This is a genomic window from Cohnella silvisoli (assembly GCF_021190915.1).
Taxonomy (GTDB): Bacteria; Bacillota; Bacilli; order Paenibacillales; family Paenibacillaceae; genus Cohnella; species Cohnella silvisoli.
This window is the reverse complement of record NZ_JAIOAP010000001.1, coordinates 173,015-288,357: the sequence shown is the minus strand read 5'-3', so window position 1 is coordinate 288,357 and position 115,343 is coordinate 173,015. Positions and strand designations below refer to the sequence as shown.

At 49.7% G+C, this 115,343-nt stretch carries 97 protein-coding genes, 1 pseudogene and 2 riboswitches (2 of these 100 running past the window's edge); of the genes and pseudogenes, 15 read left to right on the top strand and 83 right to left on the bottom strand.

All coding sequences use genetic code 11. From position 1 onward, the window contains the following. The 6 genes from K7P76_RS01210 to K7P76_RS01185 all read right to left on the bottom strand — a co-directional run. Nucleotides 1-592, bottom strand: partial view of an MMPL family transporter gene (locus K7P76_RS01210; protein ID WP_232182249.1) — the 5' portion only. The gene continues 1,730 nt to the left of window position 1, outside the view; 592 of the gene's 2,322 nt are visible here — the first part of the coding sequence; the start codon lies at nucleotides 590-592; the stop codon falls past the left edge of the window. A 108-nt stretch (nucleotides 593-700) separates the two neighbouring features. After that, entirely contained in the window at nucleotides 701-1,297 is a 597-nt protein-coding gene (locus K7P76_RS01205; protein ID WP_232182248.1) for a TetR/AcrR family transcriptional regulator, read from the bottom strand. Nucleotides 1,298-1,870: 573 nt separating this feature from the next. After that, nucleotides 1,871-2,653, bottom strand: coding sequence for a DeoR/GlpR family DNA-binding transcription regulator (locus tag K7P76_RS01200; RefSeq protein WP_232182247.1), 783 nt, complete (start codon nucleotides 2,651-2,653; stop codon nucleotides 1,871-1,873). Between the two features lie 57 nt (nucleotides 2,654-2,710). Next, nucleotides 2,711-4,201: an L-arabinose isomerase gene (gene araA, locus K7P76_RS01195; protein WP_232182246.1), complete on the bottom strand. Its 1,491-nt coding sequence runs from the start codon at nucleotides 4,199-4,201 to the stop codon at nucleotides 2,711-2,713. A gap of 34 nt (nucleotides 4,202-4,235) precedes the next feature. After that, on the bottom strand, nucleotides 4,236-5,282 hold the full coding sequence (locus K7P76_RS01190) for an aldose 1-epimerase family protein (RefSeq protein WP_232182245.1): 1,047 nt from the start codon (nucleotides 5,280-5,282) through the stop codon (nucleotides 4,236-4,238). Between the two features lie 15 nt (nucleotides 5,283-5,297). Then, nucleotides 5,298-6,173, bottom strand: coding sequence for a class II fructose-bisphosphate aldolase (locus tag K7P76_RS01185; protein WP_232182244.1), 876 nt, complete (start codon nucleotides 6,171-6,173; stop codon nucleotides 5,298-5,300). 151 nt (nucleotides 6,174-6,324) lie between these two features. Between K7P76_RS01185 and K7P76_RS01180 the strand changes: the two genes are divergently transcribed. Further along, nucleotides 6,325-7,818 (top strand): FGGY-family carbohydrate kinase, encoded by a 1,494-nt coding sequence (locus K7P76_RS01180; RefSeq protein ID WP_232182243.1) that lies wholly within the window; start codon nucleotides 6,325-6,327, stop codon nucleotides 7,816-7,818. A gap of 168 nt (nucleotides 7,819-7,986) precedes the next feature. On the opposite strand, the gene K7P76_RS01175 is transcribed toward K7P76_RS01180, so the two are convergent. The 4 genes from K7P76_RS01175 to K7P76_RS01160 form a co-directional block, all read right to left on the bottom strand. Continuing rightward, nucleotides 7,987-8,313 (bottom strand): YolD-like family protein, encoded by a 327-nt coding sequence (locus K7P76_RS01175; protein WP_232182242.1) that lies wholly within the window; start codon nucleotides 8,311-8,313, stop codon nucleotides 7,987-7,989. Continuing rightward, nucleotides 8,310-9,578 (bottom strand): DNA polymerase IV, encoded by a 1,269-nt coding sequence (locus K7P76_RS01170; RefSeq protein WP_232182241.1) that lies wholly within the window; start codon nucleotides 9,576-9,578, stop codon nucleotides 8,310-8,312. The genes K7P76_RS01175 and K7P76_RS01170 overlap by 4 nt, the downstream gene beginning before the upstream one ends. Nucleotides 9,579-9,584: 6 nt before the next feature. Beyond that, nucleotides 9,585-9,830: a YhjD family protein gene (locus K7P76_RS01165; RefSeq protein ID WP_232182240.1), complete on the bottom strand. Its 246-nt coding sequence runs from the start codon at nucleotides 9,828-9,830 to the stop codon at nucleotides 9,585-9,587. A 198-nt stretch (nucleotides 9,831-10,028) separates the two neighbouring features. Then, nucleotides 10,029-10,877, bottom strand: a complete 849-nt coding sequence (locus tag K7P76_RS01160; protein ID WP_232182239.1) for an alpha/beta hydrolase — start codon at nucleotides 10,875-10,877, stop codon at nucleotides 10,029-10,031. Between the two features lie 163 nt (nucleotides 10,878-11,040). On the opposite strand from K7P76_RS01160, the gene K7P76_RS01155 reads away from it, so the two are divergent. Next, nucleotides 11,041-11,463, top strand: coding sequence for a GNAT family N-acetyltransferase (locus K7P76_RS01155; protein ID WP_232182238.1), 423 nt, complete (start codon nucleotides 11,041-11,043; stop codon nucleotides 11,461-11,463). 25 nt (nucleotides 11,464-11,488) lie between these two features. Next, nucleotides 11,489-12,169 carry an SOS response-associated peptidase gene (locus K7P76_RS01150; RefSeq protein WP_232182237.1) on the top strand — a complete coding sequence of 227 codons (681 nt, stop codon included), beginning with the start codon at nucleotides 11,489-11,491 and terminating at the stop codon, nucleotides 12,167-12,169. Here the strand turns inward: K7P76_RS01150 and K7P76_RS01145 are convergent. Next, nucleotides 12,166-12,954 (bottom strand): SDR family oxidoreductase, encoded by a 789-nt coding sequence (locus K7P76_RS01145; RefSeq protein ID WP_232182236.1) that lies wholly within the window; start codon nucleotides 12,952-12,954, stop codon nucleotides 12,166-12,168. The two genes, K7P76_RS01150 and K7P76_RS01145, sit on opposite strands and share 4 nt — an antisense overlap. A gap of 155 nt (nucleotides 12,955-13,109) precedes the next feature. After that, nucleotides 13,110-13,361: an SHOCT domain-containing protein gene (locus K7P76_RS01140; protein WP_232182235.1), complete on the bottom strand. Its 252-nt coding sequence runs from the start codon at nucleotides 13,359-13,361 to the stop codon at nucleotides 13,110-13,112. Nucleotides 13,362-13,611: 250 nt separating this feature from the next. On the opposite strand from K7P76_RS01140, the gene K7P76_RS01135 reads away from it, so the two are divergent. Together K7P76_RS01135 and K7P76_RS01130 are read left to right on the top strand one after the other, a co-directional pair. Then, complete coding sequence (locus K7P76_RS01135; RefSeq protein WP_232182234.1) at nucleotides 13,612-14,448, top strand: hypothetical protein; 837 nt, start codon at nucleotides 13,612-13,614, stop codon at nucleotides 14,446-14,448. An 80-nt stretch (nucleotides 14,449-14,528) separates the two neighbouring features. Continuing rightward, nucleotides 14,529-14,744: a hypothetical protein gene (locus K7P76_RS01130; RefSeq protein ID WP_232182233.1), complete on the top strand. Its 216-nt coding sequence runs from the start codon at nucleotides 14,529-14,531 to the stop codon at nucleotides 14,742-14,744. Nucleotides 14,745-14,863: 119 nt separating this feature from the next. Here the strand turns inward: K7P76_RS01130 and K7P76_RS01125 are convergent, their stop codons facing one another. From K7P76_RS01125 to K7P76_RS01115, 3 genes are all read right to left on the bottom strand, one after another. Next, complete coding sequence (locus K7P76_RS01125) at nucleotides 14,864-15,757, bottom strand: carbohydrate ABC transporter permease (RefSeq protein ID WP_232182232.1); 894 nt, start codon at nucleotides 15,755-15,757, stop codon at nucleotides 14,864-14,866. 17 nt (nucleotides 15,758-15,774) lie between these two features. Next, nucleotides 15,775-16,674, bottom strand: a complete 900-nt coding sequence (locus K7P76_RS01120; RefSeq protein WP_232182231.1) for an ABC transporter permease — start codon at nucleotides 16,672-16,674, stop codon at nucleotides 15,775-15,777. A 78-nt stretch (nucleotides 16,675-16,752) separates the two neighbouring features. Then, nucleotides 16,753-18,501, bottom strand: coding sequence for an extracellular solute-binding protein (locus K7P76_RS01115; protein ID WP_232182230.1), 1,749 nt, complete (start codon nucleotides 18,499-18,501; stop codon nucleotides 16,753-16,755). Between the two features lie 204 nt (nucleotides 18,502-18,705). Here K7P76_RS01115 and K7P76_RS01110 point away from each other — a divergent pair, with 204 nt between their 5' ends. The 3 genes from K7P76_RS01110 (at nucleotide 18,706) to K7P76_RS01100 (ending at nucleotide 22,700) form a co-directional block, all read left to right on the top strand. Further along, nucleotides 18,706-20,454 carry a sensor histidine kinase gene (locus K7P76_RS01110; RefSeq protein ID WP_232182229.1) on the top strand — a complete coding sequence of 583 codons (1,749 nt, stop codon included), beginning with the start codon at nucleotides 18,706-18,708 and terminating at the stop codon, nucleotides 20,452-20,454. A 4-nt stretch (nucleotides 20,455-20,458) separates the two neighbouring features. Next, nucleotides 20,459-22,102: a response regulator gene (locus tag K7P76_RS01105; RefSeq protein ID WP_232182228.1), complete on the top strand. Its 1,644-nt coding sequence runs from the start codon at nucleotides 20,459-20,461 to the stop codon at nucleotides 22,100-22,102. A gap of 91 nt (nucleotides 22,103-22,193) precedes the next feature. Then, nucleotides 22,194-22,700: a L,D-transpeptidase gene (locus K7P76_RS01100; protein ID WP_304518379.1), complete on the top strand. Its 507-nt coding sequence runs from the start codon at nucleotides 22,194-22,196 to the stop codon at nucleotides 22,698-22,700. Here K7P76_RS01100 and K7P76_RS01095 read toward each other — a convergent pair. From K7P76_RS01095 to K7P76_RS01080, 4 genes are all read right to left on the bottom strand, one after another. Next, nucleotides 22,697-22,948, bottom strand: a complete 252-nt coding sequence (locus tag K7P76_RS01095; RefSeq protein ID WP_232182227.1) for a DUF6953 family protein — start codon at nucleotides 22,946-22,948, stop codon at nucleotides 22,697-22,699. The two genes, K7P76_RS01100 and K7P76_RS01095, sit on opposite strands and share 4 nt — an antisense overlap. Continuing rightward, nucleotides 22,945-23,166: a DNA-binding protein gene (locus K7P76_RS01090; RefSeq protein WP_232182226.1), complete on the bottom strand. Its 222-nt coding sequence runs from the start codon at nucleotides 23,164-23,166 to the stop codon at nucleotides 22,945-22,947. Before K7P76_RS01090 ends, K7P76_RS01095 begins: the two co-directional genes overlap by 4 nt. A 153-nt stretch (nucleotides 23,167-23,319) precedes the next feature. Beyond that, nucleotides 23,320-25,167: an ABC transporter ATP-binding protein gene (locus K7P76_RS01085; RefSeq protein WP_232182225.1), complete on the bottom strand. Its 1,848-nt coding sequence runs from the start codon at nucleotides 25,165-25,167 to the stop codon at nucleotides 23,320-23,322. Then, nucleotides 25,148-26,890, bottom strand: coding sequence for an ABC transporter ATP-binding protein (locus K7P76_RS01080; RefSeq protein ID WP_232182224.1), 1,743 nt, complete (start codon nucleotides 26,888-26,890; stop codon nucleotides 25,148-25,150). Before K7P76_RS01080 ends, K7P76_RS01085 begins: the two co-directional genes overlap by 20 nt. Before the next feature lie 149 nt (nucleotides 26,891-27,039). Here K7P76_RS01080 and K7P76_RS01075 point away from each other — a divergent pair, with 149 nt between their 5' ends. Then, nucleotides 27,040-27,744, top strand: a complete 705-nt coding sequence (locus tag K7P76_RS01075; protein WP_255677873.1) for a peptidylprolyl isomerase — start codon at nucleotides 27,040-27,042, stop codon at nucleotides 27,742-27,744. Nucleotides 27,745-28,082: 338 nt separating this feature from the next. Here K7P76_RS01075 and K7P76_RS01070 read toward each other — a convergent pair whose 3' ends face one another. The 8 genes from K7P76_RS01070 to K7P76_RS01040 all read right to left on the bottom strand — a co-directional run bounded on the left by K7P76_RS01070 (nucleotide 28,083) and on the right by K7P76_RS01040 (nucleotide 36,434). Then, nucleotides 28,083-28,775 (bottom strand): putative endonuclease domain-containing protein, encoded by a 693-nt coding sequence (locus tag K7P76_RS01070; RefSeq protein WP_232182223.1) that lies wholly within the window; start codon nucleotides 28,773-28,775, stop codon nucleotides 28,083-28,085. Between the two features lie 277 nt (nucleotides 28,776-29,052). After that, nucleotides 29,053-31,392, bottom strand: a complete 2,340-nt coding sequence (locus tag K7P76_RS01065) for a histidine kinase (protein ID WP_232182222.1) — start codon at nucleotides 31,390-31,392, stop codon at nucleotides 29,053-29,055. A 38-nt stretch (nucleotides 31,393-31,430) separates the two neighbouring features. Further along, nucleotides 31,431-32,036, bottom strand: coding sequence for a potassium-transporting ATPase subunit KdpC (gene kdpC, locus K7P76_RS01060; RefSeq protein ID WP_232182221.1), 606 nt, complete (start codon nucleotides 32,034-32,036; stop codon nucleotides 31,431-31,433). Between the two features lie 18 nt (nucleotides 32,037-32,054). Continuing rightward, entirely contained in the window at nucleotides 32,055-34,085 is a 2,031-nt protein-coding gene (kdpB, locus tag K7P76_RS01055; protein ID WP_232182220.1) for a potassium-transporting ATPase subunit KdpB, read from the bottom strand. A 19-nt stretch (nucleotides 34,086-34,104) separates the two neighbouring features. Continuing rightward, nucleotides 34,105-35,784 carry a potassium-transporting ATPase subunit KdpA gene (gene kdpA, locus K7P76_RS01050; protein ID WP_232182219.1) on the bottom strand — a complete coding sequence of 560 codons (1,680 nt, stop codon included), beginning with the start codon at nucleotides 35,782-35,784 and terminating at the stop codon, nucleotides 34,105-34,107. 35 nt (nucleotides 35,785-35,819) lie between these two features. Continuing rightward, complete coding sequence (locus tag K7P76_RS33590; protein WP_373692327.1) at nucleotides 35,820-35,897, bottom strand: potassium-transporting ATPase subunit F; 78 nt, start codon at nucleotides 35,895-35,897, stop codon at nucleotides 35,820-35,822. Then, on the bottom strand, nucleotides 35,894-36,004 hold the full coding sequence (locus tag K7P76_RS01045; RefSeq protein ID WP_232182218.1) for a DUF2681 domain-containing protein: 111 nt from the start codon (nucleotides 36,002-36,004) through the stop codon (nucleotides 35,894-35,896). Before K7P76_RS01045 ends, K7P76_RS33590 begins: the two co-directional genes overlap by 4 nt. 13 nt (nucleotides 36,005-36,017) lie before the next feature. After that, nucleotides 36,018-36,434, bottom strand: a complete 417-nt coding sequence (locus tag K7P76_RS01040) for a hypothetical protein (protein WP_232182217.1) — start codon at nucleotides 36,432-36,434, stop codon at nucleotides 36,018-36,020. A gap of 127 nt (nucleotides 36,435-36,561) precedes the next feature. Beyond that, a riboswitch (cyclic di-AMP (ydaO/yuaA leader) is annotated at nucleotides 36,562-36,737 on the bottom strand. Nucleotides 36,738-36,828: 91 nt separating this feature from the next. Beyond that, nucleotides 36,829-37,023, bottom strand: a riboswitch (cyclic di-AMP (ydaO/yuaA leader). A 422-nt stretch (nucleotides 37,024-37,445) separates the two neighbouring features. Here K7P76_RS01040 and K7P76_RS01035 point away from each other — a divergent pair. Continuing rightward, nucleotides 37,446-37,970, top strand: coding sequence for a hypothetical protein (locus K7P76_RS01035; RefSeq protein ID WP_232182216.1), 525 nt, complete (start codon nucleotides 37,446-37,448; stop codon nucleotides 37,968-37,970). A gap of 61 nt (nucleotides 37,971-38,031) precedes the next feature. Here the strand turns inward: K7P76_RS01035 and K7P76_RS01030 are convergent, their stop codons facing one another. From K7P76_RS01030 to K7P76_RS01015, 4 genes are read right to left on the bottom strand one after another with little or no spacing between them, the layout of a single operon-like run. Then, complete coding sequence (locus K7P76_RS01030; protein WP_232182215.1) at nucleotides 38,032-39,057, bottom strand: family 43 glycosylhydrolase; 1,026 nt, start codon at nucleotides 39,055-39,057, stop codon at nucleotides 38,032-38,034. A gap of 35 nt (nucleotides 39,058-39,092) precedes the next feature. After that, complete coding sequence (locus K7P76_RS01025) at nucleotides 39,093-40,691, bottom strand: extracellular solute-binding protein (protein ID WP_232182214.1); 1,599 nt, start codon at nucleotides 40,689-40,691, stop codon at nucleotides 39,093-39,095. 30 nt (nucleotides 40,692-40,721) lie between these two features. Further along, nucleotides 40,722-41,603: a carbohydrate ABC transporter permease gene (locus K7P76_RS01020; RefSeq protein WP_232182213.1), complete on the bottom strand. Its 882-nt coding sequence runs from the start codon at nucleotides 41,601-41,603 to the stop codon at nucleotides 40,722-40,724. A 15-nt stretch (nucleotides 41,604-41,618) separates the two neighbouring features. Then, nucleotides 41,619-42,518 (bottom strand): ABC transporter permease, encoded by a 900-nt coding sequence (locus tag K7P76_RS01015; RefSeq protein WP_232182212.1) that lies wholly within the window; start codon nucleotides 42,516-42,518, stop codon nucleotides 41,619-41,621. A 203-nt stretch (nucleotides 42,519-42,721) separates the two neighbouring features. On the opposite strand from K7P76_RS01015, the gene K7P76_RS01010 reads away from it, so the two are divergent. Together K7P76_RS01010 and K7P76_RS01005 are read left to right on the top strand one after the other, a co-directional pair. Continuing rightward, the gene (locus K7P76_RS01010) at nucleotides 42,722-44,545 is read left to right on the top strand and encodes a cache domain-containing sensor histidine kinase (protein ID WP_232182211.1); all 1,824 of its coding nucleotides are present in this window, start codon (nucleotides 42,722-42,724) and stop codon (nucleotides 44,543-44,545) included. Further along, nucleotides 44,542-46,050 carry a response regulator transcription factor gene (locus K7P76_RS01005; protein WP_232182210.1) on the top strand — a complete coding sequence of 503 codons (1,509 nt, stop codon included), beginning with the start codon at nucleotides 44,542-44,544 and terminating at the stop codon, nucleotides 46,048-46,050. Before K7P76_RS01010 ends, K7P76_RS01005 begins: the two co-directional genes overlap by 4 nt. A gap of 114 nt (nucleotides 46,051-46,164) precedes the next feature. On the opposite strand, the gene K7P76_RS01000 is transcribed toward K7P76_RS01005, so the two are convergent. The 4 genes from K7P76_RS01000 to K7P76_RS00985 all read right to left on the bottom strand — a co-directional run bounded on the left by K7P76_RS01000 (nucleotide 46,165) and on the right by K7P76_RS00985 (nucleotide 52,433). After that, complete coding sequence (locus K7P76_RS01000; RefSeq protein ID WP_232182209.1) at nucleotides 46,165-46,437, bottom strand: type II toxin-antitoxin system Phd/YefM family antitoxin; 273 nt, start codon at nucleotides 46,435-46,437, stop codon at nucleotides 46,165-46,167. A 141-nt stretch (nucleotides 46,438-46,578) separates the two neighbouring features. Then, nucleotides 46,579-50,229: an Npt1/Npt2 family nucleotide transporter gene (locus K7P76_RS00995; protein WP_232182208.1), complete on the bottom strand. Its 3,651-nt coding sequence runs from the start codon at nucleotides 50,227-50,229 to the stop codon at nucleotides 46,579-46,581. Between the two features lie 154 nt (nucleotides 50,230-50,383). Next, the gene (locus tag K7P76_RS00990; protein WP_232182207.1) at nucleotides 50,384-51,454 is read right to left on the bottom strand and encodes a PdaC/SigV domain-containing protein; all 1,071 of its coding nucleotides are present in this window, start codon (nucleotides 51,452-51,454) and stop codon (nucleotides 50,384-50,386) included. A gap of 58 nt (nucleotides 51,455-51,512) precedes the next feature. Further along, nucleotides 51,513-52,433, bottom strand: coding sequence for a hypothetical protein (locus K7P76_RS00985; RefSeq protein WP_232182206.1), 921 nt, complete (start codon nucleotides 52,431-52,433; stop codon nucleotides 51,513-51,515). Nucleotides 52,434-52,530: 97 nt separating this feature from the next. Between K7P76_RS00985 and K7P76_RS00980 the strand changes: the two genes are divergently transcribed. After that, nucleotides 52,531-53,502 (top strand): DNA-methyltransferase, encoded by a 972-nt coding sequence (locus tag K7P76_RS00980; RefSeq protein ID WP_232182205.1) that lies wholly within the window; start codon nucleotides 52,531-52,533, stop codon nucleotides 53,500-53,502. Nucleotides 53,503-53,569: 67 nt separating this feature from the next. Here the strand turns inward: K7P76_RS00980 and K7P76_RS00975 are convergent, their stop codons facing one another. The 20 genes from K7P76_RS00975 to K7P76_RS00880 form a co-directional block, all read right to left on the bottom strand. Next, nucleotides 53,570-55,318: a DUF5107 domain-containing protein gene (locus K7P76_RS00975; protein ID WP_232182204.1), complete on the bottom strand. Its 1,749-nt coding sequence runs from the start codon at nucleotides 55,316-55,318 to the stop codon at nucleotides 53,570-53,572. A gap of 22 nt (nucleotides 55,319-55,340) precedes the next feature. Next, nucleotides 55,341-57,719 (bottom strand): alpha-galactosidase, encoded by a 2,379-nt coding sequence (locus K7P76_RS00970; RefSeq protein ID WP_232182203.1) that lies wholly within the window; start codon nucleotides 57,717-57,719, stop codon nucleotides 55,341-55,343. A gap of 44 nt (nucleotides 57,720-57,763) precedes the next feature. Continuing rightward, entirely contained in the window at nucleotides 57,764-60,334 is a 2,571-nt protein-coding gene (locus K7P76_RS00965; protein WP_232182202.1) for a glycoside hydrolase family 2 protein, read from the bottom strand. 137 nt (nucleotides 60,335-60,471) lie between these two features. After that, a complete protein-coding gene (locus tag K7P76_RS00960; protein WP_232182201.1) occupies nucleotides 60,472-64,041 on the bottom strand; it encodes a hypothetical protein in 3,570 nt (1,189 codons plus the stop codon). A 30-nt stretch (nucleotides 64,042-64,071) separates the two neighbouring features. Continuing rightward, nucleotides 64,072-64,896 (bottom strand): carbohydrate ABC transporter permease, encoded by an 825-nt coding sequence (locus K7P76_RS00955; RefSeq protein ID WP_232182200.1) that lies wholly within the window; start codon nucleotides 64,894-64,896, stop codon nucleotides 64,072-64,074. Continuing rightward, a complete protein-coding gene (locus K7P76_RS00950) occupies nucleotides 64,893-65,780 on the bottom strand; it encodes a carbohydrate ABC transporter permease (protein ID WP_232182199.1) in 888 nt (295 codons plus the stop codon). The genes K7P76_RS00955 and K7P76_RS00950 overlap by 4 nt, the downstream gene beginning before the upstream one ends. Before the next feature lie 85 nt (nucleotides 65,781-65,865). Then, a complete protein-coding gene (locus K7P76_RS00945; protein ID WP_232182198.1) occupies nucleotides 65,866-67,179 on the bottom strand; it encodes an ABC transporter substrate-binding protein in 1,314 nt (437 codons plus the stop codon). Nucleotides 67,180-67,343: 164 nt separating this feature from the next. Beyond that, nucleotides 67,344-68,378 (bottom strand): LacI family DNA-binding transcriptional regulator, encoded by a 1,035-nt coding sequence (locus tag K7P76_RS00940; RefSeq protein WP_232182197.1) that lies wholly within the window; start codon nucleotides 68,376-68,378, stop codon nucleotides 67,344-67,346. Between the two features lie 429 nt (nucleotides 68,379-68,807). Then, a complete protein-coding gene (locus K7P76_RS00935) occupies nucleotides 68,808-69,497 on the bottom strand; it encodes a response regulator transcription factor (protein WP_232182196.1) in 690 nt (229 codons plus the stop codon). Further along, complete coding sequence (locus tag K7P76_RS00930) at nucleotides 69,478-71,544, bottom strand: sensor histidine kinase (protein WP_232182195.1); 2,067 nt, start codon at nucleotides 71,542-71,544, stop codon at nucleotides 69,478-69,480. The genes K7P76_RS00935 and K7P76_RS00930 overlap by 20 nt, the downstream gene beginning before the upstream one ends. Nucleotides 71,545-71,618: 74 nt before the next feature. Then, the gene (locus K7P76_RS00925; protein WP_232182194.1) at nucleotides 71,619-72,173 is read right to left on the bottom strand and encodes a hypothetical protein; all 555 of its coding nucleotides are present in this window, start codon (nucleotides 72,171-72,173) and stop codon (nucleotides 71,619-71,621) included. Nucleotides 72,174-72,326: 153 nt separating this feature from the next. After that, complete coding sequence (locus K7P76_RS00920; protein WP_255677868.1) at nucleotides 72,327-72,989, bottom strand: TetR/AcrR family transcriptional regulator; 663 nt, start codon at nucleotides 72,987-72,989, stop codon at nucleotides 72,327-72,329. Between the two features lie 126 nt (nucleotides 72,990-73,115). Next, nucleotides 73,116-73,691, bottom strand: coding sequence for a permease (locus K7P76_RS00915; protein ID WP_232182193.1), 576 nt, complete (start codon nucleotides 73,689-73,691; stop codon nucleotides 73,116-73,118). A gap of 215 nt (nucleotides 73,692-73,906) precedes the next feature. Further along, the gene (locus K7P76_RS00910) at nucleotides 73,907-74,950 is read right to left on the bottom strand and encodes an ABC transporter ATP-binding protein (RefSeq protein WP_232182192.1); all 1,044 of its coding nucleotides are present in this window, start codon (nucleotides 74,948-74,950) and stop codon (nucleotides 73,907-73,909) included. Beyond that, nucleotides 74,951-75,751: an ABC transporter permease gene (locus tag K7P76_RS00905; RefSeq protein WP_373692326.1), complete on the bottom strand. Its 801-nt coding sequence runs from the start codon at nucleotides 75,749-75,751 to the stop codon at nucleotides 74,951-74,953. Further along, nucleotides 75,751-76,671 carry an ABC transporter permease gene (locus K7P76_RS00900; protein WP_232182190.1) on the bottom strand — a complete coding sequence of 307 codons (921 nt, stop codon included), beginning with the start codon at nucleotides 76,669-76,671 and terminating at the stop codon, nucleotides 75,751-75,753. The genes K7P76_RS00905 and K7P76_RS00900 overlap by 1 nt, the downstream gene beginning before the upstream one ends. Nucleotides 76,672-76,758: 87 nt before the next feature. Beyond that, the gene (locus K7P76_RS00895; RefSeq protein ID WP_232182189.1) at nucleotides 76,759-77,862 is read right to left on the bottom strand and encodes an ABC transporter substrate-binding protein; all 1,104 of its coding nucleotides are present in this window, start codon (nucleotides 77,860-77,862) and stop codon (nucleotides 76,759-76,761) included. 624 nt (nucleotides 77,863-78,486) lie between these two features. Continuing rightward, nucleotides 78,487-79,368 carry a Sir2 family NAD-dependent protein deacetylase gene (locus tag K7P76_RS00890; protein ID WP_232182188.1) on the bottom strand — a complete coding sequence of 294 codons (882 nt, stop codon included), beginning with the start codon at nucleotides 79,366-79,368 and terminating at the stop codon, nucleotides 78,487-78,489. Beyond that, nucleotides 79,340-80,254 (bottom strand): protein-ADP-ribose hydrolase, encoded by a 915-nt coding sequence (locus K7P76_RS00885; protein WP_232182187.1) that lies wholly within the window; start codon nucleotides 80,252-80,254, stop codon nucleotides 79,340-79,342. The genes K7P76_RS00890 and K7P76_RS00885 overlap by 29 nt, the downstream gene beginning before the upstream one ends. Before the next feature lie 76 nt (nucleotides 80,255-80,330). After that, nucleotides 80,331-81,101 carry a nuclear transport factor 2 family protein gene (locus K7P76_RS00880; RefSeq protein WP_232182186.1) on the bottom strand — a complete coding sequence of 257 codons (771 nt, stop codon included), beginning with the start codon at nucleotides 81,099-81,101 and terminating at the stop codon, nucleotides 80,331-80,333. Nucleotides 81,102-81,339: 238 nt separating this feature from the next. On the opposite strand from K7P76_RS00880, the gene K7P76_RS00875 reads away from it, so the two are divergent. Then, complete coding sequence (locus K7P76_RS00875) at nucleotides 81,340-81,777, top strand: Rrf2 family transcriptional regulator (RefSeq protein ID WP_232182185.1); 438 nt, start codon at nucleotides 81,340-81,342, stop codon at nucleotides 81,775-81,777. A gap of 144 nt (nucleotides 81,778-81,921) precedes the next feature. On the opposite strand, the gene K7P76_RS00870 is transcribed toward K7P76_RS00875, so the two are convergent. From K7P76_RS00870 to K7P76_RS00840, 7 genes are all read right to left on the bottom strand, one after another. Beyond that, complete coding sequence (locus tag K7P76_RS00870; RefSeq protein ID WP_232182184.1) at nucleotides 81,922-82,200, bottom strand: hypothetical protein; 279 nt, start codon at nucleotides 82,198-82,200, stop codon at nucleotides 81,922-81,924. Then, nucleotides 82,166-82,405, bottom strand: a complete 240-nt coding sequence (locus tag K7P76_RS00865; RefSeq protein ID WP_232182183.1) for a hypothetical protein — start codon at nucleotides 82,403-82,405, stop codon at nucleotides 82,166-82,168. The genes K7P76_RS00870 and K7P76_RS00865 overlap by 35 nt, the downstream gene beginning before the upstream one ends. 200 nt (nucleotides 82,406-82,605) lie before the next feature. Next, a complete protein-coding gene (gene rnhA, locus K7P76_RS00860; RefSeq protein ID WP_232182182.1) occupies nucleotides 82,606-83,265 on the bottom strand; it encodes a ribonuclease H in 660 nt (219 codons plus the stop codon). 19 nt (nucleotides 83,266-83,284) lie between these two features. Further along, nucleotides 83,285-84,070, bottom strand: a complete 786-nt coding sequence (gene modA / locus K7P76_RS00855) for a molybdate ABC transporter substrate-binding protein (RefSeq protein ID WP_232182181.1) — start codon at nucleotides 84,068-84,070, stop codon at nucleotides 83,285-83,287. 90 nt (nucleotides 84,071-84,160) lie between these two features. Next, nucleotides 84,161-84,907 (bottom strand): type I methionyl aminopeptidase, encoded by a 747-nt coding sequence (gene map, locus K7P76_RS00850; protein WP_232182180.1) that lies wholly within the window; start codon nucleotides 84,905-84,907, stop codon nucleotides 84,161-84,163. 53 nt (nucleotides 84,908-84,960) lie between these two features. Continuing rightward, nucleotides 84,961-86,166, bottom strand: a complete 1,206-nt coding sequence (locus tag K7P76_RS00845) for a multidrug effflux MFS transporter (protein ID WP_373692325.1) — start codon at nucleotides 86,164-86,166, stop codon at nucleotides 84,961-84,963. A 92-nt stretch (nucleotides 86,167-86,258) separates the two neighbouring features. After that, nucleotides 86,259-86,711: a DUF6220 domain-containing protein gene (locus K7P76_RS00840; RefSeq protein ID WP_232182178.1), complete on the bottom strand. Its 453-nt coding sequence runs from the start codon at nucleotides 86,709-86,711 to the stop codon at nucleotides 86,259-86,261. A 195-nt stretch (nucleotides 86,712-86,906) separates the two neighbouring features. Here K7P76_RS00840 and K7P76_RS00835 point away from each other — a divergent pair, with 195 nt between their 5' ends. Then, nucleotides 86,907-88,028, top strand: coding sequence for a ParB/RepB/Spo0J family partition protein (locus tag K7P76_RS00835; protein WP_232182177.1), 1,122 nt, complete (start codon nucleotides 86,907-86,909; stop codon nucleotides 88,026-88,028). A 108-nt stretch (nucleotides 88,029-88,136) separates the two neighbouring features. On the opposite strand, the gene K7P76_RS00830 is transcribed toward K7P76_RS00835, so the two are convergent. The 21 genes and pseudogenes from K7P76_RS00830 to K7P76_RS00730 form a co-directional block, all read right to left on the bottom strand. Beyond that, nucleotides 88,137-89,105, bottom strand: coding sequence for a hypothetical protein (locus tag K7P76_RS00830; RefSeq protein WP_232182176.1), 969 nt, complete (start codon nucleotides 89,103-89,105; stop codon nucleotides 88,137-88,139). Continuing rightward, nucleotides 89,095-89,673, bottom strand: coding sequence for a sigma-70 family RNA polymerase sigma factor (locus tag K7P76_RS00825; RefSeq protein ID WP_232182175.1), 579 nt, complete (start codon nucleotides 89,671-89,673; stop codon nucleotides 89,095-89,097). Before K7P76_RS00825 ends, K7P76_RS00830 begins: the two co-directional genes overlap by 11 nt. Before the next feature lie 258 nt (nucleotides 89,674-89,931). Then, a complete protein-coding gene (locus K7P76_RS00820) occupies nucleotides 89,932-91,065 on the bottom strand; it encodes a site-2 protease family protein (protein WP_232182174.1) in 1,134 nt (377 codons plus the stop codon). 658 nt (nucleotides 91,066-91,723) lie between these two features. Next, nucleotides 91,724-92,014 carry a hypothetical protein gene (locus K7P76_RS00815; RefSeq protein WP_232182173.1) on the bottom strand — a complete coding sequence of 97 codons (291 nt, stop codon included), beginning with the start codon at nucleotides 92,012-92,014 and terminating at the stop codon, nucleotides 91,724-91,726. Nucleotides 92,015-92,064: 50 nt separating this feature from the next. Next, on the bottom strand, nucleotides 92,065-92,394 hold the full coding sequence (locus K7P76_RS00810; protein WP_232182172.1) for a helix-turn-helix domain-containing protein: 330 nt from the start codon (nucleotides 92,392-92,394) through the stop codon (nucleotides 92,065-92,067). A gap of 751 nt (nucleotides 92,395-93,145) precedes the next feature. After that, on the bottom strand, nucleotides 93,146-94,909 hold the full coding sequence (locus K7P76_RS00805; protein ID WP_232182171.1) for a methyl-accepting chemotaxis protein: 1,764 nt from the start codon (nucleotides 94,907-94,909) through the stop codon (nucleotides 93,146-93,148). A 230-nt stretch (nucleotides 94,910-95,139) separates the two neighbouring features. Then, nucleotides 95,140-95,853, bottom strand: coding sequence for an MgtC/SapB family protein (locus K7P76_RS00800; protein ID WP_373692324.1), 714 nt, complete (start codon nucleotides 95,851-95,853; stop codon nucleotides 95,140-95,142). Between the two features lie 98 nt (nucleotides 95,854-95,951). Then, nucleotides 95,952-96,890 carry a U32 family peptidase gene (locus tag K7P76_RS00795; RefSeq protein ID WP_232182169.1) on the bottom strand — a complete coding sequence of 313 codons (939 nt, stop codon included), beginning with the start codon at nucleotides 96,888-96,890 and terminating at the stop codon, nucleotides 95,952-95,954. A gap of 14 nt (nucleotides 96,891-96,904) precedes the next feature. Beyond that, nucleotides 96,905-98,068, bottom strand: coding sequence for a M20 family metallopeptidase (locus K7P76_RS00790; RefSeq protein ID WP_232182168.1), 1,164 nt, complete (start codon nucleotides 98,066-98,068; stop codon nucleotides 96,905-96,907). Nucleotides 98,069-98,083: 15 nt separating this feature from the next. Further along, nucleotides 98,084-98,848 carry an SDR family NAD(P)-dependent oxidoreductase gene (locus tag K7P76_RS00785; RefSeq protein WP_232182167.1) on the bottom strand — a complete coding sequence of 255 codons (765 nt, stop codon included), beginning with the start codon at nucleotides 98,846-98,848 and terminating at the stop codon, nucleotides 98,084-98,086. 46 nt (nucleotides 98,849-98,894) lie between these two features. Continuing rightward, nucleotides 98,895-100,361, bottom strand: coding sequence for an alpha-ketoglutaric semialdehyde dehydrogenase GucD (gene gucD / locus K7P76_RS00780; protein ID WP_232182166.1), 1,467 nt, complete (start codon nucleotides 100,359-100,361; stop codon nucleotides 98,895-98,897). A gap of 15 nt (nucleotides 100,362-100,376) precedes the next feature. Further along, nucleotides 100,377-102,107 carry a dihydroxy-acid dehydratase gene (locus K7P76_RS00775; protein WP_232182165.1) on the bottom strand — a complete coding sequence of 577 codons (1,731 nt, stop codon included), beginning with the start codon at nucleotides 102,105-102,107 and terminating at the stop codon, nucleotides 100,377-100,379. A gap of 44 nt (nucleotides 102,108-102,151) precedes the next feature. Then, nucleotides 102,152-103,027 (bottom strand): protein phosphatase 2C domain-containing protein, encoded by an 876-nt coding sequence (locus tag K7P76_RS00770; protein WP_232182164.1) that lies wholly within the window; start codon nucleotides 103,025-103,027, stop codon nucleotides 102,152-102,154. 4 nt (nucleotides 103,028-103,031) lie between these two features. Continuing rightward, complete coding sequence (locus K7P76_RS00765; RefSeq protein WP_232182163.1) at nucleotides 103,032-103,577, bottom strand: GNAT family N-acetyltransferase; 546 nt, start codon at nucleotides 103,575-103,577, stop codon at nucleotides 103,032-103,034. After that, nucleotides 103,574-104,809 carry a Gfo/Idh/MocA family protein gene (locus K7P76_RS00760; protein ID WP_232182162.1) on the bottom strand — a complete coding sequence of 412 codons (1,236 nt, stop codon included), beginning with the start codon at nucleotides 104,807-104,809 and terminating at the stop codon, nucleotides 103,574-103,576. Before K7P76_RS00760 ends, K7P76_RS00765 begins: the two co-directional genes overlap by 4 nt. Nucleotides 104,810-104,843: 34 nt before the next feature. After that, nucleotides 104,844-105,674 (bottom strand): carbohydrate ABC transporter permease, encoded by an 831-nt coding sequence (locus K7P76_RS00755; protein WP_232182161.1) that lies wholly within the window; start codon nucleotides 105,672-105,674, stop codon nucleotides 104,844-104,846. Between the two features lie 12 nt (nucleotides 105,675-105,686). Then, nucleotides 105,687-106,559 carry a carbohydrate ABC transporter permease gene (locus K7P76_RS00750; protein ID WP_232182160.1) on the bottom strand — a complete coding sequence of 291 codons (873 nt, stop codon included), beginning with the start codon at nucleotides 106,557-106,559 and terminating at the stop codon, nucleotides 105,687-105,689. 75 nt (nucleotides 106,560-106,634) lie between these two features. Next, on the bottom strand, nucleotides 106,635-107,972 hold the full coding sequence (locus K7P76_RS00745) for an ABC transporter substrate-binding protein (RefSeq protein ID WP_232182159.1): 1,338 nt from the start codon (nucleotides 107,970-107,972) through the stop codon (nucleotides 106,635-106,637). A 2,540-nt stretch (nucleotides 107,973-110,512) separates the two neighbouring features. Then, a pseudogene (locus K7P76_RS33585) lies at nucleotides 110,513-112,183 on the bottom strand (S-layer homology domain-containing protein); the annotation flags it as partial. Nucleotides 112,184-112,422: 239 nt separating this feature from the next. Then, complete coding sequence (locus K7P76_RS00735) at nucleotides 112,423-113,970, bottom strand: response regulator transcription factor (RefSeq protein ID WP_232182157.1); 1,548 nt, start codon at nucleotides 113,968-113,970, stop codon at nucleotides 112,423-112,425. Then, a protein-coding gene (locus tag K7P76_RS00730) for a sensor histidine kinase (RefSeq protein ID WP_232182156.1) crosses the window boundary here: on the bottom strand, nucleotides 113,967-115,343 show its 3' portion. The gene runs 441 nt beyond the window's last position; only the last 1,377 of its 1,818 coding nucleotides appear in the window; the start codon falls outside the window, past its right edge; it ends in the stop codon at nucleotides 113,967-113,969. The genes K7P76_RS00735 and K7P76_RS00730 overlap by 4 nt, the downstream gene beginning before the upstream one ends.

The window sequence follows — 115,343 nt, the reverse complement described above, 5'->3', positions numbered from 1 at the left end:
TAATGATAAGCGGAAAAACGATCATCTCCGCCTTAGCCAAGCCTTCTTGGCTTTGGACGCTGCTCTCGCCCCAGAAGGCTACCCCGCCTACTAGATACGCTTCCGCTCCGAGGCTTTTTGCCTGCTCAACCACGCGGGTCTGGTAATCCGGCACCTTATTGATGACGAAATCGGCTTTCATGTTCATATCCACGAAGGCGATGCTGAGGTTAGGATCTTTGCCGACAAGTCCCGAACCAATACCTTGCGAAGCATCCAGTATGCTGAACACTCCCGTGACGCCCTCTTCCGTTTTCAACCGGTCGATGATCTGTTTCAGCTTGTCGTTATACTCCGGCGAGCCCACCGTATGCTTGGGATCCCGGATGACAAGGGTCATCGCGCTCGCCGAACGCCCCTCGAACTCCGATGCGAGCAGCTTGCCCGCGGTCAGCGATTGCGAACCGGGTACGTCCCAGCCTCCACCGCTGAGCAGAGGGGTAAGCTTGCCGAAGGCGTAACCTCCGAACAATGCGAATACGATCCAAACCGTAACGACTAACCATCTTAACTTATAAAGCGCCTTTCCCCAACTGCGTAATAAAGCGTGCATTCCTCTCCACCGGCCTTCTCCGTTTAATTTCTTATGCGCTTTTTACTTGTATATGCGACTCGTTGTTTGACCATTCAAACAATACGCGATAAAAAGAAAGAGCCGAATTTACAATTCTCTCTTCTTGATCAATTGCTCGTAATAAGCACCGAGCATTTCCGCCAGCATTCCGTATGCATCATCATATCTAAAGGTCGGATCCGCGACTTTCTGCAATCCGAGCCCCTCGATGATCGCGTATAGGACCGATGCGAACGTATCCGATTGCTCCGGTGGTAATCCGGTTATCGATTGCAACGAACTGCTAATATGCTTGCGCTTCGTATCCAGCATTTCCTTCAGAGTTTCTCTGGCCGCATCATTGCGCAATCCGATGGCGAACAGCTCGTAGCGAAGCCGGAACCATTCCGGTTCTTCCAGCGCCTTGCTCTTGGGAATCTCCAATAATCCAGATATGCTCTCTATATTCAAGGGCTTGCCATCGACCACGATCAAGCCGTCGAAGGATTTGCAATATTTCTCCGTTTCCCGGCGGAACACCTCTGCGAACAGTAAATCTTTGCTCGGAAAATAATAATTGATCAAACCCTGCGCCACGCCGGCCGTATTTGCTATTTCCTTAGTTGATGCCTTATCGTAGCCCTTCTCCGATAAAACGTCATAAGCGGCCGCTATTATTCTGTCTCTTTTGTCTGCGTCAGTCATCGGCACACACCCTGCATCCTATTGGATTGGATTTTTATTGAAATTGAATGAACGTTCAAACAGATAATAGCATAACCTTAATACGTAAGCAAGACGCTACCACTCTACGCGCCTTCCACGTCAGAATTAATCGATTCTTTCGAGTAATTCTTCCCCGCAGCACCTTACCACGCAAGAATTAATCGATTTTTCCGAACAATTCTTCCCGCAGCACCCTATCAAGCACGAATTAACCGATTCTTTCGAGTAATTCTTCCCCGCAGCACCTTACCACGCAAGAATTAATCGATTTTTTCGAACAATTCTTCCCGCAGCACCCTGCCACACACGAATTAATCGATTTTTTCGAGCAATTCTTCCCAGCGGCACCCTACCACGCACGAATTAACCGATTCTTTCGAGTAATTCTTCCCAGCGGCACCTTGCCATGCCCGAATTAATCGATTTTATCGTTTAACATCCCCTTACCGTGATGAAGTTCGGCTTTGCAGACGCCTCCTAGAACTTAGTTATAGCTATTAATAAGGGCCGGCCCACAAGTCTATCGACTTGTTAGCCAGCCCTTGCCAACTTTTACTTTGCGACAGCTATTCGCATGCCCGCCTCTTCGCACGCCAAGCGTAACTCATCCTCCGGCATGCGATCGGTTACAAGCCGTTGGACTCCCGAAAGGGGAGTGAATGAAACGAGCACTTTAGTACCGAACTTAGAATGATCGAGCAAAATATTCGCTTCCGACGTGAGCCGGATTGCGACTCGCTTAATCTCTGCCTCGTACATGTTGGAATTGCTGAAGCCGTGCTCGACATTCAAACCGGACGCCCCTAGAAAGACGCGGTCGAATGCCATTCCCATAAGACTTTGAACCGCTACCGGGCCGGCCAAGGAATTCGTCGCTTCATAGAGCATCCCGCCCGTCATGATGGTCGGAATTTGTTTGGTCGATAATTCCGCAGCTACATTCAGCGCATTCGTCATAACCGTGATTTTCATTCCGGGAGGCAAGTACCTAGCCAATTGGAATGTCGTGGTTCCTCCATCGATGAAAATGGACTCCCCCGGTTGAACAAGCGCCGCAGCCGCGCGTCCGATCAGCTGCTTTTCCTCCGTTAATAGGCTGGAACGCTCCTGAAGGGCATACTGAAGGGCATCGTATACTCCGACGAAAATAGCCCCTCCGAAAGTCCGTTTAATGGAACCGGCCTCTTCAAGCTTTTCTAGATCGCGTCGGATTGTCATATCCGTCACCTGAAACAATTGCTTAAGCGCGGGGATTTTCACCTCCCCCTCCATAGCAATCCGTTCCAGAATTTTCTGTTGTCTCTCGTTTAATCCGCTATAGGTCCCATAGTACATGTGACTGCGGCCTCCTGCCCAATACTCAATACCTTCTATTCTACCTATGGATCGCCGTTATTTCAAACGGTAATAGAGCTCATTCCACCGCAGTTCATTTTCCAGCGTGTGCATAGAAGTATTTTTATTAATAATGACGCACTCGATACCCGCCATCTTAGCCCAGTCGGACATTTGCTCGGCCGTAACCGCGAACGAGAAACCGAAATGGTGCGCCCCTCCCGACGTGATCCAAGCTTCTGCCGCCCCCGCAAGCGAAGGCTGCGGTTTCCAGAGCACGCGAGCCACCGGCAAATGAGGCATTTCCTTCACGTTCTTCACCGCTTCCACCTCGTTCACGATCAAGCGGAAACGATCGCCCAAGTCCACAACCGTCGCGTTGATGGCTGAACCGCTAGCCCCATTAAATACAAGACGGGCAGGGTCCGCTTTGCCTCCGACGAACAACGGATGAACTTCGATTTTCGGTTTGCTTGCCGCAAGCGTCGGGCAAATTTCCAGCATGTGAGAGCCAAGCACCAACTCGTTGCCCTGTTCTAGATGATACGTATAGTCTTCCATGAAAGAGGTGCCTTGGTTATCCGCCATAATCTTCATGATTCTAACCAAAGCGGCTGTTTTCCAATCGCCCTCCGCGCCGAAGCCGTAACCTGCGGCCATTAGCCGTTGCGCGGCAAGTCCCGGCAGCTGCTTCAAACCATGCAGATCTTGAAAGCTGGTGACAAAAGCGCTATATCCGCCCTCTTGCAGAAATCCTTTCAAGCCGAGCTCGATGCGGGCTTGTTCGCGAATTGCCTCTTTCTCGCTGCCTTCGAGACGACCATTCGTCGTAAAATCATAGAGCTCGGTATATTCGTCCATGAGCTCGTTTACTTGACCGTCCGTTACGCCTTGTACCCGTTCTGCCAAATCGCCGGCGGGATAGCCGTTAACAGACCATCCGAACTGGATTTGCCCTTCTACCTTATCGCCTTCCGTAACCGCAACGAATCGCATGTTGTCACCGAAACGGGCGACTCTCATCGTCTGGCTTTCCGTGTATCCCGCAGCAGTCCGCATCCATGAACCGATTCTCGTGCGCACGCCGTCATTTTTCCAGTGGCCTGCAATGATTTTCCTGGCGATTCCGAGTCGCGCGCCGATAAACCCGAACTCACGGTCGCCGTGGGCAGCTTGGTTCAAATTCATAAAATCCATGTCGATGCTGTCCCACGGAATCTCCGAATTGTATTGGGTATGCAGATGAAGCAGAGGTTTGGTTAGTTGCTTAAGGCCGGAAATCCACATTTTGGCCGGGGAAAAGGTATGCATCCACGCGATAATGCCCGCGCATTCGTCATCGCTATTCGCCTCGAGACATACTCTGCGGATCGCATCCGGAGTCGTAACCACAGCTTTGAAAATAATCCGGTACGGAATCGCGGCATCACTGTCCAAGCCGGCTGCGATTTCCTTCGTATTCTGTGCCACCTGCTGAAGGACATCATCACCATACAAGCCCTGACTTCCCGCTACAAACCAAAAAACATAAGGTTTCGTTTTCAACATAACCTTCATCCTCCTCAAAATAGCTGATCTATGATTATTGCGGCTTACATATGAGTTCTAATTCGTAATGAATAGCTTCGCCGGGCTCCATAATCCGGAGAGTTCCGTTCTTGCGTTCTTCCGCTCTGCCTTTAGTCCAGCAGTTGGAAGGCTCCAATCCGAGCACATGGACGCCCGCTCCGGGCATTCTCCATTGCACAAGACGGGGCAATGTCTCCGCATTCCAACCCAGCTCGACTGTAAGGCCTTTAGCAGCTTGGTCTGGAGCAGCCGTCGGAAACGACGGGCTGTGAATTCGTGCATATGCGCGATCCTTTTGCCGCTTCAACTGATGATAAAAAACTTGCTCCTTGAATAGAGGGTCCGGGGACTGCCATTCTCTGATCCGGCTCATGTCCATACTCGAGTCGCTCGGATTCGAGATGGCGTCCGGCAGTTCCACTTGGGTATCTTCGGCCAGAAGCGGAAAACCGAAATTGAAATGATAGAGCATCATGTGCGGGCACGGCTGAAACCCGGCGTTCTCGACCGTATCGCGAATGGTCAGCCGATTGTCGCCCAGTCGGCTCGTCAGCGTTCTCGTCAACCGAAGATGTTCTCCGAAAATCGAGGTTTCCTCCACAACGCCGCTAACCCGCATTTCGTACTCATCGCCGACCCACTCAGCAGTCGCGGATACATGACGCGCAGGCGTATGGTGAATCCGGCCGTGAAGGCCGTGAGCGGTTCCACCGTCTTCGCATGGCGAGCCGGCTTGCGTTAAACCGCATGTCATGAGCAAACCGCCGGAAGCCGTTCTTAGCCAATTCAATCCCTCAGCATCGTAATAAGCAGCATGTGGATCCCCATTCCCGGACGACCAGCTAAGCGGCACGCCTTGCCATTCCGCCAAGGAAATATCCATCCCCTTAGTCGGGGACACTGAGTAAGATAACCCTGCGCCGGTACGAATCCTGATCATCTCGACGCCGGACTCCGGCCCTTCATTCATCGTGTACCGTTCGATACCACCGAGCTGTTCAATCCTTCCGACCCGCGCCTCCAAATCCCGGCGTTTCCATTCCTTACCGTACAGCTTCATGAGTTACTCTCCTCCTCAAGCTTTACCGCTGCTTCTGAAAGTTCGCATAATCTGGCCGGCGTCCTCGCGGAAATCATCTATGACATTCATCATGAATTCATGGTAAAAACCGTGTTCTTGAGTATCCAGCATACGTTGTTTCGCTTTCTCTACGACCTTCAGCGCCATACCGGTGTAGTAGTTGATTTTGGCGACTCCGTTATCGATCGCTGCATTGAAATCCTCGTCCGAGAGCCCTGATCCGCCATGCATAACGACTGGGGCACCCGCGGTTCTGCTAATCTGGTTCAATCGGGTAAAATCCAGCTTCGGCTTCTTCAAATAAACGCCGTGCACGGTTCCGAAAGCGGCGGCAAGCGCGTCGATCCCGGTCCGCTCTACGAATTCGCGGGCTTGCTCCGGATCGGTGTACAACGACGTATCATCGATAATCGAATCGTCGTCCTCACCTTCCGCACCTCCGCTTCTCGGTCTTGTTACGTAACCCAGCTCGCCCTCCACCGATACTCCGAGCGTACGGGCAATTTTAACGACCTCGGATGTTTTTTGCACATTTTCCTCATACGCATACTCAGAGCCATCGAACATAATCGCGTTAAAGCCCAGATGCATCGCCTTCATGACGGCGGAGAAGCTTTTGCCATGATCGAGCAGGATGCTAACCGGAACCTTAGCCCGATTCATCGCATCGATCATAATAGGCGCAATTTGCTCCATGGATGTATACTTGAAATGAATTTCGGCGTGACAGAGAATAACTGGGGAGTTCTCTTCCTCCGCCGCCTGAATAATGCCGCGAACCATATCCAAATTGATCGCGTTAAAACAGGGAACGGCATATCCTCGACGCGAGGCGTCTCTTAACAGCTCGCCCATCGAAATCTTCGACATCGTAGCATTCACCTTTCCTTATAAAGTTAACAGAGTCGATGCTTCCTCGATTCAATAATAGTTGAATAAAAACATTTATTCAATCATTTTATTATACAAACAAACAATTTTATGTTTATAATTAACATATAAACAATCAGGAGGTTGTCTTATGTCACTCATGGGGTTGGATATCGGAACGACTGGCTGCAAATCCTCCCTCTTCGACGAAGCGGGAAATATGCTTGCGGCTTCTTATAAGGAATACGCGTTGGAGCACCCTCTTCCGGGCTATTATGAATTAAACCCGCTGCTCGTCTGGAGCTCCGTACAACAAGTTATCCATGACGTGCTCTCAAGATTTCCCGCATTGAAAATCAAAGCGCTAAGCATCTCCTCGTTAGGAGAGGCCGTTATTCCGGTAGACCGGAACGGGAAGGTGCTTGGAAATGCGATTCTCTATTTGGATCCAAGAGGGCAGCAACAGGCCAAACAGATTGAACAACGGGTGGGTAGCGAGCGGACGATGGCACTAACGGGCGTCCCCCTGCATTCTATGTTTTCGCTCCCTAAGGTCATGTGGATCAAGGAGCATCAGCCTGAGGTTTACGAGAATACTTGGAAGTTTATGCTGTTCGGCGATTTCATCGCCTTTCAGTTGACCGGAATTCCCGCCACCGACTTCACATTGGCATCCCGGACGATGGCGCTTAATGTAGCCAGAAAGGTGTGGGAACCGGAAATGTTCGAAGCCGCCGGCATTCGGGACGATATTTTTCCCGATCTCGTCCCTTCCGGACACATCATTGGCCAAGTACGCGCAGAAGCCGCTCTCTCCTTAGGCTTACAGCCGGAAACGCTAGTCGTTGCGGGCGGCCATGACCAAGCTTGCGCGGCGCTTGGAGCCGGCATTCTCGATGAGCTGCAGGCAATCGATGGCATTGGAACCGTGGAGTGCATCACACCCGCATATTCGGCGCCCGTATTGAATCGCAAAATGCTGGAGCATAATTTCAATTGCGCACCGCATGTTATCGAGGGCCGATATTTGACCTATGCCTTTAATTTCACGGGCGGCTCCTTGCTGAAATGGTATCGGGACCAGTTCGGCTCCGATGCGGCAGCCGAGGCGCGTAAGCTCGGAGTGGGCGTCTACGATTATTTGAATTCAACCGCCGCAACCCAACCGACTAACTTGCTCGTTGTCCCCCATTTTGCCGGATCGGGCACGCCCGCAATGAATCCGCAAGCCGTTGGCGTCATTCACGGATTAACGTTTAATACGGACTCCTCCCAGCTATACCGAGCGTTAATGGAAGGCGTAACCTATGAAATGAGATACAACCTGGAATGTCTCGGGGATGCTGGCATTCAGGTTGACACCCTTCGCGCCGTTGGCGGTGGCGCCAAGTCGGATCTATGGCTGCAGATCAAGGCCGATATTATGAACCGTCCGATCGAAAAGCTTAACGTCAGCGAAGCCGGAACACTAGGAACGATCATGCTCGCCGGCAAATCATCCGGGGTATATGCCTCTTACGAAGAAGCGGTGAAATTGCTGGTGAAGCCGCTGAAGACGTTCTTGCCCGGTCAGCCGAATCGAGAGATTTATGATGAGCTTTACGCCAAGTATAAAAAGCTTAGTTCCGCGCTTGTTGGAATATAGGCAATACAAAAAGTGCCCGGAACGAATGCAACTGGCTTTCGTTCCGAGCACTGGATTTATTGGATTCGGCTATAATACAAACGGCATTCGTAAGGGGAGAGGTTTGCTTGTTTTCCGCATCACTTTGGCTAGCAGCCACGTTCATGGCGCCCATTCCACCATCCCCTCTCATTCCCGCCGGGTAACCTCCAAAATGCCTGCCAGCTTCACCCACTCGTCATCAATCAATATTCGGTAACCTATCAGATCAAGTTTGGCGATAACACCGGTAACGCTGCGGTTCTCGTAAGGATGCCATAACAAAAGCTTGATTTCCTCTTTGTTCTGATAGGCAGAACCTAAGCTTTCGTTGATCTCTTCCCGCTTCTGCGGGTCCAGAATCGGTTTCTCCCGCCGTTCTTGACGTTGATTTGCTTCCAAAATCCGTTCCTTGTGCTCGTGCAGCATCATCCGGCTCGATTCCCAGAGCCCATTCCCTTCAAGCTTCTTCCTCATTTGTAGTGACCTCCTATCTTGCCGGCTCGCTCTTTGGCTTGTCCCGCCTCTGTAATGGACACGGCTCTCATGATTGCGGTGTTGCCATACTTCCGCTTAAGCGCGTCGGTCGTCTTCTCCAGTGTCCTGAATCGCTCCCGTTCGTCGAACAACGAAATTTGATACTCCTCTTCTCTGGAAAGCTGGGACAAACCGACTGCTACCCTTCGTACTGGGAGTCTTTCCCAATGCTCCTTGAACAGTTTCACGGCTGCTTGATAAACCTGATTCGTCGCGTTCGTCGGCTCGACCATCTTCATCTGCCTGCTAAATCCGCCCGGACTTTCATAATTGACGCCATAACATCCTACGGAAACGACAAAACCCATGCAACCCAAGCTGCGGCAGCGTTGGCATACGAGCTCGGCTAATTCCAGCAGCACGACCTGGATCTCCTCGAATTTACGGTAGTCCCTCGGCAGCGTCATTTGGTGTCCCACACTCTTGGGCGCTTCTTTGTGAGTATGAGGGCTGACCGGGCTGTCGTCCGCGCCGTTGGCCAGCCGCCAATACAATTCGGCGTCGATATCGCAATTCCGGTTAAACCTATTCCTCATTATCTGCTTCAGCACGGCGAGCGGGGTTTGGGCGATATCGCCGATCGTGGTAAATCCCATGGTTGCAAAGTGGGCGGCCATACGGCTGCCGACCATGAACAGTCTGCCTGCAGGCTGGGTCCAGAGCTGGTCCGGCAAGTTTTCCTTGCTCAACTCGAACAAGCCGCTTTCGTTCTTCTTGGCCCACAGGTCGCAAGCCATCTTGGCCGTCACCTTGGAATAACTGATGCCGAGTCGGGTATAAACGCCTGTTGCCATTCTCACTCGCTCTTGAATAGCTTGGGCGATTTCCATTGGCGTACCGAACAGCTTTCGGCTGCCGGTAATATCGATGAATTGCTCGTCTATCGAATACGGCTCGACAAGGTCGCTGTATGTGAGCAGAATGTTGGTGATCAACATGGAAACATCGATATAATGCTGCATTCTCGGCTTGACAACAACTAAATCCGGGCACTTGCCCAGAGCTCCGCGCAGCGTCTCCGCAGTCGTCACCCCGAACTGCTTGGCCAGAGGACATGCAGCGAGAATGATGCCGCTGCGGCGCTCCGGATCCCCGGCTACTACAAGCGGTTTATGAGCGTATTGCGGATTATCTGCCTTCTCTACGGAAGCATAGAAGCTTTGGCAATCCGCAAGCAGAATGACTCTATCCGCACTGTTCCCCATTGTCCATCACCCGCCCGTCAATATAAACCCTGTATAATAGCTCGCTTTTTTTATGGCCTCCGACCGGACCGTGCCCCATAGCAAGGTAATATGATGGCGATAACCCCTGCATATATAGTCCGCTTCAATTCCTGTTCCCGTCTGTTTCTCGGAAAACAATTTAATTCCGCGTTCCTTAAGACGACGCTTTAACCCGTAATGCTCGGAAATCATGTCGTTCTGCACCTCATCTTGATTAGGTTTCCGGTACAAACATACGTACTCCTTATTATATACGAACATTTGTTCTAATATCTACCAATATTTTTTTAATATTTAGGGTTCCTGGATTGCTGGCATGGGTTTGGGGAGTCAACTGTTGGTGCATAGGTGGAAAATATCCATGAAGCTCTCGCAAGCAAAAAATCCCGACGCGAGTGTCGGGATTTTTTATATTCTATGTAACTCGCATTAATCCAACGTTTGAAGCCAGCTCTCGACTTCTTGGAAGGTTCCCTCGCTGGATAGTATTCCATCGTGGTCACTGCCGAGAATCATGGTAACCTTGGCTTGGTTATGCTGAGCGAACAACGGCGCATACTGTCCCGGAATAAAAACCTCTTCCTTTTCCCCGACCAATACGAGAGTCGGCTGGGTCATCGCCTGCAAATAACGCTCATACTTGGATTTCGGCGCCCTGGACAGCAGCAGTCGGTAGCTAAGCTCCAAAGTCTCACGGCCGTGCCTGCGCGCAAGCGGTTTATCGTTGCGCATAACAATCCATTTATTCAAAAACCGGATTCCCACCGCGTTCAGAAGAGTGAGAAAGACGATTTTAGGATATTCAATGTGCATGGTGCTTCCAGGGTCTTTTCGGTGGTTGATCGGCGCATTCGGGTGAATGGCCGGTGCCAGCATCAGAAAGGCGTCGATCTCCTTTGCCATCCGATGAGCGGCAAGACGTACGGCATTCCCTCCGCCGCCGGAGTGTCCCGCGATGATCAAAGTAAGCGCGGAAGACTCGCGCAACCGAATCCATTTTACCAAATCCTCTATGTCATCATCGTGCTGACCGACGTATTCCACGTCACCCCTGCGAATCGGATGCAGACCGTAACCTCTTAAATCAGGCACGACCACTTGCGCCAGCTGCCGCTTGGAAATAAACTCGGCCAGCGGATGTAGGTATTGCCCATCCTCCGAAATCCCGTGCAGCAAAATGATGATTTTGTTCGAATTCGCCAAGTAATGGCGGTAACATAACGATTTTCCATCTCTGGCTTCGTAAGTCTGAATAGGGGGCAGTTCTCTTCCTGACATAAAGGGCCTCCGACGGTCAACTGAATTTACGCTCGCTCCGCACTTACAGATTATATCATACTCATATCTTGCATTATTCGGCGAAGTTTAGGCGCTGGTCGCCTTGAACTTCAAGTCTGCTTGTGGTTAAATGACCGTAAGTCGGGTTAGAGGGAGTATGACGATGTTTAAGGTTAGAAGCTTTATAGAAAAAGATTACGACTCTTTGAGAGAAATCTATTTCAAATCTCGTGCGATAAATTTCACATGGTTGGATAAGTCCAACCTCAAAATAGAAGACTTCGATCGTGACACTAAAGACGAATCCATACTCGTCGCCGCGCGCCAAGATCAAATACTCGGCTTTATCTCCATGTGGGTTCCGGATCGATTTGTTCATCATTTATTTGTTCATCCCGATTTCGTAGGGCAACAGGTTGGCAAAGAACTTCTTCAAGCCGCCACTGATAAATGGGGAACTCCGATGACCTTGAAATGCATGCGGGATAATGCGAAAGCCCTTAACTTCTATGCATCGCAAGGCTGGCAAGTTAAAGAGGAAGGGGTGAGCCCGGACGGACCCTATTATTTGATGGAGCGCCGCTAGTTACTGTGAGGAGGAGGGACAAGCCATGTGCGGAAGATATACGATCGTGGTTACCATGGAAGAGCTGATGCTGAGGTATTTAATGGAGCTGCCGACCAACCGGTATCATACGCCCCGTTACAACGTGGCTCCTATGCAGAACATATTAGCTATCGTGCATGACGGAGAGAACAACCGGCTCGGCGAGCTTCGTTGGGGACTTGTTCCTTCGTGGGCTTCGGATGATCGGCTCGGAAGCAAAATGATTAACGCGCGCGCGGAGACGATACTGGAGAAAACTTCGTTTAAAACCCTGATTCGGCGCAAAAGAGCGATTATTCCTGCGGACGGATTTTACGAATGGAAACAAGCCGGGGATAAGAAACAGCCGATGCGAATTACGATGAAGGACGGATCCATTTTCTCAATGGCCGCCCTTTACGACACTTGGAACGCACCCGACGGACGCAAAATAAGCACCTGCACGATCATCACGACGACGCCGAACAACCTAGTGTCCGACATCCACGATAGGATGCCGGTTATTTTGCGTCCGGAGGACGAGGCTGCTTGGTTAGACCGAGGCAACGATGACGTCGAAAAGCTGACGAGTTTGCTAACCCCCTACTCGGCTAATGCGATGAAGGCTTACCCCGTGTCCCCTATCGTAGGCAACGTCAAGAACGATACGGCGGAGTGTATCGAGGAGCAACTGACGATGCTCTAAAGCCCTTTGATCATCCCACCGTCAACAAGCAGCGATTGTCCGGTTACGTATGTATTGGCGAAAGATCCATAGAAAACCACGTGTCGCGCAAATTCCTCGGGAGTACCCATTCTGCCCAACGGGATCTGTTTCGCCGCTTCCATTTGTAAATCTTCGAGCGAGCGTTCCTGGTCTGCAGCTCTTTTACGATCTAATTCGGTAATTCGGTCCGTTCCGATTCTTCCCGGCGCAATCGTATTGATCAGAATACCATCCCCAGCCAATTCCGATGCCAAGCTCTTCGTTAAGGAGTGGACACCCGCCCGGAAAACGTTGGATAAAATAAGTCCGTCAATCGGCTGCTTGATGGAGGAGGACGCCAGATTCACGATTCTTCCTTCTCCCGCAGACTTAAGGAAAGGTAGCGCTTCACGAATTAATCGAATGGTGCTTAGCAAACTAAGTTCAAATCCCCTCGTCCAGTCCGCATCCTCCATATCCGAGAAAAAACCGCTCTGAGGTCCCCCCGCGTTCGTGACCAGCACATCCAAACCCTTGCCTGCACCTGCCGCTGTCCGGATCGCATGACGAATATCCTCGTTGTTTAACACATCCATTTGTATAATTTCTGCTTGTACCCCGGTCAACGCCTTAATCTCGTCACGCGTTTGCGCGAGCTGCTCCAAATTTCTGCTGGCTATCGTTAGACGCGCTCCTTCTTTCGCATACTCGAGCGCGACCGCTTTGCCTAAACCTTTACTCGCCGCCGCTACGAACACGGATTTACCCGAAAGCATCAAATCCATTTTAGACACACCCTTTTCCTTAGATACGTTAATGGCTTTATAGTAAAAGCCCTGCAGCTTTTAGATTGCCATACCGATAGCTTCGATGCAACTTGGTTGTTTATGGACTACGAACGGAAAAAAACCGGGGGTTCCCCCGGCGGACGACTCACACGCTATTCTTTAATAATATCGAGCAGCCTCCGGTATTCCGCTTCGTCGATCTCGCCGCTTGCGAGACGTTTCTTCAGAATGACCGCCGCATCAAGGCTGCCTTCGGCATGCTTCCATGCACCGACTCTATAGCCGTAACCCCACGCGCTTCCATAACGCCGGAACATGACGATCCGGAAAATCAGGAAACCAATCAGCAGCGTGAAAAATACGATCGGGAAACCCGGAAAAAACCCGTGGTCGTGATGCCACATGGGTATCACCTCCTTCTATTATTCATTATAGACAGCGAGTATAAAATGCCTCTAAATGAACTCTAAAAAAAGGATAAAACTTTTTGACAATAAAAATTTTTGAGACTTGACACCCACCCCGACGTCCGGTATATTGGACGAACACAACTAAATTTTCAACCCTTACGACGGAAGCACCCGTAAGCAAAGGCTGTTCAAAGCCTTTCTTGCAGGTGCTTTTTTGCTGTCCAAACCAAAGGAGGAATTCGTTATGTCACTTGCAAAGTCAACCCATTCCGTCTTGCATCCCGTAGTTTCTTGCGCCATCGCCATCATCATCGCCTTTACTGTACCCGCCGCCATCGCGTCTGCTGCAACCGTCGAGTTGACCGTGCCCATCAAGACCGCCTTCGACGCAACGACCGCTTCCGCGGACAGCCAGACGGCCGTGAAACTAAATTCGCATTACAAAGATCTCGGTACGTTGCTGGGACAAGACAAGGATAGTGAAATAAAGATCAAAGAGCTTCATTACCGCAACGAAGAAACGTTAATCGCGCTGCGCAAACAAATACGGGAAATTGACGCGGACAATCTGAACAAACTCGAGGTCCAAGTCCTGCAGACGAAGGAACGATACAAGCCTCTATTCGCCGCATACGCCTCGCTTCTTAAACAAATTACCGTCGCAAGATACGCGAAGAACAAAACGCTCAATGCCGTGCTCCGTACCCAAGCTGACGCGATGAAGATAACCGTCCAGCTCGCACGCCAGGAAATCGGCTCTAAGCAAGCCTCATTCAGGAAAGCGAAAGAAGCCACGGCTCAAACGATCAAAGCCGCTCGGGAAATGCTTGCGACCATCGATCCTCTCAAGGTCCAAATCAAAGCGCAGCGAAGCGCGGCAAACTTGCCCCGTGCTAGCTTGTCGCCTGTGTGGACGAATTTCAAATATGCGATTAAAAAAAGCGATGCAAAGAGTACGTTAGACTCCATTGCAACGCTCGTCATGCTCACTCGTCAGATCGTGGAACAGCAGCAGAAAATCCACGCTCTAGAAGTTAAAATCGCCGATATTCTCGTTAAAACAAAAGCTCAATTCCTATAATATCTATTTAAGAAGAGGTATAATTGACTCCTATAACATCTAACAACTGACCCATTCACGATAAAAAGGAGTCTGACAAAATGGCACAAAGCATCCGTCTATTAACCGATCCGGAATTCGAAGAAGCTATGCAGCGGCAAGCTCGTTTGCGCGTATTCAAGAACGACCACATCATCGATTCCAACGGGATCATCGTTCGTTTCGATAATCGCACCGTCGTCGTTCAATCCGGAATTGGCGATCTGGCTTATCACGCAAGAGAAGAGTGCGAATTTTTCGAGGTGAAGAAACGGTAAACAACTTTGTCTTCCCGCTTCGATTTTATTTCTTATCTTGGCCAAATACTCTTTTGATCGCTTCAAGATAACCCATGCCGTTCACCGTATCCGGCTCTAGGTAACTGCCAGTTTCCCGGCTATTCTTTTACGCTCCCGAGCACGATCCCGGCCATAAAGTATTTTTGCAGAAAAGGATACACAAGCAGAATAGGGATCGTAGCCATAAAGATTTGCGCGGCTTTTACCGTCCGGTCCGATATCTCGCTAAGCAAACGCGCTTGAACCGGGTCAATGTTGGCGAAGGTTGAGGTGTTCATTTTCACGACGACGGTTTGCAAATAACTTTGAAGAGGATAATGATTCGGCGAATTCATGAGGATGATCCCATCAAACCAGGAATTCCAATGCCCCACGACGGTAAAAAGAGTAACGGTAGCGAGTACCGGCGTAGAGAGAGGAATAAAGATGCGCCATAGGATCGTCCAATGATTCGCCCCATCTACGAACGCCGCTTCTTCAAGCGCTTTCGGCAAACCGCGAAAGAAATTAAGAAGCAGCAGGCAATTAAACACTTGAACCGCGCCCGGCAGCACCAAAGCCCAGAGGGAATCCAAAATTCCCGTCATCTTAATCGTCATGTACCATGGAATCAACCCCCCGTTAAACAGGATCGTAAATACGAAAATCCACGCGTATAAGGTTCGTCCCGGGAAAGCCTTTTCTTCCTTGGATAACGGATAGGCCGCCAAAACCGTTACAAGCATGCTGAGGGCTGCCCCCAATAAAACTCGTTCCAACGAAATGCCTAAGGCCGTAAAAAACTCATCTCGAAGAAATACGAATCGATAGGAAGCAAATGTGAATTCCACCGGCCATAGCTTGACTAAACCCGCCGCCGCTGCCGATTTGTTGCTTAAAGATACCGCCAGAACGTTTAAAAAAGGAAAGAGGGCCATTAAGGATAACAAAGCAAGAAAGCCATAGTTGAATATATTAAACACAATCCTGGAGAAGGATGTTTGACCTGCCATATCCAATCCACTTCTCTCTAAAAAATTCGATAGTTTGCGAGACGATACGCCAGAAAATACGAAACCGAAATGAAGAGACACGAAATAATCGATTTAAACAATCCTACGGCCGTAGCCACGCCATATTGCGTGTCGATCAAACCTATCCGGTACACGAAAGTATCCAAAATATCTCCCGTGCTGTATACTTGCGGACTGTATAAATTAAAAATTTGATCGAATCCCGCATTTAGCACATTCCCCAAGCTTAACGTAGCGAGCAAAATAATGACCGGGAGCATGGACGGGAGCGTAATATTAAGCGTCTGTTTCCATCGGTTGGCCCCATCGATAACGGCCGCTTCGTAAAGGGATGGATTGGCGTTCGTGACGGCGGCCAAAAACACGATGGTGTTGAAGCCGACTTCTTTCCATAAGTCTGTTGCTACTATCGTAAAGCGAAACCAGTTTGGATCCCCAAGAAAGAACAGGGGTTTGAATCCGAAGGACTTGATAATATCGTTGACAATGCCCTGAGACGGAGAAAGGATGTCGATCAGAATACCGCCCAGCAGCACCCAAGATAAAAAGTAAGGCAAGTAAACGATTGTTTGCACGCTTCTCTTGAACAGCTTTATACGCACTTCATTCAGGAGCAGTGCAAGTAGGATAGGCACTGCCAAATTCAATATGATTTTGAAAAAGGCAATGACAACCGTATTCGTCAAAACTTGCCGGGTATCCGGTAAATCCCATACGTATTTGAAGTTATCCAGTCCGATAAAAGGAGATCCGAATATGCCTTTGGAAGGCATGAAATTCTGAAAAGCGATTAGGATGCCTGTAATGGGTCCGTAACTGTATATCAACAACAGCGCCAAGGCAGGCAGAAGCATCAAGTGCAACGGCATCAACCGCAGCCACCTTTGTGAAAGCATTCGACTCCCTCCAAACTTCGTGTCGTCAAATCAGGGGATGCAGAAGTTTAAATCTTCTGCATCCGCCAGCTTTGCACTTTATTTCTGAGCCGCATACCAGTCGTTTACTTCTTGAGTCATCTTGTCTCCGCCAAGCTTCTTCCAATCGGAAACGAATTGATCGAAAGCATCCACGGGAACGGCACCCATCAATATCTTCGTAAAAGTTTCCAACTGAAGCTTGTCGAGGGTCGATTGCTTCTTCACCATCGTGTCCGTTTTTGAGCCGAAAAACATGTCCGAGATTCCCAGCTTATTGTTCATGTAATAATCAAGAATACTTAGCGCGGTGTCTTTGGGTCCGGCCCATATCGCATTACCGTAAGAACCCTGATCGTGATCTTTAATGAATTTTTGGTAAATATCATAGTTGCCCTTGGCCTGAAGATTTTTCAGAGCGTTCTGATCGTTATTTTCCACTGCCGCTTTTACGCCGCGGTAAATGTTGATGTTTTGATCCGGATCCGGCGCGTATACCGCCGCAAATCTCCACCGGCCATAACCGTCCGGATTTGGATTAGGCTGATGAAACTCCTCATTATATCCGCCTGTCTCCCAGCCGTATTCTTTGTCCGCATAATAATTGGCCAGTTTGATCATCGCTTCGGGATGCTTGGAGCCTTTTTTGAATACAGCATACCCCATATTGACGGATTCCGGGTTGACGCCAAGTCCAATCGAAGGAATTGCAGGCTTGTCATCCGCCGAGACAATCGGGTATGGCTTCCATACGGCTTTGGGGTCTTGTTTGAATGAGTCCGGCAGAGGCCAAAACGCATTCCAATGGGAACCATAGAACATTCCGATTTTCCCGGAAATCACGGATTCGTTTACTTTACCGTTGTCTTTTACGCCAAATTCCGGATCGATTTGACCCGCTTTGAACATTTCCTGAAGCTTAGCCAAGGCAGTCTTCATCTCCGGTTGAATCCCGCTGTATACAAGTCGGCCGTTTGTATCCTTCAGCCATAGATTTCGATAGGCATGATACCCTTCCAAGAAGCCTGTCAACTCATGCAAGCCACCCGTATACAAATCCTTGCTGAGGCTTATTCCAAAGCTGTCTTTCTCCTTGTTGCCATCCGGATCTTGATTGGTAAAAGCGTCTGATATCTTCAGAATGTCGCTCATCGTTTTAGGCTCGGGCAATTGAAGTTTATCCAACCAATCCTTGCGGATCCAGATCATCGCCGCAGTATCGATACTCGCTGTCGGCACAGGAAGAGCAAGCACTTTCCCGTTAAATGTACCTGTCTTCAGCGCCAAACCGTCATTCGCCGCCAAAAATTTCTTGAGCAGCGGAGAAGCATATTTGGCAATCGCATCGGTTAAATCCTCGGCCATGCCATTATCGACCAGTTGCTTCATTTGTTTGGCGTTTACCGGAATAATATCCGGGAGATCGTTGGAGGCGATGGCAATATTCAGCTTCTGTTCCCCCGCTCCTCCGGGCTCATCGCCTACTACGGACCAATTAATCTTCATATCAATGCCCAAATCCTTCAGATAGCCGTCCGTCCAAATATTTTTCTCCGGCGTTTCCCCGGGCGCAAATTTGTCGACAGCCGAGAAAATTTTCACTGTAGAAAGCGTTATAGGCGGATCATACTTGCCGAGAGGATTCGTATTTTCCTCCGAAGCCGCCTGCGTTGACGGCGAATCCGTTGCTGAAGATTCAATGGTCTGGGTTGATTGCGTGTTTTCTTCCGCCTTGCTACAGGCGGTAATCCATACAAGCATGAGCATGAGAGCGATCAACATGATTCTTTGTAATCTCTTAACTTTCATTCCAGTGCATCCCCTTTTCGCTTATATGCTGAATTGAAACCCCTTGCAGACTTAATTATAAGAGGCAAACTGAACCGCCAATATAGAACTCTTTTTACTTTTATCGTTTTCTATTTACCTAAGGGAAACGAGTAACAGGAATACGGCGCCTTCCCAACGAATCAAGTAGCACTGGAGAAAAGACGACTGAAGGTGGAATCCGATATGAAGGCCCTGTTTGACTCCATCAAGATTTATCCGAAGCTCATTGTCACCTTCCTTATCGTGCTCACTCCGCTTTTTTTGCTCAGCCTTGTCATGAATCAGTATGGCTCGTCCAATATCAAGAAGGAAATCACCCAATCGATGCAGTCCAAGGTTCACTTCTACAACAGCAACCTGGAGAATGAATTTACCCGTACCATTAAATTAATGAGGGAATTTGCCGGTTACGAGGATTTGGATCTGTTGAGCAACCGCACTGAAATTATGAGCTACTACGACCAGCGCGTGGCCATCCGGAATTTGCAGAAAGAATTGTCCGTCCTTAAAAATTCGAGCAATTATATATTGGAAGCCAGCGTTCATATTCCCGCGATTAACAGAACGATATCGGACGATAATTTCGGGACGATTCCGATAGATGAATTCGAGGCGTTAAACGTTGTAACCAACATATTCGAGTCGCCCTTTATCTACTGGAGAGACCGATTGTTTATTAGTCTGCCGTATCCCATTAAATCGAATCGCGTGTCTCCCGAATTCGTTGTCGAAATTGAAATATCCATAGATTTACTGAGAAACGCACTTCTTCAATTTACCGACCATACGACAGGCAATACGATGCTGGTCAATTCCGAGAAGGGCTGGAAGATTACAGGAAATGACAATGGTGACATCGTGAATGAAATCGCTCTCATAGATGGCTCGAATTCCGATGTCCAAGGCCCCCATTCCGTAACAATCGACGGGCAGCACTATCTGGTAGCTTTAGAGAAATCGAATGTACTGGGTACGACATTGATCATGTATGAACGCGAACAATCCGTTCTTGGACCGCTACGCCAATATACGATTTGGTTTTGGATGATATCCGGTTTAACGGTTATTGTCATTGTTGTTGTTTCGTACTCCGTCTACCGGCTGATCCACCAACCGCTAAAAAACCTCGTCCGCGCTTTTCGCAAAGTGGAGCAGGGAAATTTGAACGTGACCTTCGACTATCAAGGCCGCGATGAATTTCAATATCTGTATACGCAGTTCAATGCGATGGTTCAGAATCTGCAGCAGATGATCTACGAGGTCTATGAACAAAAGTTTCGCGTGCAGCATGCCGAATTAAAGCAGTTGCAATCCCAAATCAACCCCCATTTTCTATATAACAGCTTGTTTATCTTATATCGGCTTGCCAAAAAAAACGGGGATGAGAATCAAATCCGATTTACCAAGTATTTGTCCGATTATTTTCAATTCATAACCCGCAATTCAAATCATGAAGTTACGCTGGCGGAAGAAGCGCAGCATGCCAAAAACTATGTGGAAATTCAAATGTTCCGGTTCGCCCATCACATTGAAGTGAAGTTCGAAGAGCTTCCTCCCTCGTGCGCTCCTATCATGGTTCCGCGGCTGATTCTCCAACCGATCGTAGAAAATGCTTATAAACACGGATTGGAACACAAAGAAAGCGGAGGAAAGCTGCGTGTTTCATTTGAATTGCTGGAGAATTCGGTGCTTATTGCGGTGGAAGACAACGGGGAACTTGTAGGTGAAGCGACGATACAAAGCTTGCAAAGAAGGCTGAACGACAACAATGTTTCCCAGGAGACAACAGGGCTGATCAATGTACATAGGCGGCTTGTCTTCCGCTTCGGGCCGAACTATGGGATCACCCTGTCCAGAGGCAACTCCGGCGGATTCAAAGTCACCTTTAGGCTGCCGGCAGAGACGACAACCCATCTGAGCGAGAGGAACTGATTAGATGTACAGAGTGCTGATTATCGATAACGAGCCCGTCATCGTGGACGGATTGTACGACTTGTTTCAGGACGTGGAGCACGTGGAATTAGGCGTTCTAAAAGCCTACTCCGCATCCGAGGCGCTGGATCAATTGTCGAAACATACGATCGACATTGTGTTTGCCGACATCCATATGCCCGGAATGAACGGTCTGGAGTTGCAAAAAACAATAACTAAGAGCTGGCCCCGTTGCAAAGTGATCTTTCTTACGGGGTTCAACGAGTTTGCTTATGTACAAACCGCCATGCGCAACGGCGGTTTCGACTATGTCCTGAAAACCGAAGGGGACGAACGAATACTAGAAGCGCTAAATACAGCCATTGCAAGCATACAAGATTATTCGAAAACGGAACGATTTATTGAAGAGGCCCGACAAGATATGTACTTGGCCAAACCTTTGCTTCAGAAGGAGTACGTGATTAGCCTGCTGAATGGGGAACGCCAGTACAGTGATAATATTCAGCTGCGGTTTACGGAATTAGGCATTTCATTAAGTACGGCGGTTCCTTTATTACTGATCGTCGGTCGGGTAGATGAATGGCTTGATGCCTACACCGTCTCTGATCGGCAGCTGTTGATGTTTGCCATTCATAATATTGCTCAGGAATACTTCAGCTATGCTGCTTTGGTACCTGTATCTTACGACCCTACTAAGTTTATCTGGCTTTTACAACCCAAAGAAGCAGAAACCGTTAACTGGGAAAAGTTCGTCCGTCCCGTTCACGAGACGTTGGATTCCATTCAGTCTTCCAGTAAAAACGTTCTAAAGATTACGATTTCAATAGTCACCCACAGCAAACCTTGTTCGTGGAATGACTTGCCGTCTGTCTTTAACAACCTGAATCGCCTGCTCGGGCGTGGACTGGGATTAGGGAAAGAAATTTTGCTGACGGACTCGGATACGGCGGAGAAAACAACCGTGCCGCTCAGTCTCGGCGCAGGCTCGGCTGGGAATGATCCGGTCATGCCGAGCCACAGAAAAAATATACCTATGCTGGAATACTATCTGGAGAGTGGAGCATCGCAGGAATTCTCCTCCCTGTGCAGAACGATGCTGCAATCCGCCGCGCATGATCACTATGCTTATGCGGAAATTTATTACAGCATAGCAACGTTGGTGTTGTCTTATCTAAACCGGATGGAAGCAACAAAGAATTTATTGGAGCGGCAAGATTTTGACGGGTTGATGCAAATGGATGATCATAATACTTGGAAAGCGGCTGCGAGCTATTTCGAAGGAGTCGTCGATCTGCTGTTTGTGAAGAGACTTGACGAAAAGGAGGAAAAATCCCACTCGATCATTACCCGCCTGCAACAATATATACAAGGAAATTTGGATAATGATCTTTCCTTGACTAGGCTTTCAGAAGTCGTGTATCTCAATGCTTCTTATCTATCCAGATTATATAAGCAAACAACCGGCCATGGGCTTGCGGAGTATATTGCCGAGAAGCGAATCAACAAAGCATCGGCGCTGCTGCGGGATACTTCTTTAAAAATCCATGAGGTTGCCAGACAGGTGGGATTAGAGCAAGGGTATTTTATTAAAATGTTCAAGAAATACATCCATATGACACCTCAAGAATATCGAGAATTGAAAGGCTGAGGTCGATCAGCGAAAATGTTCACACCCATATCCTCCCCCGTTCCCGCATATATACATGGAGATAGGTCATCCGGCGGGAGGATAATCCACTATGAAAAATACATTTATTTGCCGAGTCTGCATTACGCTTCTAGCCTTATTTTTCATCCCTGCGATCGTTACCGCTCACGCGGAAACCGTTCAATTAGCCAAAAAGTTCGCCAAGTACGAGCAATTTATTATGATCGACAAATCCTCCAATGAACTCCGCTTCTATGAGCAAGGCAAATTAATCAAATCGTTCCCTGTAGCCACGGGAAAGAAACCCTCTTATACGCCGGAAGGCTTGTTCAACGTCCATGAGAAAATCAAAAACCGGCCTTACTACAAGGAGAAAATCAAAGGCGGCGATCCTAGAAACCCACTCGGGGACCGTTGGCTCGGTCTGGAAGTTACCCGTAACGGCAAAACTTCTTACGCCTATGGCATTCACGGGAACAACAATGAGAAATCGATAGGCAAGTACGTATCCGCGGGTTGCATTCGGATGCATAACAAAGATGTCAGATGGCTCTTTGATCAGATCAAAACCGATACTCCGGTTCTAATCACGAATTAAACTTTAATCGAGGAGGTCCATCCCCAGTAGAACGCGTCCCGATCCCATGCCGCTTTGCCGCCATGCAGTTTTTTGAATGCTTTTTTGACATCCTTGTCGATCGATTCATGACCGTTATCATTCACGTAAATAAAAGCTTCGCCGAAGTTGCTCTTAATATAGTTAACAGCCTCGGCCTGATATAAAATTCCCGCGAATCTTAATTCCTTGAACATCCATTGTGCAACTTCATCCGCCGTATGACTCATCCTACGATCTGGTCGATCTCGCTCTTAAGCAAGAGATAACGATGAACGCTTCTCATGATAGGCATCTTGGTAAGTCCTTGCTTATCCACGAATACTTTCATTTGGTCTTTAGTAAGTCCGAGCAGATTGCCTGCTTCGGTAATCGTAAGCACTTCTTCCGTGCTGGTAGCGTTAAAGGTTTTCTTGGCTTTCTGGTTCCAATCTTCAAATGTATTCATCGTTCAACAACCTTTCTGTTTGTTAAGCCGTTCCGGACTCATTGTCCTTATTATAACATGAGTTTCCATCCATTATGATAATGGTAAGCCGAAGGTTCACAGATTTGCAACTTTTTAAAATAAACAAGCAGATTCCCATAAGGTGAAGTCCGACTACTGCAGTTGACCATACCCGTGGTAGAGGTCATTGTAAAGACCACGTTTAGTCAGCAACTCGTCATGCGAGCCCATTTCAAGAAGGCACCCGTCCTTAAGTACGAGAATCTGGTCCGCTCGGCGAATCGTATTTAACCGATGGGCGATCACGAAGCTTGTACGTCCCGCCATCAAACGTTGCAGCCCTTCCTGGATTTTGATCTCCGTCACGGTATCGATGCTGCTCGTAGCTTCATCCAGCACTAAAATGGCCGGATCGGCCAGAATCGCCCGCGCTATCGCCAGCAGCTGCTTCTGTCCTTGGCTAATCCCGCTGCCGTCTCCGTGCAGAACCTTGTCATACCCGCCGGACAGCCGCACGATGAACGAATGGGCGTTCGCCAGCTTCGCGGCGGCCTCTACTTCCTCATCGGTCGCGTCCAATTTACCGTAACGGATGTTATCGCGAATCGTTCCTTCGAAAAGGAAGGAGTCCTGCAGCACGAATGCCATATGAGAGCGGAGGCTTTCCCGCTTTATTGACGAAATGTCATGTCCGTCAACGGTTATGGTCCCGGAATCGGCTTCGTAGAAGCGGGAAAGCAGCTGAATAAGCGATGTTTTGCCGGCACCGGTAGGTCCGATAATAGCTACCGTCTCGCCCGGCTGCACTTCAAAGCTGATATCGGATAAAGTCTCTTCGCCCTTGTCATAGGAGAAGGACACACGGGAGAAAACGACCGCACCCTGTATCGATTGTAAAGATAAGGCTGAGCTTTCATCCTTGGCTTCCACTTCCTCGTCCAACACCTCGAATACCCGCTCGGCCCCCGCGATGGCGGACAAAAGCGTATTCCACTGGTTCGCGAGATCGTTAAGCGGCCTTGTGAACTGTCTGGCATATTCGACGAAAATAACGATAACTCCTACAGTTATCACATCCCGAATGGCGAGAATGCCTCCAACGCCGGCAATAACGGCAAAGCTTAAATTATTAAGCCCGTTCATAAGCTTCGGGATGAAACCCGAAATCGTCTGCGCCCAGAAGCCCGACAGCTTGATTCGTTCATTGCGCTCGCGGAACTCGCGAATGACGCGTTCCTCCTGGGAAAAAGCTTTAATGATCCGCTGGCCAGACAGCGTCTCTTCGATGTATCCATTCAAATCGCCGAGGTTACGCTGACGCTCCTTGAACAACACGCCGGTTCTTCGCGTTATCCACTTCATCCCAAGCGCCATGAGCGGAACAACGAGGAAAGTCAGCACTGTAAGCAGCGGGCTTAGCAACAGCATCACGATAACCGTGCCGACGAGTATGAGTATGCTTGAGAAAACCTGAATGGCGGAGCTGTTGAGCGTAGAACTCACATTGTCTATGTCATTGGTCATACGGCTCATTAATTCCCCGCGCTGCCTCTTGGCAAAAAACGGAATGGGCAGGCGATGAAGGTGGCCGAACAGATCGACGCGCATCCGGTACACGGTCTCCTGCGCGATCGCGATCATCCATATATTTTGCAGCCAGCTGACTAACGAATTTAATAGGTAAACCGCCGCGAGACCAGAGAGGAACAACAGCCAAGGCGTACCCCCGGGCCCTTCTAAATAATGATCAATCGCTCTTCCAATCATGTAAGGCCCAAGCAAGGTGAGCGCGGAGCTCATCAAAACCATCAGCAATACTAAGATTAATCGCCCTTTGCGATGGGACAGGTAATGCCACATCCGTTTTAGCGTCACTTTCCAGTCCTTCGCTTTCGGCTTCGGGCGTTTGCCCGCACCGGCAGTCGCCTGGTTAACAACATTCACAGAGCCTTTCGCCTTTGGCTGCCGGTGACGGAAGGGTTCACTTAACGCTTCCCACATGCGAACCCTCCTCTCCGAATTGCGACTCAAAGATGCGCCGATATAGGGATTGGTTTTCCATGAGCTGCTCATGATTTCCTTGCGCGATCAAATGGCCGTCATCCAGCAGCAGTATAAGATCCGCGTTCAGGGTGGAGCTGATTTTCTGCGTAATGAGGAACGTCGTGCAGGACATATCATTTAGAGCCTTAAGAAGAGCGGCTTCCGTCCGAACGTCCAACGCGCTTGTGCTATCGTCCAGCAGCAAAATGGCGGGTTTGCGGATAAGCGCCCGCGCAATTGAAATTCGCTGCTTCTGCCCGCCCGACAAATTCACTCCGCGTTGCCCTAGCAAAGTGTCATATCCGTTAGGAAGCTGCTCGATCGTATCGTGAATTTGCGCCGACTTGGCAGACTCCATGATCTGTTCCAAACTTGCGTTATCGAGTCCCCAGGCGATATTGTCTCGGATCGTTCCCGTGAATAGCAGCACTTCCTGCGGTACGTAACCAATAGAGTCGTGAAGATGCAAAGTATCCAGTTCGCGCACATCGCGCCCGTCGATCCGAATGACTCCCTGGTCCTCCTCGTACAAGCGAAGAACCAGTTGCATAAGCGACGACTTCCCGGAGCCCGTCGCGCCGAGAATAGCAACCGTTTGACCGGGACTAACCTTAAACGAAATATCCTCGAGCACGGGAGCATCCGTATTCGGATATTGAAAAGAAACATTCTCGAATTCGACACTACCCTCGCTTATGCCGCCGGTTTTCCGGGCGGTTTGCGCGGCATCGGTCTGGCCGCTGTCCGTTGCGAGCGCCTCGCTAATCCGTTGCGCGGAAGCCCGCGCTCTGGAGAAGGCGGACACGAGCATCGACATCGCCGATAACGCGCCTGCCGTTCGGAGCGAATAATTCACGATCGCCACCACTTCGCCCGTCGTGGCGCTGCCGGCGCGAATTTCAAGGTGCCCGAACCACAGCACCGCGATAATCCCCGCATTCATAATGAGCACGATGAACGGCAGCGTAATTTCGGTTAACCTCAACGCCGAGGTCGAGCTCTGCATCAATTCCCCGCTGTGCCGGGCAAATCGTGCCGCTTCTTGCTCCCTTCGCACGAACACGCGAATGAGACGCATCCCCGTCATGTTTTCCTGCATGACCCCATTAACCGTATCGAGTCTCTGCTGCACTTTTTTGAACAAAATAGCCGCCTTCTTCACGATCCAGACAACAAACAAAAATAGCGCGGGTACGGTCAGAAGCAGCAGAAATCCGAGCTCCGCATGCACGACAAGCGCCATAATCATGCTGCCTATGACGACTAACGGCACGCGCAGCATGAAACGAAGACCCATGAACGTCGTATCCTGAACCTGCGTTACGTCATTCGTCAAACGGGTAATGAGAGACGAGGTGGCAAATCGGTTAAAGACGGCGTAAGTGAACGATTGCACCTTGCCATAGAGCTTCTCCCGAAGATCGTATCCCAAACTTTGACTCGCATGCGCCGCGTAAAAAGAGCTCAGTATTCCGGCACCGAACGCGATTAAAGTACCCCCGACTAGAATGCCGCTCCATAGCAACACTACGGAACCGTTTTGCAGCGTTATGCCATCATCTATAATTTGCGAAATGAGCAGCGGTTGAATAAGCTCCACTGTAAGCTCGACCAACATTAGGAATATGGCCATAATGGCGGCTGCACGATATTTCTTCAGATAAAATGCAATTTGTTTCATTACGCGTCCCTCCGGCGAGTGATGCCCTCTGAAGCTATCCCTATTACATTTTACCTTACAATCGTCCTTAGTTGAAAACCCTTGGGTGGATTCCCTTTTCAGCAAATGATATGATACAAAAGGAAAAAGAGGACAAGGGGGATCTGAAATTGTTTATCGCGAAAAATCGATTGGCCGTTTCTCTTCTTACGCTTATTGCCCTTCTGCTCATCTTAACAGGATGCGGCAGTAAGAAAAACACAAATCAAACTAACGATGCAACGGCCACCGGTAACGGTGCTCCCGCTGTATCCACACAGGAGGCTTCCCCAGTGAACGGAGTAGACACAACAGGCGATAACCCTATCGTCACCATTGAAATGGACAGCGGCAAAACCATCAAAGTCGAGCTTTATCCGAAAGTCGCGCCGAATACCGTGAACAATTTCATCTCCCTCGTGAAAAAAGGATTTTACGACGGAACGATTTTCCACCGCATCATCCCCGGCTTCATGATTCAAGGCGGCGATCCCGACGGAACGGGAATGGGCGGTCCAGGCTACTCCATAGCCGGTGAATTCACCCAAAACGGCTTCAAGAACGATCTGAAGCATACGGCCGGCGTTCTCTCGATGGCCCGTGCCCAAGATCCGAATAGCGCAGGCTCCCAATTTTTCCTTATGGTCGCCGATTCTCCGCATTTGGATGGCGCTTACGCCGCATTCGGCAAAGTCACCGAAGGCATGGATGTCGTAAACGATATCGTGAAGCTCGACCGGGATCGCAACGATCGTCCGAAAACGCCGCCGGTCATGAAGAAAGTGACCGTGGACACCCGTGGAGCCGACGCTCCGGAACCGGAAACCATTAAGTAAGACGGAAAAGATGAAAGCCGTCCCGACAACTATGAAAGTGGTTGCGGGACGGCTTTTTTTGGCATACACGCCAGAGAGTATAAAATTCGGGGTAAGGGCAGTCCTAAAAGGGCTGACCTATTTCGTCTGTGTGCTTACGATGCTTTTCATCGTATTGCACGAGTCGTTAGGTCATTTTTTGTTTCTAATGATGATTTTCATCGTATGGGGGAGTAAATTCAGTATTTTAAGCTCAAAACGACGCCGATACGATATTTTATATCTTATCGTCTAGCCGAATGCACGAAACTCGGACTGATACGATGAATAACATCATAATGGTAGTCGCCGCCTCGCTCTTATGGAGCCAGATCGTCCCATTTGGCCTTAGGTGACAGCAAGAAAGCGTTTATTCGATGGGTCCCTTTTCCCGCTGGCAGAAGATATTCCTTATCGATTAAACCGTGAAGCAACTTTCTCGCTTTCTGTCCTTCAACTTGCAGCAGCTCTGCGACATCTTTCGGACGCATAGGCTTTACTAGACGTAAACGGAAAGCAAGCCGCAGGATTTCCCTTTCTTCGGGCGAGAGTCGAATGCCTGAAAATCCGCCTGCACTCTGCTTGCCATAAATCGTTCCCATGAACTGCAAAAGCATTTGCTGGCACAATCGCGGGCGTTCTTTGAGCATATTGTGTGTGAACCGTAAAACTTTCCATCCGTCTAGGATCAGATGGTTTTGTCTGATCCGGTCGTCGTCGAAGCCGGACAGACTGATTTTTCGCGCATGAGTTTCCAATCCGTCTCCTTCGATATTCAAGCGCACGACGCCCGGAAGAAAGGCGTAATCGAGAAAACGGGTACCGTCGCGAAAATCGGATACCTCGTATTCCGGATGCAAATGGTCGAAGTGTCCGATAGCCGGCCACCAGACATTTTCCAGAATCAGTTTTTCCAAGAAGCCGTGACCTTCGATAAGCCTTCTTAGGCGTTCTCCCTTACGCGCTTTGCGGTGCTTTTCAAGAAAGGCTTCGTAAGCGGTATTGAAATCCATTCGCATCATCCTCCGGAAACGAATAAAGCCGCCTTCCGATTCAGCTAACGCTGAACGAAAGAGCGGCTGCGTGCTGCGCATGCCTTGTTTTGGAATTTTATAATGAAAGTATAACGGCTAACCGCAAAGCATGTCAATTATTGGAATCCAAGTGGCCTTCGCTCCAGCGTAACATCGCTAGCCCGCTACGCGAGGGCACTTTCTTCGCCTACGCGGAGCAGCTTAATACAAAGGGACAGCCCCATCTCTCTTTTTTAATATGCCTCTATTCACCCATCTAATCGTTATCTATGCGAATATGAGGATCATAGTCTGCAACGACCAGCACATCCATATGACGACCATGCCGCAAAATGGTTTTCACGACGGATTTGCGACGAAGGGATTGCCAGAAGCCGCGCGCCGATTGCCCGACAATCATCTGGGTGCTGTGATATTCGGCGGCTTTTGCTAGGATCACGTCTGAAAGCTGCTTAAACGACTCGGCATGTTGAGTCTCGTATTTACCGCCCAGCCTGCCGGTCAAATCCTGCAAGGCTTGAATCCTTTTGCCCGCTTCTTCGTTTATTTCCCGACCGACATGCACATACATGACATGCCATTCCGCCTTTAGCCGATAAGCAATACGGAAGCCACGGCGAATGAGCCGATCCGCGTTGCTGCTCGTCGTGACGCACACGAAGATGCTCTCTCTCCTCCATGGCCCTCTAAGCGAGCCGCTCCGCTCCCACGATTCCAGCCTTTCATCGACGTCGTCCGCGATTTCCCTAAGCGCTAGTTCCCGCAAAGCGATCAGATTGCCTGTTTTAAAAAAATTGCCGAGCGCTTGCGTTACTTTGTCCATCGCATACACTTTGCCCTCGCGCATTCTCTGCTGCAATGCATTCGGGGCTACGTCGATTAGCTCTACTTCGTCCGCCAATCTCAGAATGTTATCCGGCACCGTTTCCCGCACACGTACTCCCGTAATTTGTTCGACAGCATCGTTCAAACTTTCCAAGTGCTGCACGTTCAAGGTAGAGATGACGGATATTCCCGCTTCCAGCACTTCAAGGACATCATCGTACCGCTTCTTGTTCTTGCTGCCCGGAACATTCGTATGGGCAAGCTCATCAATAAGAACAACCTCCGGATTCCGGCGAAGGATGGCGGGGACGTCCATTTCCTCCAGCTCCGCTCCCTTGTAATTAAACTTCGAGCGCGGAACCGTAGGAAGATTGCCTACCTGCGCCCGTGTCTCTTCGCGCCCATGCGTCTCCAGAAGCCCGATTGCGACATCGATCTTCTTGCGCAGCAGGTCGTTGCCCTCTCGAAGCATCATGTAGGTTTTGCCGACGCCGGGAGCGGCGCCGATGTAAACTTTGAATTTCCCCCGTTTGATCCGCTCGATTTTCTGCTCGATCTCCTCCGAGCTTAACCGACGATAGGGATCGGATACCGGAAGGGAAGCGGACGATTTGGTCGGAAGCACCCTTTCCCCCTCGTAATCGGCGCGGTCCGCCACGAAATAGACGTCGACATTCTTAGTTTTCTTAAGAATCCCCGCCGCGATCGAACCTTTCCAGAAATCTTGCCAGAAGCTTTGCTTGGAATGCCCGAGCACGATCCGGGTTACGTTGTTCAAGGTGGCATAGCGAACGAGCGCAGCTGGCAATCTACGCCTTGAAGGCGCAGGCAACTCCTCGAACTCGGCGCCTATTTTGTCCGCCAGCTTCTCTATGGAACGTTTGAATTGCGCCGATTCTTTGGATAAGGGCTTCCGCGGGTTTACTAGCGTGACGATTCTTAAATCGCCGCCAAGCCTCTTGGCAATCTGCTGACCGCGCCGAATGTGAATCGAGCCATTCCAATGATACTGCGCCGAGACGAGGATGCGCTCGGCCACGCCGGAAGGGCCGACCAGCCCTTCCTTCTCGCGATATTTCTCTAGCGACTCATTCACACCTTCGGCCATCAGGCGCAAGGCGAGTTCCCTCAGCTTTCCGATGTTCCCCCGCTTTAACAAACCCGGATCCTTAAGATTCAAGTTGAGAAGGTTACCTTCGTCCATCCGTTTCAGCACCGTCTCGGGACTAACGTCGATTAAACGTACCTCGTCCGCCAGTTCAAGCGTATCGGCCGGAACCGTCGCTTCCGCTTCGATGCCCGTAAGCTTCTGGGCAAGCTCCGTTACGCCCTCCAGCTCGTAAACGTTCACCGTCGCAATGACGCTGATCCCGCGCCCGAGCAAGTATTGGATGTCCTCGAGCCTGGTCGCAAACCGAGCTTCCGGTCTATTGCGGTGGGCAAGGCCATCAACAAGCACGACTTCGGGATTCCGCTTAAGCAGCTCGTCGAGATTCAAATCTTTTTTTTCCACGGCGCCTTTCATCCAATGGATGCTCGGAATTTTTTCCAGCCCTTGCAGCTGCTCCACCGTTTCGGGACGACGCATGGTCGATACGGCGCATGCCACCACGTCAATTCCTTGGTTTTTCAGAGCATGACCTTCGCGCAGCATATGGTAGGTTTTGCCGGAGCCGCTTACGGCACCGATATACACCTTCAGCCGGCCATTCTGAATTTTGAAAATCGAATACAGCAACTCTTCCGGCGTCTTACGGCGAAAGCTTTCCATTTGCGGCTCCTCCTCCCTTGCACAGCCTAAGCGAGCTGCTATTTCAACAGAGCCTGCAATTCGATGTTCAGCTTCAGCACATTAACGCGAGGCTCGCCGAACACACCGAGGTCGCGGCTTTCCGTATGTTTACTGACCAATCGTTCGAGATCGGCAGCCAGTACGCCCGTCAGCTTGCTGATGCGGGGAATCTGCACTTCCGCGGATTCCGGAGTAATATGAGGATCAAGCCCTGAGCCTGAGTTCGTGATAAGCGCCACCGGCAGCTTGGATATCGGCACATCCGGGTTGTCTTTCTTCCACGCTTCGATGGAATCCCGGGTGCGTTGCAGCATATCCGGATTGGACGGAGCGTAGTTGTTCGAGCCGGAAGCCTCCGCTTTGTAGTCGATGCTCGACACCCGACCTTGAAAATACTTCGGATCGGCGAACTTCTGCCCGATCAGCTCGGAGCCGATTGCATTGCCGGATGAGTCCTTGATGAGGCTGCCGTTTGCGTTGTGCGGCATGAGAAGCTGGGCAATTCCGGTGCACGTGAGCGGATAAATGATCCCGCATAGAATGATAAACACGATGCTGGCCCTTACAGCAATAGCCACATATGAAATTCCAGTTGAACCCGGCAAGTTAGCAATTCTATTCATGGTTTAACCTCTTCCTTCCTATACCCAAAGGTGTACGACTAAATCAATTAACTTTATTCCGATAAAAGGTACGATGACGCCGCCGAGGCCGTAGATGACGATGTTGCGGCCAAGAAGTTTCGACGCGCTCATCGGCTTGTAGGCTACGCCTTTCATCGCTAGCGGAATGAGCAATGGAATAATAATGGCGTTAAAGATTAACGCCGATAATATTGCCGACAACGGAGAGCCAAGCCCCATGACGTTAAGTGCGCTCATCTCAGGGATAGCCAGAATGAACATAGCCGGGATGATCGCGAAATATTTCGCGATATCGTTCGCGATGCTAAATGTCGTAAGAGCGCCGCGCGTCATTAACAATTGCTTACCGATCGACACGACCTCAATAATCTTGGAGGGGTCGGAGTCCAGGTCAACCATATTAGCGGCTTCCTTGGCGGCGATCGTCCCGCTGTTCATGGCTAACCCTACATCGGCTTGCGCCAGAGCGGGAGCGTCGTTCGTGCCGTCGCCAGTCATAGCGACGAGCTTACCTTCAGCCTGCTCGCGGCGAATGAGCGCGATTTTATCTTCCGGCTTGCTCTCCGCGACAAAATCGTCAACCCCGGCTTCGCGGGCGATCGTCGCCGCCGTCAAAGGATTATCCCCGGTACACATTATCGTCTTAATGCCCATCTGACGCAGTTGATCGAACCGATCGCGCATGCCGGGTTTTACGGTGTCTTTCAAATAAATCAGGCCGTATATCCGGTTATCCATGGCAACGGCCAGCGGCGTTCCGCCTTCACGGGCGATCGAGTCGCTGCTCGCGTCCAAATCGGCCGGAATGTTTCCGCCTTGCGCCGTTACCCATTTTTTCACGGCATCGACCGCGCCTTTGCGCACTTTGCGCCCATCCTGCAAGTCAACGCCGCTCATCCTTGTCTCGGCCTTGAATTCGATGAACTCCGCACCCGTTGCCACCGATCCATCATAGGCCAGAGACTGCTTCTTCATCAGCTCGAGTACAGATCGGCCTTCAGGCGTCTCGTCTCGCACCGAGCTAATAGCCGCCCACTCCCCTACCGTTTGCAAAGCCTCGCCGCCGACGGGAACGAATTCGCTGGCCATCCGGTTTCCGTAAGTGATCGTGCCCGTTTTATCCAGAATCATCGTATTGATATCTCCGGCCGCTTCGACGGCTTTACCGGACATGGCGAGTACGTTGAACTGGGTAACGCGGTCCATCCCGGCGATGCCGATGGCGGACAGGAGCCCGCCGATCGTCGTCGGAATGAGGCAGACGAGCAAAGCGATCAACACGGGGATTTGAAGCTCGATATTCAGATACCCCGCGATCGGACCCAGCGTAACGACGACAATGAGAAAAATGATCGTCAAGCTGGTAAGCAGCGTATTGAGCGCTAATTCGTTCGGCGTCTTCTGCCGTTTGGCGCCTTCGACTAGCGAAATCATCCGATCGATAAACGACTCACCGGGATCGCTGGTAATCCGTACCGTAATCTTATCGCTGACGACGCGGGTCCCGCCGGTTACGGAGCTGAAATCCCCGCCGGCTTCCTTAATGACGGGTGCCGATTCGCCGGTAATCGCCGATTCATCGACGGAAGCTAGGCCTTCGATGACTTCACCGTCTCCAGGAATCATTTCCCCTTGGGAAACAGACACGATATCGCCTTTCCGCAACTCCGTAGAGGGAACGATCTTAATGACGCCCCCGACCACCTTGTTCGCATTGATCTCTTTTTTAGAATTTTTGAGCGAATCCGCCTGCGCCTTGCCTCTTCCTTCCGCCAACGCTTCCGCGAAATTCGCGAACAGGACGGTAAAGAGGAGAATGAAGAATACGGTCAGGTTAAATCCGATTTGATCTTGCGTTTGAAAGTAGCCGGGAAACAGCGTCATCATCAGAACGACGACCGTACCGACTTCGACGACGAACATGACCGGGTTTTTCATCATGCTCACGGGATTCAATTTAATGAAGCTGTCCTTGACCGCGCGACTTATGATCGCGGAGGATAACATCGTTTTGCGGTTTGCACTCATGATAGGTTCACCTCATCCTTTAGCCTAACTTCAAATGCTCTGCGATCGGTCCCAGCACGATGGCCGGCAAGAACGTCAATGCCCCGATAATCAATACAGTCCCGATCAATATACCGTAAAACAATTTATTGTCCGTCCGGAACGTTCCGACCGTCTCCGGTACCCATTGTTTGCGAACGAGAGAGCCTGCGACGGCTAGCATCGCAATCATGAAAATATATCGCCCGAACAGCATGACCAGCCCCGTCGAGATATTCCAGAAAGGCGTGTTGTCCGCTAGTCCCTCGAACCCGGAACCATTATTGGCGGCGGATGAAACGTATTGGTACAGCACTTGCGATATCCCGTGCGCTCCCGGATTAGTGATGGCACCCCGCCCAAGATCCGTCATGAACGCGATGGCCGTTGGCACCAAAATGAGAAACGGATGCGCTAGGATAGCAACGGCAATGAGCTTCATCTCCCGTGGCTCGATTTTCCGGCCCAGAAATTCCGGGGTCCGTCCGACCATGAGCCCGCACAGGAAAACGCCGAGTATCGCATACATCAGCATGTTGATCAGTCCTACGCCTTTGCCTCCGAATACGACGTTAAGCATCATCTCTCCCAAAGCCCCGAGGCCTCCAAGCGGGGTAAGCGTATCGTGCATATTGTTGACCGTACCAGTCGTAGCTGCTGTGGTGACTGCTGTGAATAGAGTCGACTGCGGTATGCCGAAGCGTACCTCTTTGCCTTCCATGCTGCCTTGCGAGGCATCGATTCCCATCGCGTTAATCGCTGGATTACCTCTCAGCTCGGAGAAATGGATAAGTGAGAGAAACAGCAGGAATAGCGTCATCATCGCGCTGAAAATAACCCAGCCTTGCTTGCGGTTTTTAGCGAACCTGCCATATACGTAAGGAAGCGAAGCGGGAAGCGCCCACATGGACAAAATCTCGATCACGTTCGTGAGCGGACTCGGATTCTCGAAAGGATGCGCCGAGTTGACTCCGAAAAATCCTCCTCCGTTCGTCCCTATGTGCTTGATAGATTCCAGCGCCGCGACCGGGCCGATTGCGATGCTCTGCACGGCGCCTTCAAGCGTCGTGACGGTCAGCGTCGGATCCAGCGTCTGCGGAACTTGCAGAGCCACGAGCAGTAAAGTCACGAGTACGGAAGCGGGAAGGAAAATACGAGTGTGCGCTTTAACGAAATCCTCAAAAAAGTTCCCAATCGTTTCCCCTTTGCTCGTAATGCCGCGCACGAACGCGATGGCAACCGAGAAGCCCGTAGCGGCCGAAGTGAACATCATCATCATGATGACGACCATCTGCGAAAAATAGGACAAGCCCGTTTCGCCGCTGTAATCCTGCAAGTTTGTATTAGTAATGAAGCTGATAATCGTATTGAAGGAAAGAGTCTGCTCCATATTGCCGATCCCGTTCGGATTGAGAGGCAGATATTGCTGTACCCTCAGAATCACGTATCCGACCGCCACGAGCACGATATTAGTCAGCAGGAAGCTTAAAGCATATTTCTTCCACGTCATTCCGGCGCGGCTCTTCAATCCAATTAGGAAATAGATCAATCTTTCGAACGGTCCGAAAATACGGTCCTGCCGATTCGGCTCATTCGAGAATACGTGATATACATAGTTCCCGACCGGCTTCACAAGCGCCACGAGCACGGCCAGGACAATGACAATTTGTAAAATACCCATTGAATTTCCTCCTCATCTTCAGCAACGAGACTCTCCTAGAATTTTTCCGGATTCACCAAAGCGTAGATCAAATATAGAAAAATGAATCCCGTAAATATCGATACGATGATCATTTTCGATCTCCCCCCGTCTCATCTACTACACGGCTGCACCAAGCCAAGAAGCCATAGAACAACGCGAATGTTCCCGCCAACATTAGAACCATATACAGATCAAGCATGTAACAGCCTCCTTTAGGTTTTCTTTAGCAAATCATCCGTAATGAGAAAGGCATAATCTTGCGCGCTGCTATGAATCACGTAATCGACGCCAAGTCCTTTGTAGACGTTACGGGGGTTTTGGCTTCCCGTAATGACGAAGATCGGCTTTGACGTCCAACTCCGACAAATCTGAACGTACCGACAACATAAATTCAAGCTTTTCTCGAAAAGATACACTTTGCCGACGCCGATCTCAGGAATTAACCATGATTCTTCTTTGGAAGTATTTACAACTATAATGTGCTCTGCCCCGAGGGCAGCAATTCGTTCGTATTCGGAAATATTATTAACGATAGCGGCAAAAGGGATTTCTCTCTGCTTGAGCAGTTTCATGAATCGCTCGCCTGCAATATTCGGGGCCGATATCAATACGACATCCCGGTTAGCCATTCCCATTCATCTCCTGTTCTCTATCCGAAAGAAGGCAACAAAAAAGAAGCCATGGGAAGAGGAACTCTTCTCGTGGCTTCTTGGCACGGCGGGCCGAACAAAATAAACCGTGTCAATCACGATCATCGTTGCCTCTCTCGGTACGCTTACGAGGTTAGCTGACGGATTCGGGCGTGAGAGTCGCCCTACCCGAAGCCACACTTGCGACTTCGGGATTCACCCCGTGGATTCCATCCTTCCGGAATCCGTTTGGTTCCCCCGCTCCCTGCTCGACCAGATTCAGGGATTCAGCGATAAATAAGCATAACAAAGCCGCAGAGGAATAATCCCTGCGGCCGGATTGGTCACAAAGTTCATCATCCTCTCTCCATTGCACGCAACCCTTTCGCAGTTCGGCTGCATACATCAACGCTTACGAGGTTAGCTGTCGGATTCGGGCGGTGAGAGTCGCCCTACCCGAAGCGCCGCATCCTAGGTGCGGCCGCTTCGGGATTCACCCCGGACGGCAAATGTTCGGCTCTCACACCGAAAATACGCCGTCGTTTGGTTCCCCCGTTTTCCTGTTACGGAAACTCAGCGATTACGAATTGAACAGTTATCAATTTCATGAATCGAATATTACGCTTGCCGCCAACTTTTGTAAAGCAATGCCAAATACACCTTTAACGCCTTATTGAGTCAACTTGGCAAGTTGTACCGCTTACAACGATCGCGACCTTTAGAATACTCTTTCCCACTCTCTATTTCTCCGTTTTACGAAAAAACGGCATAATACTCTAACTTCTTATTTTCACCGACGGAACATCAAAAAATGAAAACGCAAGCCAGAGCGAGCCTGAGCCTTCGTAATGCGAGAAAGAGGCTCTTTTGGGGTAGTAAATATCCGTAAATTGAGCTAAACTGTCATTTCGGAGCCTATTCGGCTGTATCGCTATTTTACAAGTCGCGGCTTCCAGCGGTATATTCTGTTCAGTTTCATCTGTCACGGATGATTTCAAGGAGCGAATGAGCTTGATCGGGATCGGGGAAGAACGAATAACAAGCATTCAATTGTATCAGTTTGACGATCCTCATAATTTGCCGAATGGGGCGTGCGTTAAGGAAGATTGCAGTTGCCGATACGGGTTGCTTAGAATTACGTGCTGCGGCCACATCGGCTGGAGCGAATGCGTACTAACTGAGAACACCGTAAGCTTCGACCTTGTTACGTGGTCTTCCTTCCTACATAACTTCAAAAAACCGACGTTAAAGGAAGCTTACGAGACGGTAGATCTCTTTCAATACAAATGGGGTACAACGAAGGCAGAGTTGGTACGTGCAGCTTTGAACGACATTGCCGCACAGCTGCATCACGACAATCTTCAGGAACAGAGGGTAACGGCAACCCGTTCTAGCGCCGTATGCGCGGCCGGCGGATCGAGAACCAAACGTAACGTTTCGTCGCCATCCCTTTCGATCGGATCCAACCATTCCGTAGTTCCGTTAGATACAGCGTCTTTAATAGAGAGTTGTCGCTCTTATTACGAAATACTGTAAAGGGGAGACGCTTATGTACACTTTGGTGTACATGCGCTCTCCCCTTTATTCATATTGGGACCTATTGGTTTGCTGCCGAATCCATCGGAGAAGAAGCAGCCACAGTGATCGTTCGATATTCATTCCCCAACGCGACATCTTCGGAACGAACAGGCCTTACTGCACAGTAGAAATGATAAAGTACTTCATTATGGCGTACAACCGCAGGCTTATGAGCATGGGATTCGTCTAGATCTCCAAGAGCGCCGTTCCGAAGGATCGGCTCATCGGCACGATGCCAATCCAGCAAATTTTCGGAAACCGCTATGCCCTCCTGTGCATGATGGCCATCAAAGCCGAAATAAAACATAATCCATTTGCTTCCGTCTTTAATGACGCAAGGGTCCGATACGAATTGCGATTGCCAACTCCCCGGTATGTTCGGAAGAATAGGGTTGTCTCCATACCTGTTCCATTGCGTCAGATCCTGCGACATGGCAACACCCGTCTGCTCATGCCACCGTTCTCCGGTATCCTTGGCGTTGTAAAACAAATAATACGTTCCTTCATGTTCGAGCAGGCATGCTTTATACAGGCCGCCTCTTTCCCACTCTGCCCCGTCCTTCCAAGAAAATACGGGATGTTCCAATCTGTTCCACTCTATCAATTCCTCATCTTCCGACCAAGCCAATCCAATCTCGGCCGGTCCGCTTTCATACCCTTCTTCGGGGTAAGCGTGGTATACCATCCAATATTTCCCGTTCACTTTCTTCAATACAGGACGCTCGGAGATCTCATCCGATTCCTTTAGAAGCCATGTTCCAGCCGCTCCGATTGTGTCCCAATGGCTTCCCTCTCCTCGGCGTAAAATCGTCCCGAGACTTCTCCAATGAATCAAGTCGTCGCTTTCCGCGATTGCAGTCTGATAGCCGAGGCCATCGAATCCGATGTAGGTCATCATGTAGCGGCCTCTATGATAGAAGACAAAGGGACTGTCAACGCCGTGGCTGTCAAACTGACCTTTCAAACCTGATCCCGCAATGACCGGAACCCCTAATTTATAATCGGTGCACCATTTCTTAAAGTCCGTTTTGTCGCCGTTCTTCAAGTTATCTCCTCCATTAGCCTCCGAACCACGAAAGACTAATTAATAAGGCCTGCCGCCGTATATTGCTCAGTCGCCTGATCAAGCAGAGTCTGCCCGCCGGTTTTAAGCCACTGTTCGACGAAGCCGTCATAATCCTTCGTGCCGCCCAGAATATATTTAATATCGAACTCGTTCTGCAACGTATCCAGATCGGAGACAATCTGCGGATCAAGCGACAGCAATGCCATATCGTTCGGATTGGCCGGCATTTGCTTCGTTTCGCTATCCAGCCTCATTTGCTTTTTATCCGATTCCCCCGGCTGCTCGTTCGTGCTTTCCACCACGCCGTCCAATCCTGTCGAAACCCACGTTCCCCAGTCGTAAGCCCCTTTATTATCTTGACGGTACAGTTCGCCCTTGAGACTGACGAACTTTCCGCCGCCCTCTACGTCCATTACCTTCTGTCCATTGACGCCGACTCCCCAGCGCAGCGCCCAGTACCCGTCATTCGGATAAGTGGAAGCTTCGATAATCTTCAAGATGCGTTCCAGCTTCACCGGATCCTCCGCCGCCTTCTTGGAAATCGAAATGATTCCCGAGGCGATCGCTCCAGGCTGGAGTTTGCCGCCATCCGGCCCCGCTTTCGGCATGGGCATGTTCTCGAACCAACCGATAGTCGAACCTGTTGCTCCGTTGCCGCCTTCCACTTCATTGACGAGAACGCCCGGGTAGAACGTAACTCCCACCTTGCCCGCAAAAAGCTTCGGTTTCCGCTGCTCCCATCCCTGCGTGTACCAATCCGGGTCAATAAGCTTCTCATCCACAAGAACTTTGACGAAGTCCAGCATCTTTTTATGAGTACCGTTAACGATCGAGCTTTCGACTTGGTTATTGTTCACGAAAATACCGCTTCGGCCGAACATCAGCTCCAATCTGCTCAACTCGCCAAGATTCGCTCCAGCGCCGGCCGAGCTGATTCCCCATGTATCGTTTTTCTGATTTTGATCAGGGTCGTCATGGGTGAACTTACGAAGAACGTTAAGCAGTTCATCCGGAGTAGTGGGGGACTGTAGTTTCAAATGATCGAGCCAATCTTGTCTAACTTTATAAGAAAAGGTGTTGGGGGTCGGGATTGTCGGCAGTCCGATCATCTTACCGCCCTCGTTCACATACGCTTTAGATTGTTTGGTGAACGTTGCGGACAAGGTCGGAATTTTGTCCAAATACGGGGTCCAGTCCTCCAGCAATACTCCTTGCTTGTAAAGCTTTTTCACCGTTTTGATATCCCATGCGTAGAAAATATCGGGCGGGTCGTTCGAAGCAAATTGCACCATCAGCTTGCTTTCCAAGTCCGCTTCGGGATACGCGGACAGCTTAAAATCTACATTATAGGTTTCATTCATCCACTTTCTCCAAGGATCGTTGTCATCGGTCGGCGTGTTGACCCACCCGTTCTCGATAAAGGAGATCGTTACTTTCTCGGCAGAATGGTCCGTGCCGTCCGGCGTTTCCTCAGCCGTATTGCTTCCTGTTGCCTCGCCTGCAGGGGATGAACTTGGAGTTGTCGTCCCGGACTTGTTGCTGCTGCACGCCGTCAAGACGACCGTACTTATCATGACAATCAACAGCAATACGCTTACGAACTTTCTTTTCATTTGCGATTCCCCCATCTCAAGTTTCTGAATTTATCCTTTCACCGCGCCCAGATACATTCCTTTGGTAAAATGTTTCTGCAGGAACGGATAAACCAGCAAAATCGGCACTGTACCGATCACCGCAACCGCCATCTTCAAAGATTCCGTAGACACGCGTTGCGCCGGATTTAATACAAGGGTTGGATTGAAATTGGAGCCGATGTTCGCATTGGCGAACATATTTCGCATAATCAATTGCAAGGGCATCCAATCCGGATTATTGATATAGATAAATGCATCAAACCAGCTATTCCAATGCGACACGGCGATGAATAGTCCGATGGCCGCGAGCGCCGGTTTGCTCATCGGCACAATAATGCGGGACATCATCGTCCAATCGTTCACCCCGTCGACTTCGGCCGATTCCTCGATCTCTTTCGGAATCCCTTCGAAAAATTGCTTAAGCACCAGCAGGCTCCAACTGTCTACGAGCCCCGGAATAACAAGAGACCAGAAAGTGTCGAGCAGGTGAAGATCTTTCACGACCAAATAAGTCGGAATCAAACCGCTGCTGAACAGGATGGTAACGAGGATAAGAAACAAAAATAATTTTCTGCCGACCAGTTGTTTGCGAGATACGACATAAGCTGCAACTAATGTCATGGTCAGCGTGAATGCCGTTCCTGCAACCGTCTTCATGACGCTTACTTTCAAAGCGTTCGTGAATACACTCCCGCTAAACAACCTCTCGTATGCAAGTAGAGTAGGACGAAAGGGAATAAATATAAATCCGTTACGCTGAATCCACTCCTGCTCGCTTACCAAGGACATGGAAAGCACGTAAAAGATCGGATACACCGAAGCAAGAGATAGAAGCCCGATAAAGACGTAAGAAATAATCTGATACACGCGTTCGCCTCGGAGCAGCTTCATAACCATCGTTCCTTCCTACCAGATTCCCGTGCCGGCATATTTTCTGGCCGCTTTGTTCGCAAGAATGACGAGCAACAGGCCGAATAAAGATTGAAAAAGGGACATTGACGTTGCCATGCTATATTGGAGTTGCGCAATCCCTTGACGGTACACCCATGTATCGATAATATCGCCTACGGAGTAAGTGGCGGGATTGTAGAAGAGCAGCACCTGTTCTCCCCCCGCATATAAAATCGATCCAATCTGAATCGTAAACAGAAAAACAATAATCGAGGCGATGCCCGGGAGTGTGACGTAAATAATTCGTTTGATCGGACCAGCCCCGTCGATTTTGGCCGCTTCATAAAGCGACGGGTCCAGCGCGGTTAATCCCGCCAAATAAATAATGGTCCCCCAGCCCAACTCCTTCCATACCCCGGTGCCGATCAGAATCGTCCGAAACCATTCCTCCGACGTTAGGAAAGAGAACGTATGCCCCGTTGTCCATTGCAGAATCTGGTTCAGAAACCCCGTATTCGCAAACATCGCATAGGCAATCGCGTAGACGATAACCCATGAAAAGAAGTGAGGAATGTAAAGGACGGTTTGACTTATTTTACGGAAGCGGGAAGACGCAAGATCAAACAATAGAATGGCTAGAATGATAGGCGGGAAAAATCCGAACACGATGCGCAGAAGACTGATTTCCACCGTATTTTGAAAAACCCTTTGAAAGTCCTTGTGATGGAGGAGTTGATTGAAATTATCCCAGCCAACCCATTCGCTTCCCCAAATTCCGCCCGTAAGATTATATTGTTTGAATGCCAGCAACACCTGAAGAAACATCGGATAATAACGGAACGCAAAAAAGTAAACAATGACCGGTATAAATAAGAGATAGAGCAGCCGATGTTTCCATATTTTAGCCCAAAGCACACGATCCTCTCCTTCATTCAGCGACTCTCTACGCCTTAATCTTAAGAAATGCATAACGGAAATGAAATACGTCATTCCTTGCGCATGGGGTGACAAACCGATCATGTCGCGATAATCAAATTGCGCATTCCGTAAAGTCGTGATTAACTTAAATCAGATCAAAATCGAACCGTTTTCGGCTCAAGTTCCAGGGAGGGGAGTTGTTGAAAAATCAAAAAAAACAATGGACCATCGACAACTGGCCCATTGCGATAAAATTGATCGTCGTCTACTCTCTCTTAATTTCCGGGACCATCTCCATCATAGGAATCGTTTCTTATTATTATTACAGCCGATCAATGGAAAGCCAAATAAGAGAATTTATTCCGCAGCTTCTCAGCCAAACAAGCCGTCATTTGGACACCTACCAGGGCCAATTGCTGTACGTTACAAAGACGGCCATGTCCAAGCCGAACATCGCGTCTATCCGCCATGCGATAAAACAAGCCGAGACTATGGGCGATCGGCAAACGCTGAGCACGTCGATTTTACTGAACGATGCCATTCGCCAATTGAATATTGAGCAGAGGCAATACGTACGGGGAATAACGCTCTACACGCGAAATTCCGGTGCCTTCTACCATAATATGGGGGAGGGCGGAGTCTGGTTGGAAAATCGCAATTACAAGAAAGAATCCTGGTATTCGGAGATCGACGAGCAAAACCCGGGTCCCGTTATTTTCGGTACCGAAGAGTTGCGGGATACGCTGGATTCCCCTTTCGTATTCAAAATCATTCAGCCCATCCGAAGTCAAGGCAGTCAAGATGTGCTTGGCTTTCTCGAAGTCGACGGCTCCTTGCAAATCATAAATACGATGCTCCTCGACGTGAACTTCGGTCCGGATACCCGAATCTTCGTTCTGGATCATCATAATCGAATTATGTACTCCAAAGGCAAACGAAACGTGGGAGAGGAATGGAATGCGGAGTTCGGCTTGGACGAAAATGGGTTATCGCTGCCCCAGCTCTCTCAATTCGTATCCATCGACGGCGTTCAGCATCTCGTAAGCCATATCAAATCCGATCAGACGGGCTGGAAGGTTATCGCCGTCATTCCGGCCGAATACCTTGCCAAAGGGATCAACACGGTAAAATGGTGGACAATCGCCGGCATTGTCGCGGGGACAAGCGTGGCGATTATTGCCGCGATTCTTCTGGCTTACAGCATGACAAGAAGGCTCAGACTTCTCGTCTTAGGCTTGCGGGATCTTGAGAAAAACGACTTTCAGATGCCGATTCCTCCGATTCGTACCGATGAAGTCGGGCGAGTATGGGGAGCGATCAGCAAAATGGCGGGGCGAATCCACGTTCTGATCAATGAAGTCTATCAATCGAAAATTCTGGAGCAAGAAGCGGAAATCAGGTCCCTTCAAAGCCAAATTAACCCTCATTTTCTCAACAATTCCTTGGAAACTCTGCGCTATCTTATCAAGAACGGCCGAACGCAGGCCGCGGAGGAGGGACTTATCGCTTTAGCCGATTTGTTCCGTTATCACACCGTACGGCAGCAGGAGATGGTTTCACTCGATGTGGAAATGGCATTCATGAAAAACTACTTGCACATGCAAAAGCTTCGTTTCGGCGAGCAATTGCAAATTGAATACGATATTGATGAAGAGGTGCTTCGGGCGTATTTGCCGGGGCTATTATTTCAGCCTCTCGTCGAGAATGCCATTATTCACGGCAGCAACCAATTCGGAACGATCGTCATCACGATTCGCATCAAGGAGAAAGAGGGTCAACTGGTCATCTCCATCATTGACGAAGGCAAGGGCATTCCACCCAAACGATTGAATGAGATTTGGAGCGCTTTGGAGCTTGGCACGGGAAAACAGGGCAGCGTTGGCTTGCTTAACGTCTATCGCAGACTTCGGCTGATCTACAAGGAAGAGGCGGAAATGTACATTCGAAGCGAATTGCATAATGGAACGATCGTCACTTTGAAATTCCCGCTTAACCTTGACTATCGAGAGGGGCATGTTCGATGAATGTACTCATTGTCGATGATGAGGATACGATACTGACGGGCTTAGCCGCGCTGATCGCAGAATTGCCGGAAGTCGATATTGGAGAAATCTATAGTGCGCTTAGCGGTTCCGAAGCGTTAAATATCCTTTCTTCATGTCCCATCGGTCTTGTCATTACCGACATTCACATGCCCGGGATAGACGGGTTATCTTTAACGGGGACGATTCGGTATCGCCATCCCGATATTCCGGTCGTGCTGCTAACCGGCTATAACGATTCTTCTTACTTGCAGCAAGCCATCCGGCTAAAAGCGGAAGATTACTTGTTTAAACCTGTGAAAGAGAAAGATCTCTTGAATATGTTCGAAAGAATCAGCCATCGGATTACCAATGACCGTAAACGCAATCGATTTATTAGCGGGGAGCAGTTCGATGCGCTTTCGCATCCGGTCAAGATGATCATGGCATGCGATATTGACGAAGGAGGGATGGAAAGGCGGTCGCAGCTCGGTGGCGATGAGATGATTCTTTGGTTGTACAGAAAAGTGATCTATGAAGCAGCGGAATCCCTGACGGATATTTATTTTATTTCGGGAAGTTCTACCGTTGACAGCTTTAATATGCTGATCGGTATTGGGGTCGAGTCCGCAGATGCGGCTATCCTGGAGCTGAATGAATTGGAAGCTGCCGTTCGCGAGTTCTGGTCCGACAACATCAGGCTGGAGATCAGTTTCGGCATGTCTACGGCCAGCAGCACGGGACCGTTTCGTTTATTAGAGAAAGAGGCCTGCAGCGCGCTGCTGTATCGCATTCATCAGAACAGCGGCACCTACCGTTTCACATCCATCTCCGCCCCTTTAACGCCGAAATATTCCAAAACTCAACTTCAATCCGCTATTGAAGTAGGAGATGCGGGAAACATCTTGTCCGAGCTTAAAAATGGATTATTGAATATTTTCGACTGCGAAGCTGCTTCACAGATTCACTCGGTTGAAGAAATGCTGCAATTTCTATATGCGCAGTTAGCCCATTGTTATCCAACGGTAAGCCTTCCGCTGTTCAATCGTATTTCGAAACTAACCGAAATGATGTTATGGTCGCGAACGAAAGATCAATTTCTTCAATTGTTCATGCACGAAATGAATGGCTGGCTTGAATGCGTCCTCCCCGGCCATTCCGAATACGGCATTGTAGGGCTTGCGAAAAACATCATTCATTCCCGTTTCTCGGAATCTCTCAATATAAGCGAGGTTGCGGCTGCCGTCTATGTTAGCCCAAGCCATCTCAGCCGCCTGTTCCGGGCGCAAACGAATATGACGTTTCTGGAATATCTTACGAACGTTCGCGTAGACGAGGCCAAAAAACGATTAGCGGATCCCAAAGCTAAAATTTATGATATTTCAGCCCAGGTGGGCTACAGCGATTGGAAGTATTTCAGCAAGGTTTTCAAGGAGATCACTGGTTATCATCCGAGCGACTACAGAAATCGGATTCTGGCCATCCCGGCGAATGAAGCCGACAATTGATTGTCAAGTTTCGATGTGCTGATCTAACTTTACCAGCAGATTTACTGCGGCAGAACTATTTTCCTGAGATATATCTCATCCCTATCATCAACTGCCGCTGGAGAATATTTGATCTTATTCTTTGGCTGCATTGATCTTCCTCCTCATAGCTGCGATTACTTGATTATGGTCAAGTAACTGCGCTCCTTCAGCAACCTGCTTTTCTGCAATCAAGAGCTTGGATTGTAATTTAATGCGAGCTTCCATCCGCCGAAACGCCTCATGACTCATAACAACTAGATCGGCTTCCCCGTTACGTGTTAGAACCACTGGCTCATCGAGCTCGTGACAGTATTTTGAGAAGCCATTATAATCTTGAAGAATCGTAGTAGCCGGCTTGATATTCATTCTTCGCATCCTTTCACCTGACATTTTTCTGACTATGTTAAATCATTACCCTAATAGGTAGTACTACTCGTCGCTGTACCACTATTGTGGTACGGTTCACAATTTCCTGCTCACGGGGATACCGTCAAAAGCCCTCCGTCCCTACGCAATCTCCCTTAGCCGATCAGCCAGCACCTTGACCATGCTTTTCAGCACGTCGATCTGCTGGAAGCAGAAGGAAAACACCTGATGGCGGTGAAGCCGCAACAGAACGGTATGTTCGGTTGCCGTGCAATCCGCCGAGCGAGGGCCGCTATCGATAATGGCCATCTCTCCAAAGCATTGACCAACGCCGAGATTAGCGAGAGTTTCGGTTCCCCTATGGACCCGTATTCCCCCTTCGATAATGCCGAACATCGAATCGCCGTACTCATCCATACGGCATATGGCTTCGCCCGGTTCATAGGCTACCTCTTCCACGCGATGCGCTAACCGGATGAAATCGTCCTGGGACAAGTGTCTGAATAGTTCGATCTTCTGGAGGACCAGCACCCTACGCAGAATCGCTTGATTAAGCGGCTCGTTGGAGATGACCGATATTTCCAAAGCTGCCGCGACTTGAGCGGCATTGTCTACGGAAGGCTCTGCTTCGCTACCCTCCGACTTCGGTTGCGCCTGATTCACCATTGCCGAGCGCAGCTTGCGAGATAATCTCTTCATCATCTCCAACGCCAATTCAGTCCGGTCGAACATCGCTTCGTAGAAATCGGAAGAATCCAAGCGCAGCAGCCGCAGATCGGTTTCCGCGCGAATCGTTGCCGTACGCAGTCTTCTAGTCAGCACAGCGGTCTGCCCGAAACTGTCTCCCGCATCCCGTTCATCCACCCGAACGCCTTCGCGATATACGCCTGCCCGCCCTTCCCTGACCACATATAGCGAATCGCCGGGGTCTTTTTCCCGAAATACCACGCCGCCTGCAGGGACCTCGACAACTTTCAAATAACGAACGACAGGCAATAAATCCTTGCTCGTAAAACCTTCGAACAAAGAGGCATTTCTAAGCGCGCGCATGGTCCACATCCTCTCCAGAAGGGCATTATCATCAGACACTCCCGTGGATTGAACGCCACCCCCGGGCACTTCGGATTCGTCTGAAACGGTATCTCCCCGTTCAATGACCTCGGCATAACGAATGACCTCGCGAAGTCCCTCATCTCCGTGCTCATAAAGCCATTTCAAATGTTCTCTTTTCAATAAACCGCTTTTATCCGACGCAGACGGAGAAGCCGATACAGAAGCCGCCTCCTTCGGCGCAAGCATCCACTTTGTAAGCTCCATCCGAAGCTCGCCATGCAGCATCTGATCCATGACTTCCGCGGCATTGGCCTGTCGCCTGACGTCGCCCTCGGACCAGCCGATATATACCGCGTCTATCGTCTTCGGGTCGTAATTTAATCCTAGCAGTTGGAACGCCCGGCGGATCATGGCCGATCGAAGCTGTTCCACCGTATCCCGCACTTCCGTTTCCCCCGGATGATCGGGGTTCCAGACGTTATGTTCGCCAAATTGCCCGTAGCTCTCCAATTCGCCCAGCACCAATCGCTGAGTTTCTTGGAAATCCACCTGGATTTCCAGACTCCGCATGCCCGCTAACGCTTCAAGCAGCTTGTCCCGCATATCGTATCGTACAGAGTCGTATTTCCGAAAAAGAATAGAGAACGCTCCCTGAGTTCCCATTCGCTCAAACACCTTAGGTACATGCAAAGAGGAAGCTTCCCTGTCTAAATACGGTTCAAGCAGCGGAAGAATGACTTTGGCTTCATAGGCAGCCAATGCCTCGATAGCTTCAGGACGGGTCCGGCTTTCCTGCAAAAGAGGAACGATGGAAGGAACCAACTCGGGCACGATTAGCTTCGATGCCGACTGAAGGGCGCATTTCCGCACTTCGGGCGATGGATCCTGCAGCAATGGAATGAGCGGCTTATAGAACTCGCGGATGCCGATCCGGCCGAAGAGCGCTGCCATCGCCGTCCTTTCTTCCTCGCTGACGCTATCGATCAAAGCTTTAAGCGTTCCGACCGCGCGGAACATGCCTTCTATCCCGTAATATTTAATCAATCCGGCAATCGCGCCGGCCCTGATCTCGACTTCATCCGCTTTCAGCCTTTCGGAGATCATCTCGAGATACTCTTCTTTGGCGTAGGCGGCGATTGCGATCAGCGCTTGGGATTTGATTCGTTGATCGGAATCCGGCTCGGCGAGCAATCGTGCCAGTTCCTCATCCATTCCGATAGGGAGCGCCCGCTCTACGTAGAGTAAAGCCTCTACGCCAACCTCCGAAGAAGAATGCCGTAGCAATGAAGGAATATAAGGCGACAGATCGAACTGACCCAATCCTACCAAAATCCGAAGAGCATACAGCGCTTGCTGCCGATCCCCGCTTTCCAGCGCGCCTATTAATAGTTGTCGACTGGCCGGATCCATCAGGTCAAGCTCACCTTCCTGAAGATCGCTCCCGTTCGTCTCCAAAGAAGACAGCAGCATGCGCAAATACGCGCTTTTGACCCGAATGGCCGCAAAAATCCCCACACCCAGAAGCCCTGCAATAATGAAACTGAATTCCCGCGCGCTCAATAGCGGTGACAGGACGATCAAGCTAATGGCAGCGACTCCCTTGGCTCCATTGCGAACAACTCCATCCAGGAAGCTCTTCGCGCGGTTTCGCCATTTCGGCGAGATCGGAAACATGATGAGTTGGTTAACGGAGGAATAAATCGTATCCCCGAGAACTTTATCGCTGCCTTTTACAAGAATGGCCATGGCTAGAACCGGAAAGAAAATAACGCCGAGGCTGCCCGCGAACAGCGCTAGCGGAAATACCAAAATCGAAGTCATCACTCCGAACTTGCTAACCAGCTTACCTGCCACGAACAGTTGAACGAGCAATGCGCACAATCCCGAATAGCCGTAGAAGCTGCCCATGAATCCGGCCAAAGCGTCATTTTGCAGCGTCCCCCTTAAGATGACCTTGAACTGATAATCGATGAATGTTAGCGAGAGGACAAGTGCCGCGGACATGATGGCCACGTATTTCAAATGGGGGACGTTCTTGAACAATCCGCCGCTCGATTGCTTTGCGCTCTTTCCGTCTACGGTCTTGTTTGCAGGCTGCGGGTTACCGAAAATCTCAGCGGCATTCGGACTCATCCGAATGACCATGAACACGGCTAGCAGAGCGATCAACTGAAGTCCGGCGTAGAAAAAAATAAGATTGTCGGTACCTACGAGCGGCGAAAGAAGCTTTAAACCGAAACCGCTGACAATGCCGCCGACAAGACCGCCGCTTCCGACAAGAGGAATGGTTTTCTTGGCTTTGCGCTGATCGAGCACGGAAGAGGCAAACTGCCAGAAGCAGACGATCATCAAGAAATTGAACACATCGTAGCCTACGTATATAACGGGATAAACCCACAGCAGATCAAGTCCGACACCGATTCGAGACAGCACCACGAGCAAAGATACGAAGGGAATAAGGAAGAAGAGAAGACGATCCAATCGAATTCGACTGCCGTAACGTTGAAAAAGGAACCCTACGAGGATAAGCGAACCTGCTTGAGGAAGATACATCAATGAGAGCTGCGAGGCATCGAAGCGCGACAAGAATAGCGTATCCGCTGCCGTCCTCCCTACCGTCGAAGCCGAAACTACGCAAAATAAGTAGAGGAACAATCCGATTACTCGGGCATTCTCTTGCTGCCCGTCGCTTGTCCGCCCCCAAGGCAACTTTAACGCTATCCCGCCGATTTTTAGCATAAGTCGAAAGACATCTCCCAATCGCATTGATTAATAGGAAAATTGTACTATAAAAACGGATGAATTGGCAGAAGAAAAATAACGAGACCAGTAGGGATGTCGATCCCTGCCGATCTCGTTTTCTAGGTCGGTTTTTCTTATCGAAACGTTTTGCTTACTTAAAATCCGAGAATGGAATTTCGAACTCGGGCATCCCTTCCGCATATGGCGTATACTCGTATTGGCCGAAAAAGATGACCAAGCCGTTATGCTTCAAGAAATAATCCCTATCCGGCTCGATCGTCTCGAACGGGTTCAGCAGGTAGATGCCCCGAGCCTTAATCTGGCTCTTGATCTTGCTGTTGATGATCGAGACATACTTATCATGGTTTCCAGTCGCGTCTTTTAACGTGAGCAAGTTGCCTGTCTTAAGATCGAACGTATAAGGTACGCGCGCCGTCGAACCGTGCGCCCCGCCTGTGTAAATGTAATAGTCCACGTATAAGCTGAGTTTTCCTTGTTCATTGTAAGTGATCGTATAAGTCCCATCGAACGCAACCGCGGGAACATGGTCCGGAATTTCACCCAACGCTTCGCTAAGCGACTCCCTGGCCGCATCCGCGTTCAACTCCGCCTCCGATTTCAGGAGGGCGTTGATTTTGTTCTGAACGGCTTCGTCGGCGAAGCCGGAAATTTGCGGGTAGTTGACCAGCAACGATTTCTTCGCGCTTTCTTCCTTAATCACGGCGTTCGTTATTTTAAGATCGTTTTCTTGAATCGCTTCGATTCCGATCGCTTTGGACGCCGTATCGTATGAAACGCCGTAACCCATCCGCTCTAACAAGAAACGAAACGGCACGTATGTCGTATAATTCTGCACGATTGCCGGCAATCCATAGATTGTCTGACCGTTTAGCGTGGCGCCGCCGCTCTTCAGATCCAGTACAAGCACCCGACCGCGCCCAGTAACTGTGACCGTCTGCTTGATCTTATCGAACTTCGTGTTCAAGCCTATGCTTTCGTTCAAGCTGCGTACCGCGATATAGGTTGTGTTATCCGTATTAAGAGCCGATAGATCTACGCGTACGCCTTCAATCGATACAGGTTGGTTTATATTTTTGTAAGGGTTAACCGTAGCCGCATTCGCTTGCTGTGCAGGCAGTATCAAAGGTGTGGACATCAGGGTTGCCGCGACCACAAACGCGATTAAACCTCTTTTCCCTTGCTTCAATCCAGCTTGTTTCATAATAACATCTTCCTTTCCTCTCACTCCCTTATATAGACGGCATGGTAAAGAAGAATGTTCACTCCGACTTAAAATAATTAAAGTAAACCAGCCATTCCTCCAAAATCTGCGACTCCGTCTTGTTGAAGAATTTCCTGGTCGTATCCTCTCTATCTTCCATGGAGATAAGGCCAGAGGATGTGTAGTGTTCGGCGATATACTTCGTGTATAAATGCAGCTGTTCCAAGCCGTACTGAACAGCGATATACCAATACAAAGCTAGAATCACTCCATAATTGCCTTTGCTCGCCTTAACTATATCCGCGAATGACCGCAATGAAGTACCTTCTATTACTTTCGCCCGCCCACCCGCTTGCTGTATGGCATATTGGAAAATAGAGGCTCTATCTTTAATGTCAAAAGTCGCCAGTTTGTTCTTCGTATTGGCGGGATAGGAATAATAGAAGCAAGAACAATACTCCGCAGCGCCTTCCGATAACCAAAAGTAAAAATCTTCTCCGCCATAGTTAAGGTAAGTATTTTTGCTCATCGTAAAATAAGATTGGTTGTCAAAATAGTGACTCAGCTCATGGACGAGAGTTTGGCGATGGTCTCGATGAAGACGACTAGCGTTCATTATGATTTCATTCGGCATTCCGGTTCCGCAATTTAGAATCCAAGCTCCTGTATTGGCTTGCCTATCCGGGGGAAGCGGAGTATTCGACTCATTCGTATAGAAGTAAATATCAAGCGATGAATGAGGTAAGTCGTACGGCTTAAAGCCCCTTTTCTCTTCAATGGCTGACAGCATCTCCCCCAATTCCCCATAGGCGAACTCCTTGCCATACTTCTGATCATAGTCGTCGGTTACATAGATGTTGATCTGCTTCCCGCTCCCCATGTTCAGGGTATAGTGATTAATGTCTTTAATTACTTTTTCATCGGCATATTTACTTCTAACATCCGTTTTCCCGTGATAGCTTAATCCTTCTTTGTTCATTGGCAGCCTACCTTCCGCGAGATTATAAGTGAATGAGTTCAACTATCCTAGTATAATGAATGTATCTCGTATCGAATAGATTAGGCGGTGCATGGCAGTGCTGGAGAAGGAACCCAAAGAGCGGGCCGGAAGAAACAGAACGATTACTCTGTCCGATTCCGAGAAAACCCAATATAGAGCAAAGCTTATTGCGTTATCTGCGAAGGCGAAGCCAGAGGATATCATCGACCGAACGATTAACCAAAACCTATTCGACGCCATTGACCATTTACCTGAAGGGTTTGTCGATCTGATGTTCGTCGACCCTCCTTATAATCTAACGAAAACCTTTAACGGCAAAACCTTTAACCAGATGAATAATCAACAATATACCGAGTGGCTGGACGCATGGTTTTCCCGCATTGTTCGCATATTAAAGCCCCATGCAACGGTCTACATATGCGGCGATTGGCGATCTAGCCATTCGATCTTCGAGGTCGCCTCCAAGTATTTGAACATCATCAACCGCATTACTTGGGAACGCGAAAAAGGCCGCGGAGCGCTCGCCAATTGGAAGAACGCGTCCGAGGATATTTGGCATTGCACGAAATCCGGCGACTACAAGTTTTATGTGGACCGCGTTAAAGTGAAGCGGAAGGTTATTGCCCCCTACCGAACAGAAGAAGGCGCACCTAAGGATTGGGACGATCATTCCGATGGTAAATTCCGGCTCACGCATCCGTCAAATTTGTGGACGGATTTAACGGTTCCGTTCTGGTCGATGCCTGAGAACACGGATCATCCGACGCAGAAGCCGGAGAAGCTGCTCGCTAAAGTCATTCTTGCGAGTTCTGACGAGGGCGACATGGTGTTCGATCCTTTCGGCGGTGTTGGAACGACTTCCGTCGTTGCCAAGAAGCTTAATCGGAGATTCGTCGGTGTCGAAATCGATGAAACTTACTGCTGCCTGACGGAAAAAAGGCTCGAGCTTGCGGAGCGCGACTCATCGATTCAAGGCTATTCCGAAGGAGTCTTCTGGGAACGGAATAGCCTGCATGCGCAAAGCAAACTCTCTAAGCCGAAGCAGTAACCGTTTAAACGGGAGTGAGCACCTGAAATTTTACCATCCACAGGTGCTCCCCTAGCTCATTCAACTGTCAGCCATCCTCTTCCTGGTACTCGCGGTAGGCTCCGAACTCGAACAAATCGTCTTCCCCAAGCGAGAGCGGGATTTCGGCTTGAGCCAAATGAAGACCTTCCGTTATTTTGTTCCACAGTTTCGATCGGGCATACCGTTGGTGAATCAATTGGAAGCGCGTCTGTTCAAGAAGCTGTTTAGCCTCTTCAAAGTGTCCGCGGTCGATCAACAGTGCCGCTCTTCTCTCGATCAGCCATTCATCTTTTAATGCGACGGTCTCTCTCAACCAATACTCTCTTTCCTCGATCGTCTCATTGCCAAGCAGCGCTAAGGTCAGATCCCGCTCGAACACCACTTGGGGATGGAGCGCAAAAACGAGCGACTTGATCTTTCGGAAGCACTCGGCAGAAGCGCGGGAATCTCGTTTATTTCTCCTGTAAATCCTTGCCGCTAATACGCGGGCTCTATCGTCGCTTGATTCGTTCAAATAGGGCAGCGCGTCGTCAATTCGATCATTTCCGGCATACCAGGAACCGAGCTGGAACAGCCATTTGCCCTGCGTATCTCCTTGAGTTACGGCACAAACCCATTGCAACGCTTCCTCCAACTCTTCCATGCCGCTAGGGGCCCATCTGTTGTCATCCAAGTCGGGCGGAGCGGGCAGCTCCGTTGTTTGGCGTTGCCGATAGTTCGAAATCAGACTGCGCCAGAGGCGAATTTCTTCCTCCCTTGCGTAATCAAATCGAGGAATTTGCGCTAATGGCAGCAGTTCGGGCTGCGGCAGCTTGATCCGGTAAATGTCGAGCGGTTCGTCCGACGGGATCCAAAATTCGATATGATGGTGATCTTGTTGCGGCTGCAGTTCATTTTTTATGGATTGGTCAACAATCGGACCCGCTTGGATTTCCAGGCACTGTGCTCCGTTTAACGTCCACTGGGTAACAAACTCCTGATGATGCTCCACCCCGTCCGTCCATAGTTTCATGCCGGGCGTGAGCTCCGGATCTGCGATATGGTACAGGCCGCAGCCCAGGCTTGGCGTATACGCGCCGAACGCATGGCAATCGGGATCGCGCCAGAAAAATCCGGCCATCCGCTTCATATCCGATTGACGCTTCGGGCCTTCCTTGCGCCAATCCAACATTTTCATCTCATCGCCGTGATAGAGTACGGGACCTCCCGGAAAATGGAATTCCGTATCGCCGCATGCGGGAACGCCCGCATTGGACCATGACATCCAGGGATGGGCTTGCCCGGTAGGATTGAAGAAATAAGTGCGCTGCGTCAGAAAAGCGTCTTCCCGGCCAAGCGAATATTCCACGGTCCACTGCATGCCGAACCGGACTTCCCGCTCCCCGCACCAGACGTACAGACGATCTCCGTGCTCTTTCGTCTCATAGGCTACAGGAACGGATTGCACCGGCGAATGGGATATCGGAAAACTGACTTCGATGCCGCCGCCGATATAAAATTGCCGGGGAAGAATCCGGATCGGTCTGACGATGGGAGCGACATACAGCGTTTCCTTGTTCGACTGTTTGTGGACAATGGAATACACCTTGCCCCCCAAATCCGGGCAGATGACTACCCGTACCGCCTCGTTCTCCATGGAAATGAAGCGGTACGATTTCATCACGGGACGGTCGCTCGTCTCGCAATAGCTTTCGTAAGGATACACGCCATCCGGATCCTGAGCCGTGGGGATGGGGCCTGACGGCGTTAGCTGATGAGTCAATAGAAATTGTTCGTACTTGTGTATGGTCAGCATTTTAATCCTCCGCAGTCCTTACTCATAAAGAAATCGCGTCTAAAGAAATGATTTCGGGCAGTGGGAGTACGTTCGGATAGGATGCAGGTTTGCCATCGCCCGGTTTCGTCGCCCACACCCAGGAGGACCACGACGAAACGGATGGGTCGACGGTCAGCTCAAGATCGATCCGGTTTCCGCCCTGAGTCAAAGGGATTCTCATAAACAACCAATCGTCCTCCGCTTTGGAAATCCAGGAATGAGCCCAACCCTCGGCAGAGGTTTCCCATTTGACTTCCGCCTCGTTGCCATTCACCCGAACTTGGTAGTCGGGCACGGGAACCGGATTTGAATTGTTCCCTTCGACGAGAATCAGCAATTCGGCCTGAGGAGCGTTAATTTCAATATCCGCTTCCAGTTGACGGCTGTCGGAAGTTTTTCGATCGTTCAGTATCCGTGCTTGAATATAAGGTTTTCCGGCATAATTGCCCGCAGCCTCCGGAACGTCAATCGCCTGCTCCGCTGGTATAACGGACAGCACGACTGTCTCGTAAGGCGCAAGCCGGATATCGATCGCGTCCCCGCCCCGCACATCCTTGCCGTATTGACGCACTTCCGGATAGAGGCTGACGACGTTAAACTTCCCGGACCGATCGCTTCTCTCAGGCAAACGCAGCACATATGAACCGGGCATGATCCAAGGATTGCGCAGGATAACCAGTCCGTCATCCTTATTCCAGTGCGCGTATCCGTAAGGCTCTCTCGGCATCATCGCTTCATTGGAGACGTCGCGAAGGCGTCCATCCGACCAGGAAGCCGGCAGGAGCGGACTCGCATGCAATAGCGCGGCTGCGTTGGCCCTGGCCCATTTTAATAGCCCTGCGAACTTCTCCCATCTGGCATCGGTCATGAACTCCGGATTTAAATAAACCGGAAGGAACATATGCCCCCTCATAACGGTCATGATTGCATCGTTCATGAAACAATCTTGCGTCTGATGTACAATGCCCAATACCTCCTGGCATACCGGAGGAATGACCGACCTCGCGGTTCCTTGAAGATTAAAGAAATCGCGCGCCGACGTGTAGCTTTCGCGGTATACGGGTGCCGGTACGCGACCGTACGGAACGTCGTCGCCATGAGCGCCGAGGACGGAGTTGGCATACCAAAGCCACCACGGGCTCGGATGCCAGCCAAAGCAGGTCGTCTCCAGCCAGACGTCAGGTACGGCTTGGTGAATGCTTTGCAAAACATCAATCATGCCCTCGGCGATTTTCTCCGAAGCATACGGGCCAGGCTCATGATCGTGGTCCTCTTCCTTGCACTCCAGCATGCATCCGTCCAATTTGATGTGCCGGATCGGATATTGCTGGACCAGACTTACAATGCGGTTTTTGAACGCTTTCTGATATTTGTCGCTTGCGAGACAAATAAACCGTATCGTATGACCCCCGGCCCATGGCGTGGACGATGTTCCGTAACCTTGCTCTTTGGCCCAATCGTTGTCGAGTGCATCCGAATAGCAGGCAGTCGGAGAAATCCACAATCCCAAATCGCTGTTCATCCGGGTCGCCTCCTGCTCCAACTCCGCAAAGCCTTCCGGGAACATGTTCTTATTGATTTCCCAAATACTGTGCCGATCCGACCAGCCCATATCGATGCAGAAAGTATCGAACGATTCCCCTTGCGCGTCATGAAGTTCGTCCCGGAACCGACGCATAATTCGTACAATATCTTCTCTGGCATAAGGTACGGGAGAAGTGTACCAGCTGTTATAGTTGATGTGGAAATGCCCAGGGATTTGACTGTGTCTGCGAAGGTAGGTTTGGAACGCCTCTTTCTCCCCGCCGACGCCCGAGATGCCATAAACGGCTTTCCGGGTTTCATACCAAACGTCCGGCGCCAGCTTCAAACCCGGCTTATGAGCGAGCAGCAGCGTGCCGCTCTCCACTCTTGTGCTCGCTACCGGAAACTCGATGCCTATAAACCAGCCCCGGAAAAAAGCAGGCTGGCTTTGCACAGGATGCGGCTGAAATTGAACCGGGTTTCCTTCATTAATTTCATAACGTTCTAATACCGTTTCTTGCCATAAGCACCCTGCTAATGGAGAGTCAATCCGGAATCGCGCCCACTTCCGCAGCACTCCTTCCTCCAAGGACCACTGTGCATATACCTCAACATCCATTCCAGCCGCGGTATCGGGTGACTCGATACGGTATTCCGTTATATACGAGTTCTCGCCTTCAGAATGCCCGTCCGGTCGAGCGGAGACGGAACAAGCTTCAAAGTCGAACCCCTCGAAGAAAAATTGAGGACATCCAAGCGAAACGTTCAAACCATCCTGACCTATTCGAATACGGACCGCTCGCAAGTTCTCGTCGAACACCACTTGACTGGCTGGAGCTTCCTTCCCGTGCAGCATCGTACACCTCCTGAGTTTACTTTGCGCAGCCGCGCGGCGTTTCCCTATCTATCGTTCCAAGCCTGAAAACTTACATTGGAAAGAACGGACGATAGATTTTCTTGATGCGCTCTTATTGAGGTCAGCACTTCAAATTCCCTGCTCTCTCCGGGAAGCAAAACCGAGTCGTTCTGCAGACAGCGCACATCCGCAGCATCCGCGCCTGGCGGTGCTTTGGCCTTGACGAAGAGTGCGACGGAGCCGCCGACGTTCCGGACAACAAAAGTACCGGTGGAAGTCCCGTTCCCCGCACTTACGGTTTGATTTTTCAGCGAACAATCAAGAATCGGCTTGGGGCCTTCCCATAACGACCGAAACCAGCTTTCCCTCCGTGCGGAAAAGAAATAAACGTTGGACTGCGCGGTGTCGGCGTCCCATCGCAGCCTGATTCCAAATACGTCAGGGCATCTTTCATCTATCGGCATGGAAAATTCAGCCGCCTGTGAAGCCGAATTGGCACCAACTATATGACTCCCTCGCTTCGTCCACAGAAAATTCCCGTTTAGATCGAAACAATCCGCCTGCCAATCGTAGCTGCGATTTTTCCCGCTATTATGGACGTAACAGGCTGCTTTAAAGGTCTCCCCGTGCCGGAAAACCAATTTATCGTATTTCAACGACAGATGGAACGGACGATAGGCTTGACGAACTGCGTAATACGCCATTTTGGGCTCGCCGTAATAATCGACCAGACTGGTGCAGGATACATTCGGCCAAGGCTCGTTGAACTGCCAGACGATGCTGCCGCTGTTGCCGTATTTTCTCCTTCTGTTCGCTTCAAGAGCGTAGCGAATCCCTTCCGCCTGCACCCATTGACTGGCAGCCGCCAATGATTCCAAATTCGGAAGCTCTCCGAAAAATTGCCGGCTTCTCTCGAGCGTATCCCACCATTCGCCATGATGCCGCCATACCAGATTGTCCTGCACGGACGTTACCTTGAGATGTTCATCGGGCAGAAACCGACGCATCGAGGACACGGAGCAACAGCCGTCAACGCCGAATTCACTATGCAGCAAACTGTCGGATCGGTTATACAACTCATAATGCTTCTCCGGCCCTCCGTATTTCCAAGGTCCGTGAACGTCATGATTTTTCCCTGGCTGCTCCACATCCAGAAATTCAAGAGGACCCGATGCGGAAGAAGGGAGAAAAAAACGACCGGGGTCGTAAGTGTCAACTAAGGACTTCAACAAAGCGATATTGTCGTCTTCCGCCGTAACCGGAACGCCATCGTGATCGGTCAGTTCATTGCCGCCGCTCCAGCAGGCTAACGAAATATGATTCCGTTTCGTCTTCAGAGCGCTGACGGCCGTTTCCTCAAGCAGCCGCAGGAAATGCGGGTCTTTGGAAGGCACATTATCGATTCCCGAGCTGGATTGAATGAATTCCTGCCAGATCAGAATTCCGCTGCGGTCGCATAAATCGTAAAAAATTTCTTTTTCGATCAGCCCCCCGCCCCAAACGCGGACGAGATTGATATGGGCCTCTTTCAACATCGTAACTGTCCGTCTATACTGATCATCGGAAACATTTCCGTACAGAATGTCAAGAGGAGTCAAATTAACCCCTTTGATATACATTTTCTCCCCGTTGACTACAATCGTATAGGGAAGCGAATCATGGGGCTCACCCTCGTTGCGGACCCAAGCCAAGCTTCGGAATCCCGTCGCACCTTCCCATTGATCCGCTTTATGTTCGCCATCCCATATTTCGACGTGAACCTCATATACCGGCTGGTCTCCCATCCCGTTCGGATACCAAAACTCCGGGTTCTCTATCTTAAGCTCCGCTTCGCAAACTGTCTGTTCGGCTACAACTACATACTTCTGCCCTGTTTCCGAAACCCTATTGCCGTCCTTGTAAATGGCAACCCGATAAGAGATTGCACGCGGAAACTCTCCAATCCCCTCTGATCCGCACGCCACTAAACTCTTAACCCGAATTACTCCCCTATCCTCGCCGTTCCATTCGGGCTCAAGACGCGTCTCCTTCAAATTCACCCTTCCAGTTACCCCGATATAAACTTCGTCCCAGAAACCGATCGGAACGAGCCGGGCGGAAAAATCCCATTTGTAGGCGAAACGGCTCTTCTGCGTTGATGTCTTGGACGTATATCCGATCTGTCCCATTTCATCTGGAGCGTGCTCGAACATAACCATCAATTCGTTATTTTCCGTTCGCAGCAGGTCTGTAACATCGAGCGCCAAAGGCTGAAACATGCCTTCATGCGTATGCAGCAGCGATTGGTTTAAATAAATATGCGCTTTGTAATCTAATCCTTGAAAACAAAGACGGACGGTTTCGCCCTCTTGGCGATTGAAGTCGAATTTCGTCCGGTAAATCCACCACCTGTTTGCCACCCACTCGCAGCTTAGACTGTTCGTTCCATAGTACGGATCTTCGATGATGCCGGCTTGAAGCAGATCATGCTGCACGCTGCCGGGCACCGTGGCCGGAATCCAATCCGTTACTCCCAGCAATTCCCCGCCCGTCTCCAGGCTTTTGCCCAGTAAAGGCACAAAGGGATAAAAACCTTTCAAATCCCACTCATCCAATTTTATCTTTCTGATTGACATCCGATCCTCTCCGTCCATGCGATCGCCATAAGTTGGTGCGGCTGCTTAAAGGCGCATGCGGGGAAACGGGCAGCCTGATTGTAAGTTCCTGCTGTTTGTTCCCCGTCTCCCCGCATACCCTCAGCGAAATTTGAAATTTATCGGCGGATGAGATACACCATGTCAACACGCAAGCCGGCGTTGCTCCAATCGGTAAGCCTCAAATTATAAGTCCCGTCGTACGCGATATCCATAACGTACTGATCAATATAATCCGTAGGACTATTGACGGCGGCCGTTCCGGTTGCGATAACCGTATTCGTATCTTCATTGAATTGATGTTCCGTGAAATTTCCGGTTCCTTTTACGGTGACGTACACGCCGTAATTGCCTGCAGGCAGCCGGGTACCAAGCGCCCACCAGGAATAAATCCCGTCCGACGCCAAAGTCATTACCTTGCCGCCGACGATACCCGGGTTGGCGTCATTCGTATTGCCAACATCCAGATAGGTCAATATTTCATCCTTCTTCGGCACGGCCGCGTAGAAATCCATATAGCCGCCTGCCGCTCCGAAATCGCTCAGCAGCAAATTGTAGCTGTTGTTATAGCTGAACGTGCCGGCATAATAATCCGCGTAAGCGTTGTTCGTGTCCGTCGTATACGAGTTAAGATACATATTCTGACTCGTCTCCATGTTGCTGACCCCGAAGCTGTGGCCGATGCCGGAGCCGGTCGTTCGGGCATAAAAGTTGTATATGTTCGGAAGAAACCTGCGCTGGTAAGGACCCCACATATAGTTGCCGCTTACATCGGCGGGTTTGGCGTGACCGAAGATAGTTTTCGGATCCGCCGGGTCATCGGTGTAATTTCCCCATACCGTATTCGGACTCAACGGGAAGTTCGTGAAATGGGGCTCCAAATGGACTTCGTCCACATGCAGGCCTGCCGGACTCCAATCGGCCAATCGCAGGTTATAAGTTCCGTCATAGGAAATGAATCCGGCGAAATACTCTTTGTATCCCGTAGAGTTGACCGGGACCGCCATCGATTTGATCGTGGTTCCCGCATCCTTGTTGCCTTGGAGAAGATTAAACGTGCCCGTTCCTTTCGCCCTGACGTACACCCGGAACTTGTTAGGATTCAGATCCTTGTTCAATTCCCACCAGAGATAGGATCCCGCGGAAGTCCGCGTGGCGGCTCCGCCGCCGACGGCAGCAGTGTCTGCCGTTCCTCCAAGGTCGTAATACTTGAATCCTTCATAGCTCGGGACCAAGTAGACTTCGTCCATTATGATAGATCCGTTGCTCCAATCGGCCAACCTCAGATCGTAGGTCCCGTCATAATCGATTTTTCCGACATAATAATCCTGCAGCGTATAGTAGGTGAGATCGTTGCTGTTAATCTTCACGTTCATCGACTTAACCGTTGTACCGGTATCCTCGTTGACTTGGTTCACGGTTACGTTACGGTTGTATCCATGTGCCCGAACGAATACTTTGTAGGTGCCGGCCGGCAAAGTTCGGTTCAGATCCCACCAGAAATAGGTGCCGTCCGTCGATCGCGTGAACACTTGCCCTCCGATGGCATCCCGATAAGGCGAACCCTGGATGTCATAGACGTATGTTTGCAAATTGGTCAGCAAACCCTTGATAATATCGAGATTACGAGTTCCGGCTTCCTTGGTCCGGTTAAGGTTTCCACCCTCATGCATCTCGTTCCAGTTGCTGAGATCGATGATTTTCCGTCCGGAATACAAAGCGCCTTTTAGCTGGGAGGTTAGCCGCTCACCATTCGGGTCGGGAATGATGATCGGGTGACCTCCCGAGTTGACCGAAGTAGCGGTATTGTTGGCACCCGAACCGACGCCGCCTACAGCCGAATCCAGACCGCCAAATCCGAGCACGTTATTGGCGGAACCCCAATAGTCGTGCACATCGTATTCCATATTGCTGTTGTAGCCCCACATCGTCTCCGGAGCGAGGAACAACTCCAGCCCGAAGTCTGCCTGAAACCGGGTGTTGATATAACTGAACACGTTATCGTAATCGATCGGGCTCTGGTTCCCCTGCTCGTACGTACTGAACCAGACTTTGCCGTCAACGCGCGCCCAGTATTGCGGCGGGATCATCGAATAGAAGTCTTTCACCTTCTTATACAGATCCTCCAGCTCGTATTGGGTGGTAAGCCCCTTCTGAACCCCGTTATCCTCGTGTCCCCTGTTGGAATACCCGGGATAATCGCTCCGCAGCGAATTCGTATCGAAAAACAGCCCGATCCGCGGAGGCGTTTTGCCTTCGGCGGTGAGATTGTCGAGCGCGGTCACCATAGCGGGCAAACCGACGATGCTCCATTTTCCCATTTCCGATTCCGAGCCCCAGTAGCATAGCCCGGCAATATCGACGCCCGTATCGATCATATCCTGCAGCTCGTTTTTCCAAAATTGCGGATCGTATTTGCTGTAGGTGGCCATAACGGCATCCGGCGGATGGTTTTGCAAAATATCTTTCCCGCTCTCATTCATGTGAGCATGGCTATAGACGTCGTACCAGTAAAAGAATGAGGTGTAAACGATCCGGTCCGTGGCGGATTGGAAAGTCGGTCCGGTGAAATCGGTAATGTACGGCTTAACGTATTCGCCGGGCGTAATATAGACGTTCACCCTGTGAATGTTCACGTTGCCGGTTGCTTTCTTGGCAACCAGACGGAAGTCCGATGCGGCGTTCTGCGCGTTCGTGAAGCTGGCGTCGCTGATCGGAATCGTATATAGCTTCCACTGGTTGGAGCCGGTGCCCTGTACGGTTGCCGTCTCCTTATAGGCTCCTCCTGCGGTGGAGCTGTACTGCACCGCGAACAAGTTGCCGGCAGCATTGTCATAGTATTCAACCGTAACCCGCAGGTCGCGCTTAGCGGCAGCATTCCATTTGAAGCTGTTCCGCAGATCGAAATACATGTACTGAGTGGATGCGGAGTCTTTGCTCACATATCGCGCGCTTTGCGACAGCCCGCTCGATACCGGTGCCGTCCCGTCCGTGAACGTATTCATGTACACTTTATCTTCCGTATTCGGGTTACCCAAAATGGAAGATGCTGTGTAAGTCTGCGGAGGAATCTGCACGACGACCTGATGGATGTACACATGTTTGCCCGCCGCGGTGACGCCGATTCTGAAGTCGGAGCCTCCGTTCTGACTATTGTTGAAATTGTGATCGACGAGCGATACGGAGACGTTCTTCCACTTGTTCGTTCCGCTCTTCGTCACGACTGTCGCATTTTTGTAAGCGCCGGAGCCGAGAGAGTCGTACTGAATAAAGAAAGTGTCGCCCGGGGTCCCGTCGTCGTAGAACCAGAAATCGATTTCGACGCGGGGATGTTCGATCCACGTCTTGGACCGCAGGGCGAACGAGTCGTCGATGTCGAGATACATATATTGCTCGTTCGCGTTGCTGCCGCTCAGCCGCTTGGCCGTCTTCCCTCCTATATTGCTGAAATACACGGGCTGACCATCAGTAAATGACTTTTGAGTGAGCAATACGGAGCTGTTGTTGGGACTCCCCATCGTGATATGCGCGGAATAGTCGACCGGATAGTAATCCTCGAAGCTTTTCGGCCCTCCGCCCGTAAAGGGTAAAGCATAAGCCAAACCCGCAAAAACGAGAACGCCTGCCAGAAGCAGCAAAAAGGTGAAAAAATGCCGGTAAGCCGAATGTTTTCCTCCTGATTTCCCCACTTGATTAACCACCTTTCGAATGTGTGTGTGTTAACCTTTAATGGCTCCGCTTGTCACGCCTGAGACGATATACCTTTGCAAGAAGAAATAGGCTGCGAACAGCGGTGCGGTCACGACGATGATTCCAGCGCTCAAGTAGTTCCATTTGGTTGCGTACTGTCCAAAATACAAATAAAGTCCGGACGTAAGAGGTCTCATGTTCCGGTCCGTCAGGAACAAATAGGGATTGATGAAATCGTTCCATGTGCCGATGGCGACCAGCATGCCAACCGTCGCTATGGCCGGCTTCATAAGCGGGAATACAATGGTCAATATGTACCGAAAGTATCCGCAGCCGTCGATTGCCGCAGCCTCGTCCAATTCCCTGGGTACCCCTTTGACGAAAGCGACGAAAATGAATACCGAGATAGAGAGACTATTGCCGATCATCAGTAAAACATAGCCGTAGTAGGTATTGATCAGCGCCAATGCATTCATCACATACAGCAGCGGCACAAGAGCGACGGGAAAAAACAAAGCCGACAGGAACACAAAGTAGACAACCTGAGATCCTCTAAAATGCTTGCGGGCAATCGGGAACGCCGCCAAACCGGAGATGAGACAGGCTCCGAGCGAAGCCAGCACCGCATAGATCAAACTGTTTTGAAAATAAACGCCCATTTCCCCTTGGATCCACACTTGACGGAAATTGTCCCACTGCGGAGATTCCACCAAACCAAGAGAATGGTTTAAAAACTCGGCGTCGCTTTTGAGCGCTACGTTAAGAACGAGCAAAAGAGGAACTACCATCGTCAGAGTAAGCGCCCCTAGGGCGGCGTTCACCAATCCGGTTTGGATTTTGCTCTGCATCCTCATAGGTCCGCCTCCTTGCGCTGCAAATAAGTTTGAACGATCAGCACGACGGCAAGGACAATGACAAAATGGATGATCGACAAAGCGGCGGCATACCCTTGGCTGCTCCCCGGCGTCAGCAAGTTTTTGAAAATATGCATCCCCAGCGTCGTAGTCGCCGTTCCCGGTCCGCCATTCGTCATGACGACAATGATGTCGAACGTCTTTAAGGTGCCGATGATGCTAAGCAGTACATTTACCGTAATGGAAGGCCGGAGCATCGGGAGTGTGATATGAAAAAAAGAAGCTCTTGCGTTCGCCCCGTCGATTTTGGCCGACTCGTACAGATGCTCCGGAATTCCTTGAAGCCCTGCCAAGTATAAAATCATGGCATATCCGAGAGAGCTCCAGATCGTAACGAACACAACCAAATATAAAGCGGTATCCGGGCTGCCGAGCAGCGCGGAATTGCCGCCGAAAAACTGCACAATCCGAATTAACGGTCCTGAATAAGGATCCAGGATAAGCGTCCAGATCAAACCGACTACGACAACTCCCAGAATCGTCGGAGCGAATATAACCGAACGATAGAAATTGCGGAGCCGGATTTTCATATTGAGGAATACGGCCACGATAACGGCAGCCGCATTCTGGATGAAGGTGACCAGGACGGCAAATATAAACGTCACCTTGATGGAGTGCCATAAGCCTTCCGATTCCCATGTAAAGGCTCGCGTATAATTATCCAGCCCTACCCAATGGATCGGTTTGTGCACATTACCGTTGAAATCGGTGAACGAGAAATAGATGTTGCCGATGCTGGGGAACAAGACAAAAACGGCATATAGCAGCAGGGCCGGCGTAACAGCGACTATAGGCCATATAGCTCCGCGTCCTTTGGTTCTCAATTGTGCACCTCCCTGTTGCCTGGACAGAGGCCTCGTCATGAAAGAGAGGCCTCCCTAGCGACGCGTACTGCGATTCGTTGCTAAATTATTTCCAGTTCGGCTTGCTGTCGATAAAATCTTGCTGCATCTTTGCCGCCGCTTCCTCCGGTTTCATATTGCCCAAGATTGTCCGAATGGCGTAATCGGTATAATTGTATTTGGCTCCGATGACTTGATAAGACTCCCAGAACCCCGTCTGTTGGTTTAACAACTGGGCGATGGCTTGGGTAATCGGACTGCTCATTTGAATATCTTTCATAACGGGCAGCATCTTGGCGACTTCAATGTACCGCTTGTAATTATCCGGGCGGGACAGGAATTCCAAGTATTTCAGAGCCGCATCTTTGTTCTCGGCGTCTTTATAAATCATCCATCCGCTGTCGCCGTTCGACACCGGAGCCGTATTGTTCAGCTCAGCTTTGTCGCTGCCTGGAGTCAAGAACACGCCGACCTCAAATGCTGGATTCGCAGCTTCAATCTGCTGTGAGCTCCAAGAACCGTCGATCATCATCGCCGCTTTCCCTTGTGCGAACAATCCCGGCGCCTCACCGTACGCAAGCCCGACCGCATTTTTCTGCAAGTATTTGCTCAAAGTTTGCAGCTTCGTATACACTTCCACCCAAGCGGGATCGGTGAATTTGGTCGTTTCGGTTTTCATGCCGCTGTAGAAATCGGGCTGGCTGCCCTGGACGATGCCGGCTTCCAAGCCTATGAGAATCATGTTGATCGGCCATTGATCCTTACCGCCGAACATAACCGGATCCACGCCGCTCGCTTTGATCTTCTCGCATACTTCCACAAATTCCGCCCACGTCTTCGGAACGGACAGGCCCAAATCGGCGAATATTTTCTTGTTGTAGTAAGTCACGACCGATGTGGCCAGCATCGGGAACAGGTACTGCTTGCCGTCCGCTTGGCCAGACTTCAAGGCTCCCGGCAGAAAACGTTCCAGATAAGGTTGTCCGCTAATGTCCAACCAATTGTCGCGAATGACGGGATCCGTAACGTCCCTCGCGCCACCGCCTACCAAGTCGACATCCCCGGTCGTCAGACGGGCTTGCTTTAACTGGGCGTAATCCTTGGTCGGAACGGCATCGTACTTAATGTGGATATTCGGGTATTCCTGTTCGAATTTGGCGTTGATTTCATCGTAAAACGTCTTATCTTCCACCCTGAAGTTAATGATGCGCAGATCCACGTCCTTCTCGGGACTGTTCGATGCTGTCTGGGACTGCGGCGCCGGCGTCCCCGTGTTCTCCCCCGAAGATTCGGCAGGTTTGTCGTTGTTGCCGCCGCAGCCTGCCAATACCGACAGAACAATAAGCGACAGCGCCATCATAAGTGCGATTTTCCGTTTCATAAGCTCCCCCTAATTGATAAAAGTTGAATTGATTATGAAGCGCTTCCAAGAGGATCCTCAACACGATTATATATCCGTACCCACTTCATTGTAAACAGTTTTTACGAAACTTATTTATGTTTTTTCTTCAACTTGTTTCGTAGAAATATTTTCCATTTAAAAAATCATAGAGTATTGACCGAATTCCGCTCGACGATCGAGGTTGTAATCATCACGTGCTCCGGCCGGGACTCGCTGTTGTTGAGCCGTTCAAACAGCAGTTGAACCGCGCGGCTCCCCATTCGATCTTTGCATGCGTCCACGGAGGTCAAGGGCGGACTGACCCATTCGCACATCCGCAAGTTGTCAAAGCCGATAAGAGAAACATGCTCCGGACAGGATAAGCCGAGCCTTTCCATCAACTGAAGCATAAGAATGGCGATCGGATCGTTGGCGCATACGAGAGCGCTGGGACGGTTTTTCGCTTCCAAACAGGAAAGAACCTGAGAGGTGGACACGGGAATCCGTTTGCCTTCCCTGCTGCTCGTCATATCGGTTTGTTCAATGATCGCGCCGGGATTCTGCGCAGAATAATCGCGGATGGCGTCCTTATAGCCGCGGTATCTTTCGCTGAAGCTGGCGGAATAGGCAATGTCGCCGGCAAAACCGATTTTGCGGTGCCCCTTGTCCAATAAGTAGCGGGCAGCATCGTATCCGCCGCTGTAGTTTTCGGCCAATACGTGATCCAGTTTCGTTTGATAGTGAAACGAATCAACGAGAATAACCGGAATGCCCGTAGCTTGAACCGCAAGAATATACGAGATTGGAACTTCCCCCATGATCAACGCTCCATCTACTTTTCTGTCGACTATGCAATTGGGGATCCCTTCGCTTGACGGCAAAGAAAGATCGACTCCCGACAAAATCATGCTGAAAGACTGCTTGCTTAACTCCAACTCCATATTGCTGATGATTTCACCCCAATATTCGATATCGCTCAGATCCTCCCTCGGCAGCAATACCGCAACAATTCCCGTTTTCGAAGCAGGTATATTCATCACGGAAGAATTGACGCGATATCCTAGACGGATGGCGGCTAATCTAACTCGTTCCTTCGTTTCTTCACTGACCCCCTGTTGATTGGAAAGCGCTTTGGATACGAGCGATTTGGACATTTGCAGCTCGTCCGCAATTTGTTGCATTGTTATTTTTTTAGCCACTTTGTTTTCTCCCGTCTATAAATGAACTAAAAAAATCATACACTGTAAACGACATCGTTTCAACATTTATATCAACAAATTTCAACTTTAGATCTATGGTTTCTTCGGATAGATCGAACTACTTCACCGTGCCGTAATTTCCAATTGGTTTGCAGTTCGTATGTATACACGTATTATTTTCCCTCAACCCTGTTGTCCGGCGTCCGTATCCGTTAACCCATGCCAACCACCAAATTTATTATAGAATGATTGCCTTTATTAAGAACTGGACTGGGATTTATCTTATTCTGGACTGGATTTAGGACTTCCCATTATCTCTTCATATGTTGGCAGCAAAATAAAAAACCTTCCGGGATGGAAGGTCTTTATTGGCCTAGGAACGGAATACGCTGCGTAATCAAGGTAAAGCTTCTAAGCATAAGGAGTAAACTATTCTACCGCAGACCCCTTCCCGCCGAGCCCCGATTCTCTCGCCATGATGATCGCTTGGGATCTATCGACGACTTGAAGCTTGTTTAGGATATTCGAAACATGATTTCTTACCGTCTTCGGACGTAAGCCGAGCAGAGAACCAATGTCCGTATTGTTATGTCCTTTGGCAATGAACGAAAGCACTTCGCGCTCTCTGGAAGTCAACTGAGGGAAAACATCAGCTTGGGATTGATGGTTATGCTCATTGAAGTAATACATCATCCGTCTGGCTATCGCCGCGCTGAATATCGATTCCCCGTCGGCTGCAGCGTACACCGCCCTGATGATCTCCCGACTTCTGGCTCCTTTCAACAAATATCCTCGGGCACCAGCGCGCATCGCGGAAAAAATAGAATAGTCGTCCTCGAGCATGCTCAAGATGAGAACGCCGATATGCGGGCTTGTGCGGATGATCTCCCGGGTGGAATCAATTCCGTTCAGCTCCGGCATATGCACATCCATCAGGACGATATCCGGTTGATACTGCTCGGCAAGCCGGGTCGCTTCCCGCCCCGTCCTCGCTATGCCCACCACCTCGAAGTCGGGAGCCGCGCGCAATATTGAAATGAGCCCTTCAACAAACACGGGATGATCATCCGCCAATAAAATACGGATACTATCGCTTTCTTCAGGCTCTCGCCATTCCATCTCTGTCTGCCTCCACCCTATAAGGAATGAATACATGAACCTCCGTGCCTGGACCTTCACCTTCCGAATGGATCAATTCGCAACGGCCGCCCAACTCCTCCGCGCGCTCTCTCATGGAACGAACGCCGATACCCGGGACGAAAGGCTTCCGGAATCCTACGCCATTATCCTTAACGATAAGCTTCAGCCAACCATCGAATTTCGTGAAGGCGATTTGAACTTGGCTGGCCGCTCCATGACGAATGGCATTCGTGAGCGCTTCCTGGATGATCCGGTATATGGCTACTTCCGCCGCGGTACTTAGCACAGGGAGCGGCTTCGGCGTTGAAACCGACACATGGAAATCCGCGCCTTCATAACGAATCGCGAGCTCCTGCACTGCGAAGAGCAAGCCGAACTCATCCAGAACCGGCGGTCTGAGCGTATACACCAGGCGGCGAATATCCGATATCGCTTCTTCGATTCCGGTTTGAACGCCGTTCAATTGTTCGGTTAGTAAGGCGTCATGATCGTAACGGTCCGCAATGGCATCCGCCCTTAGGAGAATACTCGCCATACCGGCACCGAGACCGTCATGTAAATCGCGCCCCAATCGGCGCCGCTCTTCCTCCCTTGCATAAACGAGCCGCTCTCTCGATTGCTTAAGCTCTTCCGTCAGCCGCGCCGCCCGCACGGCCACGCTAACTTGGCGGACTAAGTGATACAGCAGCTCTTCCGTTTCCTTCGACATCGTATCCGGCAAACGAGAAACACCCAAAATAAGAACGCCCACTTCCTCCGAGTTCCATTGGAGTGGAATTTCCGTAACATCATGGCCTTGTTGTCCGTACTCCGCAGCAAGTTCACTTGCCTCGCTGCCATGTATTCTTATGGCCGTATAGGGAAGCTGAAGCGCTTGAGCGATTCCTCGCACTACATCCGTCCACACGGATTGCTGCTCCATCACCTTGTCCATTCGGTCAACGAGGCGCGTCAGGATCTGATACGGCGTTTGGGGTTCGCCATAGACCAGACGATTAATGCCTCGCTGCAAACGAATGTGCAATGGATGAAATACGACTACGACAATACCCGTTGCTACTAGCGCAACGAGCAAATCGTCCTGCCGAAGCAGCATGCTGAATCCCCCTACCGTCGCGGCATACAGCATAACAAGAATAAAGCCTAGCACGGAGACAAGGAATGTTCTGCTGAGCCTTGCGGACACGGACTCCGATTGGCGCTCAAGCACTCCAATGCCAATAGAGAACGGCCAGAACAATAATCCGGCATAGAAAAACACATGAAAGACGAGCTGGAGCAAGCCATCATGCAGCACATACTGCAAGGCTAGCATAAGCCCGCCGGTCACGTAGCAGAGGACGCTGAACATAAACCACTTGATATGGCGGCGCTCCGACGCGGTTAACGATCGTCGGCATCTATAAATGAGCGAGTAGACGAGAGGGCCGTGAGTAACAAGGAGCAGCACGGTCATGAAGAGGGGATCCCAATTCAAACTCTCCCACGTCGCGGGGTAAATAAATCGATACGATTGAACCGTTACCCAGATCGTGGCGGGAAACGCCGTCCATCTCGGAGTAAATTTGCCATCGGGAAATAAGAATAGGAAGGGCAGGTAGAATGAACCTACGTTATTGAGGGTCGTAAAAAACGTATAGATAAGCGGGTAAGGGCGCAGCGCTTGATCGTCCGAGCAGAAAATCGTTCCGATGATAATCAGAAATAGTGAAGCAAGAATTCCGTAAACATCCTGGCTTCGATAACGGTATAACAAAGCCCCGATGGCCAAGTAAGAAATATTGGATATCGACATGAATACGACGAGCAGGCCGCTATAGAAGGAGGTGGATAAACCATATCCCTGCAGATCCGCCGCCGTATCGTCCGTTAAGTACATCAAGCCATCGCAATGCGGAGATTGTCCGCACGGAACTTGAAGCAAAGAGTAACCTTCCCACTTCGACACCACGAAGACGGACAGCGCCATGAATAGGATGACCCACCACAAGATATGCAGGCCGATAAGATACCATTTCCTATTCATTTTAGACACCTCCGCCTTCCCAATAAGGACCGAGTCCCCGAAAGAACACGATCCCTTTCCTTATTCATCCCGATTTAAGCAGCCGCGTCAAAGTACGTTCGATTAAGAATCGTTTTATTCTTATATGCGTAATAACCGAAGCCGACATAGCTGAGTCCCCATACCGCGGTTGCCCAATCCGTCACGGCCGGGATGAAGGACATGACCGGAAACAGGAGAAAAAGAACGACCGTCCATATCGGATAAATACGCGCGCGGATCGTCTGAACGCAGAAGCCAATCATGCCAAGAAGAGCGAGTAACGAATTGATGTTCTTCAAAGGCATAACGTAATCATTATCCTCCGTCCCAACCCCTAGCATCGCCGACCAGACGAGACAGGTAGTTATCGTGCTGCTAATGGCAATCATTAGTACCGAGATAAAGCCGATTGTTCCGATGCGATGAGCCTCATGAAAATAGATGCCGAATATCCCTATCCCCATTAAAATACATGCAACCAATGCGAATAATAATTCCTGTATGCTGTCTTCTCCCCAGATGGTCGCGCAAGGGGCCATTCCAATTCGAGCTATCCCGCCTAAGATCGCAATCAGCGCCAAACCTTTCATTATCCGTTCCATGTTCATCCTAATTTCCCTCCATCTCAATATTATCAACCGGATAATATCAAGTCGGGCGTCCCGGCGTCATGGGAGGAGCGTCCCGGGTTGCCGGGAAATTAAAGACGATCGCAACGGAATCCCGAGAGGGTATTGGTTATTCGCTTTAATCCTGTCCTGTTATTCCCGCTGCCTAAACCCGCTCAGCAAAACTTCGAATGCGGTCCGAAAAGTCGACGTCAGCCGCTCTAGCAGCTGTTCGACCGTTTCTTCGGAGTGAGTATACGTGGATACGATGCCGTGCAGGGTGAAGAAATAAATCCGGGTATACGTCAACAATCGGTCGTCATTGGGCTCAAGCGGCAAACAAGCTTGAAGGGCATCCGTGAGCTTCCCGAACAGCTCGTTTCTGGCTTGGTTGATCTCTAGGGCCGGCGCCTTTTCGTCCACTCTTACGGATTTGACGCTGAAAAACAAATCATACATGTTCCGATTGTTCAAACAAAAGGCGATGAACGTCAAGCTAATGTTCTCTAGGATCTTTTCCGGCTTATCGCTCTGAATGGAGAACGCATCCATCTGGCTTCTGAGAGCTTGCAACGGAGGCAATGCCAGCTGCTGAAGCAGGGCTTCTTTATCTTTGAAATAAATATAAATGGTCGTATGCGAGCAGCCCGCTTCCTTCGCGATTTCCCGCATCGTTACGGAATCGTAGCCCTTGCTTGCGAACAACTCTCCCGCCGCCGACAAAATGCTCTTCTTCGTATCTTCCGAACGCTGCTCCTGCTTGGTCGCCACGTCATAATTCACTCCGTTCTCTTGCCATGCCCCCATTGTAACCATTGGTTATCTCACAAGTCAATTTTACTTCCGTTCTGCCGTTCGCTTAGAACATCTTGCGTCCAGCCAGCCGCAAAGAACAGTGAAAAGCAATACAAACACGATGAAGCTCATCGTTGTTCATCCTCCTTAGAATAGGCCCGCTACATCTGTAACAAGCGAAAATAAGAGCAGCGTTCCAAGCACGGCCGAAGACAGTATTGCCGCATTCATCCCTCTTCCATCCGACGACTTTCTTAGGACTGAGCGAGCATACATTACAAAACCTGCCGCTAACAATATGAGTTCTAGTGCGATAGAGGCGCCCTCGAATCTCCATGCTCCGAAGCCAAGCAATGGCAAATCGCCAAGGTTACCCGGCAAGAGCGGCATATCCGCCCGATGAACGACAAGGTCAAGGATCCAGTGGCTGAACACAACGGCACCGATTATACGCCCCGCTTTACCGCCCCAAATCCTTTTGGCCAGTAATCCCGCTAAGAAGGCAATGATTAATGCCCCTAACAAAGAGTGCGAATAATCCGCATGGATGACTAGCTCCCCGTACCCGCTTCCGCCTTTATCATCCATCGTTTCCGCCCCCGTTAATAACAACGGCACGAACGCCACATCAAGCAACTGCGTTGCTAGCATAAGCGCCCATAGCGGTACTTCCGGCGCCTTCGCTCTTACTCCTGCCGCCAAACCAAAATGTCCTGCGAACATTCCCTTCACGCTCCCATTTGTGATATTGGCTAACCTTATAATTTTTTTGTAACCAAAGGTTAGTAACCATCGGTTATAATATAACCGATGGTTGCTAACCCGTCAACGATTAATTTTAAACAAAAGGACTACCACAAGGTCTTAACAGACCAGAGGGTAGTCCCATGCCCTTGGTAAAAATAGTCGGGCTAGAGCTCCGATGATACCGACTTTCCTTAAGCCCCTTCCTTCTCCAATTGCAGCAATTGCGAAGGATCTAGTGCCAACCGGATCGTGCCGGATTCTTCCATGCGCAGAGAGCGGCCATCGTTCAAGATATCGATCGTAAGCAGGACCCCTGCGGCATCCACGGAGTATCGGATCACATTGCCGAGTATGGTAATCGAATCGATCTTTCCTTCTACGATTCGCTTGCCGCCTATCGATGAAGCTGATTCCATCTCCGATAGCAGCCTCACCGATTCGGGACGAATCGCGAAGCTCTCCGCCATGCCTATGCCATCGCCGAACAGACGGATCGCATCCGTACGTGTAAGCACGTTATAGCTGCCCATGAAGCGTGCGACAAACTCCGTGCGGGGAGTCGAATATAACGCTTCGGGGGTTCCATCCTGAACAATATGGCCTTTGTTCATAATGCAAATCCGGTCGGACAGCGTAAGCGCCTCTTCTTGATCGTGCGTAACGAAAATGGTCGTCATCATAAGGCGCTTCTGAATTTCGCGAATTTCCGTTCGCAGGTTTTTGCGTATTTTGGCGTCCAATGCGCTGAGAGGTTCATCGAGCAATAGCACTTTCGGCTGAACCGCTAGCGATCTGGCGAGAGCCACTCGTTGCTGCTGACCCCCGGACAAATGCTGAGGGTAGGTGCCGCGCTTGTCTTCCAGATCGACAAGCGCGAGCAACTCCTCGCACCTCCTCAAACGTTCCTTTTTGGGGACTCCGCGCATTTTCAACCCATATTCGATATTCTCGGTAACGGTCAAATTAGGAAAAAGCGCATACGATTGGAACACCATCCCAACCTCCCGGCTGCGGGGCGGAAGATTCGCGAGATCCTGCTTTCCTAGCATAATCCGCCCTCCGTCAAGCTCAGTCAGTCCGGCGATGCAGCGGAGCAGTGTGCTTTTACCGCAACCGGAAGGCCCAAGCAGCGTGACGAGTTCACCCTCGCGGATCGATAAATCCACGTTGTTCAGCACGGGCGTATCCCCGAACATTTTACGAATACCCTTCAACTCTAAGTAAGAAGCATTCATCTACCGCACCTCCCCGTTGATTTTCCGGCCAAGCTTCATGAGTATCGTGGACATCGCCAGAATAAACACGAAATAGGAAATCGCAATGGCGCTGGCCAAATGTCCGCTTTCCCCGACCCGTTGGTACAAATAAACTTGAATCGTCTGGATATGTCCGCCAACCAGCATATTCGTAAGCACGAATTCACCGAACAAAACGGAGAAGGACAGCAATGTGGAGATGATCACGCCCGGCCAAATGTTAGGCAAAATGACCGTAACGAAGGCTCTCATGCGACGGGCTCCCAACAATTCCGCGGCATTCAGCAACTCAACGGCAGAGACGGTCAGCAGGCTATTGCGAATTCCTTGGTACATATAAGGAAGAATAACGACAAAGTAAGCTCCTATTAAAATATAGGCGGTTCCAGCAATGTCGATAGGACCGGAAGAATAAGTACGAATAAGTCCAACCGCCGCTACGACGCCGGGTACGGCATAAGGCAACACGACAAGCCCTTTCATGAACGTCTCCCAGCGAGGCAAGTACACCGTTATGACGAAAACGGCAGGCAGCATGACAACAAGGCTCAACGCTACGCTGATTAAACATAAATATAAAGAAGTCCACAGCGCATCCAGAAAACGCAGGTCCTGGAACATTTCGCCTACCCATTCGAGGGTCCAGCTTTCGGGAAGTACGGTAGTCTGCCAGTCCTTAGCAAATGCATATAGGCCGGTTGCGAGCAAGGGGATCAACAAGTAAATCATGAGCAGAAACATGAGCGAGCGATGAGTCCAGCTTGCCTTTAACCGGGTCATCATAATGCCTCCTCCTTCACCTTTGCCCATGTTAGTCGCGAAAGGACTCGTTTGGAGCTAGATTTGGAAGCATATGCGGCGGTAAATAGCTGGGATCGTTTAGTCATCCTGTGATTGAGATACACCGCCAGCAACGTAGACAGCGCCAGTAGAACCGCTAATGCACTGCCAAGTTCCGGCTGATTCACGATATCCCCCGCCACCATTGAGCCTATCCGGATAGCAAGCAAGTTGTAATTGCCGCCGACAAGCGCATAAGCCGTTGCGTAAGCACCCATAGCATTGGCGAAAAGAATGCCGAGCGTACCGAAGATGGCGGGCGTCAGCATCGGCAGGCCTACGGTTCTCCAGAACTGCCAAGGGCTAGCTCCAAGCAAAGCAGCCGCTTCCTTCCATTGATCGCGAATGCCGTAGAAGGATGGATACAGCAGCAGTAAGGCAAGCGGAACCTGAAAGTAGACATAAACGAGCACAAGACCGGACCAGCTATACAAGTTGAAATCGGCGAACACGCTCCAGCCCCACTGCTTGAACAGCAGCGTGAATACCCCGTTGTTGCCCAACAGGATAATATAAGCGAAGGCAAGCGGAACGCCGGCGAAATTCGAGGTCATATTGGATAACATGAGGAGTCTGTCTCTAATTACAGGGGCAAAACGAGTAATCGAATAGGCGCAAATAAGTCCGACAACGATTCCGATTATGCTGGAGTATGCGGCTATGAGAAGGCTGTTCTTAATGGCTTGCAAATAATAGGCGCTATGCATGATTTTGATGTAATGATCCAGCGTGAGCCCGGGTCCGCCGACATTCCGGAAGCTTCCAGTGAGCATGGACAATATCGGCATAAATTGAAATGCGATCACCATAAGCGCAAAAGGAGCAAGTCCTAGCCATACCCAGCGATTTCTGTGTTTCATGCCTTCCACCCTCCTAAGACGGAATGAAACGGACGCCTTCGACACTCGGACGAAGGCGCCCCTTTGTTGCTGCCAGCTAATGATCGATTAGTTAATATGAACGAGAACGCGTTCTTGCCATAACTGCGGTATAGTCTTGGCTGTCGCTTCCCAAACCTTGTAATCGCCGACTGGTTTGGCATTCGCATATTCTTCTTTAGGAAGCAGCTTGGCAGCTACATCGTCCGGCAGCTTAACGCTATCTCGGATCGGTCTTGCATAACCTTTAGCCAGGTTGATTTGACCCGCATCGCTAAGAATGTATTCACGAGTCAGCTTCGCCGCATTCGGATGCGGAGCATACTTGTTGATAATCGTCGCATAACCGCTCACGACGCTGCCTTCTTTCGGGATGGAAACCGCATATTGATCCTTACCCAACTTTTCTCTATAACCCAAGGAGTTAAAGTCCCATAGCATTGTGACTTCGACTTCACCCTTCTCGATGTTGGCAAGCGTAGCTTCTACGTTGGCGATACGGCCTTTTTTCGCAAGATCCTCGAAGAAGGCAATGCCCGGCTCGATATTTTTCTCGTCACCGCCGAAAGCGATAGCTGCAGCCAGTACAGCCATTTGAGCTTGAGCTGCTTTGGTCACATCGCCTACGATAATTTTGTAGTTGCCGTTTTTTAGATCTTCCCAGCTCTTAGGCGGGTTGGAAACCAATTTCGTATTCGTCAAAAAAGAAATCGTACCTTGATACCCGAGAAGCCAATGTCCGTCTTTATCTTTCGCCCAAGCAGGAATTTCATCCCAGTGCGAAGTTTTGAATGGTTGAGTTACACCTTTTTCGATTGCAACAGGACCGAATGCGATACCTACGTCGCCGATATCCGCAGTCGGCTTGTCCTTCTCCGCCTCGAACTTAGCAATCTCTTCTGCACTCGACATGTCTGTATCCGTATGAGTAAGGCCATACTTCGTTTGGATGTCCGCCCACGTATCTTTCCAGTTCGCCCAGTCATCCGGCATACCGACACTGACAACGGAGCCTTCTTCTTTAGCTTTCGCTTCGATGTCCGTCAGCGACATTTCCTGAGCACCTGTGTTCTCTGCAGTGTTGTTTTTCGTACCTCCGCAAGCAGCAAGCAGCACAACGAGCAAGGTTAGCACGATCCCAACTGCAAGTTGTTTCTTTAACCCTTTTTTCATAGTTTCCCTTTTCCTCCCATGTGTTTTTTTGCGGGGTGTCTCTATATTCTTGTTGTTCCCTACCCAACTTCACTATAAAGTTCCTCTATTTCCTTCAGATTAAGCTCGATAGTATAGTTTGTAAAAAGCGGCAATCCCCGTTATAATTCCGATAACAATTGAACGAGTTGAAGCGGTAGGAAGGAACAACCTCTTCCATTTAGCTGCTTCAGAGCAAGTAAATCCCGCAATCGTTCTATTTTCATGATTCTAACTGCTTTTACGGTTACTCTCATGTCACCGATTTGGGCAGAGCAATACTAGGCACTTTTTTAGCCCTCGCGCTTCATATGTATCTGGTTCTAGCTCGATGAAGGCACTTTTTTGGCCTTGAGTACTCATTGAAACAGTAAATATTGGAGGACCTGAATAATAACCTTTGGTGCAATAAGAGGTTTGATTGTTAATTGAGGGCAAAGCCTCAGCGGGAGCGTGTGTTTTTTATTGTGGAAAAATGGGGACTTCAAGCTATGGTGATAACGAAGAAATATGGCAATGGGCAGCAGTTGCAATATAAGGGCAAAAAAGCTGGTTTGTGCTGACGGGAACGTAAATAAAAAAGACTGCCATATAGCAGTCATTGAGTTACTTATTTTTATGTCCGCGACTATTTACCAAGTCATCTATTAGTACCGCAGCATTAGATTCAACGGAAATTGATTTTTCAATCAACTCTTTTGGAACCTGTGCATGCTTTTCATTAACCCTTATTAGGTTTGCTTTTGGATGGCGATAAACAATCTGCTCGAATGGGAAGCGAATTACGCCAGGAGTGTTAAACCCTACACCATACTCCATTACCACAAGCTTTTTACTAGATGACGACTCCAACCATTGTATATATTTTTTTCGTTGCTCTTCATATGGTTTTTCTACGAAATACCTACTTAAGCGGACATTCATGAAAACTTGCCCTCCGCAATTGGGACAATGAGGTATTAGCGAAGAATCAGTTACAGTTAAATTATCATGATTAATATCAGGGAGTATTTTATCAATTACCGGCTTCGTTTCCCATGTTTCGTTCGTACATGCTCGGACACACTGTAAAAGAGCGTAATCCCCTTGTGGGGTAAAAATCCTATCTTTGTCGAATCCGGTTTTATGAAACATGGCATCAACGTTTGATGTGATAACAAAGTAATCCTTATCTTTTATTAATTCGAGTAACTTTTTATACATTGGACTCGGAGGGAATTGGAACCGGACATGGTTAACGTGAATTGACCAATAAGCCCACTTCTCTTCAGGTGTCCAATCTTCGTAACCAATCAATTCATACTGTCTGCGAAAACCCTTTGGTATAAGGGAAGGGAACAGCTTAGCAAATGTCTCTGTATCACCATAATTAATACCCGTCGCTGCCGAGAGCCCCGCGCCTGCACCAATGAGCACACAATCTGCTTCCTTGATTTTCGCAACAATCTCCTTTATGTTGTCATTTTTGAAAAGCTTGGAAATATTCATTGTAATCCTCCTTACTAAACACATTAAAAATAACCTTTTCGAATCTGTTCGGATTTTGCGTTAACCAATCGTTTACTGTTGCTATTGCAATCTCGGTTGCTTCCTTTTTGGGAAAGCCAAAAAGACCTGTAGAAATACTGCAAAAAGCAATTAACTTTATATTCGATATCTGGCTCGCTAATTCAAGACACGAACTATAACAAGAAGCTAGTTGTTTCTTTTTTTCGTCGTTTAGCTCTGTACCATGCGGAACAATCGGACCCACTGTATGCAAGACGTATTTAGATGGCAAGTTATATGCACGCGTGATTTTAGCATCCCCGGTATTCTCTAACGATTGCTGGATGTCCATTATCGTCTGACAGTCCTCTCGAAGCTGTGGTCCTGCGGCAGAATGAATCGCATTATCTATGCATGCGTGTAGAGGTTGAAAACAACCCAGCATCTGGTTGTTCGCCGCGTTTACGATAGCATCGACTTTTAAGGTGGTAATATCGCCTTGCCACAAAACAATCTTATCTTTATGTTTAGAGTGCGCGGCGGGAATAGTAACGGATATAGGTTTCAGTTCTTTTACGTCCGCAACGCCTCTGTCCATAACCTCAACCTGAAGTAAAAGTTTCAACTTATTTCTGAATAATTCACTAATGGGTTTTGGTTCTCTTTTGTTTAACAATGCTCGTAATAATCGTCTTTTATTTTCATACTCTAATGGAATTTGTGACTCAGGGATAAGCTTTTCTTCAGACGACAATGTGTGCAACAAGGAGTCTACTATTTCAGTCCGATTTATTTTTGAAAGCAGGTCTTTTGAATTGAATGTATAATCTTCATCCAAATTTATTCGAGAACGGTACATACTTAGAGAAACAACTTGTCGGTACAAAATTAACCCCCCTTTCTTAAAAACGAACGCTCAACCCTTATGGGAATCGAGCGTTCGAAGGTTATATCGACATTAATTAAAACTTGCCATTATCGTTTGCCCACTTCTCTTTTGGCAAAATCGTTTCCATTACATCCCAATGTTCAGCGATTTTTCCGTTCTCTACGCGGAACAGGTCATAGAACGAAGTATGTGTGCCACCAAAAGTGCCTTCACTGGCAGCCAACACGAAGTTACCTTGTCCGATAACCATATGGATTTTATCATACTTCATTTCAATCCCTTGCTTCGCCATAGCTTCCAGAGCTGCCCCTAATCCAGAAAGACCATCAGCAATTGCCGGATTGTGTTGGATATATTTATCTCCATTGAAGTACGATGTCAGTTTACCGGGATTTTGTCCCATTAATACATCCTGTACGAAGTTCTTCACGAACGCTTTATTTTCTTCCGTTTTATCTGCATTAACACTTTCAATTGGACCATCAAACATGGTATGTCCACTTGGTGTTGTTTCAACTTTATCTTGCAGATTATCCCAATGTTCCACGATTTGACCGTTTTCAAAACGGAAGATATCGAAACCTGCTTTTGGTCCGAAGAAATTATAGTCAGTATGGAGCACAACTAAATTCCCATCGACCAAAACACGCTTAATATCAACTATTGTTCCGGCTTGTTTGAGTTGGTCCAGCGCTCCTAACATAACGTCTCTGCCACTGGGGAAACTAAGATTATGTTGGATATATTTATCAGGGTTAATCCAGCTCTTAATAGCTACCGAATCACCACTTTCAAGACTTTTCAATACTGCAACTGCTTTTTCACCATTGTTTAATGTTGTCATTATATTGACCTCCAAATGATTTATTGTAACCATAACAGTTACATGTAATCAGTATAGTTACAATAAAATTATTTGTCAACTCCATCGCAACTTCCTTGTCATTATTTATTCGTTTTATAATTAATTTCTTGGCATGGACAAAACAAGCTAATAATTATCTACTTGTAATTAATTCTGTTACAATATTAACGATAGTACCTGAAGCGTTGGGTAAAACGTAATAGGATGGTGATATGAAATGGGGATTAATTCGCGGTTATCTGTAGGTATTCATATACTGGCTTTACTAGAGATAAACAAACAAGGGGTCAACACCTCTGAATATTTAGCTAGCAGCATTAATACAAATCCAACGGTTGTTCGGAAAATAACAGGTTTGTTGAGGAACGCAGGATTAGTTGAGGTTCATCCTGGAGTCGCCGGTGCAAAACCAGCCAAAGAAATATCCGAAATTACTTTATTCGATGTTTACCGGGCTGTTAATCCTGACCATGAAAAGGAACTCTTTTCAATGCATGACAGCCCAAATCCAATGTGCCCAGTCGGAAAAAACATACAAGGCTCCGTTGAACCGCACTTTAAAAATGCTCAGCGAGCCTTAGAAAAAGAGTTAGAAAAAGTAACAATTAGCGATGTTGTGAAAAATATCATAGACAAAGAAAATGCCAGAAAATAAGGATACTAACAATAAAGCCCGTAGCGAGATACGCTATGGGCTTTATTGTGAGATGAATTATATCTTTAAATTTAAAGAATTGCCTTATTGATTTTAATAAAGATGAATACTTTAGTTTTGAACCTAAGGAAACGAGATTCTACGTTAAATCGGTTCGCCCGGGCCGGGCCCCCGGCTTGCGATCGGCTCGGCGAACACCGTCGTATACCCGCAGGCCGGAAGCCGTAAAGAGCAAGCGACCCGGTAATACCTGGAGCGGTAACCTTCCGGCACGTTGCGGTATTGCCTCCTTTTGCGCACCACGGACGCTTTCGCCTCCAACAGTTGATACGGGATTTCCCGCCCGCTGGCGTTGAACAGCTTGAAATAGCTGCCCAGCGGAACCGCATCATCCTGCGGCAGGTGCGCTCTCAACGAAAGCACATTGGCGAGCCATTTGGGCATTCGCCAGCGAGCTCGCCTTCAGGCCGCGAATTTGGTTTTCATCGAATCCTTGCCCGGCCAGTATCGTTTCCGGGTCCTTCGTTCCGAATACTTCCCACCACCAGGGCAATTGGCAAGCGTGCGCCAACCGGATGGAAGCCTTGTCCCAGATCGTATCCGTATCCGCCCCCCCTTTTAAACCCATTTTTCATGAGTTCCCTTTTCCTCCCATGTGGTTTTTTGTGGGGTGTCTCTTTATTCTTGTGTTCTTACCCAACTCCACTATAGAGCCTCTCTACTTCCGTCAAATTAAGCCCGATTGTAAACCAGCGCCGCTTGACAAAGAAGCCTCAAACCCACTTCGCAGTGATTTGGAGGCTCCCTTTTGTGCATATATACACCAGCTTATTTCCGCCCGTAATCGGCTTTGATCTCGCCCCATTGCTTTGTCTGCCACTTCACGACCTTGTTCGTATACTTAGTCGTCTTCAGCCAATGAACCGCGCGGTCAACCAAATCCCATATTTCTTTGGTCGACTCGTCTCTCGCCAAGGTGGAGGATACCGCCTTTTGCTTAACCCACTTAATGGCGTTTACCGAGTCGCTGTAAACTGTTTTGTTACTCTCCATCTTCTGCAAATAAGCCAAGCCGTGAACGATCGCCAGAAACTCTCCCAGATTGTTCGTTCCCTTCTGTATGGGTCCCTTGGCAAAAATAACTTCGCCCGTCTTCGTATCTACGCCCTTATATTCGACAGGCCCTGGATTGCCGCTTGTCCCCACGTCGACGGAAATACTGTTATAATCGATTTCCTCGGTCGTTTCCACACCGGAAGACTTGGGCTTGAAATTGCCGCTTGGCTGCTTCGTTTGCCCCCCCTGCCCTTGTCCCCAATGTTTCTTCCACCCGTCTTTATAGGCTTTTTCGGCCGCCGCCTTCGTTTCATATGACTTAAATTTAGCCTCATCAAACTTATTAATTTGTTCCTGGCAATCCGCCCAACTCGTGTATATGCCCGGTTTCCTACCAACCCACACCACGTAAAACTTTTGTTTAGCCGCCATCTATATCCCTCTTTCAGCGCTATTGCTTAGGAACAGTAAAACCGTACTTCGCGAAGATTTCCCGAGCCTCGGCACCCCGCAAGAAATCGTAGAAATCCTGAGCCTCTTGCAGATGTTTAGTCGCCTTTACGATCCCCATCGGATATTCGATAGACTTATGGCTGCTTGGATCGATAATGGAAGCCACCTTCACCTTCTTGGAGGTCATAGCATCCGTTTTGTACACGAACCCGACATCCGCATTTCCCGTTTCCACATAGGTGAGCACCTGCCGTACATCCTTAGCATATACAAGCTTCGACTGTAGTTGATCCCAAAGCTTGTAAAACTCAAGGGACTCCTTCGCATAACTGCCCGCAGGTACCGTGTCAGGCTCCCCGATCGCCAGTTTCCCGAACTGCGGCTTAGCTAAATCGGCGACGGAACTCACCGCGCCCTGCATATCCGTCGATACGACAATGACGAGCTCATTCAACAATAATCCGGTTTGCCGGCTTTCTTCGACGAGTTGCTTATCTACTAAAGCTTTCATCTGCTTCTTCCCCGCCGAGAGAAATAGGTCCGAAGGAGCTCCTTGTTCAATTTGCTGCTGAAGCGCGCCGGAGGAACCGAAATTAAAGACCAGCTTAATATCGCCATGCTCCTTCTCATAAAGCGACTGTATCTCATTCATGCTATCCGTTAAACTTACAGCCGCCGAAACGATCAGCTCGGTCGGCACCGAGGATTCGGTATTCTTCGCTGCACATCCTGATAAGATAACCGCCAAAAAAACAACGACAACACCGATTCTTTTGCGATACATGGCCTTTTCCCCCTATGTATCCTTGGACAATGCGCACCCTACTAACATAATATTTCAAAAAATGGGTTAGCTCAATTAGCCGACCTACATTCAACACGCGGTAACAATGATAGGCCTGCCATTCGTGATGATGATTGTATGTTCGTGCTGTGCCGCCAGACTACGATCCGGAACCGTTAACGTCCAGCCATCCGCCTGTTCAACGACATACTCAGCGCCTGTGGACAAGAAAGGCTCAATCGTAATAACCTGCCCTGCCTTCAACACTCTACGATCCCGGGGTTCGTAATACGGCAGTATATCGTAAGGCTCCTCATGCAAGGCTTTGCCGACCCCATGGCTGCACAAATTTTGAACGACCCGGTAACCGCCTTTCCTTGCCTCGTCTTGAATGATTTTGCCGATCTGATTCAGTTTCACTCCAGCCCTAAGGCTTAAGATAACCTTCATCATCGTGGAATAAGTATATTTGCATAGCTGCTCCACTTTGGTCGTGTACGGGGGGATCTGAAAAGAATGCCCCGCGTCTGCGTAGTAGCCGTTCAATTCTGCCGAAACGTCTATGTTGATCAGATCGCCCGCTTGCAAAACCCGGTTTCCGGGAATCCCGTGAGCAACCTCACTATTCAAGCTTATACACGTGTGCCCTGGAAAACCGAAAGTTTTCATAGGCGCTGAAACTGCACCGTATCGGGCCAGCACGTCTCTTCCGATGTCATCCAACTGTTGGGTCGTTATGCCCGGTTCGGCGCTCTTCTTCATCTCTTCGATCGTAAACGCAACGATCTTCCCGATCCTCGATAATTGATCGATATCGTACTGGGACTCTATTGTCATTGGAATCTCCTTCTTTCATGTGGTGAACGCAAACCAACACTGACCTTATGCTGTCAGTGTTCCTTTTGATATCTCCGTATCATAACAAAATAGCAAACCAAGGCGCCAACATCTGTTGCTGCGATAATGATTCCCATCGGCAGCGCATTCGCGCTTCCTGCGATGCCGACGACCGGAGCTAGAATACCGCCGAGCAAGAAAGAGAGGAGTCCAAGCAACGCCGCCGCGCTCCCGGCTGCATAACCATGGTTGCGCATCGCAAGGGAAAAGCCTGTGGTGCTCACGATACCCACACTAGAGACAACGAAGAAGAGTGGGACAAGTATAGCAGCTAAGCCCGCCGAGAATGCGATCATAACGAACAGCGATATTCCGCTTACGGAAGCTATCATTAGCCCGGTCAGGAACAGCTTTTTCTCCCCCACCCTGCTTGCAAGCCGTCCCGTCAACTGACCGGCAATAATAATTCCCAGCCCATTAATGGCGAAGAACACGCTGAACATCTGAGGAGAAACTCCGTAAATGTTTTGAAGCACGAATGGCGAGCCTGCAATATAAGCAAACATGGCCGCTGTCACCAGCGCTTGAGCGAGTGCATAGCCCATAAATGAGCGATCACCCAGCAGGCGCCGGAAGGTAGATAAAGTCTGACGGATTCCTCCGGACATTCGTTTGGCTTCAGGCAGCGTCTCCGGTAAACCGAATAAGACGGCAATAAGCGTAAGTATTCCCCAACCGGCTAGGACGACGAACAACCCTTCCCATGGCGTAACTTTTAACAGTTGCCCCCCGATGACCGGCGAGAAAATAGGAGCAGCACCGTTGACCAGCATGAGCATCGCGAAAAACTTAGTCAGCTCCGGCCCCGAATACATATCGCGCACGACCGCCCGGGAGATGACGATACCCGCCGATCCGGCAAATCCCTGTATGAAGCGAAGCAACACAAGAACGCCGATCGATGTGCTGAAGGCGCAAAGAATAGATGAAACGGCATATAACAAGAGCCCGATCAGCAACGGCTTCCGACGCCCGTGAACATCGCTCAAGGGTCCAGCGAAAAGTTGTCCTACCGATAGCCCGATCATACAAGCTGTCAGGCTTAACTGGGCGTACGAGGAGCTTGTATTTAAATTCTCAGCGAGCTTAGGCAGCGCAGGCAAATACAGGTCAAGCGACAGCGGTCCGAAAGCGGAAAGCGATCCGAGCAGAACAATAAGCCACACTAGATTCGCTTTTTTCGTTTCTTGTACATCCATCGCGAGTTTGTCGTTATATCGACTCATTCCATACACCCTCTTGTTCCAAACATCCTCCTATCATATTACGAATCGAACTAAAAAACATCTACTTATATACCCTTATTCGTCCGAAGAAGCAGCCACCGCCAGGAGCGTTTCGTTAAATGCATGGATATTCCGAATAACAGCAAGGCGTCAACCGTATGAAGCGCGGGAAGAATCCCCGAGAACGTCTGAATCGTCATATGCTGCAGCGCGGTGAGCGCAAACAAAACGAGAGTCAACCATCGCAGCCTGCCGCGGATGCGTCCGAAAAACGATAACACGAACATGATAATCGAACCAAACTCGAAATAATTCGCGAATACGCGATGCAGCTCCAAATCCCCATTGTCTACAAAAATGCCCAATCCGGCGAAAAATACTTGGAGAATCACGCATGCGAAGTATCCCGCCGCTAGCAGCCCGTACACGAAACGTACCCATCGAATGCGTCCGGATCCGTTATCCTCCTCAGCTGCTTTGTTTGCTGCTTTATTACCTTTTTCCGCTACATTTTCCATTTATAACGCTCCTCTCACTGCTATGAATCAAACATAATATTAATAATAATACGCGTGTCTAAAAGGACTCTAAATCAATTCTAAAAAATGTATAAATAATACGCTTTATTCCCATGAATCGAGCCCTGTTATATAATACATATGTTCCCATAGGCGCATCCTTGGACGACCTAATCGAACGATAGGAGATAACGCATGGACATCATACAAATTCCTACGCATTTAATCGATGAAGATAAAGAACAACCGAGATACCAATTCGATGAGGAAGCGCTCCAAGAATTAATGAGCAGCATCGAAGAGCTTGGTTTGCTGTCTCCCATTAAAGTGAGGACAACGGATGACGGGCGATACAAAATCATCTATGGAAATAGGCGTTATAAAGCATGTAAAACACTAGGTCTCCCAACGATTCCTTGCATTGTCTCGAATGTCACGGAAGAGATGGAAATCTACCTGGAGCAAATCGCCGAAAACTTAACCCGGCAAGGCTTCTCGCCGATTGAAGAGGCGGAAGCGTTCAACAAGCTTCTAACCGATCCGAAATTCAGCAGCTCGATCAAATATTTGTCCAGCAAACTTGGCAAGCCGGAAACCTACATCAAGAACAAATTGGACTTGCTTAAATTCAGCAATGCCGTGCGTGCTCTGATCGTATACGGAACAGAAATCCGGAAGGACAAATTAACCGAGGATCAGCTGATGCCCCTTAAGGACTTGCCGATGGAGTATCGCGATTCGCTTGCGTTGATTATGGCAGTGGACGAGATGTCCGTTCCCGACGTGAAGCGGATTGCCCGCCTATTCAAGGACAAAGAGATCTCCGACGGCACCAAGGGGAAGCTGTTGTTCAAGACAGGGCCTCAACTCCTCGAAACCTGGTCCACGTTCGAGCACAACAAGAAGGAGCGGGCTAAGAGCGCCGAGCCTAAAGAGGAAGTTGTTGCGGACACGGACAAGCCGGAGCACAAGGAAAGCAGGGAAAATATTTCGAACACGTCGTCGGGTACCGGGATAAGTCCAGCTAATGGAAAAGCAACGAGGGATGAAACGGAGTTATCGAACGTTAGGTCTGAGTCCATGGCATCGAACGAAAAGTTCGAGGAGCAAGCTCCCGAGAACTTCGTCGAGAGTACGCTGAACCTTTTGCTCGCCACTCTTCCAGCGCCAAGTCACCTACCTCTCAATGACTTGCCTAACCTCGAAGGTGTGGAGAGGGAACAATTTGTACAGGACATCGATACGTTAATCCGCGATCTCGAGAACCATCTGGCGGAGTGGAGAACGGTTAAAGACATGATGTTGGTTAGAAAATAAGGCCTTTCGGTATGAGGAAGCCGCCCGTAACATTATAAGCACCTGCCGCAAACTCCGGATTGCTCCGCCAAAAGAGCCCTTCCTAGTGTGCGACAGGTGCTTTCCTATTTATTCGGTAACTAAACTTTCGCCGATGGAAATCAACTTTTCCTTGGTCATAGACTTGGCGGAACTGCCGATGCTATATACAATCGAAATATCCGGCAGCGTTTCAACCCAATCCAAACTTTGATACTGATTCGTGTCGCTGTATAAGAACTTCTTGTTGAAAGTATACAAAGCCTCTTGTCCATTTAGAGTCACTTTTTCCTGCAAGGCTCGACCGGGTCCGACCACTTTTATTTTCTGAGATATGATTTGCATGGACACTTTTACTTCATCCTGATTATCATATTTGTATACTGAAGTGAAAACAGGAAATGCTTCCTTGTCGGGCTCAATTTTCCTCCAGGCTATTTCTTTGCCTTCATCATTCACTTCTGAATGCAGCTCCCTGATAACTTCAAGCTGGGTTATCACCCCTCCGAAAGGCATCTCTTCTTCCCCGCCCACGAACGTTAAACCATTTATTCCTTCTGCAGGGAGTTTATACGGCTGTACATGTTGTCGCAGCTTCGTCTTCCATGCTTTAAAGTCCGTATAAACATAAGGATTTGAGACATATTCTGCATACGGAATATTTTTTGAGGTCGGTGTTATCTCCTCTATTTCATGAGAATACACGATTGCACTCTCTCCAACCTTAAGTTGGCTTTGGATTTGCTGCATTTGCCCACGGACTACGCTTGCCGTTGCTTCGTCATATTTTCTCTGGTCACTACCGAAAAATTCCATACTGAAACGCTCATCGCCGAGTTTGTTTAAGTACTGAGCGGTAAACCCAGTTATTACGAGCACGAGCAAACCAATAAGGGCAATTTGCAGAACTTTTTTACGAGTTGGACGCATAGCATTTCCCCTTTCTTTCTTCATTTGTTTTTCGTACATTAGAACGATGTGAGCATCTACTTCTAATGGGCTTTTGATCTCGAGTGCTGTCAGTTTGTAAGCTTCCGCCAATTGTTTCTCAATCTGCATGAAGGGATGCCTCCTTATGAACGATTTCATGTCCGGTCAATAAACGGAGCTTGTGGATGGCTGAATGGTGTCGGGATTTAACCGTTCCTAGGGGAATACCCAAGATTCCCGCTATGTCCTCCAAAGAACAGTCCCGAAAGTGTCTTAATACTATAACTTCTCTCAGCTTGTATGGCAGCTTATTAACTAGACTAATCATTTCTGCCCTTTGCTCGCATGTTAAGTAATACTCTTCCGACGTAACCCCGACAGACTCCACAGCATACATTTTCGCTCGATTGTACAGCCTTATTTTCCGCCACACCTTGCGTTTCCAATTGTTAGCCTGACGAATAACGAGACCATTCAACCAGTATTGAAAAGGCTGCTTGAAGTTATAACTCGGGAGAGATTGATGCAAATTTAAGTAAACCTCACTCATCACATCCCCTGCATCTTCTCGATTATTCAGTAATAAATACAGCATTCGATAAACATCATCTTTAGTAGATTCATAGATCCGATGAAATGCTTCCGAATCACCCTGGATCATTCTTGTGAGCCATGGATGAATTTCGTGATCCTGCATAGGGGCGCCTCCTAACGGGTATTCATCCTATATTGGCCCAATGGGTGGAAAAGGTTCGATTTACTTGCTAATATTGCCAATGATCGTGTCTCTGAATGGGAAAAAGCCTCCAACAGCGCATCGATAGCAAAATTGGAGGCTTTTCCTTTTTGGTTTTTTGGTTTATCTTATTGTCGGTATCGTATAACCGGATAAGACAGCGTCCCACCGTCGACCGCTTTCAGCACTTAGGTGCTTCGTCCCCATTGGATACGTTGGCTAACGATAGAGCTCCATCAACCGATGTCCGTATAACATGAAAAGCGATAGGACAGCTGCCAGAAGAAGATAGGCCGCCAATACCTTCCACTTCGTAGAAGCCGAAGCTACGTAATAGGTACGATACCTGTGGAGTTCTGTGTCTATAGCCTGGATTCTGTCTTGCGCTATTTGGCCCGCACCCACAAGCAGTTCCGATGGAATCGGTCGCGTGGGATCCGATTCCGCATATTCCACTGGCCGATGCTCCCACTCCAGCAGCAACGCAAGCATTCGCTCGGCAAACTCGCAGTCCATTCTCGCTTTGTCGCGGGCGAGACGCTCGTCATCTTGAAGGAAAGGGATGAGCCATTTGCCCTTGCTTGCTTCTTCTTCGCGGGATGCGGTTTCTTTGGCATGGGCCAGTGACTGCTTGATCTCCAGCATGCTCGTCAATGTCGGCCATTGCCGGAGCGCCGCGAGGACCTCCGTTAATTTCTCCTTTTCATAGGTGAGAACCGAACTCCGGTAATTTTCCCTTGCGCGATTCCACCAGGTGAAGAAACCGAAGAGGATCACAAGGAAGAGTATCGGACTGGGCGAGAAAATGACCAGGGCAATAAGCGCCAACAGTCCGGCCAGCCAGATTTTCGTGGAGAGCACCGACACGATCCTTCCTCCATCAAGAGGCGAAACCGGCAATAAATTAAACAGGTTAAGCAAAGCTCCCATGAAAATGACCAGAGCCCAGAACGGATCCTCGGTTACCCGATAGAGAATCACCGCAGGCAAGAAAGAGATCAGTCCGGCAAGCGGGCCGCCATAGGCCAAATAAGCTTCAGTGGCGGCATCCCTCGGCTGCTGCTTCATAGAAATAAGAGCGCCTACGAACGGAATGAAAATGGCTGGGGACGTCGGAATGCCCTTGCGCTTAGCGGCAATTAGATGACCCATCTCATGGACGAAAATCAAGTAAACGAGAGCTACCCCGAACTTCCAGCCATAGATCAGGGCATAAGCTCCGAGGCTTGCTCCCATCGAGATCAAGGTACCGCCGAACTTCGTCAATTTCAGAAGGGCCAACGCCCATTTGAATTTCGCGAGCAGAAATACGCCTATCCCGATTAAATATGAGCGAATGCGGGATTTCTCCATGCCGGGCCCCCTCTTGTAAAACCGTTGTCTAATAGTTCATATACTAAATAACTAGGTAACGAGAAGCAAGCGTCGAGGTATCCGGGTTTGAACTAAGAATAACCGAGGGCTTTGCCTCCGGTCCTTTTATTTTGGCGGATATCCATAATGAAGCAATCGTACACATGAACTCCCTTGTAGCTCTCGGGGTCGACCGGTCCGATATCCCTGTTCCTGCCTGCGGTTGTTCGCGAAAACGTACTTTTATCCCTTCGCATCAGAAGCAGAATAGGACCACCGCAGCTCCCCTACCTCCTTTCCGCGAAAACGTACCATTATCCCTTCCGAGCAGGGGGAAAACCCTTGTTCATGCTTTTGAAAACAAATCCGGAATGTTGAAATTTTACCTGATACCACTTGAAAATAGAACTTACGTTTGGTATGGCACTTCTGAGGCAGGGGGATAATGGTACGATTTCTCCGAAATGGCACGGAAATTAGGTGCCGATTTTTTTCCTACTTTTCTGACGCTGCGGGATATTGGCACATATGAAGAAAAAGCATATTAAGCCTAGATGGGTAGATGGCCATAATACTTTCCGATAATTGGAAAAAGGGTTGAGCAGACCCGAAGCGCTGCTCAACCCTATATTCAGTTTAAGTATATGAGCTTCATATCTCAATGCCAGCGTGATAAAGCAAAAGCGAGCTTCCCTGTCAGTATAGACATCTGTTGGGGAAGCGTTCCGACAAACGGCGTAGGCTGCCAGTTTCCGCGATGGTTCGCAATGCATAACAAGTATGCATTACCGGGGAACAGAGTTAATATGGCGCGATTAACTTCCTCTTGATGCTCGATGGAATAGATGATTAAGTTTCTGCCGTGGGTGCGAACCCATAGATGAGTGAGTTCAAGCGCATGGAGTTTGTTCTGGATGAGCATATGTGCAAAATGCAAAGCCAGACTCAATAGAAACGGCCTCCCGTTAAGTGAAATATCAGAGGGATAAGCGGCGGAGTTTATTCTTTGAATTCGAGTATCGGCTTAATAACCTGCGCGATCAGCTTGATTTTCTCAGCGGAGCAGCCTTTGAGCATATCTATAATTTCGTTTCGCATATATTCGTCAGTTGTCGTGTTCGTTCCGTGCAAAATATATTCGGGAGACGTCTCGAGCACAGCGCATATTTTATCCAGATTATTGAGATTTACCGGCGTTCTGCCTCTCTCAATCTTGCTAATGTAGGCATTCGAAACTTCCATCGATTCGGCTAGCAATTCTTGCGTGATTCCCTTTTCTTCTCGAGCCTTTTTAATCCGATTGCCGATTATATGATTATCGAAACTCACGTTCATCACCCAATCAGACTATAACAATACTAAAACTCCCATTACATGCACGCACATTCAAATTGAACCTATAGGTTAATAAAAACGAATTTTTTTACAATTAAATGGATACGGCTAAGAAAACACGAAACAATGAATACAAAAATCCCCAGCAACGATGCCATATGCATCTTGCCAGGGATGTAAGTCTTCATCATAGGGTCAAATTTTATATTGTTCGATCGTTTCATTAATCCTTTTCAAAGAATACCCGGTATGGAGGACTACATCCATGACCGTAGCGCCAGGGTTCATTTTAATAAATTCCTTAATTACGAGCGATTCGGAAATATAGATCTCCAGACAATCTCTACACAACGTATCAGGCCTTTGAACCTGTAGTTTTCCGCATCTGCCGCAGTTAATTAACTCCATCTGATCACCCTGTCGGTTGGTATTAGGAATTATTCACCATAACAATGCCCCTTCCATTATATCATAGCGAGCGTACGAGTCTCGCACCTAATCTCTTAGTCTCCCCCTCCAGTACATTAACTTTCGCAACATCACGACTGCCTCCTTGTAGCACAAAAACACCGTACATGCAGAAAGAAATATTCTGCAGGCACAGTGCTTCAGAAGCTCGATTGCCAACTTGCCCTGCCAACTCGCATTACTTTTAGAGAATAACGGTCTGTGGGGTCGTTAGTCTCCAAAAAACTCGCACGAGTAAATCAGCCCGGCACCATCCACAAGGCTTTGGGATAGCTCATCACCCTATTTTGAATTTACTTGCGAGCTGCTTCATGCCATCAGACATTTGGCTCAGTTTGTTGGCCGAAGAAGAGATTTCTTCCATTGATGCCAACTGCTCTTCGGTAACTGCGGATATGGAGCTTGCCGCGCCGGCAGAATTCGAGGAGACGCTCTCCATCTGCTGCAACGATGCCGCGATTTCCTCAGCGCTTGCGGACATCTGCTCCGCTGCCGCCGATGCTTCTTCCGCCTGATCGACGACGCTGCGGGTCGCTTGGAGAATCCGAACGAACGCTTCGCCCGTCAAGCTAATGGAAGCCGTGCCGGCCGCTACTTCGAGTTCCCCTTTCTGCATGGATTCACCCGCATTCGCAATATCTCCGAGAATCGTACCGATCAAATCGGTTACCTTTGCCGCTGATTCGTTGGAGCGTTCCGCGAGTTTGCGGATTTCTCCCGCTACGACGGCGAATCCTTTGCCGTGTTCGCCCGCCCGCGCCGCTTCAATTGAAGCGTTCAATGCCAACAAATTCGTCTGCGCGGAAATATCGCTGATCGCTTCCGCGATATCGCCGATCTGTTGTGAACGATCGCCAAGCTGCTTAATGACTATGCTTAAGTCGCCTACGGTACTGCTAATAGATGCCATTTGCTCCGAAGACCGCTGTATAAGCCCGTTGCCCTCTTCCGCTTCCTTCAAAGTTTCCGCGGAAGCCTCGAAAGTATTCGCAGCCGTTGCCGCGATGCGGCCTATGCCGCCCGTCATCTCTTCCATCGCCTTCGATGTCTCTACGATGCTGCCTGCTTGCGTTTCGTTGTTCACGGCAAGCTCCGACAAAGAATCGGAAGTCTGGTGAGCCGCCCGAACCGTTTCCCCAATTACGTTCGACAAGCTGCTGGAGGAAGCGGCAAGCGCATTCGCGCTAAGCAACTGATTGCCGGCAAGCTCTCTAAGATTGTGCGACAAACGATTGAAAGAATCGGCAAGCCTCCCGATCTCATCCTTATTAGAGATAACGATGTCGTTCCCCGTCAAATCCCCCTGCGCGATGCGCTCCGCCTGATCCGAAATCCGGATAACGGGCCTTGAAATATGGAGAGCGAACAACGTCAGAACGGTTATCCCAACGGCCAAACAAATCCCTAGCGTAATCGCCATCGTAACCAGAATATCCCGTTGTCCGCCGTTATAATCTTTCATGTAAGAGCCCGCCGCGATAACCCATCCCCAGGATGAAAAAGTTTCCGCATATGCGACTTTGCGCGCTTCTTTCGAGGAATCGGGAAGCGGCCAATCGTAATAAGTGAACCCGCCGCCATTCTGGGCCGCCTTAATCATATCTTGTATATAATAAGTTCCATCTGACGTTTGTTTGTCCCAAATATTCTGCCCCTCGAGCTTCGGATGCGCCAACAGATTCCCCTTGTCGTCGAGAACGAAGAAGTACCCGCTCTCTCCCAAGTCGATCTTCTTATTAATAGGCCGTGTGTTGTCGGCCTGTTTCTCTCCCAATAGAATGACGCGTAAATCTTCCTGGGCTTCTTCTTTCGTCATCGTTCCGTTTTGAACAGCCTTATCCAGGGAGTTCAACATTTCTCCGGCCATCTTCACGTTGTTCTTCAATCCGTTCTCGATCAAAGCGTTGCTCTCGTTGGCCGTTACCTTATAAGTTACCGCTCCGAACGCCAATATCGGAACGATCAACAGTAAAGAGGATACGATCAAAAGTTTCCTGCGAATTGTAAGTCTGGACATTTTCTTCACTTCTCTCGACTTCATTCTCTGTCCCTCCATGCCACGCTGACTTTACCTGGTGCTTTTTTCCTGTAGGCTTTCTTTTGAACTATAATAACAAAAGTTTGTTAAGCCGTTTGATTCATTTTGTAATGTTTTAGGGCAATTGTGTGAATGAATCGAAAAATTCTTATTTTCTCGACGCAAAAAGCCGACCTCGGGAGGTCGACTTATTCTTGACGGTATCGAATGGATCACGTAACTTTATTGTGTATTTACGCTATCTGCTCTTTCATGCGTTTCGCGTTCAACTGATGGTGTGTATGCAACGAAATGACGTCGACCATCGTGGAGATGGTTTCGATAGCAAGCAGCAGCTTCTCCGAATTCGGGTTTTTGAAGCTAAAATGGAGATCCATGACCTGTTTGACCCCAGCGGCCTCATTTGATTTCTCGTCCGGCTTCATATAGAACTTGTTAAGGGATATCCTATGCTCCTCGAAAGCGGATACGATACGTCCGATACTGCCAGTGTGGAAGTTTACCTTAATGACGATTTCCTGCGCGCGCCGACGGTGCATCCAATGCTTCTCCAGCTTATTCAACACGAACAGGCTCACCAGCACGAACAAAGTCGACACCGCCGACACGAAGTAAAAACCGGCACCGACGCATAAGCCGATCGCGGCAACCACCCATATGGAAGCCGCGGTCGTCAGCCCGCTTACAGAAGATCCGTTCCGGAGAATAGCACCGGCGCCGAGAAATCCGATGCCGCTAATCACTTGCGCAGCGAGCCGCGCCGGGTCCATTCGTACGCTGCCCTCGTTGACGAATTCAGCAAAGCCGTAGATCGACAGCAACATAATCATCGTCGATCCGATGCAGACAAGAATATGAGTGCGAAACCCGGCCGCATGGTTGTTCCACTCCCTCTCGAGCCCGATCAATCCGCCGAGTGTGGTCGCACATAGCAGACGCAGCACCATTTCCGTATGCGTGATATGCCAAACATCCGACAAGCTATTCCCTTCTTCCGTTTCATAGCTCTTAGCCTTCATGCAGGTAATTAAACGTTGACGTCGACTTACGCGTTATTCGGGCAGGGGATGCCTAAGCCTTGTGCTCCCGGCCCGGATATTTTCAATTCCGGATGATAACGCTGAATGAAATCGAAGCCGATTCTCGCGCGCCGGACCCGTTCCCTAGACAGCTTGACCGCCGTCTCTTCCAAATGCGTTCCTGAAGGATAAATATTGGGCGCGTTCCGCAAGCCGAACTTCACATAGACCGGGGCCGCCACCCGAATGATTTCGCAAATTTCATAGTAACGGATGTAGCCGCCGAAATCGTCGGGAACCTCGATATATAGATCGATAGGAATATCGACTGCCTGACGAATGGCGGACAGCTTAGCCAAAGTCAGATCGGTCGGAACATTATAAGTGTCCGCTCCCAAGTCATTCATCAGCCGCACGGAAATCGGATTGCAGGCTCCCATGGATACCGATACTTTGACAACAAGGTCCGCCGGAAGCTCTCCGGCTTTCTTGCATTCGTTCACCGCCCACAGAACGCCTTCATCCGCAACGAGTATCCCGCGAATGCCTGACTGGCAGGCTCGTTTCACATCCTCGATGCAATAAACCACTTGATCCATTCCCGACGCGCGCAGACCGATGCTTTTGCCTCCGGGCGCCGCTGTCTGGGCGTAAATATCAAAAGTCGCTCTTGGACCTGTGAAGAGACTGACTTCAATCTGATTTTGTTTGCCGATCCAAGCCATTTCCTTCAGCTCGTCATCCGTCAGCAGCATGACGCCGCTGCCTTGCGACACGCGATGCACCGGAACCGCAAATTCAGCAGCGGCGTCCACCACCGCTTGAAGCGCTGCCGGGCCTTCGACGGAAGGGATCTCGATCCGGTATTGCGCCCCGTCCGGGAACACCTTCGTCGAACTTGGCAAGTGGTGCAAATCCCCTTCCGGCAATCCGAGCTTACTGAAAAATTGTTTGGTTTGTTGCAATATAATCCCTCCTATTATTGGCTCATATATTCATGTATAAATTGCATATATACCTGAGCCGTCTGTTTCAGATCCAACAGATCAGCGAATTCCTTATCTCCGTGGGAACTGCTTTGGTCGGGACCATGGCAGACTGTCGGAATGCCCAGCCCGTTCACGAAGAAACAGGCATCGACGACCACTTTCTTGCCCACAAGCGGCAGCTCGATATTCCTCACCTTACGGACGGCTTCAAGTAACGCGGACACCGCCGGATCGTTCTTATCGATCCGATAACCGTCCCTTACCTTGCGGAGATCCAGTTCAATGTTCACCCGATACTGCTCGGCGATCTCCGCCAATACACCGCGCAGCTCCCTTTCCACTTCATCAAAGGACACTTGCGGGTTATATCTTCTGACTCCGACAATCTCCGCTCTATTAGGATGCTGGTTGTAAAACTGTCCGCTGTGCAGAGAGCCGACAAAATACGATGCATACCCTGTATCTTCTATATAATCCTGTTCCAATACGAGATTCATCTCGTTTAGTCGACGCACAACTTCGGCGGCCACCGTGATCGGATGCGGTGTGCCCGGGGCCGTATATAGCTGATGGGTAGGCTCTCCCTCCCTGCGAATCTCGATTTCGAAGGTGGCCGAGCCCAATTGAGCCACGGTGCAATCGTAACGCGCTCCTTCCATTACCACAGCGGCATCGGCCCGAAGGTTAACACGCTCGACTAAAGCGGCCAGGTCTTCGCCTCTTCCTCCGGGACTTTCATGTAAGCTGTTGGCGATAATGATCAGCTTGCCGGACAATTGTGTCCCGCTCTCTTGAAGGACGCGCAGCACTTCGACGATACATGCCAGAGAACCTTTCATATCGCAAGCGCCCCGGCCGTGAATTATGCCTTCTTCAACCCGAGCAGGCTCATGCTCAAGCGGAACAACGTCCATATGTCCGTTGAAAATGATCGTCTTCCCCGATCCGGAACGATCGTCTCCGAAGGAAGCCACAAGCGTCGGATTATCGGGAATGAACTCATAACGCTCAATCGTGCAGCCCGCTTCCGCAAGCATGCTCTCGTAAGCGTCCGCCATTTCCCGGGTATCGCCGGTTGGGCTTGCAATTCGGATTAATCGAAGAGTGTCCGCCGCGATCCGATTCGCATTGATTTGCCGCCAAAGCTCATCCATCCCGTTTCCCTCCCGTCAGATTTCGCTTGCGTTCGCTAGATGGCCGCCATCCACGATCAACGTGGTTCCCGTCATGTATGACGATTCGTCAGAGGCCAGAAATAAAAACACATTGGCGGCTTCCTCAATCGTCCCGAGCCGCCCCATCGGCGTTTTCGATGTAATCGTCGGAATCGCAGGATCCTTCCTCCGCAAATCGCGGTCTAACGGAGTATCGATGAATCCCGGGGCAACCGCGTTGACCCGTATGCCATAAGGAGCCAACTCAACCGCCATCGATTGCGTCAGCAAAATACCTCCGCCTTTGGACGCGTTGTAATGCGCCAATTTGGAGCTGCCGCTCAGCCCGTTTTTGGAGCTCATATTCACGATACTTCCCTTGATTCCGCCCGCCACCATCTTTGCGGCTACCTGCTTCGTCAGGCGAAATATCGCTCCAAGGTTGACGTCCAATATCCGGTCCCAATTATCGTCGGAAATATCGAGGAACGATTCGCGAACCGCAATGCCCGCATTGTTAACGAGAATGTCTACCGCGCCCCATTGAGAGAAAATGCTGTCGACCGTCTCCGTCAATCGCGCTTTATCCCTTAAATCGCAGTGATAATCGAGCACATCATAACCTTTGGTCCTCCACTGCTCCGATGATATCCTCAAGGCCGATTCATTCTGATCGATGACGGCGATTCGGGCGCCTTCTTGCAAAAAACGATCCGCGATTCCTTGTCCGATCCCTTGCGCGCCGCCCGTCACGATGGCGCGTTTACCCGCTAACCTCATGAGGATTACCTCCAAATTTCAACTTGAATACAACTCAACTCCGCCGCTACGCCTTCATGAATACCGTCTTAATCGAAGTGTAAAATTCAATAGCCGCCTGTCCTTGCTCCCGGGATCCGGAACTGGATTGCTTCATCCCGCCGAACGGTGCTTGCAGCTCCACGCCGGCGCTCTCCGCATTGATTCGCACGAGGCCTGCATTCATCTCGCGAATAAAGGTCATCGCGCTGCCGATATCCCGGGTGAAGACGGAAGCGCTCAATCCATACCGGGAACCATTCGCCACTTCCAACGCTTCCTCCAACGTATCAACTTTCAACAGCGCCAGCACGGGGCCGAAAATTTCCTCTTGCGCGATGACCATTTCCGGCTTCACGTTCTCGAACAGCGTCGGCTGCACGTAAAAGCCCTGTTGAAACCCTTCGCCCTGCACCCGCTCGCCTCCGTGAAACAGGGTCGCTCCCTCGGCCGTGCCTTTCTCAATATACGAAAGCACCGTCTGCATTTGGCTTTCGCTCGCGCAAGGCCCCATCCACGTATCAGAAGACATTCCGGGACCGACTTTAATCTGCCGCACCTTGTGAAGCAGCTTCTCCTTGAAGGACTCGTATACGCCACTCATGACGATAACCCGGCTTGTGCATGTGCATTTCTGGCCGGTCGACTTCAAGCCGCCGCTAATCGTGGCATCTACGGCCAGATCCAAATCCGCGTCGTCGCAGACGATAACCGGGTTCTTCCCGCCCATCTCCAACTGATATTTCGCGCCGCGTGCCACGGCACCCAACGCCACTCTCTTGCCGACGCCATCGGAACCCGTAAACGAAATGCCGGCAATGTCCGGATGATCGATGATGCCTTGCCCGATGACGGACCCCGAGCCCGTCACCAAGTTTAGGACGCCGTCCGGCAGTCCGGCAGCAGCGAAACACTCGATGATTTTCGCCGCCGTAATGGCTGTATTTTGCGCAGGTTTAAACACGATCGTATTGCCGTAGATAAGCGCCGGCGCTATCTTCCAGATCGGAATGGCCACGGGAAAGTTCCATGGAGTAATCAGTCCGACGACTCCTAACGGCGCGCGTGTCGTGAACATCAGGCCATCCGGGTCGGTCGACGGGATGACATCGCCATTTTTCCGCAAGCCTTCTCCCGCATAATAACGAAGAATCGCCACGCCTCGTGCCGTTTCGCCTCTGGCTTCCGGTAAAGTCTTACCCATCTCCCTAGTCATCGTCTCTGCGATATCATTCAATCTGCTCTCCAGTATATTGGCCGCTTTGAACAAAAAATCGCCTCTCGCCGGAGCGGACAATTTTCTCCAGGCTAAGGCAGCTCCTTGAGCTGATGCCACAGCCCGGTCCAAATCTTCTTTGCCCGACATCTGGCAATACCCTACGATTTCATTGCGATCGGCTGGGTTAATGCTAGCCTCGGTGTTCCCGGATGCAGACACCACCCATTTACCGCCAATGTAATTACCAAATGAACGAGATTCCGTATTAACAGTCATGATCGTTTCCTCCTCTTAACCTCTTCCGACAATCGGAGGGACTAGCTTGACTTCCGAACGATCCTTCGGACGCAAGGACCAAAAGTCGCACCCCTCGTGTGCTTGCAGCACCTGATCCTCATAGATTCGCATAAATCCCCGTTTGTGAGGGGAAGAAGGCGCTTGCCAACGGGCTAGCCGATCCTCCATGGTCTTGTCGTCGACTCTTAAGTTGATGATTCCGTTAGGCAAATCCACCTCGATCTCATCGCCATCCTGAACGATAGCTAACGGTCCTCCCAATGCCGATTCGGGAGAGGCATGCAGAATGACCGTTCCATAGCTGGTACCGCTCATCCTGGCGTCGCTAATGCGCACCATATCCCGCACTCCTAATTTCAGCAGCTTGTTCGGAATCGGGATCATTCCCCATTCCGGCATTCCCGCTCCGATGGGACCGCAGTTTTTCATTAATAGAACGGAATCCTCCCGCACGTCCAAGTCGTCATCGTTAATCCTTGCCAGCATATCCGCATAATCCTCGAATACGACAGCCTTCCCAATGAAGCGGTCGAAGTTCAACGAGCTTGCCGCTCTCTTAAGAATGGCGCCGTCGGGAGCCAAACTGCCCCTGAATACGACGAATCCGGAAAACTCCTTGACCGGCTGGTCCAATGAAGCGATAACTTCGGGAGAGTAAACCTCATACTGCCCGTATTCTTCCGCGATCGTTTTTCCGGTCGCAGCCAAGGCGCTGCAGTCCAGAAGCGGCAGGAGTTGCTTAATCGCAGCCCCAATTCCACCTGCCACATGGAACTGATCCATGTTATAAATTCCGCTCGGCTGCAGATTTACGAGCAGAGGCACGTTCCGCGATTGGTCCGCGTAGGCATCCAACCCTAAACGAATACCCAATCGACCGGCTATGGCCGTCAGATGAATGACCGCATTGCTGGAACCTCCCAAAGCGGCCAGCAGCTTGATCGCGTTATGGAAAGCCGCTTCCGTCATTAATAATGAAGGATGTAAACCTTCCCGCACCATCTCCACAATACGCCGCCCCGTCATTTCCGCCGCGGCATATCGCGCGGCGTGATGAGCCGGAATGCTCGCCGTGCCGGGGAGCATCATGCCTAGCATTTCCGAGAGGCTCTTCATCGTCGAGGCCGTTCCCATCACCGGACAACCGCCCAAGCTGCAGGAAATATTCGTTTCCAGCTCCTGCCACTGCTGCTCAGATACCAATCCGGCGTTGTAATCGTCTAGATATTTCCACGTATCCGTTCCATAATTAACGGCTTTCCCTTGCATATAGGCGGATGCGCGATGTCCCGCTGCCAATTGAATGGCCGGGATATCGCAGCTGGCGGCGGCCATCAGTTGCGCGGGCGTCGTCTTGTCGCATTCGCATAAGTGAATCGCTCCGTCTATGGGCAAAGAGCGAATCATTTCTTCGATATCCATCGACATTAAATTCCGGTAAGGCAAATCGGACGGCTTCATGAAGTCCGACGGAGTCGAGATGGAATGCATCTCCATCGGATACCCTCCGGCCATAAGCACCCCGCGTTTCACATACTCGACAAGCTGTTTATGCGGCAAGTTGCAATTGGTGAAATCGTTCCACGAATTAAAGATGCCGATAATCGGTTTTCCCATGTACGATTCCGGCAGATGTCCCATCGCCCTCATCGACGATCGATGCTCAAACGAATGATCGGGTCGTCCGTCAAACCATTCCTGACTGCGCAAGATCATGCTCTGCATCCCCATCCTCTATAGATCCCGTCAGCTGCCGATTCCGAACGCTTTCATCGGAACTCCACAATGACAGCCGACTTGTCATCCGACTTCTTATGGCGCGGGTGTTCCTCGCATAAAGGATCGAGTTCTTCTTGTTCGACCAATTGGTCCATATAAGGTTCGATACCCGCTTCTTCCAGTCGGGCAATGAACTTCTCCCATTTGTGCGGGTCCTCGTCATTTTCGATAAAATGAAACATGCCGTCCGTAACCGCGTAAACTTTATGCACGTTCGCCCTCGAGATGTGCCCGTATTCCATAAACGATGCGAGGGCGGGATCCCCATTCATGACGGAGTAGCCTTTCAACGTATTTGCCTTATTCCGGTTAGCTTCGTGAATGGGTCGCATCCGATTGCCGATTTCTTCATCCGTTAACACTCCTAACTCCTTCAACGCATGTTTCGCTCTCAAAGATTGGAGGTCGAATCCGGCCACTTGATTCCGGCTCAATGTCCGAATGCTTCCATCGTTGTACCTCGCGAATATCATGCAATCGCCGCTTTGAACGAATTCGAAATGGTCGTCATGGATTTTAACGACGGCGAATACCGCTCCCCAGCGTTTCCATTTGGCTGCCATGTCAATTCCGGCCTCTTGCATACGCTGGCGCAAGCGCCAATTCGCCCGCAAAACGGCCACTCTGAGATCGAGCTCCGGCGATTCCTCATGCAGCTCGGCAGCTAAGAGCTGAGCGGCAATCCAACCTCCCGTCTTTCCCTCATCGTCGTAATATTTGACCATGGATGATACGCCGTCTACGACGCCGTAAATGCGATTTCGTTCATTGAGCACCAGAGCGTCTTCATTCGGTTTAAGCGGGCTGCCCGGCCGGGTTGCGGCTTGAATCGTTAAGGTCGTATCCGACCGATTCCAATCGTTCATCTCTTCAACTCTCTTCTGCGAACGGTAAATTCAATTTCCGATAGATTTGCTTCCATCTCTCTTGCAAATCCGCGCCTTCATAAGCTGGCTGGAACTGCAATTTCAAATAGATTCTGATCGCCGGAATGCGGAAATCATCCGTTTCGAGAACGGCGCGCCGTTTGCCGTCCTCCCTCATACGCAGCAAAGCCGCAAGGCTCACGCTATGCCCAAGACCTTTGCCGGAATATGCCGGGTCTACACCGACCATATGCAAATAGCCGCAGTCTTCCTCCCACTCGGGCTGCTGCCATGCGCATGCGGTGGCAACCGGTGTTCCATGGTCGCAAATGAACAATACTCGCTCCGGCTTGAAGTAGGTATGGGAGGCGATTTTGCGCTGGAAATTACGGTTCCATCCGAATGACTTTTCCACGATAGACTCCCACTTCTCTTCGTCCCCCTGCTCAAAATGCCGCAATTGAAAGCCGAGAGGCAATTCCAAGGCCGGCAAGTCGGACAACGCGGCTCTCCTCATCGTTAATTGGGGCAGTTTCTTTTCCTCCGTCATCGGATGACCTTCCCTTCTCTTGTTCGGAAATCGGGAAACGCGATCGGCTGTCCGTTCTTGGCATGCGATTCCATTGACAAAGGGAAGATGCTGCTCCACGTTACCGCATCATACACGTCGACGAGCGGCTTCCGCTTCTCCTGAATGGCCGAAACGAATTCTTCAAGAACGAAAAAATCGCCGCCGCCGTGTCCGGAGCTTTGAGCATATTCCTCCCACCTTTTCCAGACGGGATGATCGTATTCAGGCTGATACCGGGTAAGCGGTTCCCACATTTCGTCTAGCTCATCGTCGATCCGCTGTCCCGGCTTCCTTTCCTTATGCGGGGAACGCCCCTTAAACCAAACCAGATCGTCTTCTAAATCATGTCGCTTGGACAGATAGGCGCCTTCCGTCCCCTGAACGACATAGTGGCGCATATTATGCGGTCGCGCCGATGTCCAATCCACGCGCAGCGTGATGAGGATGCCGCTCTTGGTCACAATGTTCGTGACCGCGGAGTCCCCCTGCTTCCAATAACCTTGCTGCGCCGCCGGGTGGTCGGTTCCGAATTTCTCCTGAAAATAATTTTGCAATGATCGCGAATTCGATACGAAGGTAGACATGCTTTCCATCCGGTCTCCGCCTTCTTTATTTAACCCAAGCCAGTGGGATATCGGTCCGATCGAATGGGTCGGGTAGTTCATCCCGTCATAGTTATGGTGAAGATCGCCGCGCCATGTGAGAGAGCCGTCCTTGTTATGGACTCTATACCGCAAATCATGGATATAGCCCCCTTCCAAATACGTGATCTCGCCGAACATCCCTTGTTCAACCAAGTGTTTGACGGCCAGATTGGAGCGTGCGAAGCAATAATTCTCGGCCATCATGTAGGTCAGTCCGGTTTTCTCCACGGTTTCGATAAGCTCCCAAGCGTCTTCCAATGTTTGTGCCGCGATGACTTCGCTTAACACATGTTTGCCCGCCGATAAAGCATCGATAGATTGTCTGGCGTGCAATAGCATCGGACTAGCCAAGAAGACGGCGTCGATATCCGGGCTCTCTAGCATTTCCCCATAACTCCGGTACGTTTCGATCCAAGGATAATCGTCTTTCCATTGCCGGGTCACTTCTTCGCTGATATCGCAAATTGCAACCAGTTGAAGACGATCCGCTAACGCTGTAAGCGTGCGCTTGAACCGTCCTCCACGGTTGCCTCCGACGATGGCGAGACGCAACGGTTGATGGGTCATTGCGTACACCTCCGAGTCCCTATTTTGTTTTATTTTATTTTACCGACCCGATAACGAGCCCCTTCTTGATATATTTCTGCAACGCGATATAAATGATCATAGGGGGCAGCGATGTCATGAAGAGTCCCGACAGCAGAAGCGGATAATCGGTATCGAACCGTTTCAGGATCGTAGCGACGGCCACCGTCATCGTCTTCAATTCATCGGACTGCAGGAAAATGAGCGGCGTGAACAAATCATTCCACCAGCCGGTCGTGTTAAAGATAGCTAACGTGATGATGCCCGGCACCGATAACGGAATGACGATCTTCGTCATCGTCTGGGCATAACGAATACCGTCGATTTTGGAAGCTTCCAGAATCTCGTTCGGAATGCCGCGCATGAGCGAGACAAGCAGGAAAATATTAGAGGGAACGCTCGTAATCGACCAAATTAAGATGACGGACCACAGATGATCTACGAGCCCCAACCGGGACATGAGCAGAAAGTTCGGAATGACGAACGTAATGCTTGGAATGGTCATTGTGGCAATGATGAGCATGTATAAAGACGAACGGAACTTAAAATTGATTTTCGCAAAAGCGAACGACGCCGGAATCGCCAACGCCATCGTGACCAGAAAAGCAGCCATGGCGCTGTACAACGTGTTTCCGAATAACCGAAGTACATCGAACCGGAAATACAACGCTTTAAAATTATCGAAATTCCATTGCTCGGGAAGCCCGCCGGGATTCTTGAAGAAGTCGACTGCTGTCCTGGAGCTGTTAACGGCCATGTATACGATCGGATAAAAATCGATGATGGCAATGGCGATGAGAACGGCATAGATAACAGCGTTCACGGTAAATGATCTGCGGTTAGCCATAGATTAAACTCCTTACTCCTGAAACCGGTTTGACAATCGTAATTGAACCCATGAAACGAACAGCACGATCACGAACAGAACGATCGATAAAGCGCTGGAATAACCAAGCTGGTCAGGCGATTGAAAGGCCTTAATATAAATCATGTAATCGATCGGCGTCGTTTCGAGCCCCGGACCTCCCTTGGTCACGGAATAAACGAGCGCGAACAATCCAATGAAACAGTAAATGGCGTTGGTCACCGTAAAGTAAACGATCGTGGGAATCAAGGACGGAATCGTAATATGGAACAACCTTTGCCACCAATTGGCTCCGTCAATGCTGGACGATTCGAAAATTTCATGTGAAATGGAAGAAAGCCCGGACAGGAAAATAAGCGCCCCTTGCCCGAGAGTTTGCCAATAAAAGCAAAAAATCAATACAAGGAATGCCGTAGGCACATGAGAAAGCCATTCCAGCTTGCCATCGGAAAGACCGAGCGCATGAAGGAACTGATTGATGACGCCGGATTGGGCGAACATCATCCTCATCAATAAACCGACAACGACCGAGGACAGAATCGTCGGAATATAGTAGAGCGATCGGAAGAAACGCCAGCCGCGAACTTCTTCGAATAACAGAACGGAGACGATCAGCGATAAGAGCAGAATGCCCGGAATCGACAGCAGGAAGATGACGTTGTTGCGCAGCAGCGTCCACAATTCCCCGTTGGTAAAGATGAACTTGTAATTTCTTAGGCCGATCCAATGCGAGGTTGCTCCATCCCACTTGGTAAAGCTATGAAAAAACGTATTCGCCATCGGGTAGAAAATAATCGCGGTCAAGGCTAAGAAAGCGGGCAGGAGCGACAGGTATCCCGACAGGGTTTCTTTCGTACGATAATGCATGGGATCGAGCCTCTCTTATAAGAAAGATAAGGCCTTCATCTGGATGATGAAGGATGAAGGCCTCTGGAACGTTGCTTACTTCTGAGCCAGGATTTCATCCCGCTTCTGATCCAACTTGGACAAGAAATCGGCGGCTGGAAGCTGCTTCTTGATAACCAATGAATTCATAGAACTGATGTAGGTAGACAATTCAGAAGGATAAATGTTGTCCGGCCAGAAAATCGTGCTTGGCTCATTGGCCCATTGCTGCTGCCGGATGATATAAGGATCGTCGGTGAACTTGCCGACCTCGACATTCGTCACATTGAGCAGCTTGCCGTACCCGTCCTTGAAACGGGCAATTTGTTCTTCTTCGCTAAGCAGGAACAGGATGAATTTAACCGCTTCTTCCGGATACTTGGACGATTTGGAGACGACGAAGCCCGCTCCGCTTCCGCCAACCCCGCCGTTATGAACGACTGCGGATTCGCTGAAATCGGGAATTTTCATCATGCCCAGGTCGTCGCCGAGCGCGTTACGGGCATCGCTGAGATAGCCGTAGCCGCCGAAAATGAGCGCCACCTTACCGTTGTAAAACTGGGTTTGCGGTTGATCGTTCGTGACAAAACCGTTTTTGTACAGTTGAATGTATTGATTCATCACCTCGAGCAGTTGCGGATTGCTGAATTTCAGCTTCCCGTTCACGATGTCGTTGATTCCGGGTGTTCCGACCATTTGCGCAAACCAGTAGTCTAGGAAGTAAACGAAATCTCCGTCATCCTCCATCGCAATCGGGGTCACGCCGGTATCCTTGATTTTTTGCAGCATACCCATAAAATCCTGGACATTCTTAAGCGGCATTTTCTCCGGATCGACGCCGGCATCCGCAAACAGCTTCTTATTGTACAGGATGCCGATCGTTCCGTCGCTTCCGTCCGGTATGCCGTAAATCGTACCCTTATCGGCAAAATTCTCGGTTACCGAGCTCCACCCGGTCATTCCGTCGATAACTTTCTGATCCAAGTACTCGTTCAGCGGTTGGATAAATTGCTTCAAATCGAGCGTGTAGTTTCCCGACCACAGGTTGGTGATATCAGGCCCGTTGTTCGCGATGCCGGCCGTTTGAAACTTGGTCATCGCATTCGTTCCGTCCGGGATATCTTGAATGTCGATCGTCACGCCCGGATGAGCTTCTTCATACCGCTTAATGGCTTTATAAATGTAGAACTCTTCTTTTTTCTTCGTTTTGTCGTTCTCGTCGATCGTCGGATAAGACGTATTCCAGAACACGAGCTTGATTTTCTTATCCTGTCCGCCGTCGTTCGAAGCGGCGGAGCCGGATGGCGAGCTATCTTTATTGTTGCTGCTGCAAGCCGTCATCAATCCGATACAGATGATGAGCAGCAGCGCGGTCCAACCTTTTTTAAGAGCCATCTATTTCTCTCCTCCTATTGATCTTGCGTGATCATGCCATAGTAACGTGCCATCCAATACGGAGCGTTAAAGGCGTTTCCGTAGTCCCATGCCCCGCTGCCACCGTCGTCTATCGCGAACATGCTGTCGCCAGGTCTTGTAAGCGGACGTTCGTCAGGCGAAACGGCAACCTTTAACGTCGGATTATCCTTCACTGCCGTTTGCACATGTCTTCCTTCTTGTCTTCTTGTTCTTGCAACGAACAAGTCGCCTTCCATGACAGCCTGCTTCGTATATTGCTTCGTTGCAGGGTCGTAAACGATCCCGTTTGCCACGGGGACTCCGCCAGCGGTTACAAGGCCGCTCTCGTTCGATACTTTGCTGTTATAGCCATCGTCGGCGGTGACGATCGCTTTCGTTACGAACCAAGAAATATCCTTGCGGCCCGTTAGGTTGACAGCATAATCGGTTCTGTCGATAGGCGTACGTTTCAGCACCCATGCTGTCTTTTTTAGGTCTATTTTTAGCTCATTGGGATACGCAAGCTGGTAGATGTAATCCCATAGCGGTTCGTCTTCGTACTGCATGTTGGACTGATACCAATTGTCGATTCCCGCGCGGATCATGACGGCGATATCTTGGTCTTCAGCTTGATCCGGAATGGCGATCAGGTTGTAGAAGGTGAACATCGCTTGCCTTTCGTCCGAATAGTTGTACCAGGTGAAAGGATGCGGGTCGCCGTCTCTTCTGCTGGCATAATAGTAGCTGGCCCAGCGATGATTCAACCGCTGCATGTATCCTTTGGCATACCCGTTCTGAGGCGGCATTGCAACGTCTTCCAGCCCTTTTGCCCCGGCAAGAGGTCCTACTCCTTTAATTCCGTTGACTACATCGTTGTAGGCATCCTCATTTTCAAACACGGACGGATAAATATATTCCCTTGCAACCTTGCGGTATTCGTTCAAGAACATTTGGTTGCCCGTTACATAAGCGACCGTTTTGAAAATGGTCATCAGCTCGGCTGCCCTCAATTCCGTATCTTCGCCTGCGTCTTCAGTGCGGCCGAAGGTGTCGCCATTGTACTTGCCGTGTACGGTCGGTTGCCCGGTAATATCCGTAATCGTGTAGCCGTTATTGATAATGTGTCGAGCGAATTCCCCTGCGGCATTGGCGATAAGCTCGCCGAGCTCGTTATCCGCATTCGGACCGGTGCACAGCGTATCATAGGCAATTTTGTACAAATACATATGTCCAAGAATTTCATCGGCGCTTGTATCACCCTTATAGTAAAGGTCCTGTTCGGTTGCGCCGAGATCCGTGTAAAGCTTAGCAAGCCTCTCGGGAATCGGATTGGCGGAGTTGACGACCGATCCCGCGAATTCTCCCCAGCCTTTTTTCCTGACGTCCTGATTCCCTATATTGGTCGGATCCGTTAACGATTTCGTTGTGTTATAGGAATAACTTTTACCGTCAATCGTCAAACCTTTTTTGTAAAAAATACCGTCCCAATTCGTATGTTGGTCATAGCCCGGGAGGTCGATACCCATTGTCCGGCTTATAAAGCCCTGTATCGTTCGCTTCTCGGTTGCCGCCGGACCAGCGTACACATAATCGTCGGGATTATTCTTGTTCCCTCCGGCTTTCAAATATGAGTAACTCATCATGCCCGTATCCATCGTGCTGTAGGGCAGCATCTTGATCTTGGCTTCGATTTGGCCCGCACGTCCCGTGACGTACATCAGCAATAAATCTGCTTCTACGGATTTTGTTGCCCTCGCACGCGCCTCTTTAGCTTGAGTGCTGTTAGGATTCTTGGCTTCCTCGACGGCCGTACGGAACATTTCTCCGGCAATGGCATCGGCAGTCCACAGCCCGTCGTTATCTTGTTCATATCCGCGGTAGTTTCCAGGAGATCCGTAGCCTTCCGAAAGGAAAGGCAATGTTTGCTGCCCGTTAGGACCGCGGCGCGAATTATTTTCTTGAAGATTGTCGCTCATCATCTGAGCCTTCTCTTCATAGCCCATCGCTATCATTTCGATATGAGAGACACCGGTATTCGTTACCGCCCATACACCGCCGTTGCCGTCAGCCAGCATATACCGGACATCGTCATCAGGCAAATAACGTTGCGTTGCAAAAAATTGTACGACGTCGCGCGAGTATGATTCACTCGTATTAATTCGTACGACGCCTTTGCTTGTGGCAAGCCATGTCGTCGTGCCATCTGTGTCCGCTACGCTGAATTTGACATCCGATTCATCCACGGGAAGCATCTCTCCGGGAAGAGTGCCGGTTAATTGCGGAATTGCTTTATCCGCAGGCGCTTGAATTGTTCCGCCTATATAATCTTTCACGTTCTGCGGCAACGCATTATCCGCAAAGGAATACTTGGTTACCTTCTTTTGCAATACTTGGCCCACATTAGCAGCCGTCACATTCGGTTTGACCGTTTGTGCTGTTGTAGGTCTCTTTGAAATATCGATCGGATTGAGCGGTTCGAATTTATCCGGATCCGGATCCACGATTACTCTGGTTCTTACCGGTTGGCCGTCAACCATAGCGGATACAACCGTATTGCCTACTTTCACCGCAGTAACTTTGCCATCAGAATCGATGGTCGCAACCTCCGGCGACAAGGACGCCCAATCCGTCGCCGTTTTGCCTGGAGCCATGATCGAAGCAAGATCCGCTGTGCTGTTGACTTTATTATTCAGAGTAAGCTTGACATTATAGTTCGCTACGATAACGTTGACCGAATCGCTTTCATTCCCGAAGGATACGCTAACGGTCTCGACGCCAGGGCCCTTGGCCTTGATCGCGCGCTTGTTTCCATGATCGTCATCTTCGACGATGACGCCATTTTCCGGTATGGTCCAATCGGCTTCGGCATTCGAAACCGTTTTGGGCGTACGGACATCCAGCCAGGCGATTTCATCTTTGAACAGAACGATATCGTGTCCGCCAATTATTTTAGTTCCATTAAACTCTTCCGTTGGCGGATTCGGATCGCCGCCGTTGCCGCCTCCGGTTGTCCCTGTACCTCCTTGCGTCGTCCCATTTTGCGTTGCGCCCTCTTGTTTGCCGGCAATCGTTGCCGTTATACCATCCTTAAAGGTAGTATGGACCGGTTTTTGGCCTAGCGTAGAACCCTGCGCATTAATGGTCGCATTTTCGATTTTGCCGTTGCCGCCAATCGTTGCCGCCGCATTAAGCGTAAGGTTTGTAACGGTTCCGCCTTCCAACACCACGTTCATCTTGCCCTCTACGGTAAGATTCGCTACATTCCCTCTTATCGTAATCGTCTGGCTTCCGTCCGCGTTGTCTTTTATTGTGACATGATCGATAGTCGTTTCAGAATTGTTTTCCAGGATAGCGCCCGATGAAATCGTTATCGAGGCCGCGCTGCTTCCCTTGCCCATAACGACTCTTACATTTCCATCCTTCTTGATGATTTCAACATTTCCGAGCGAGGAATTCTCAACCTCGATACTATTAGGGCCGCCGCCTTCAACAAAGGTCGTACCGGCGACTTTAACGTTGTGCATAGCGACATTCCCTTCGCCTATGCCTTCGGTTAAATAAAGATTTCCTTTTATCGTCATATCGGACAAAACGACATCTTTGGTATTTACAACAAGATTGCCATTCTTGTTCCCGCTGTATGTTCCTGTTGAGGAAATAAGTTCACCCATTGCGTTGTCGATCATCTTAACCGTTTCGGCACGGGTGATTTTGCTCGCAGGCGCGAATTTGTTGCCGTCTCTGCCTGCTATATAGCCATTGCTTTTCATCGCTCCGATAGAAGCTTTTGCCCAATCCAATATTGCCGAGGAATCGACGAAAGCGTTCGCTGCGCTTGCATCGCCTTTAAGCTTAAATGCCCTGGCAACCACTGCAGCGGCTTCCTGTCTTGTGATCGGAGCCGTCGGATTCATACGGCCGTTGCTGTCGCCTTGGATAATGCCGGCGCTGACGGCCTTTGCGATGGAGTCGGCATACCATTCATTCGCCTTAACGTCAGGGAATGTTTTTGCCGATTTTTTCGTCAAATTCAGCACCCTGTTAATAAACGTTACAAATTCTGCCCGTGTAATATTCGCATCCGGATGCAACGAACCATCCGCGTATCCTTGCAGCAATTTTTGATTTACCCAGGATTCCAGTTCCTTAGCCGCCCAATGCGGCTTAACATCCGACGGTGTGGCAATAGCAGGTTGTATCAGGGTAATCATCATGCCGAATGCAACAAGCAGGGCGATACAACTTTTAAAAGTTCGCTTCATTCCGCTTACCACGTTCATTTGAATTTTCCTCCCCCTAGCACGGGATGTAGTATTGCTAGTTTTAATTGTAGGAGGAATCGCCGTGGCCGGACATTACAGGAAGTGACCACTTGTTTATCTTTTCGCCGCTATTTTCGTACAAGATATAAATTCGATTAACGCCATGTAAACGACGTTTATTCCACTTATCATTTTATGACTTCCGGTTTATCACTATAGTGGGATGGGGAAACTCCGCGCACCTTCTTGAACATTCGGGTGAACGAGCTCAGGTTTAGATAGCCGAGGTGTTCGGAAATTTCGGTCAGGCTTTTGCCGCTTTTCATCATGACGATCGCCAGCTCCGTCTTCTCGTGCAGCACGAACTCGGTAAAACTTACATTGCTCACTTCTCTGAACAAACGGCTTAGGTAAGAACTGTTAATGTGAAACGTGTCCGCGATTTCCTGTAACGAGATTTCTTGCTGAAGATGGGTTTTAATATATTGCTTAATGAGCACGATGACCCTGCTTTTATCTTCGACGGAATTCGTCAGCGACAAATAGCCTTCCGTCCTATCCATATCTTGAACGAGCAAAGCGACGGTATGCTCCAATTTTCGGGTCATGTACATTTGATCGACCAATTGGTGGTTGGCCACCTGTTTGCCTGAAGCCAATTCCTCGCAAGCGGACCAAGTGCGAAACAGAAATTCCGTTAGCATGTTTTTGACGACATTGGGGTGAAGATGCGGGGGGCGTTTCAATTCGGCTTGCAGATCCGTAAGTTTATGTTTGGCCGCCGCGAATTGCAGCGATTCTATGCAATCGTAAATTTCCTTTTTTAGTTTCTGCACCGTGTCGGACATCGCCTCATTCAGAAAATGGCTCTCGTCGTAAATTCCCGGCTCATCGTCGAAATATTGAAGCTGAAGCAATTCAACGACTTTACGATCATGGGATGGCCACTCGTGAGGATGGGTAAAAGACACGCTCATGGCGAGAGAAACTTGAATGCCCGTATGTTCCTTAACCTTTCGCAGCCATTGCTTAAGATCCGATGCCCTGAAGCTGTCGGATAGAATGAAGTGCCACCTGCGGTGCTGCGCGTCCTCTACGTTTCCGATTAGGGAACTGCCGAACCGATTTCTCGCCAACCGCTCGATTTGACTCGACAGTATGGCAAATGGGGAATGAATATCTATCTGCAGTACCCAAGCCTGAAGTCGTTCTATTTTCCCCGCCAACTTCATTTCCGCAAGCTGCTGCTGGATTTGGGCTGAATCCGTCATAGCCCCGCTCAGCCACTTTTGCATGAATACTTTGACCGGCAAATCCAATGACGCATTCATCGACAGCGCCTTCTCTGCCTCCCCCCGCTCCCTTACAATGTCGAAGGATATGTTTTGCAGAATACCGCATAATTCCGTCATGTCCAAAGTCGATTTCAATAGGAAATCGCTGACTTGCAGTTGAATGGCCTCGCGCGTGTATTTCATATCCTGTTGGCACGTCAATACGATAAACCGAGCTCCGGAGTGATGGGTTTTGGCGTAACGGATAAATTTGAGACCGTCCATTTTCGGCAGTTCTATGTCCACAAGCACGATGTCGGGATTGTGCTGCTTAAACATTTCGTAAGCCTCGTCCCCGTCCATGGCTTCGCAGACGAGCTCCATCCCCAGAGAAGACCACGGAATCGCTTTTCTCAAACCCAATCTGACCAAAATTTCATCTTCGACGATCATCACTTTCATAACGAGCTTCCTTCTTTCTCCTGTTCGGCTATTTTGTAAGGAAGAGTAATCGTTACCGTCGTAAATTGTTTAACTTGGCTTTCGATTTGGATACCGTAGGGATCCCCGTATTCCAACCGGAATCGCTGCTGCAAATTAAGCAAGCTGATTCCGGATGATTTCCGAGTGTGCCGTTGTTCGCGGTGGAAGAGCCTCTCCAGAACATCCGGTGCAATCCCGCATCCATTGTCAGTCATCCATACGATCAACTTCTGGCCTAGAACCCTTGCCCTAATCGTAACTTGCGGTTCTTTATCGAATGGGTGCGCGAACCCGTGCAGAATGGCATTCTCAACAATGGGTTGAACCGTAAACTTAGGAATTTGGGCTTGCAGGGACGACTTGTCCAGATCAAGCTCGACCTTAATTTGTTGCATCGATCGAATCTCCTGGAAACGGACGAAACTCATCGCATATTCCTTTTCTTCTTCGAGCGTGCTGTACAGCACGTCGGTATTTTTCAGCGTATAATCCAGCATTCTTGTTAGAGAGAGAATCGCCTCCGCCATCTTATGGTCCCCGTGCAGAACGGCCAGAAACCTTAGCGAATTCAAGGAATTATGCCAGAAGTGAGGCCGCATTTGCTCCTGCAGCACATGAAGCTCCAGCCTTCTTTTCTCCCCTTCCCCCCGTTTGATCGTATGGAATTGCTCTTGAATTTCCGCGAAAAACTGATAGATGCCGCGATTTAAGGTTTCAATTTCCTTGAACCCCTTATACGAATAGGTGTTGGGCACGAGCCCATTTCCGGCATTTCTGACCATTCTGGACAAATTCTGCACCGGCAGCGTCACTTTGGTGTACAGAATAACGAAGAACACGATAATAAATAGAATGGATATTGCCGTCATGATAGCGGTGATTCGCCAAATACTCACGCTGTCCGTATGCAGAAGATGAGGAGGAATTAACGAAACCATCATCCATGGCGTGGATGCGATTTGTTTGTAAATCAAATGGTATTCGACGCCCGACAACCGGATATCGATCGATCCCTGATCTTTGTTCTGGGTTTTGACATTCCGATAAATGCTTTGGAGGGAGGCCGTGTTCTTGGACAGTTCGCCGGGAAGAGTCTCATTGTGGAATAGAGTCTGCATATCTCCGGAAAAAATGAAGATGGGGTTCTCGTCATTGATCTGGGCTCTGTTCAGCATTCGTTCGATTAAGGTTCCGTTCAGTTGGATTATGAGCAGGCCTAACGAGTGATTGTTCTGGATAATATTTTTGCTGACGTAAAGGACATTCGATGAATGCTCACTATGAAAATCTGCCGTTACGTTCCAATGAAGAAAGCTATTGTCCAGGACGACCCGTTTCTCATACCAAGGGAA

What these genes read in the sequence shown, in the direction of transcription:
- K7P76_RS01000 (WP_232182209.1), bottom strand. Translation starts at nt 46,437, where the DNA reads ATGAATATCAAGCCGGCTACTACGATTCTTCAAGATTATAATGGCTTC.
- K7P76_RS01095 (WP_232182227.1), bottom strand. Translation starts at nt 22,948, where the DNA reads ATGAGTCATACGGCGGATGAAGTTGCACAATGGATGTTCAAGGAATTA.
- K7P76_RS00875 (WP_232182185.1), top strand. Translation starts at nt 81,340, where the DNA reads ATGGGGATTAATTCGCGGTTATCTGTAGGTATTCATATACTGGCTTTA.
- K7P76_RS01090 (WP_232182226.1), bottom strand. Translation starts at nt 23,166, where the DNA reads ATGAATACATTTGAAGATTGGAACCAGAAAGCCAAGAAAACCTTTAAC.
- K7P76_RS00935 (WP_232182196.1), bottom strand. Translation starts at nt 69,497, where the DNA reads ATGGAATGGCGAGAGCCTGAAGAAAGCGATAGTATCCGTATTTTATTG.
- kdpA (WP_232182219.1), bottom strand. Translation starts at nt 35,784, where the DNA reads ATGGGTATTTTACAAATTGTCATTGTCCTGGCCGTGCTCGTGGCGCTT.
- K7P76_RS01085 (WP_232182225.1), bottom strand. Translation starts at nt 25,167, where the DNA reads ATGTGGGAAGCGTTAAGTGAACCCTTCCGTCACCGGCAGCCAAAGGCG.
- modA (WP_232182181.1), bottom strand. Translation starts at nt 84,070, where the DNA reads ATGTATCGCAAAAGAATCGGTGTTGTCGTTGTTTTTTTGGCGGTTATC.
- K7P76_RS01170 (WP_232182241.1), bottom strand. Translation starts at nt 9,578, where the DNA reads ATGGGGAACAGTGCGGATAGAGTCATTCTGCTTGCGGATTGCCAAAGC.
- K7P76_RS01100 (WP_304518379.1), top strand. Translation starts at nt 22,194, where the DNA reads ATGAAAAATACATTTATTTGCCGAGTCTGCATTACGCTTCTAGCCTTA.
- K7P76_RS00785 (WP_232182167.1), bottom strand. Translation starts at nt 98,848, where the DNA reads ATGAGGTTAGCGGGTAAACGCGCCATCGTGACGGGCGGCGCGCAAGGG.
- K7P76_RS01155 (WP_232182238.1), top strand. Translation starts at nt 11,041, where the DNA reads ATGTTTAAGGTTAGAAGCTTTATAGAAAAAGATTACGACTCTTTGAGA.
- K7P76_RS00975 (WP_232182204.1), bottom strand. Translation starts at nt 55,318, where the DNA reads ATGCTGACCATACACAAGTACGAACAATTTCTATTGACTCATCAGCTA.
- K7P76_RS00830 (WP_232182176.1), bottom strand. Translation starts at nt 89,105, where the DNA reads ATGCAGATTGAGAAACAATTGGCGGAAGCTTACAAACTGACAGCACTC.
- K7P76_RS00945 (WP_232182198.1), bottom strand. Translation starts at nt 67,179, where the DNA reads ATGAAACGGAAAATCGCACTTATGATGGCGCTGTCGCTTATTGTTCTG.
- K7P76_RS00965 (WP_232182202.1), bottom strand. Translation starts at nt 60,334, where the DNA reads ATGTCAATCAGAAAGATAAAATTGGATGAGTGGGATTTGAAAGGTTTT.
- K7P76_RS00750 (WP_232182160.1), bottom strand. Translation starts at nt 106,559, where the DNA reads ATGCATTATCGTACGAAAGAAACCCTGTCGGGATACCTGTCGCTCCTG.
- K7P76_RS00755 (WP_232182161.1), bottom strand. Translation starts at nt 105,674, where the DNA reads ATGGCTAACCGCAGATCATTTACCGTGAACGCTGTTATCTATGCCGTT.
- K7P76_RS00925 (WP_232182194.1), bottom strand. Translation starts at nt 72,173, where the DNA reads ATGAACATGGAACGGATAATGAAAGGTTTGGCGCTGATTGCGATCTTA.
- gucD (WP_232182166.1), bottom strand. Translation starts at nt 100,361, where the DNA reads ATGACTGTTAATACGGAATCTCGTTCATTTGGTAATTACATTGGCGGT.
- K7P76_RS01140 (WP_232182235.1), bottom strand. Translation starts at nt 13,361, where the DNA reads ATGTGGCATCACGACCACGGGTTTTTTCCGGGTTTCCCGATCGTATTT.
- K7P76_RS01005 (WP_232182210.1), top strand. Translation starts at nt 44,542, where the DNA reads ATGAATGTACTCATTGTCGATGATGAGGATACGATACTGACGGGCTTA.
- K7P76_RS00915 (WP_232182193.1), bottom strand. Translation starts at nt 73,691, where the DNA reads ATGTTCGCAGGACATTTTGGTTTGGCGGCAGGAGTAAGAGCGAAGGCG.
- K7P76_RS01080 (WP_232182224.1), bottom strand. Translation starts at nt 26,890, where the DNA reads ATGAAACAAATTGCATTTTATCTGAAGAAATATCGTGCAGCCGCCATT.
- K7P76_RS01020 (WP_232182213.1), bottom strand. Translation starts at nt 41,603, where the DNA reads ATGAAGCTGCTCCGAGGCGAACGCGTGTATCAGATTATTTCTTACGTC.
- K7P76_RS01045 (WP_232182218.1), bottom strand. Translation starts at nt 36,004, where the DNA reads ATGCTTGATCTGTATATGGTTCTAATGTTGGCGGGAACATTCGCGTTG.
- K7P76_RS01130 (WP_232182233.1), top strand. Translation starts at nt 14,529, where the DNA reads ATGGCACAAAGCATCCGTCTATTAACCGATCCGGAATTCGAAGAAGCT.
- K7P76_RS00905 (WP_373692326.1), bottom strand. Translation starts at nt 75,751, where the DNA reads ATGACCCGGTTAAAGGCAAGCTGGACTCATCGCTCGCTCATGTTTCTG.
- K7P76_RS00835 (WP_232182177.1), top strand. Translation starts at nt 86,907, where the DNA reads ATGGACATCATACAAATTCCTACGCATTTAATCGATGAAGATAAAGAA.
- K7P76_RS00790 (WP_232182168.1), bottom strand. Translation starts at nt 98,068, where the DNA reads ATGGATGAGCTTTGGCGGCAAATCAATGCGAATCGGATCGCGGCGGAC.
- K7P76_RS00800 (WP_373692324.1), bottom strand. Translation starts at nt 95,853, where the DNA reads ATGGTGCTGCGTCTGCTATGTGCGACCACACTCGGCGGATTGATCGGG.
- kdpC (WP_232182221.1), bottom strand. Translation starts at nt 32,036, where the DNA reads ATGAATAGAATTGCTAACTTGCCGGGTTCAACTGGAATTTCATATGTG.
- K7P76_RS01180 (WP_232182243.1), top strand. Translation starts at nt 6,325, where the DNA reads ATGTCACTCATGGGGTTGGATATCGGAACGACTGGCTGCAAATCCTCC.
- K7P76_RS01145 (WP_232182236.1), bottom strand. Translation starts at nt 12,954, where the DNA reads ATGGATTTGATGCTTTCGGGTAAATCCGTGTTCGTAGCGGCGGCGAGT.
- K7P76_RS00770 (WP_232182164.1), bottom strand. Translation starts at nt 103,027, where the DNA reads ATGAACGATTGGAATCGGTCGGATACGACCTTAACGATTCAAGCCGCA.
- K7P76_RS00825 (WP_232182175.1), bottom strand. Translation starts at nt 89,673, where the DNA reads ATGCAGGATCACGAAATTCATCCATGGCTCACAAGAATGATCCAGGGT.
- K7P76_RS00900 (WP_232182190.1), bottom strand. Translation starts at nt 76,671, where the DNA reads ATGAAACACAGAAATCGCTGGGTATGGCTAGGACTTGCTCCTTTTGCG.
- K7P76_RS01150 (WP_232182237.1), top strand. Translation starts at nt 11,489, where the DNA reads ATGTGCGGAAGATATACGATCGTGGTTACCATGGAAGAGCTGATGCTG.
- K7P76_RS01125 (WP_232182232.1), bottom strand. Translation starts at nt 15,757, where the DNA reads ATGGCAGGTCAAACATCCTTCTCCAGGATTGTGTTTAATATATTCAAC.
- K7P76_RS01040 (WP_232182217.1), bottom strand. Translation starts at nt 36,434, where the DNA reads ATGGCTAACCGGGATGTCGTATTGATATCGGCCCCGAATATTGCAGGC.
- K7P76_RS00775 (WP_232182165.1), bottom strand. Translation starts at nt 102,107, where the DNA reads ATGCAGAGCATGATCTTGCGCAGTCAGGAATGGTTTGACGGACGACCC.
- K7P76_RS00895 (WP_232182189.1), bottom strand. Translation starts at nt 77,862, where the DNA reads ATGAAAAAAGGGTTAAAGAAACAACTTGCAGTTGGGATCGTGCTAACC.
- K7P76_RS00765 (WP_232182163.1), bottom strand. Translation starts at nt 103,577, where the DNA reads ATGACGGAGGAAAAGAAACTGCCCCAATTAACGATGAGGAGAGCCGCG.
- K7P76_RS00735 (WP_232182157.1), bottom strand. Translation starts at nt 113,970, where the DNA reads ATGAAAGTGATGATCGTCGAAGATGAAATTTTGGTCAGATTGGGTTTG.
- K7P76_RS00880 (WP_232182186.1), bottom strand. Translation starts at nt 81,101, where the DNA reads ATGACAACATTAAACAATGGTGAAAAAGCAGTTGCAGTATTGAAAAGT.
- K7P76_RS00845 (WP_373692325.1), bottom strand. Translation starts at nt 86,166, where the DNA reads ATGGATGTACAAGAAACGAAAAAAGCGAATCTAGTGTGGCTTATTGTT.
- K7P76_RS00865 (WP_232182183.1), bottom strand. Translation starts at nt 82,405, where the DNA reads ATGGGTTTAAAAGGGGGGGCGGATACGGATACGATCTGGGACAAGGCT.
- K7P76_RS00820 (WP_232182174.1), bottom strand. Translation starts at nt 91,065, where the DNA reads ATGGAGAAATCCCGCATTCGCTCATATTTAATCGGGATAGGCGTATTT.
- K7P76_RS00760 (WP_232182162.1), bottom strand. Translation starts at nt 104,809, where the DNA reads ATGACCCATCAACCGTTGCGTCTCGCCATCGTCGGAGGCAACCGTGGA.
- K7P76_RS01135 (WP_232182234.1), top strand. Translation starts at nt 13,612, where the DNA reads ATGTCACTTGCAAAGTCAACCCATTCCGTCTTGCATCCCGTAGTTTCT.
- K7P76_RS00910 (WP_232182192.1), bottom strand. Translation starts at nt 74,950, where the DNA reads ATGAATGCTTCTTACTTAGAGTTGAAGGGTATTCGTAAAATGTTCGGG.
- K7P76_RS01070 (WP_232182223.1), bottom strand. Translation starts at nt 28,775, where the DNA reads ATGGATTTCAATACCGCTTACGAAGCCTTTCTTGAAAAGCACCGCAAA.
- K7P76_RS00995 (WP_232182208.1), bottom strand. Translation starts at nt 50,229, where the DNA reads ATGCTAAAAATCGGCGGGATAGCGTTAAAGTTGCCTTGGGGGCGGACA.
- rnhA (WP_232182182.1), bottom strand. Translation starts at nt 83,265, where the DNA reads ATGGCGGCTAAACAAAAGTTTTACGTGGTGTGGGTTGGTAGGAAACCG.
- K7P76_RS00990 (WP_232182207.1), bottom strand. Translation starts at nt 51,454, where the DNA reads ATGAAACAAGCTGGATTGAAGCAAGGGAAAAGAGGTTTAATCGCGTTT.
- K7P76_RS00890 (WP_232182188.1), bottom strand. Translation starts at nt 79,368, where the DNA reads ATGAATATTTCCAAGCTTTTCAAAAATGACAACATAAAGGAGATTGTT.
- K7P76_RS01185 (WP_232182244.1), bottom strand. Translation starts at nt 6,173, where the DNA reads ATGTCGAAGATTTCGATGGGCGAGCTGTTAAGAGACGCCTCGCGTCGA.
- K7P76_RS01065 (WP_232182222.1), bottom strand. Translation starts at nt 31,392, where the DNA reads ATGGAAAGCTTTCGCCGTAAGACGCCGGAAGAGTTGCTGTATTCGATT.
- K7P76_RS00985 (WP_232182206.1), bottom strand. Translation starts at nt 52,433, where the DNA reads ATGAACAAAGAAGGATTAAGCTATCACGGGAAAACGGATGTTAGAAGT.
- K7P76_RS00920 (WP_255677868.1), bottom strand. Translation starts at nt 72,989, where the DNA reads ATGGTTACAATGGGGGCATGGCAAGAGAACGGAGTGAATTATGACGTG.
- K7P76_RS01190 (WP_232182245.1), bottom strand. Translation starts at nt 5,282, where the DNA reads ATGAAGCTGTACGGTAAGGAATGGAAACGCCGGGATTTGGAGGCGCGG.
- map (WP_232182180.1), bottom strand. Translation starts at nt 84,907, where the DNA reads ATGACAATAGAGTCCCAGTACGATATCGATCAATTATCGAGGATCGGG.
- K7P76_RS00930 (WP_232182195.1), bottom strand. Translation starts at nt 71,544, where the DNA reads ATGAATAGGAAATGGTATCTTATCGGCCTGCATATCTTGTGGTGGGTC.
- K7P76_RS01110 (WP_232182229.1), top strand. Translation starts at nt 18,706, where the DNA reads ATGAAGGCCCTGTTTGACTCCATCAAGATTTATCCGAAGCTCATTGTC.
- K7P76_RS01120 (WP_232182231.1), bottom strand. Translation starts at nt 16,674, where the DNA reads ATGCTTTCACAAAGGTGGCTGCGGTTGATGCCGTTGCACTTGATGCTT.
- K7P76_RS01115 (WP_232182230.1), bottom strand. Translation starts at nt 18,501, where the DNA reads ATGAAAGTTAAGAGATTACAAAGAATCATGTTGATCGCTCTCATGCTC.
- K7P76_RS01025 (WP_232182214.1), bottom strand. Translation starts at nt 40,691, where the DNA reads ATGAAAAGAAAGTTCGTAAGCGTATTGCTGTTGATTGTCATGATAAGT.
- K7P76_RS01160 (WP_232182239.1), bottom strand. Translation starts at nt 10,877, where the DNA reads ATGTCAGGAAGAGAACTGCCCCCTATTCAGACTTACGAAGCCAGAGAT.
- K7P76_RS00745 (WP_232182159.1), bottom strand. Translation starts at nt 107,972, where the DNA reads ATGGCTCTTAAAAAAGGTTGGACCGCGCTGCTGCTCATCATCTGTATC.
- K7P76_RS00840 (WP_232182178.1), bottom strand. Translation starts at nt 86,711, where the DNA reads ATGGAAAATGTAGCGGAAAAAGGTAATAAAGCAGCAAACAAAGCAGCT.
- K7P76_RS01105 (WP_232182228.1), top strand. Translation starts at nt 20,459, where the DNA reads ATGTACAGAGTGCTGATTATCGATAACGAGCCCGTCATCGTGGACGGA.
- K7P76_RS01175 (WP_232182242.1), bottom strand. Translation starts at nt 8,313, where the DNA reads ATGAGGAAGAAGCTTGAAGGGAATGGGCTCTGGGAATCGAGCCGGATG.
- kdpB (WP_232182220.1), bottom strand. Translation starts at nt 34,085, where the DNA reads ATGAGTGCAAACCGCAAAACGATGTTATCCTCCGCGATCATAAGTCGC.
- K7P76_RS00970 (WP_232182203.1), bottom strand. Translation starts at nt 57,719, where the DNA reads ATGCTGCACGGGAAGGAAGCTCCAGCCAGTCAAGTGGTGTTCGACGAG.
- K7P76_RS00955 (WP_232182200.1), bottom strand. Translation starts at nt 64,896, where the DNA reads ATGAGGATGCAGAGCAAAATCCAAACCGGATTGGTGAACGCCGCCCTA.
- araA (WP_232182246.1), bottom strand. Translation starts at nt 4,201, where the DNA reads ATGTTGAAAACGAAACCTTATGTTTTTTGGTTTGTAGCGGGAAGTCAG.
- K7P76_RS01205 (WP_232182248.1), bottom strand. Translation starts at nt 1,297, where the DNA reads ATGACTGACGCAGACAAAAGAGACAGAATAATAGCGGCCGCTTATGAC.
- K7P76_RS01200 (WP_232182247.1), bottom strand. Translation starts at nt 2,653, where the DNA reads ATGTACTATGGGACCTATAGCGGATTAAACGAGAGACAACAGAAAATT.
- K7P76_RS00805 (WP_232182171.1), bottom strand. Translation starts at nt 94,909, where the DNA reads ATGAAGTCGAGAGAAGTGAAGAAAATGTCCAGACTTACAATTCGCAGG.
- K7P76_RS33590 (WP_373692327.1), bottom strand. Translation starts at nt 35,897, where the DNA reads ATGATCATCGTATCGATATTTACGGGATTCATTTTTCTATATTTGATC.